The 110,623-nt window shown below is 60.5% G+C and carries 117 protein-coding genes, 1 tRNA gene and 1 pseudogene (2 of these 119 only partly in view); 54 read left to right on the top strand and 65 right to left on the bottom strand.

Going from position 1 to position 110,623, the window contains the following annotated elements; all coding sequences use genetic code 11:
• From hemC to QA646_RS14835, 6 genes are all read left to right on the top strand, one after another.
• Positions 1 to 311: the final stretch of a hydroxymethylbilane synthase gene (gene hemC / locus QA646_RS14810; RefSeq protein ID WP_283056175.1), read on the top strand. 619 nt of this gene lie to the left of the window's left edge; only the last 311 of its 930 coding nucleotides appear in the window; its start codon lies beyond the left edge, outside the window; it ends in the stop codon at positions 309 to 311.
• A 6-nt stretch (positions 312 to 317) separates the two neighbouring features.
• Positions 318 to 1,046: a uroporphyrinogen-III synthase gene (locus tag QA646_RS14815; protein ID WP_283056176.1), complete on the top strand. Its 729-nt coding sequence runs from the start codon at positions 318 to 320 to the stop codon at positions 1,044 to 1,046.
• Between the two features lie 79 nt (positions 1,047 to 1,125).
• Positions 1,126 to 2,388 (top strand): hypothetical protein, encoded by a 1,263-nt coding sequence (locus QA646_RS14820; RefSeq protein ID WP_283056177.1) that lies wholly within the window; start codon positions 1,126 to 1,128, stop codon positions 2,386 to 2,388.
• 14 nt (positions 2,389 to 2,402) lie between these two features.
• A complete protein-coding gene (locus QA646_RS14825; RefSeq protein WP_283056178.1) occupies positions 2,403 to 4,007 on the top strand; it encodes a heme biosynthesis protein HemY in 1,605 nt (534 codons plus the stop codon).
• Between the two features lie 114 nt (positions 4,008 to 4,121).
• Entirely contained in the window at positions 4,122 to 4,607 is a 486-nt protein-coding gene (locus tag QA646_RS14830) for a TerB family tellurite resistance protein (protein WP_283056179.1), read from the top strand.
• Entirely contained in the window at positions 4,600 to 5,331 is a 732-nt protein-coding gene (locus QA646_RS14835; protein WP_283058881.1) for a glutamine amidotransferase, read from the top strand. The genes QA646_RS14830 and QA646_RS14835 overlap by 8 nt, the downstream gene beginning before the upstream one ends.
• 36 nt (positions 5,332 to 5,367) lie before the next feature.
• Here QA646_RS14835 and QA646_RS14840 read toward each other — a convergent pair whose 3' ends face one another.
• The gene (locus QA646_RS14840; RefSeq protein WP_283056180.1) at positions 5,368 to 6,624 is read right to left on the bottom strand and encodes an MFS transporter; all 1,257 of its coding nucleotides are present in this window, start codon (positions 6,622 to 6,624) and stop codon (positions 5,368 to 5,370) included.
• A 135-nt stretch (positions 6,625 to 6,759) separates the two neighbouring features.
• Here QA646_RS14840 and QA646_RS14845 point away from each other — a divergent pair, with 135 nt between their 5' ends.
• The gene (locus QA646_RS14845) at positions 6,760 to 7,053 is read left to right on the top strand and encodes a YggT family protein (protein WP_028751312.1); all 294 of its coding nucleotides are present in this window, start codon (positions 6,760 to 6,762) and stop codon (positions 7,051 to 7,053) included.
• A complete protein-coding gene (locus QA646_RS14850) occupies positions 7,050 to 7,364 on the top strand; it encodes a DUF167 domain-containing protein (RefSeq protein WP_283056181.1) in 315 nt (104 codons plus the stop codon). Before QA646_RS14845 ends, QA646_RS14850 begins: the two co-directional genes overlap by 4 nt.
• On the opposite strand, the gene ppa is transcribed toward QA646_RS14850, so the two are convergent.
• From ppa to QA646_RS14875, 5 genes are all read right to left on the bottom strand, one after another.
• Positions 7,365 to 7,901 (bottom strand): inorganic diphosphatase, encoded by a 537-nt coding sequence (ppa, locus tag QA646_RS14855; RefSeq protein ID WP_283056182.1) that lies wholly within the window; start codon positions 7,899 to 7,901, stop codon positions 7,365 to 7,367. It abuts the gene before it with no gap.
• A gap of 204 nt (positions 7,902 to 8,105) precedes the next feature.
• On the bottom strand, positions 8,106 to 8,612 hold the full coding sequence (locus QA646_RS14860) for a GNAT family N-acetyltransferase (protein WP_283056183.1): 507 nt from the start codon (positions 8,610 to 8,612) through the stop codon (positions 8,106 to 8,108).
• 206 nt (positions 8,613 to 8,818) lie between these two features.
• A complete protein-coding gene (gene typA, locus QA646_RS14865; protein WP_283056184.1) occupies positions 8,819 to 10,636 on the bottom strand; it encodes a translational GTPase TypA in 1,818 nt (605 codons plus the stop codon).
• A gap of 172 nt (positions 10,637 to 10,808) precedes the next feature.
• Positions 10,809 to 12,872 carry a M3 family metallopeptidase gene (locus QA646_RS14870; protein WP_283056185.1) on the bottom strand — a complete coding sequence of 688 codons (2,064 nt, stop codon included), beginning with the start codon at positions 12,870 to 12,872 and terminating at the stop codon, positions 10,809 to 10,811.
• 96 nt (positions 12,873 to 12,968) lie between these two features.
• The gene (locus QA646_RS14875) at positions 12,969 to 13,610 is read right to left on the bottom strand and encodes a LysE family translocator (protein ID WP_283056186.1); all 642 of its coding nucleotides are present in this window, start codon (positions 13,608 to 13,610) and stop codon (positions 12,969 to 12,971) included.
• 160 nt (positions 13,611 to 13,770) lie between these two features.
• Between QA646_RS14875 and QA646_RS14880 the strand changes: the two genes are divergently transcribed.
• Positions 13,771 to 14,253, top strand: a complete 483-nt coding sequence (locus QA646_RS14880; protein ID WP_283056187.1) for a MarR family winged helix-turn-helix transcriptional regulator — start codon at positions 13,771 to 13,773, stop codon at positions 14,251 to 14,253.
• Between the two features lie 87 nt (positions 14,254 to 14,340).
• Here QA646_RS14880 and QA646_RS14885 read toward each other — a convergent pair whose 3' ends face one another.
• From QA646_RS14885 to QA646_RS14895, 3 genes are all read right to left on the bottom strand, one after another.
• A complete protein-coding gene (locus QA646_RS14885) occupies positions 14,341 to 15,564 on the bottom strand; it encodes an argininosuccinate synthase (RefSeq protein WP_283056188.1) in 1,224 nt (407 codons plus the stop codon).
• 123 nt (positions 15,565 to 15,687) lie between these two features.
• Positions 15,688 to 15,990, bottom strand: a complete 303-nt coding sequence (locus tag QA646_RS14890; RefSeq protein ID WP_283056189.1) for a type II toxin-antitoxin system RelE/ParE family toxin — start codon at positions 15,988 to 15,990, stop codon at positions 15,688 to 15,690.
• Positions 15,980 to 16,222, bottom strand: a complete 243-nt coding sequence (locus QA646_RS14895) for a type II toxin-antitoxin system ParD family antitoxin (RefSeq protein ID WP_283056190.1) — start codon at positions 16,220 to 16,222, stop codon at positions 15,980 to 15,982. Before QA646_RS14895 ends, QA646_RS14890 begins: the two co-directional genes overlap by 11 nt.
• Positions 16,223 to 16,309: 87 nt before the next feature.
• Between QA646_RS14895 and QA646_RS14900 the strand changes: the two genes are divergently transcribed.
• Together QA646_RS14900 and QA646_RS14905 are read left to right on the top strand one after the other, a co-directional pair.
• Entirely contained in the window at positions 16,310 to 17,164 is an 855-nt protein-coding gene (locus QA646_RS14900; RefSeq protein ID WP_283056191.1) for an SDR family NAD(P)-dependent oxidoreductase, read from the top strand.
• Positions 17,165 to 17,229: 65 nt separating this feature from the next.
• Positions 17,230 to 17,871: a LysE family translocator gene (locus tag QA646_RS14905; RefSeq protein ID WP_283056192.1), complete on the top strand. Its 642-nt coding sequence runs from the start codon at positions 17,230 to 17,232 to the stop codon at positions 17,869 to 17,871.
• On the opposite strand, the gene QA646_RS14910 is transcribed toward QA646_RS14905, so the two are convergent.
• From QA646_RS14910 to QA646_RS14930, 5 genes are all read right to left on the bottom strand, one after another.
• The gene (locus QA646_RS14910) at positions 17,855 to 18,283 is read right to left on the bottom strand and encodes a hypothetical protein (protein ID WP_283056193.1); all 429 of its coding nucleotides are present in this window, start codon (positions 18,281 to 18,283) and stop codon (positions 17,855 to 17,857) included. The genes QA646_RS14905 and QA646_RS14910 overlap by 17 nt on opposite strands.
• A gap of 5 nt (positions 18,284 to 18,288) precedes the next feature.
• Positions 18,289 to 19,524 carry a 23S rRNA (adenine(2503)-C(2))-methyltransferase RlmN gene (rlmN, locus tag QA646_RS14915; RefSeq protein ID WP_283056194.1) on the bottom strand — a complete coding sequence of 412 codons (1,236 nt, stop codon included), beginning with the start codon at positions 19,522 to 19,524 and terminating at the stop codon, positions 18,289 to 18,291.
• A 262-nt stretch (positions 19,525 to 19,786) separates the two neighbouring features.
• Positions 19,787 to 20,347, bottom strand: a complete 561-nt coding sequence (locus QA646_RS14920; protein WP_283056195.1) for an invasion associated locus B family protein — start codon at positions 20,345 to 20,347, stop codon at positions 19,787 to 19,789.
• A 329-nt stretch (positions 20,348 to 20,676) separates the two neighbouring features.
• The gene (locus tag QA646_RS14925) at positions 20,677 to 21,066 is read right to left on the bottom strand and encodes a YkvA family protein (protein ID WP_283056196.1); all 390 of its coding nucleotides are present in this window, start codon (positions 21,064 to 21,066) and stop codon (positions 20,677 to 20,679) included.
• 65 nt (positions 21,067 to 21,131) lie between these two features.
• On the bottom strand, positions 21,132 to 21,437 hold the full coding sequence (locus QA646_RS14930) for a 4a-hydroxytetrahydrobiopterin dehydratase (protein WP_283056197.1): 306 nt from the start codon (positions 21,435 to 21,437) through the stop codon (positions 21,132 to 21,134).
• A gap of 36 nt (positions 21,438 to 21,473) precedes the next feature.
• Between QA646_RS14930 and QA646_RS14935 the strand changes: the two genes are divergently transcribed.
• A complete protein-coding gene (locus tag QA646_RS14935; protein WP_283056198.1) occupies positions 21,474 to 21,956 on the top strand; it encodes a low molecular weight protein-tyrosine-phosphatase in 483 nt (160 codons plus the stop codon).
• On the opposite strand, the gene thpR is transcribed toward QA646_RS14935, so the two are convergent.
• Positions 21,887 to 22,483, bottom strand: coding sequence for an RNA 2',3'-cyclic phosphodiesterase (gene thpR / locus QA646_RS14940; protein ID WP_283056199.1), 597 nt, complete (start codon positions 22,481 to 22,483; stop codon positions 21,887 to 21,889). The two genes, QA646_RS14935 and thpR, sit on opposite strands and share 70 nt — an antisense overlap.
• Positions 22,484 to 22,551: 68 nt before the next feature.
• On the bottom strand, positions 22,552 to 23,202 hold the full coding sequence (locus QA646_RS14945) for an arylesterase (protein WP_283056200.1): 651 nt from the start codon (positions 23,200 to 23,202) through the stop codon (positions 22,552 to 22,554).
• A gap of 74 nt (positions 23,203 to 23,276) precedes the next feature.
• On the opposite strand from QA646_RS14945, the gene QA646_RS14950 reads away from it, so the two are divergent.
• The 4 genes from QA646_RS14950 (at position 23,277) to QA646_RS14965 (ending at position 28,200) form a co-directional block, all read left to right on the top strand.
• Positions 23,277 to 23,987 carry an ABC transporter ATP-binding protein gene (locus QA646_RS14950; protein WP_283056201.1) on the top strand — a complete coding sequence of 237 codons (711 nt, stop codon included), beginning with the start codon at positions 23,277 to 23,279 and terminating at the stop codon, positions 23,985 to 23,987.
• On the top strand, positions 23,984 to 26,530 hold the full coding sequence (locus QA646_RS14955) for an ABC transporter permease (RefSeq protein WP_283056202.1): 2,547 nt from the start codon (positions 23,984 to 23,986) through the stop codon (positions 26,528 to 26,530). The genes QA646_RS14950 and QA646_RS14955 overlap by 4 nt, the downstream gene beginning before the upstream one ends.
• 246 nt (positions 26,531 to 26,776) lie before the next feature.
• Positions 26,777 to 27,520, top strand: a complete 744-nt coding sequence (locus QA646_RS14960; protein ID WP_283056203.1) for a Bax inhibitor-1/YccA family protein — start codon at positions 26,777 to 26,779, stop codon at positions 27,518 to 27,520.
• A 122-nt stretch (positions 27,521 to 27,642) separates the two neighbouring features.
• Positions 27,643 to 28,200 carry a GNAT family N-acetyltransferase gene (locus QA646_RS14965; protein WP_283056204.1) on the top strand — a complete coding sequence of 186 codons (558 nt, stop codon included), beginning with the start codon at positions 27,643 to 27,645 and terminating at the stop codon, positions 28,198 to 28,200.
• A 68-nt stretch (positions 28,201 to 28,268) separates the two neighbouring features.
• Here QA646_RS14965 and QA646_RS14970 read toward each other — a convergent pair whose 3' ends face one another.
• The 3 genes from QA646_RS14970 to acnA form a co-directional block, all read right to left on the bottom strand.
• On the bottom strand, positions 28,269 to 28,670 hold the full coding sequence (locus tag QA646_RS14970) for a DUF2794 domain-containing protein (RefSeq protein WP_283056205.1): 402 nt from the start codon (positions 28,668 to 28,670) through the stop codon (positions 28,269 to 28,271).
• A gap of 307 nt (positions 28,671 to 28,977) precedes the next feature.
• Positions 28,978 to 29,721 carry a thioredoxin family protein gene (locus QA646_RS14975; RefSeq protein ID WP_283056206.1) on the bottom strand — a complete coding sequence of 248 codons (744 nt, stop codon included), beginning with the start codon at positions 29,719 to 29,721 and terminating at the stop codon, positions 28,978 to 28,980.
• 261 nt (positions 29,722 to 29,982) lie between these two features.
• Positions 29,983 to 32,673: an aconitate hydratase AcnA gene (acnA, locus tag QA646_RS14980; RefSeq protein ID WP_283056207.1), complete on the bottom strand. Its 2,691-nt coding sequence runs from the start codon at positions 32,671 to 32,673 to the stop codon at positions 29,983 to 29,985.
• Between the two features lie 262 nt (positions 32,674 to 32,935).
• On the opposite strand from acnA, the gene ccmA reads away from it, so the two are divergent.
• From ccmA to QA646_RS15005, 5 genes are all read left to right on the top strand, one after another.
• Complete coding sequence (gene ccmA / locus QA646_RS14985; protein WP_283056208.1) at positions 32,936 to 33,583, top strand: heme ABC exporter ATP-binding protein CcmA; 648 nt, start codon at positions 32,936 to 32,938, stop codon at positions 33,581 to 33,583.
• 256 nt (positions 33,584 to 33,839) lie between these two features.
• The gene (ccmB, locus tag QA646_RS14990) at positions 33,840 to 34,499 is read left to right on the top strand and encodes a heme exporter protein CcmB (RefSeq protein ID WP_283056209.1); all 660 of its coding nucleotides are present in this window, start codon (positions 33,840 to 33,842) and stop codon (positions 34,497 to 34,499) included.
• Between the two features lie 58 nt (positions 34,500 to 34,557).
• Complete coding sequence (locus QA646_RS14995) at positions 34,558 to 35,319, top strand: heme ABC transporter permease (protein ID WP_283056210.1); 762 nt, start codon at positions 34,558 to 34,560, stop codon at positions 35,317 to 35,319.
• A gap of 1 nt (position 35,320) precedes the next feature.
• Entirely contained in the window at positions 35,321 to 35,494 is a 174-nt protein-coding gene (ccmD, locus tag QA646_RS15000; protein ID WP_283056211.1) for a heme exporter protein CcmD, read from the top strand.
• Entirely contained in the window at positions 35,491 to 36,102 is a 612-nt protein-coding gene (locus QA646_RS15005) for a DsbE family thiol:disulfide interchange protein (protein WP_283056212.1), read from the top strand. The genes ccmD and QA646_RS15005 overlap by 4 nt, the downstream gene beginning before the upstream one ends.
• 179 nt (positions 36,103 to 36,281) lie before the next feature.
• On the opposite strand, the gene QA646_RS15010 is transcribed toward QA646_RS15005, so the two are convergent.
• The 5 genes from QA646_RS15010 to dapF are packed head-to-tail and all read right to left on the bottom strand — an operon-like array spanning position 36,282 to position 41,299.
• The gene (locus QA646_RS15010; protein ID WP_283056213.1) at positions 36,282 to 36,872 is read right to left on the bottom strand and encodes a DUF2585 domain-containing protein; all 591 of its coding nucleotides are present in this window, start codon (positions 36,870 to 36,872) and stop codon (positions 36,282 to 36,284) included.
• The gene (locus QA646_RS15015) at positions 36,869 to 37,588 is read right to left on the bottom strand and encodes a septation protein A (protein ID WP_283056214.1); all 720 of its coding nucleotides are present in this window, start codon (positions 37,586 to 37,588) and stop codon (positions 36,869 to 36,871) included. The genes QA646_RS15010 and QA646_RS15015 overlap by 4 nt, the downstream gene beginning before the upstream one ends.
• Positions 37,585 to 39,099, bottom strand: a complete 1,515-nt coding sequence (gene ftsY, locus QA646_RS15020) for a signal recognition particle-docking protein FtsY (RefSeq protein WP_283056215.1) — start codon at positions 39,097 to 39,099, stop codon at positions 37,585 to 37,587. The genes QA646_RS15015 and ftsY overlap by 4 nt, the downstream gene beginning before the upstream one ends.
• A 23-nt stretch (positions 39,100 to 39,122) precedes the next feature.
• Positions 39,123 to 40,397, bottom strand: a complete 1,275-nt coding sequence (gene mtaB, locus QA646_RS15025; RefSeq protein ID WP_283056216.1) for a tRNA (N(6)-L-threonylcarbamoyladenosine(37)-C(2))-methylthiotransferase MtaB — start codon at positions 40,395 to 40,397, stop codon at positions 39,123 to 39,125.
• Positions 40,394 to 41,299 carry a diaminopimelate epimerase gene (dapF, locus tag QA646_RS15030; RefSeq protein WP_283058882.1) on the bottom strand — a complete coding sequence of 302 codons (906 nt, stop codon included), beginning with the start codon at positions 41,297 to 41,299 and terminating at the stop codon, positions 40,394 to 40,396. Before dapF ends, mtaB begins: the two co-directional genes overlap by 4 nt.
• A 275-nt stretch (positions 41,300 to 41,574) precedes the next feature.
• On the opposite strand from dapF, the gene QA646_RS15035 reads away from it, so the two are divergent.
• A complete protein-coding gene (locus QA646_RS15035; protein ID WP_283056217.1) occupies positions 41,575 to 41,991 on the top strand; it encodes a hypothetical protein in 417 nt (138 codons plus the stop codon).
• A gap of 170 nt (positions 41,992 to 42,161) precedes the next feature.
• Here the strand turns inward: QA646_RS15035 and QA646_RS15040 are convergent, their stop codons facing one another.
• Positions 42,162 to 43,181: an MBL fold metallo-hydrolase gene (locus tag QA646_RS15040; RefSeq protein WP_283056218.1), complete on the bottom strand. Its 1,020-nt coding sequence runs from the start codon at positions 43,179 to 43,181 to the stop codon at positions 42,162 to 42,164.
• A gap of 321 nt (positions 43,182 to 43,502) precedes the next feature.
• On the opposite strand from QA646_RS15040, the gene ffh reads away from it, so the two are divergent.
• The 6 genes from ffh to QA646_RS15070 all read left to right on the top strand — a co-directional run bounded on the left by ffh (position 43,503) and on the right by QA646_RS15070 (position 48,126).
• A complete protein-coding gene (gene ffh / locus QA646_RS15045) occupies positions 43,503 to 45,083 on the top strand; it encodes a signal recognition particle protein (protein WP_283056219.1) in 1,581 nt (526 codons plus the stop codon).
• A gap of 18 nt (positions 45,084 to 45,101) precedes the next feature.
• Complete coding sequence (locus QA646_RS15050; RefSeq protein ID WP_034481598.1) at positions 45,102 to 45,404, top strand: chorismate mutase; 303 nt, start codon at positions 45,102 to 45,104, stop codon at positions 45,402 to 45,404.
• 115 nt (positions 45,405 to 45,519) lie between these two features.
• The gene (rpsP, locus tag QA646_RS15055) at positions 45,520 to 45,879 is read left to right on the top strand and encodes a 30S ribosomal protein S16 (RefSeq protein ID WP_283056220.1); all 360 of its coding nucleotides are present in this window, start codon (positions 45,520 to 45,522) and stop codon (positions 45,877 to 45,879) included.
• Positions 45,880 to 46,001: 122 nt separating this feature from the next.
• Complete coding sequence (rimM, locus tag QA646_RS15060; RefSeq protein ID WP_283056221.1) at positions 46,002 to 46,574, top strand: ribosome maturation factor RimM; 573 nt, start codon at positions 46,002 to 46,004, stop codon at positions 46,572 to 46,574.
• A gap of 25 nt (positions 46,575 to 46,599) precedes the next feature.
• Positions 46,600 to 47,292: a tRNA (guanosine(37)-N1)-methyltransferase TrmD gene (gene trmD / locus QA646_RS15065; protein ID WP_283056222.1), complete on the top strand. Its 693-nt coding sequence runs from the start codon at positions 46,600 to 46,602 to the stop codon at positions 47,290 to 47,292.
• Between the two features lie 144 nt (positions 47,293 to 47,436).
• Positions 47,437 to 48,126 carry a VOC family protein gene (locus tag QA646_RS15070; protein WP_283056223.1) on the top strand — a complete coding sequence of 230 codons (690 nt, stop codon included), beginning with the start codon at positions 47,437 to 47,439 and terminating at the stop codon, positions 48,124 to 48,126.
• A 125-nt stretch (positions 48,127 to 48,251) separates the two neighbouring features.
• On the opposite strand, the gene QA646_RS15075 is transcribed toward QA646_RS15070, so the two are convergent.
• A complete protein-coding gene (locus tag QA646_RS15075; protein WP_283056224.1) occupies positions 48,252 to 49,706 on the bottom strand; it encodes an NCS1 family nucleobase:cation symporter-1 in 1,455 nt (484 codons plus the stop codon).
• Between the two features lie 352 nt (positions 49,707 to 50,058).
• Here QA646_RS15075 and rplS point away from each other — a divergent pair, with 352 nt between their 5' ends.
• From rplS to leuC, 5 genes are all read left to right on the top strand, one after another.
• Complete coding sequence (gene rplS / locus QA646_RS15080) at positions 50,059 to 50,598, top strand: 50S ribosomal protein L19 (protein WP_283056225.1); 540 nt, start codon at positions 50,059 to 50,061, stop codon at positions 50,596 to 50,598.
• A 200-nt stretch (positions 50,599 to 50,798) separates the two neighbouring features.
• Positions 50,799 to 51,596 carry a basic amino acid ABC transporter substrate-binding protein gene (locus tag QA646_RS15085; RefSeq protein ID WP_283056226.1) on the top strand — a complete coding sequence of 266 codons (798 nt, stop codon included), beginning with the start codon at positions 50,799 to 50,801 and terminating at the stop codon, positions 51,594 to 51,596.
• Between the two features lie 34 nt (positions 51,597 to 51,630).
• Positions 51,631 to 52,509, top strand: a complete 879-nt coding sequence (locus QA646_RS15090; RefSeq protein WP_283056227.1) for an amino acid ABC transporter permease — start codon at positions 51,631 to 51,633, stop codon at positions 52,507 to 52,509.
• Between the two features lie 85 nt (positions 52,510 to 52,594).
• Positions 52,595 to 52,717 (top strand): hypothetical protein, encoded by a 123-nt coding sequence (locus QA646_RS15095; protein ID WP_280749438.1) that lies wholly within the window; start codon positions 52,595 to 52,597, stop codon positions 52,715 to 52,717.
• Positions 52,718 to 52,787: 70 nt separating this feature from the next.
• On the top strand, positions 52,788 to 54,197 hold the full coding sequence (leuC, locus tag QA646_RS15100) for a 3-isopropylmalate dehydratase large subunit (protein ID WP_283056228.1): 1,410 nt from the start codon (positions 52,788 to 52,790) through the stop codon (positions 54,195 to 54,197).
• Positions 54,198 to 54,292: 95 nt separating this feature from the next.
• Here the strand turns inward: leuC and QA646_RS15105 are convergent, their stop codons facing one another.
• Positions 54,293 to 55,186 carry an EamA family transporter gene (locus tag QA646_RS15105; RefSeq protein ID WP_283056229.1) on the bottom strand — a complete coding sequence of 298 codons (894 nt, stop codon included), beginning with the start codon at positions 55,184 to 55,186 and terminating at the stop codon, positions 54,293 to 54,295.
• An 81-nt stretch (positions 55,187 to 55,267) separates the two neighbouring features.
• Here QA646_RS15105 and QA646_RS15110 point away from each other — a divergent pair, with 81 nt between their 5' ends.
• Entirely contained in the window at positions 55,268 to 55,780 is a 513-nt protein-coding gene (locus tag QA646_RS15110; protein WP_283056230.1) for a MarR family transcriptional regulator, read from the top strand.
• 40 nt (positions 55,781 to 55,820) lie between these two features.
• Here the strand turns inward: QA646_RS15110 and QA646_RS15115 are convergent.
• From QA646_RS15115 to QA646_RS15125, 3 genes and pseudogenes are all read right to left on the bottom strand, one after another.
• Positions 55,821 to 56,551: pseudogene (locus tag QA646_RS15115) on the bottom strand (SDR family oxidoreductase).
• A gap of 27 nt (positions 56,552 to 56,578) precedes the next feature.
• Positions 56,579 to 57,568, bottom strand: coding sequence for an aldo/keto reductase (locus tag QA646_RS15120; protein ID WP_283056231.1), 990 nt, complete (start codon positions 57,566 to 57,568; stop codon positions 56,579 to 56,581).
• Positions 57,569 to 57,581: 13 nt separating this feature from the next.
• Positions 57,582 to 57,977 carry a cupin domain-containing protein gene (locus tag QA646_RS15125; protein WP_283056232.1) on the bottom strand — a complete coding sequence of 132 codons (396 nt, stop codon included), beginning with the start codon at positions 57,975 to 57,977 and terminating at the stop codon, positions 57,582 to 57,584.
• A gap of 125 nt (positions 57,978 to 58,102) precedes the next feature.
• Here QA646_RS15125 and QA646_RS15130 point away from each other — a divergent pair, with 125 nt between their 5' ends.
• Positions 58,103 to 58,996, top strand: a complete 894-nt coding sequence (locus tag QA646_RS15130) for a LysR family transcriptional regulator (protein WP_283056233.1) — start codon at positions 58,103 to 58,105, stop codon at positions 58,994 to 58,996.
• A gap of 96 nt (positions 58,997 to 59,092) precedes the next feature.
• On the opposite strand, the gene QA646_RS15135 is transcribed toward QA646_RS15130, so the two are convergent.
• Together QA646_RS15135 and QA646_RS15140 are read right to left on the bottom strand one after the other, a co-directional pair.
• Positions 59,093 to 59,923 (bottom strand): aldo/keto reductase, encoded by an 831-nt coding sequence (locus QA646_RS15135; RefSeq protein WP_283056234.1) that lies wholly within the window; start codon positions 59,921 to 59,923, stop codon positions 59,093 to 59,095.
• Between the two features lie 145 nt (positions 59,924 to 60,068).
• Positions 60,069 to 60,617, bottom strand: coding sequence for a L,D-transpeptidase (locus QA646_RS15140; RefSeq protein WP_283056235.1), 549 nt, complete (start codon positions 60,615 to 60,617; stop codon positions 60,069 to 60,071).
• A 148-nt stretch (positions 60,618 to 60,765) separates the two neighbouring features.
• Here QA646_RS15140 and QA646_RS15145 point away from each other — a divergent pair, with 148 nt between their 5' ends.
• Both QA646_RS15145 and QA646_RS15150 read left to right on the top strand, forming a co-directional pair.
• Entirely contained in the window at positions 60,766 to 61,449 is a 684-nt protein-coding gene (locus QA646_RS15145; protein ID WP_283056236.1) for a response regulator transcription factor, read from the top strand.
• Between the two features lie 9 nt (positions 61,450 to 61,458).
• The gene (locus tag QA646_RS15150; protein ID WP_283056237.1) at positions 61,459 to 61,914 is read left to right on the top strand and encodes a cyclic nucleotide-binding domain-containing protein; all 456 of its coding nucleotides are present in this window, start codon (positions 61,459 to 61,461) and stop codon (positions 61,912 to 61,914) included.
• A 26-nt stretch (positions 61,915 to 61,940) separates the two neighbouring features.
• Here the strand turns inward: QA646_RS15150 and QA646_RS15155 are convergent, their stop codons facing one another.
• The 6 genes from QA646_RS15155 to tesB form a co-directional block, all read right to left on the bottom strand.
• On the bottom strand, positions 61,941 to 62,744 hold the full coding sequence (locus QA646_RS15155) for an exodeoxyribonuclease III (RefSeq protein ID WP_283056238.1): 804 nt from the start codon (positions 62,742 to 62,744) through the stop codon (positions 61,941 to 61,943).
• Between the two features lie 104 nt (positions 62,745 to 62,848).
• Positions 62,849 to 63,508, bottom strand: coding sequence for an outer membrane lipoprotein carrier protein LolA (locus QA646_RS15160; RefSeq protein WP_283056239.1), 660 nt, complete (start codon positions 63,506 to 63,508; stop codon positions 62,849 to 62,851).
• A 135-nt stretch (positions 63,509 to 63,643) separates the two neighbouring features.
• Entirely contained in the window at positions 63,644 to 66,310 is a 2,667-nt protein-coding gene (locus QA646_RS15165; RefSeq protein WP_283056240.1) for a DNA translocase FtsK, read from the bottom strand.
• A gap of 274 nt (positions 66,311 to 66,584) precedes the next feature.
• The gene (locus QA646_RS15170) at positions 66,585 to 67,952 is read right to left on the bottom strand and encodes an ammonium transporter (RefSeq protein ID WP_283056241.1); all 1,368 of its coding nucleotides are present in this window, start codon (positions 67,950 to 67,952) and stop codon (positions 66,585 to 66,587) included.
• A gap of 28 nt (positions 67,953 to 67,980) precedes the next feature.
• Positions 67,981 to 68,331 (bottom strand): P-II family nitrogen regulator, encoded by a 351-nt coding sequence (locus QA646_RS15175; protein ID WP_283056242.1) that lies wholly within the window; start codon positions 68,329 to 68,331, stop codon positions 67,981 to 67,983.
• 213 nt (positions 68,332 to 68,544) lie between these two features.
• Positions 68,545 to 69,429 (bottom strand): acyl-CoA thioesterase II, encoded by an 885-nt coding sequence (gene tesB, locus QA646_RS15180; protein ID WP_283056243.1) that lies wholly within the window; start codon positions 69,427 to 69,429, stop codon positions 68,545 to 68,547.
• 83 nt (positions 69,430 to 69,512) lie between these two features.
• Between tesB and QA646_RS15185 the strand changes: the two genes are divergently transcribed.
• On the top strand, positions 69,513 to 70,727 hold the full coding sequence (locus QA646_RS15185) for a ubiquinone biosynthesis hydroxylase (RefSeq protein WP_283056244.1): 1,215 nt from the start codon (positions 69,513 to 69,515) through the stop codon (positions 70,725 to 70,727).
• Between the two features lie 170 nt (positions 70,728 to 70,897).
• On the opposite strand, the gene QA646_RS15190 is transcribed toward QA646_RS15185, so the two are convergent.
• The 4 genes from QA646_RS15190 to QA646_RS15205 form a co-directional block, all read right to left on the bottom strand.
• Complete coding sequence (locus tag QA646_RS15190; protein WP_283056245.1) at positions 70,898 to 71,086, bottom strand: Trm112 family protein; 189 nt, start codon at positions 71,084 to 71,086, stop codon at positions 70,898 to 70,900.
• Positions 71,087 to 71,095: 9 nt separating this feature from the next.
• Complete coding sequence (locus QA646_RS15195) at positions 71,096 to 71,755, bottom strand: LON peptidase substrate-binding domain-containing protein (RefSeq protein ID WP_283056246.1); 660 nt, start codon at positions 71,753 to 71,755, stop codon at positions 71,096 to 71,098.
• Positions 71,756 to 71,992: 237 nt separating this feature from the next.
• The gene (trxA, locus tag QA646_RS15200; RefSeq protein ID WP_283056247.1) at positions 71,993 to 72,970 is read right to left on the bottom strand and encodes a thioredoxin; all 978 of its coding nucleotides are present in this window, start codon (positions 72,968 to 72,970) and stop codon (positions 71,993 to 71,995) included.
• Positions 72,971 to 73,126: 156 nt separating this feature from the next.
• Positions 73,127 to 73,636: a prolyl-tRNA synthetase associated domain-containing protein gene (locus tag QA646_RS15205; protein WP_283056248.1), complete on the bottom strand. Its 510-nt coding sequence runs from the start codon at positions 73,634 to 73,636 to the stop codon at positions 73,127 to 73,129.
• A gap of 243 nt (positions 73,637 to 73,879) precedes the next feature.
• Between QA646_RS15205 and QA646_RS15210 the strand changes: the two genes are divergently transcribed.
• Positions 73,880 to 73,954: transfer RNA gene (locus tag QA646_RS15210), tRNA-Gly, on the top strand.
• 106 nt (positions 73,955 to 74,060) lie between these two features.
• Here the strand turns inward: QA646_RS15210 and QA646_RS15215 are convergent.
• From QA646_RS15215 to QA646_RS15230, 4 genes are all read right to left on the bottom strand, one after another.
• Complete coding sequence (locus tag QA646_RS15215; RefSeq protein WP_283056249.1) at positions 74,061 to 74,345, bottom strand: acylphosphatase; 285 nt, start codon at positions 74,343 to 74,345, stop codon at positions 74,061 to 74,063.
• Between the two features lie 128 nt (positions 74,346 to 74,473).
• Positions 74,474 to 75,745 carry an MgtC/SapB family protein gene (locus tag QA646_RS15220; protein ID WP_283056250.1) on the bottom strand — a complete coding sequence of 424 codons (1,272 nt, stop codon included), beginning with the start codon at positions 75,743 to 75,745 and terminating at the stop codon, positions 74,474 to 74,476.
• 185 nt (positions 75,746 to 75,930) lie between these two features.
• On the bottom strand, positions 75,931 to 76,131 hold the full coding sequence (locus tag QA646_RS15225; RefSeq protein WP_283056251.1) for a hypothetical protein: 201 nt from the start codon (positions 76,129 to 76,131) through the stop codon (positions 75,931 to 75,933).
• Positions 76,132 to 76,346: 215 nt separating this feature from the next.
• Positions 76,347 to 76,610: a hypothetical protein gene (locus QA646_RS15230; protein ID WP_283056252.1), complete on the bottom strand. Its 264-nt coding sequence runs from the start codon at positions 76,608 to 76,610 to the stop codon at positions 76,347 to 76,349.
• A 255-nt stretch (positions 76,611 to 76,865) separates the two neighbouring features.
• On the opposite strand from QA646_RS15230, the gene QA646_RS15235 reads away from it, so the two are divergent.
• From QA646_RS15235 to QA646_RS15245, 3 genes are all read left to right on the top strand, one after another.
• On the top strand, positions 76,866 to 77,297 hold the full coding sequence (locus QA646_RS15235; protein ID WP_283056253.1) for a hypothetical protein: 432 nt from the start codon (positions 76,866 to 76,868) through the stop codon (positions 77,295 to 77,297).
• A 165-nt stretch (positions 77,298 to 77,462) separates the two neighbouring features.
• Positions 77,463 to 78,104, top strand: a complete 642-nt coding sequence (locus QA646_RS15240; RefSeq protein ID WP_283056254.1) for a DUF1007 family protein — start codon at positions 77,463 to 77,465, stop codon at positions 78,102 to 78,104.
• A 173-nt stretch (positions 78,105 to 78,277) separates the two neighbouring features.
• Complete coding sequence (locus tag QA646_RS15245; RefSeq protein ID WP_283056255.1) at positions 78,278 to 79,120, top strand: MipA/OmpV family protein; 843 nt, start codon at positions 78,278 to 78,280, stop codon at positions 79,118 to 79,120.
• Here QA646_RS15245 and QA646_RS15250 read toward each other — a convergent pair.
• The 11 genes from QA646_RS15250 to QA646_RS15300 all read right to left on the bottom strand — a co-directional run bounded on the left by QA646_RS15250 (position 79,061) and on the right by QA646_RS15300 (position 89,363).
• On the bottom strand, positions 79,061 to 80,401 hold the full coding sequence (locus tag QA646_RS15250) for a cyclopropane-fatty-acyl-phospholipid synthase family protein (protein WP_283056256.1): 1,341 nt from the start codon (positions 80,399 to 80,401) through the stop codon (positions 79,061 to 79,063). The two genes, QA646_RS15245 and QA646_RS15250, sit on opposite strands and share 60 nt — an antisense overlap.
• Positions 80,401 to 80,829, bottom strand: a complete 429-nt coding sequence (locus QA646_RS15255) for an EamA family transporter (protein WP_283056257.1) — start codon at positions 80,827 to 80,829, stop codon at positions 80,401 to 80,403. The genes QA646_RS15250 and QA646_RS15255 overlap by 1 nt, the downstream gene beginning before the upstream one ends.
• Positions 80,829 to 81,974: a GNAT family N-acetyltransferase gene (locus QA646_RS15260; protein ID WP_283056258.1), complete on the bottom strand. Its 1,146-nt coding sequence runs from the start codon at positions 81,972 to 81,974 to the stop codon at positions 80,829 to 80,831. Before QA646_RS15260 ends, QA646_RS15255 begins: the two co-directional genes overlap by 1 nt.
• Positions 81,955 to 82,770: an alpha/beta fold hydrolase gene (locus QA646_RS15265; protein ID WP_283056259.1), complete on the bottom strand. Its 816-nt coding sequence runs from the start codon at positions 82,768 to 82,770 to the stop codon at positions 81,955 to 81,957. The genes QA646_RS15260 and QA646_RS15265 overlap by 20 nt, the downstream gene beginning before the upstream one ends.
• A complete protein-coding gene (locus QA646_RS15270; protein ID WP_283056260.1) occupies positions 82,760 to 83,635 on the bottom strand; it encodes a fatty acid desaturase in 876 nt (291 codons plus the stop codon). Before QA646_RS15270 ends, QA646_RS15265 begins: the two co-directional genes overlap by 11 nt.
• Complete coding sequence (locus tag QA646_RS15275) at positions 83,632 to 83,985, bottom strand: EamA family transporter (protein ID WP_283056261.1); 354 nt, start codon at positions 83,983 to 83,985, stop codon at positions 83,632 to 83,634. Before QA646_RS15275 ends, QA646_RS15270 begins: the two co-directional genes overlap by 4 nt.
• The gene (locus QA646_RS15280; protein WP_283056262.1) at positions 83,982 to 84,935 is read right to left on the bottom strand and encodes an arginase family protein; all 954 of its coding nucleotides are present in this window, start codon (positions 84,933 to 84,935) and stop codon (positions 83,982 to 83,984) included. Before QA646_RS15280 ends, QA646_RS15275 begins: the two co-directional genes overlap by 4 nt.
• A gap of 4 nt (positions 84,936 to 84,939) precedes the next feature.
• Entirely contained in the window at positions 84,940 to 86,361 is a 1,422-nt protein-coding gene (locus tag QA646_RS15285) for an aminotransferase class III-fold pyridoxal phosphate-dependent enzyme (RefSeq protein ID WP_283056263.1), read from the bottom strand.
• 20 nt (positions 86,362 to 86,381) lie between these two features.
• On the bottom strand, positions 86,382 to 87,065 hold the full coding sequence (locus QA646_RS15290) for an MtnX-like HAD-IB family phosphatase (RefSeq protein ID WP_283056264.1): 684 nt from the start codon (positions 87,063 to 87,065) through the stop codon (positions 86,382 to 86,384).
• 265 nt (positions 87,066 to 87,330) lie between these two features.
• Positions 87,331 to 88,710, bottom strand: coding sequence for a HAMP domain-containing sensor histidine kinase (locus tag QA646_RS15295; RefSeq protein WP_283056265.1), 1,380 nt, complete (start codon positions 88,708 to 88,710; stop codon positions 87,331 to 87,333).
• Positions 88,707 to 89,363 (bottom strand): response regulator transcription factor, encoded by a 657-nt coding sequence (locus tag QA646_RS15300; protein WP_283056266.1) that lies wholly within the window; start codon positions 89,361 to 89,363, stop codon positions 88,707 to 88,709. The genes QA646_RS15295 and QA646_RS15300 overlap by 4 nt, the downstream gene beginning before the upstream one ends.
• 236 nt (positions 89,364 to 89,599) lie before the next feature.
• On the opposite strand from QA646_RS15300, the gene QA646_RS15305 reads away from it, so the two are divergent.
• Positions 89,600 to 89,884: a hypothetical protein gene (locus tag QA646_RS15305; RefSeq protein WP_283056267.1), complete on the top strand. Its 285-nt coding sequence runs from the start codon at positions 89,600 to 89,602 to the stop codon at positions 89,882 to 89,884.
• Positions 89,885 to 90,050: 166 nt separating this feature from the next.
• On the opposite strand, the gene QA646_RS15310 is transcribed toward QA646_RS15305, so the two are convergent.
• On the bottom strand, positions 90,051 to 91,469 hold the full coding sequence (locus QA646_RS15310) for a PLP-dependent aminotransferase family protein (protein ID WP_283056268.1): 1,419 nt from the start codon (positions 91,467 to 91,469) through the stop codon (positions 90,051 to 90,053).
• A 106-nt stretch (positions 91,470 to 91,575) separates the two neighbouring features.
• On the opposite strand from QA646_RS15310, the gene QA646_RS15315 reads away from it, so the two are divergent.
• The 4 genes from QA646_RS15315 (at position 91,576) to QA646_RS15330 (ending at position 95,306) form a co-directional block, all read left to right on the top strand.
• Entirely contained in the window at positions 91,576 to 92,439 is an 864-nt protein-coding gene (locus QA646_RS15315; protein ID WP_283056269.1) for a DMT family transporter, read from the top strand.
• Positions 92,440 to 92,521: 82 nt separating this feature from the next.
• Positions 92,522 to 92,986 carry a nuclear transport factor 2 family protein gene (locus QA646_RS15320; RefSeq protein ID WP_283056270.1) on the top strand — a complete coding sequence of 155 codons (465 nt, stop codon included), beginning with the start codon at positions 92,522 to 92,524 and terminating at the stop codon, positions 92,984 to 92,986.
• Positions 92,987 to 92,996: 10 nt separating this feature from the next.
• Positions 92,997 to 93,560, top strand: coding sequence for a TetR/AcrR family transcriptional regulator (locus tag QA646_RS15325; RefSeq protein ID WP_283056271.1), 564 nt, complete (start codon positions 92,997 to 92,999; stop codon positions 93,558 to 93,560).
• A gap of 420 nt (positions 93,561 to 93,980) precedes the next feature.
• Entirely contained in the window at positions 93,981 to 95,306 is a 1,326-nt protein-coding gene (locus QA646_RS15330; protein ID WP_283056272.1) for a glucoamylase family protein, read from the top strand.
• A 6-nt stretch (positions 95,307 to 95,312) separates the two neighbouring features.
• Here QA646_RS15330 and QA646_RS15335 read toward each other — a convergent pair whose 3' ends face one another.
• From QA646_RS15335 to QA646_RS15345, 3 genes are all read right to left on the bottom strand, one after another.
• On the bottom strand, positions 95,313 to 96,302 hold the full coding sequence (locus QA646_RS15335) for an Ldh family oxidoreductase (protein ID WP_283056273.1): 990 nt from the start codon (positions 96,300 to 96,302) through the stop codon (positions 95,313 to 95,315).
• An 88-nt stretch (positions 96,303 to 96,390) separates the two neighbouring features.
• Complete coding sequence (locus QA646_RS15340; protein WP_283058883.1) at positions 96,391 to 97,929, bottom strand: aldehyde dehydrogenase family protein; 1,539 nt, start codon at positions 97,927 to 97,929, stop codon at positions 96,391 to 96,393.
• Positions 97,930 to 97,981: 52 nt separating this feature from the next.
• The gene (locus tag QA646_RS15345) at positions 97,982 to 99,265 is read right to left on the bottom strand and encodes an FAD-binding oxidoreductase (RefSeq protein ID WP_283056274.1); all 1,284 of its coding nucleotides are present in this window, start codon (positions 99,263 to 99,265) and stop codon (positions 97,982 to 97,984) included.
• A gap of 239 nt (positions 99,266 to 99,504) precedes the next feature.
• Between QA646_RS15345 and QA646_RS15350 the strand changes: the two genes are divergently transcribed.
• Complete coding sequence (locus QA646_RS15350) at positions 99,505 to 99,741, top strand: Lrp/AsnC ligand binding domain-containing protein (RefSeq protein WP_034522129.1); 237 nt, start codon at positions 99,505 to 99,507, stop codon at positions 99,739 to 99,741.
• A gap of 221 nt (positions 99,742 to 99,962) precedes the next feature.
• The gene (locus QA646_RS15355; protein ID WP_283056275.1) at positions 99,963 to 101,165 is read left to right on the top strand and encodes a glycosyltransferase family 4 protein; all 1,203 of its coding nucleotides are present in this window, start codon (positions 99,963 to 99,965) and stop codon (positions 101,163 to 101,165) included.
• Here the strand turns inward: QA646_RS15355 and QA646_RS15360 are convergent.
• A complete protein-coding gene (locus tag QA646_RS15360) occupies positions 101,132 to 101,986 on the bottom strand; it encodes a glycosyltransferase (protein WP_283056276.1) in 855 nt (284 codons plus the stop codon). The two genes, QA646_RS15355 and QA646_RS15360, sit on opposite strands and share 34 nt — an antisense overlap.
• Positions 101,987 to 102,174: 188 nt before the next feature.
• On the opposite strand from QA646_RS15360, the gene QA646_RS15365 reads away from it, so the two are divergent.
• The 4 genes from QA646_RS15365 to QA646_RS15380 all read left to right on the top strand — a co-directional run bounded on the left by QA646_RS15365 (position 102,175) and on the right by QA646_RS15380 (position 107,626).
• Positions 102,175 to 103,689, top strand: a complete 1,515-nt coding sequence (locus QA646_RS15365; protein WP_283056278.1) for a polysaccharide biosynthesis C-terminal domain-containing protein — start codon at positions 102,175 to 102,177, stop codon at positions 103,687 to 103,689.
• A 10-nt stretch (positions 103,690 to 103,699) separates the two neighbouring features.
• Positions 103,700 to 105,490 (top strand): alpha/beta hydrolase, encoded by a 1,791-nt coding sequence (locus QA646_RS15370; protein ID WP_283056279.1) that lies wholly within the window; start codon positions 103,700 to 103,702, stop codon positions 105,488 to 105,490.
• Positions 105,491 to 105,552: 62 nt separating this feature from the next.
• The gene (locus QA646_RS15375; RefSeq protein WP_283056280.1) at positions 105,553 to 106,221 is read left to right on the top strand and encodes a response regulator; all 669 of its coding nucleotides are present in this window, start codon (positions 105,553 to 105,555) and stop codon (positions 106,219 to 106,221) included.
• Positions 106,211 to 107,626, top strand: coding sequence for a sensor histidine kinase (locus tag QA646_RS15380; RefSeq protein WP_283056281.1), 1,416 nt, complete (start codon positions 106,211 to 106,213; stop codon positions 107,624 to 107,626). Before QA646_RS15375 ends, QA646_RS15380 begins: the two co-directional genes overlap by 11 nt.
• 40 nt (positions 107,627 to 107,666) lie before the next feature.
• Here QA646_RS15380 and QA646_RS15385 read toward each other — a convergent pair whose 3' ends face one another.
• Together QA646_RS15385 and QA646_RS15390 are read right to left on the bottom strand one after the other, a co-directional pair.
• Entirely contained in the window at positions 107,667 to 108,380 is a 714-nt protein-coding gene (locus QA646_RS15385) for a DNA helicase (protein ID WP_283056282.1), read from the bottom strand.
• Between the two features lie 318 nt (positions 108,381 to 108,698).
• Complete coding sequence (locus QA646_RS15390) at positions 108,699 to 109,379, bottom strand: redoxin domain-containing protein (protein WP_283056283.1); 681 nt, start codon at positions 109,377 to 109,379, stop codon at positions 108,699 to 108,701.
• 251 nt (positions 109,380 to 109,630) lie between these two features.
• On the opposite strand from QA646_RS15390, the gene QA646_RS15395 reads away from it, so the two are divergent.
• Complete coding sequence (locus QA646_RS15395) at positions 109,631 to 109,894, top strand: hypothetical protein (protein ID WP_283056284.1); 264 nt, start codon at positions 109,631 to 109,633, stop codon at positions 109,892 to 109,894.
• A gap of 228 nt (positions 109,895 to 110,122) precedes the next feature.
• Here the strand turns inward: QA646_RS15395 and QA646_RS15400 are convergent, their stop codons facing one another.
• Positions 110,123 to 110,623, bottom strand: partial view of an ABC transporter permease gene (locus QA646_RS15400; RefSeq protein ID WP_283056285.1) — the 3' portion only. Its footprint extends 381 nt past the window's final position; the window shows 501 of its 882 coding nt (coding positions 382–882); its start codon lies off the right edge, out of view — the gene reads right to left on this strand; its stop codon occupies positions 110,123 to 110,125.

Raw genomic sequence — 110,623 nt, forward strand, 5'->3', positions numbered from 1 at the left:
GCCGCATCAGTGACGACAGGACGAACGACCTGCTCTCCGCCATCAATGACGCACCGACCTTCGATACCGTTTCCTGCGAACGCGGCTTCCTGGCAGCACTCGACGGCTCCTGCCGCACGCCGATTGCCGGCTATGCAGTCTGCGAGGGCGACCACATCAGGTTCTTCGGCATGATCCTGACGCCCGATGGCCAGGAGGTACACACCACCACTATCGAAGGTCACCGCCGGGACGCCGAGGCACTCGGCACCAATGCCGGCCAGGCGATCCGTGCCGAAGCCGGCAGCACCTTCTTCGAAGACTGGACCTGATTCCGGATGCGCGTCGTCGTCACCCGTCCTGCGCATTCGGGTGAGCGCACCGCCCGGCGGCTTGCGGAAATGGGGCATGAGGCGGTGCTTTTGCCGTTGTCGAAGCCTATCCGCCATATCGACGCGACCCGGCAAGCCCTATCGGACACTCGGGGCGCAATTGCCGTAACGAGTGCCGAAGCGATCCGCACATTGCGCGCAATAGGCCAGCCCCTCCAGCCTCATCTCGGCCGCCCGCTTTTCGCCGTCGGCAAAGCGACTGCCGACGAGGCTAAAAACCTTGGTTTCATCCATGTTTTCACATCCGAGGGCAGCGGCACCGAGCTGGCAGAACTGATTTCCCGCGAATGGGCCGACATTCCTCAAGCCCCCCTGCTCTATCTCGCCGGCTCGCCGCGCGCCGCAGGTTTCGAAGCAAGATTGACGGGGCTGAATATCCCGTTCCAAACGGTCGAATGCTATCGAATGCAGAATATCATCATCGAAGACGCCACCCTTCGCCGGCTTTTCTTCGATGCTTCCGCCGATGCCGTACTGCTTTATTCGCATCAAACCGCGAAACGATTCTTCAGCCTGCCTTTCCTGCAGCGCCATCAGAACCTCCTCGCCTCGACAAGATTCCTTTGCCTCAGCGAAGCGATTGCAGAGGCCGTCCCGCCTTCCCTGCATTCTCATGTGGATATTGCTAATATGCCGGACGAAGACAGCCTTCTGGCGCTTCTTGCTGCGAAGTGAGGTCGCAATTTTGATCTAAGCTCTTTCCATAACCGACTTGTCTGTCTAATTTCGCTGCAGCGCATGAAAAGAGGACCTCATGGTATCGGGAAACCCGCCAAACCATTCGAAGCCCAACGACGAGCCGATCACGATCGATCTGGAAGCTGAGGAAACCGCTCAAGCCGCGGCTTCCGAAGAGATGACGGAGCGCCACCACAGCGAACCCGGCAGCTCGTCCACCAATGAGGTGGAAATACCGCCAAAAGCGGAACAGGAGCCGGTGAAGGAAGAGGCCGATGAACCCGTCGCGGAAGATGCGGCGGAAGACGGAAAAGCCGCGACTGCCCCGGAACCTGAACCCGCCCGCTCTCCTGCCGAACAACCCGCCGCCCCCCAGCGGCAGCCAGGTGCAACGTCCGGCCTGATCGCCGCCGGTATTGTCGGTGGCCTGATCTCCCTCGTCTGCGCCGGCGCCATCCAATATGCGGGCCTCCTGCCCGGCGGCGGTAGGTCGGCAAAGGACCATTCCGCCGATATCGCAGCGCTCACCGCCGAAATCGACGGCCTGAAGCAGACGGTGTCCAATCTCGCCGCCGCTCCATCGCCCGACGCCGCCCTTACCGCCCGCGTCGCAGCCCTTGAAGCAGCGGGTGCCAACAACACAGCCGCGAGCGGATCGTCGAGCAGTAGCGATGCCGACCAGAAGATCGCCGCGCTCAGCGCCGAAGTGGATCAGTTAAAGACGAGCCTTGCTCAGGCGACGCAAAGTCAGGCCTCCTCCGACGCGGATGTCAGCAAGCGCCTTGAGGATGCCGAAAAGAAGCTGAATGCACCGAGCCAGGAAAGCGCTGTCGCCCGGGCCATCGCGGCGGCCGCCCTGAAGGCGGCGATCGATCGCGGCGGCCCCTTTCAGCCGGAGCTCGACACCTACGCCAATGTCGCGCCTGATGACCCTGCCATTGCTGACCTGAAGGCCTTCGCCCAGACCGGCATCCCCTCGCGCGCCGATCTCATTCGCCGGGTATCCGACGTTGCGACGGCGATCGTCACTTCGACACAGCAGGACGATCCGAACCAAAGCTGGAGAGACCGGTTGCTCGCCAGCGCCAAATCCCTGGTGCAGGTGCGCCCGGTCGGCAATGTCACCGGCGACAGCGTCGCGGCTATTGCGGCTCGCTTCGAGGACAAGGTGAAGAACGGCGACCTGCCCGGCGCGATCACCGAATGGAACAGCCTGCCGGACGCCGCCAAATCGGCCTCCGCCGCCTTCAAGCAATCATTGGAAGCCCGTATCCGGGTCGAGGACCTGGTCAGCGACGCGCTGTCGAAGGCGATTGCCGGCACCGGAAAACAAAGCTGAGGGCGGAGAAGAGAATGATCAGACTGCTTATTTTCGCCGTTCTCGTTCTGCTGCTCGGCTATGGCTTTTCCTGGCTTGCGGATCGCCCCGGCGATCTTTCGCTGGTCTGGGGCGGCGAGCTCTATCAGACCAAGCTCATCGTCGCCGCCGGCATCCTGATCGCGCTGATCGCCGCCGTCATGGTGGTCTGGTGGTTCATCCGCCTGATCTGGACCTCGCCGCATTCCGTCACCCGCTATTTTCGCGCCCGCAAACGCGACCGCGGCTATCAGGCATTGTCCACCGGGCTGATCGCCGCCGGTGCCGGCAACGCGCTGCTTGCTCGCAAGATGGCAGCGCGCACGCGTGGTCTGATCCGCGCCGACCAGGAGCCGCTGATCAACCTGCTCGAAGCGCAGGCTGCGCTGATCGAAGGCAAGCATGACGAGGCCCGCCAGAAATTCGAGCTGATGGCGAATGACCCGGAAACCCGCGAACTGGGTTTGCGCGGCCTCTATCTCGAAGCCAAACGCCTTGGCGCGCACGAAGCGGCGCGGCACTATGCCGAAAAGGCCGCCGACCACGCCCCCTATCTGCCTTGGGCAGCGCAGGCGACGCTGGAATACCGCAGCCAGGCCGGCGATTGGAACGAGGCCATCAAGCTTCTCGACCAGCAGAAAATCGCCCGTGTCATCGATAAGGATACCGCCAACCGGCAGCGCGCCGTATTGCTGACCGCACGCGCCAACGAAAAGCTCGAAGGCGATCCATCCGGCGCCCGGGACGATGCGCTGGCAGCACTGAAACTCTCCCCCGATTTCGTGCCGGCCGCGCTGACGGCGGCCAAGGCATTGTTTCGCGAAGACAAGGTGCGCAAGGCCGCTTCCATTCTCGAACAGGTCTGGAAGGCCGAGCCGCATCCGGACATCGGCAGAGCCTATGTCCGCGCCCGCAGCGGCGATTCCGTCACCGATCGCCTGAAGCGTGCCGAACGCCTGGAGGCGATCCGCCCGAACAATGTCGAAGCACTGCTGGTCACGGCAAAGGCCGCCCTCGACGCCCGCGACTTTGCCAAAGCCCGCGCCAAGGCGGAGGCCGCAGCCCGCATCGATGCCCGCGAAGGCGCCTTCCTGCTGCTGGCTGACATTGAAGAAGCCGAGACCGGAGATGAGGGCCGTGTCCGCCATTGGATGGCCCAGGCATTGCGCGCACCGCGCGATCCGGCCTGGCTGGCCGATGGCTTCGTCTCCGACAAATGGCTGCCCCTGTCGCCGATCACCGGCCGCCTCGACGCCTTCGAATGGAAAGCGCCCTTCGGCCAACTCGAAGGGCCGGTGGAGGAGGGCACGACCGTCTCGGTCGATGCCGCGCTGAAATCGCTGCCGCCGGTACGCGAGCCTGCTCACGCGACCGACACGACAAAATCGACTTCACCAACAGTTGCATCGCCGTCTGCCGATACATCTGTTATGGAATTGGAGCCGGTCGCGACGAAGCCGGCACCCGCGGCACCCGCCGCCAAGGTCGTGCCGGCGAAGGAGCCGGAACCGAAGCCCTTCTTCGGCCGGGCGCCGGATGATCCGGGCGTGAAAGATCTCAAGCTTGAACCGGAACCCAAGACACGGCTGAAGCTCTTCTAGAGCAATTCCAGGAAAAGTTGCGTGAGCGGTTTTCCGTCCGGAATTGCAAAAACAAAAAGATAGAGCGGTTCTCAGTTTCCGTGAAAAGCTGAACCGCTCTAAGAATGGAATCGAATGTTCGAACGCTTTCAGGAATTCTTTCAAAACCTGACCAAGGAACACCCCAAGTCCGGTTTTGCTCCCGATGATCCGCGCATCGCGGTTGCGGCGCTCTGTTTTCAGGTGATGGAGGCTGACGGCAAGATCGAGGAAAGCGAGAAGAAGCGGCTTCGCAAACTGCTGAAGAGCCAATACGGTCTCGACGGTCGCCAGCTCGACGCGCTGATTGCAGCAGGCCAGGAAGCCGAGAGCGAGGCGGTCGATTATTATCGCTTCACCTCCGATCTGAAGCGCCATCTCAACAGCGAACAGCGCCTCGAACTTCTCGGCATCCTCTGGGACATCGTCTATGCCGATGGCGAACGCAGCGAAATGGAGGACCATGCGATCTGGCGTATCGCCGATCTCTTGGGCATCTCCGACCGCGACCGCGTCGTCAAGCGCCAGGAGGCAGCCGCTCGTGCCCCGGGTCCCAGGAAGGAAACGGGGGATGATGATTGAGGCGCCGCAGGGCGGCAGACAGCGTCCCGTATTGATCGTCCTGCACCAGGAGCGCTCCAGCCCCGGCCGCGTCGGCCACATGCTTTTGGACAAGGGCTATGATCTCGACATCCGTCGGCCGGTGCTCGGCGACGGACTGCCGACGACGCTGGAGGGGCACGCCGGGGCGGTGGTCTTTGGCGGCCCGATGAGCGCCAATGATCCCGACGATTTCGTCAGGACCGAGATCAATTGGCTCGACGTGCCGCTAAAGGAAAACCGCCCCTATCTCGGCATCTGTCTTGGCGCGCAGATGCTTGCCCGCCATCTCGGCGCCAAGGTCAAAGCCCGCGATGACGGCAAGACCGAAATCGGCTGGTATCCGCTACAGCCGACGGAAAAGGGCCGGCTTCTGATGCGCCATTGGCCGCAAATGGTCTATCATTTTCACCGTGAAGGTTTCGACCTGCCGCACGGCGCCGATCTGCTGGCAACCGGCGAGACCTATCCCAATCAGGCCTATCGCTATGGCGCCAACGCCTGGGGTTTGCAGTTCCACGCGGAACTCACCCGCGCCATGATGCAGCGCTGGGTCGTGCACGGCGAACACCGCTTCTGCATGCCGAATGCGCAGCAGGGTCGCGAGCATCTGGAAGGCCGCATGATCTTCGACCCGCCGCTCAAAGCCTGGCTATCCGAATTCCTCGACCTCGTTTTCGAGGGCAAGCAGGCAATGGCCGCCTGACCGGCAGCAACATCCCGTCGTCAGCCTCACGGCGCCTCACGCCACCTGCGGCTCGCCCTCGCGGTCCGGCGCGTTCAGACTGTCGATCTTTCGTAGCTGCGGGAAGCCGCTTGCCCAGATGATCGCGACGGCCAAGGTGCCAATGCCGCCGATGACGACGGCGGGGACAGCGCCGAAATAGCGCGCCATCGTGCCCGCGCGAAACTCGCCAAGCTCGTTCGACGCGCCGACGAAGACCATGTTCACGGCATTGACGCGGCCGCGCACGTGATCTGGCGTCCAGAGCGTGATCAAAGTTTCGCGGACATAGACCGAGATCAGGTCGGAGGCACCCATAATTGCGAGCGCCGCGATCGACAGCCATGGCGTATGCGAAATGCCGAAAACCAATGTTCCCAGACCAAACATCGCGACGCCGATGAACATGCAGATCCCGGCCCGGTGCCGGATGGGATAGGTTGCCAGAAATAGGGCCATGGCAATGGCGCCGAAACTCGGAGCCGCACGCAACAGGCCAAGACCCCAAGGACCAAGCGCCAGAATATCGCGCGCGTAGACCGGCATCAGCGCCACGGCGCCGCCAAGCAGCACGGCGAAGAGGTCGAGCGAGACGGCGCCGAGCACTACCTTCTCCGACCAGATGAATCGGAAGCCGGCAAGAATCTCGTTCAAACTCCTCGATTCATGCGCAACGCGTTGCTGCGGTTTCGGAATGAGGAAAGTCAGCAGCGAGCCGGCGGCGAAGAAGACGACAGCAACGGTGTAGGAAACGCTCGCGCTGACACCGTAAAGCAAGCCGCCGGCGACGGGGCCGAGAATGGCGGCCGCATCCCAGGACATGGAATTCCAGGTCACCGCGTTCGGCAAGTCCTCTGGCGGAATGAGATTGGGAGCAAGCGACTGCATCGCCGGCGTCATGAAGGCGCGCTCGATGCCGAAGACGGCAAGGATCGCGAAAACCGCAAGCGGCGCGAAGGTGCCGGAAACCGTCAGGAAGAGCAATGCCGCGGTGCAAATCGTGCCGACGAAAATGCAAATGGCGGCCACCATACGCCTGTTGTAGCGGTCGGCGACGGTGCCGGTCACCAGGATCAGGAGCAGCGAAGGCAGGAATTGCACCAGGCCGATCAGGCCGAGATAGATCGGATTGCCGGTATGGTCATACATCTGCCAGCCGACGGAGACGCTGACCACCTGTGTCGCGAAAGCCGTCAGAAACCGGGCAAAGAAGAAATAGGTGTAGGCGACATGCCTGAAAGCGGCAAACCGGTCACCGCTCGGAACCGACGACATGAGATGAGGCTTTCCGGCCGGAGCTGGTGAGAACGCTCGGCCTGTTAAACATGATTCAGCGTGCTTCAAAGCATGGGACTTGCCCGTTAAGTCGCCAATGTCTACATGTCTGTCAACCGCGAAATGGAGACGGATATGCTCGCCTTATTTCAAACCATTGATCTGGCTTTGAATCTTTATACTTGGGTGCTGATCGCCAGTGCCATTTTTTCATGGCTCTATGCATTCAATGTCATCAATTCGAGCAATCAGTTCGTCAACTCGGTCGGAAGTTTCCTCTATGCGGTTACCGAGCCGGCGCTTCGTCCGATCCGGCGCGTGCTGCCGGATCTCGGCGGCATCGACATTTCGCCGATCATCCTGCTGCTGATCATCTTCTTCTTCCGTTCCCTGATGTGGAACACGCTCTATCCGCTCGTCGGCCGGTGAGTGAAGCCTGGCAGCTCTTTGCTGACCATGTGCGGTTGTCCGTCCGGCTCACGCCCAATGGTGGGCGTGATGCGATCGACGGGTTCGAGACCGGCGCCGACGGCGAGGCTTATCTAAAGGCGCGTGTCTCTGCCGTGCCGGAAAAGGGCAAGGCCAACAAGGCGATGATCGCACTCATCGCCAAGAGCTTCGGCATCCCCAAATCCTCGATCAGCCTGATTTCCGGCGATACGGCGCGTAAAAAAATCCTCCGGATCGATGGCGACCCGGAGGATTTGACAGGAAAGCTGAAAGCTCTGCTGAAGGACTGATCAGACCTTCGCCTTCTTGGCGCGCTCGACGGCTTCGAGAATGAGCTCGCCGGCCTCCTTCGAGCCCTTCCAGCCAAAGATTTTGACCCATTTGCCGGGCTCAAGATCCTTGTAGTGCTCGAAGAAATGCTCGATCTGCTTCAGCGTGATTTCCGGCAGATCGGTATATTCCTTGACCTTCTCGTAGCGCAGCGTCAGCTTTGGCGAGGGAACGGCAATGATCTTTTCGTCCTTGCCGGAATTGTCTTCCATCATCAGCACGCCGATCGGGCGGACGTTGATGACGCAGCCCGGAACCAGCGGACGGGTGCTGGCGATCAGCACGTCGATCGGGTCGCCGTCTTCAGAGAGCGTGTGCGGAACGAAGCCGTAATTGCCCGGATAGGTCATCGGCGTATAGAGGAAACGGTCGACGACCAGCGTGCCGGCGTCCTTGTCCATTTCATACTTGATCGGATGACCGCCGACCGGAACTTCAACGATGACGTTGACGTCTTCGGGCGGGTTCTTACCAATGGAAATCGCGTCGATGCGCATGCGTGTCCCCTAATAAGGATGGTTGCTGCCAGCCAGATAATCGGAATCATGACGCAACGCAACAAGGCATTGGGACGACGCTGGATTTTAGTCGATTGTGGCAGCAGCCGCCATGTCGCGCAAAAGTACGCAGCGGTTTTGCGATAACGACATGCGCAACAAGCCTAAAACGCAAGAAGCGAGTCTGAAGGACCGCGACATGCTTTAGGGCCAGACGAAGCCGATCTTCTTGAGCTGCTTGCGGTCGAAGGTTTCGATACCCTCGCAGAAATCGGCGCCGCCTTGGCCGCGATAGAAGCGGTCGGCATTCTCGTTTTCCTCGAGGCACCAGACGACCAAGCCCTTGCAGCCGAGCGACTTCAGGAGCCGGCGCGCTTCGCCGAAGAGAAGCCGGCCAAGGCCGATGCCCTGATATTCCGGGCGAAGATAGAGTTCGTAGATCTCGCCTTCCTGAGGCAGTGCGCGGGCGCGGTTGAGGCCGAGCGTGGCGTAACCGGCGATCTCGCCAGCGACATCGAGAACCAGTAGTGTCGCCGGGCCGCTGGTCGCCTTGCGCCACCAGGCTTCGCCGCGGCGCTCGATCATGTGGCTCAGCGCGCGGTGCGGAATGATGCCGGCATAGGTGTACTGCCACGACTGGCGGTGCACCTCGGAAATGGCTCGGGCATCATGCGGTTCAGCCCGCCGAACATCGATCGACAACGTCTTCATAACGTCTACTCTGGTCCCGCCAGCGAAAATTAACCATCCACAAATCATGCGGACAGGCGATTTGCCCACAGTCTTTACCTGTGGACGGCTACTGAAAATTAACCCCTTTTTAACCTTTGCAACAAGGGCTCAAAAATCGAACACACAAAATAAACCCCGGCACAGGGGCCGGGGTCAATTCGTCCGAAGCGGTACTAGTCGCGCAATTATGCGTAGCGAGCTTTCTCGAAACGCTTACGCTCGTTCGGATCGAGGTACATTTTGCGCAGGCGGATCGACTTCGGCGTAACTTCGACGAGCTCGTCGTCCTGGATCCAGGAGAGCGCGCGGTCGAGCGTCATGCGGATCGGCGGCGTCAGCTTCACGGCTTCATCCTTGCCCGCGGCGCGGATATTGGTGAGCTTCTTGCCCTTCAGCACGTTGACTTCGAGGTCGTTGTCGCGGCTGTGGATGCCGATGATCATGCCGGCATAGACCTTCTCGCCGGCGTCGATGATCATCGGGCCGCGGTCTTCCAGGTTGAACAGGGCATAGGCCACGGCTTCACCGGCTTCGTTGGCGAGCAGCACGCCGTTGACGCGGCCGCCGATCTCACCCTTGTACGGCTGATAGTCATGGAACAGACGGTTCATGACGGCAGTGCCGCGCGTATCCGTCAGCAGTTCCGACTGGTAACCGATCAGGCCGCGGGTCGGCGCGAAGAACACGAGACGGACGCGATTGCCGCCGGATGGACGCAGCTCGGCCATTTCGGCCTTACGCTCCGACATCTTCTGCACGACGATACCGGAATGCTCTTCGTCGACGTCGATCACGACTTCTTCGATCGGCTCGAGCAACTGGCCGCTTTCGTCCTTGTGCATGACGACGCGCGGACGCGAGACGGCAAGCTCGAAGCCTTCACGGCGCATGGTTTCGATCAAAACGGCAAGCTGCAATTCGCCACGGCCGGATACGTAAAACGAGTCCTTGCCTTCGGCTTCTTCGATTTTCAGCGCAACGTTGCCTTCGGCTTCCTTGAACAGGCGGTCGCGGATAACGCGCGAGGTGACCTTGTCGCCTTCGGTGCCGGCATAAGGACTGTCGTTGACAATGAAGGACATGGTGACGGTCGGCGGGTCGATCGGCTGCGCGACGAGCGGCTCGCTGACCTGCGGATCGCAGAAGGTGTCGGCGACCGTGCCCTTGGGAAGGCCGGCGATGGCGACGATGTCACCTGCCTGCGCTTCTTCGATCGGCTGACGCTCGATGCCGCGGAAAGCGAGGATCTTGGAGATACGGCCGGTTTCGATGAGGTTGCCGTCAGCGCCCAGAACCTTGACGGCCTGGTTCGGCTTGATCGAGCCGGAATGGATGCGGCCGGTGATGATGCGACCGAGGAAGGGGTTGGCTTCCAGGATGGTGCCGATCATGCGGAACGGGCCTTCGCCGACCGTCGGCTCCGGAACGTGCTTGACGACGAGGTCGAGCAGCGGCGCCAAACCTTCATCCTTCGGACCTTCCGGCGAATAGTTCATCCAGCCGTTACGGCCGGAGCCGTAGAGGATCGGGAAGTCGAGCTGCTCGTCGGTGGCATCGAGATTGGCGAAGAGATCGAAGACTTCGTTGATGACTTCATCGGCGCGGGCATCCGGGCGGTCGATCTTGTTGATCGCGACGATCGGGCGAAGACCCACCTTCAGCGCCTTGCCGACGACGAACTTGGTCTGCGGCATCGGGCCTTCGGCAGCGTCGACGAGAACGATCGCGCCGTCCACCATCGACAGAATACGCTCGACTTCACCGCCGAAGTCGGCGTGGCCGGGGGTGTCGACGATGTTGATGCGGGTTTCCTTCCAGACGACCGAAGTCGCCTTGGCAAGAATGGTGATGCCGCGTTCCTTTTCGAGATCGTTGGAGTCCATGACGCGTTCGGCAACGCGCTGGTTCTCGCGGAAGGAGCCGGACTGCTTCAGGAGCTCGTCAACGAGGGTGGTTTTCCCATGGTCAACGTGCGCGATGATCGCGATGTTGCGAAGTGCCATAATCTTGTATCTCTGAGGCTGGGGCGCTGTATGAAGTAAACACGCCAATTACGTTTGGCGCGCTCATACCCTTTTTTTCGCGAATGCGAAAGGGGGGAGGCGCGAAAGCTCGTTCGCACGCCTCCTTAAGTCATCAAACCCAGCGCTGGCTATCGAAGTCCGATAGCTTGGATCAAGCCGCCAGCCCCTTCTTCCTCAGCATCGCGTCCGGGCTCGGCAGCTTACCGCGGAAGGCCTTATAGGCATCCTCCGGATCGACCGAGCCGCCCACGGAATAGATGTTGGCCTTCAGTTTTTCGGCCATATCCGGATTGAACGCGTCACCGGTTTCCTCGAAGGCGGCGAAGGCGTCGGCATCCAGCACTTCCGACCACATGTAGGAATAATAGCCGGCCGAGTAGCCATCGCCGGAAAACACGTGCTGGAAGTGCGGAGTGGCGTGCCGCATGACGATCGAATTCGGCATGCCGATCTCCGAGAGCACTTCGGCCTGCACCGCCATCGGGTCTTCGACGGCGCCGCGCGTATGGAAGGCCATATCGACGAGCGCCGAGGATGTGAATTCCACCGTATTGAAGCCGGCATTGAAGGTGCGGGCGGCAAGAACCTTGTCGAGCAGAGCTTGCGGCATCGGCGCGCCGGTCTCGTAATGGACGGCATATTCCCTGAGGATCGCCGGTACGGTCAGCCAGTGTTCGTAAAGCTGTGACGGCAGCTCGACGAAATCGCGGGAAACGCCGGTGCCCGACACCGAAGGATAGGTGACGTTGGAGAGCATGCCGTGCAGCGCATGGCCGAATTCGTGGAACAACGTGCGGGCATCATCGATCGACAGCAGCGCCGGCTTGCCCTCGGCCGGCTTGGCGAAATTGCAGACGTTATAAATGATCGGCAGCTCGCCGACATGACCATTCTTCAGCGGCAACTTATGCTGCGATTGAAACGAGCTCATCCAGGCGCCGGAACGCTTGGAGCTGCGGGCGAAATAATCGCCAAGGAACAGTGCTACCAGCCTGTCCGAGCGATCACGGATCTCGAAGACGCGCACGTCGGGATGATAGGCGGGAACGTCCTTCTGCTCGACGGCGCGAATGCCGAAGAGGCGGCCAGCGACATCGAAGCAGGCGGCGATGATCTTTTCGAGCTGCAAATAGGGCTTCAGTTCGGTCTCGGAGAAATCGAACTTCCGCGTCCTGATCCTCTCGGCGTAGTGCCGCCAATCCCAGGGCATGACCTCATGATTGCGGCCTTCCTCGGCGATCAGAGCGGCGATATCACCCTCTTCCTCGCGAGCACGGTCGGCCGCCTTCGCCCAGACCGCCCTCAGGAGTTCATTCACCGCCTCCGGTGTCTTAGCCATGGTGTTGTCGAGCTTGAGTTCGGCGTAGTTGTCGTAACCGAGCAGCTCGGCCTTCTCGGCTCTGAGCGCCAGCGTCTCCTTGATGATCTTGCGATTATCCGTCTCGCCGCCGTTGGCGCCGCGCGCCACCCATGCTTTGAACGCCTGCTCGCGCAGATCGCGACGCTCGGACGAGGCCAGGAAGGGCTCGATGATCGAGCGCGACAGCGTGACGGCATATTTGCCCTCTTCGCCGCGCTCGCGCGCGCCCGCCGCCATCGCATCCCTCAAAAAATCGGGAAGGCCGGCAAGATCGGATTCTTCGGAGAGGATCAATGCCCAGCCCTTTTCGTCGGCAAGAACATTCTGTCCGAACTGCGCGCCGAGACCCGCCAGCTTCTCGTTGATCTCGGCAAGCCGTTCCTGCTCAGCCTTCGCCAGCTTGGCGCCCGACTTCACGAAGCCCTTCCAATGCCGTTCCAGAACGCGGGTCTCTTCCACGGTCAGGCCAAGCTCCTCACGCGCTTCCCACAGCGCATCGATGCGGGCAAACAGCGCGGCATTCATGCCGATCTTCGAATAGTGGCGCGACATCTTCGGCGCGATCTCGCGCTCCAGAGCCTGGATCACCTCGTTGGTGTGTGCCCCGGCCCGATTCCAGAATAGAGCGGAGACCCGGGACAGCTCGTCGCCGGCGATTTCGAGCGCCGTAACGGTGTTGGCAAAAGTCGGCGCCTCGTCGTTATCAGCGATCGCATCGATCTCCGCATCGTGAGCTGCAAGCGCGGCGTCAAAGGCCGGCGCAAAATCGGCGTCTTTCACAGCATCGAAACGCGGCAGGCCCTGATGTCCCGTCCATTCGACGAGCGCTGGATTAACGGCGGTTTGGGAAGACATGCAAGGCATCCTTTCGGCAGGCATCTGATCGAAGCACGATATAAGACCCTCGCCGCCAAATTGGTATGGCAAGGATGGAACAAAAAAGAGGAACGCTCAGGCCTTCCGCCAGCCGAGCAAGCCGGGCGTCGCATGCCACAAAGCCTGCGCGGCAAAGCCCATGAACAGCACGCCGGAGCAACGCACGATCAGCCGCTCATGGGCACGGTAGAAACGCCGGACGGCGCCCGCACCGATAACGCCGATGACGATGATGTCGGCGGTGATGAAGCCGACGAAGGAAACTGCGAGCAGCAGCGGCAGCGCGCTGAACGTCAAGGCACCTGCCGAACCCGCCACCAGCGCCGTAAACGTTGCCAATGCCACGGGATATCCTTTCGGATTGGTGACGCCGAAGATCAGGCCGCGCCGGAAGGGGCGTTCGACGTTGAGCAAGGCTTTGCCGTCCTTCTTCGGTTTGGCGGTGAAGGCATTCCAGCCGATCCAGGCAAGATAGAAACCACAGAGCGAGCCGAGCACGTCGAAGACGATGGTACCGATAGTTTTCGCACCAATGATCGCGACCAAAGCGAGCGATGACCAAATAATATCGCCGACCAAATGACCGCTCACGAAGAAGGCGCCAGCCTTGCGCCCCTGACCCGCGCCGATGCCGAGCAGCGCCAGGAAAGCCGGCCCGGGAATAAGCACATAGAATAACGCCGCCAAAAATGCGCCGATGATAAGTGATTGCGTCATATTGGAAGTTCCCGCTGATAATCAGGGCAGATTAGCAACGCGTCGAATCGGGTCAAGCTGAACAAGTCCCTTGAAAAAGGAAGAATCCATTGAATTTGGGGGGCGAAATCACTAAAGATTGATTGGGGCCTAAAAACAAAGCGTAAGTAGGGAAGCGCTTATGAGCAGCAGGATAGATACGGATTCGCTTGCCTTTCTGGTGGCGGATTGCGCCCGATTGATGCGAGCGGCCTTCGAGCGGCGCATTATGGCCGCGGGGCTGGGTTTGACGGCGGGTGAAGCGCGCACGCTCATCCAGGTCGCCGCTGTCAATGGCAGTCGTCAACTTGATATTGCCACTCGCATGGGGTTGGAGCCGATGACGGTTAGCGCCTTCCTCGACAAATTGCAGGCACGTGGCCTGATCGAGCGTCAGCCCGATCCGCTCGACCGTCGCGCCAAGCGCATCGTGCTATCGGAGGCGGCTGGCGCCAAGCTGAAGCAGATCGGTTGCGAGATCTTCGCGGTGGAAAAGGATGCAATGCAGGGCTTCGATCACGGGCTGCAGGATGAATTCCATCATGCGCTACGCGCCTTCCGCAGCAATCTGCAGAATGCGGATCTGCCAGCGGAGGTGGAGCGGGAACTGAGGGTCGTGGAGTAAATCAGGCCCTTTCCATCCAACCATCCGGAAAGAAAAACCCGCCTCCGGCACAATCGGAAGCGGGTTAATATTTTATCGCGAAGCTGATTACTTCGACAGATTGCGCTTGGCGAGCGTACGCAGGCGTAGCGCGTTGAGCTTGATGAAGCCTGCAGCATCCTTCTGGTCGTAGGCGCCCTGATCGTCTTCGAAGGTCACCAGCTTGTCGGAATAAAGCGACTTCGGGCTTTCGCGCCCGATGACCATGACATTGCCCTTATAGAGCTTCAGGGTCACTTCGCCCTCGACATGTTCCTGGCTCTTGTCGATCAGCGCCTGCAGCATTTCGCGTTCCGGCGAGAACCAGAAGCCGTAGTAGATCAGCTCGGCATAGCGCGGCATCAGCTCATCCTTGAGGTGAGCGGCACCCCGATCGAGCGTGATGGATTCGATAGCGCGGTGAGCGGCGAGCAGGATCGTGCCGCCAGGGGTTTCGTAAACACCGCGCGATTTCATGCCGACATAACGGTTCTCAACGAGGTCGAGGCGGCCGATGCCGTTGTCACGGCCGTAATTGTTGAGCGTTGCGAGCAGCATGGCCGGGCTCATGCGCTGGCCATTGATCGAGACTGCATCGCCCTTTTCGAAGCCGACCTTGATGATAGTCGCCTTGTCCGGAGCAGCTTCCGGCGAAATCGTGCGCATGTGCACATATTCCGGTGCTTCCTGCGACGGATCTTCCAGGACCTTGCCCTCGGACGAGGAATGCAGCAGGTTGGCATCGACGGAGAACGGCGCTTCGCCCTTCTTGTCCTTGGCAACCGGAATCTGGTGCTTCTCGGCGAATTCGAGCAGGTCGGTACGGCTCTTGAACGACCAGTCGCGCCACGGCGCGATGATCTTGATATCGGGGTTCAGCGCATAGGCCGACAATTCGAAACGAACCTGGTCGTTGCCTTTGCCCGTCGCGCCATGGGCGATGGCATCGGCGCCGGTCTTGTGGGCAATGTCGATCAGGTGCTTGGAGATCAGCGGCCGGGCAATCGACGTGCCGAGCAGGTAAACGCCTTCGTAAACGGCATTGGCACGGAACATCGGGAAGACGAAATCGCGCACGAATTCTTCGCGCACGTCCTCGATATAGATCTCCTTGATGCCGAGCATCTCGGCCTTCTTGCGCGCCGGCTCCAGCTCCTCGCCCTGGCCGAGGTCGGCGGTGAAGGTGACGACTTCTGCGCCGAGCTCCGTCTGCAGCCACTTCAGGATAATCGAGGTGTCGAGACCGCCGGAATAGGCGAGAACGACTTTCTTCACGTCTTTATGTGATGCCATGGTGATGAGGTCCGTTTCAATGCGAGCCCGCGGAGACGCCCGCAAACCCTGTGTCGCGGCACTTTTAGCGAGATTATCGCAAGGCGCAAGGGGAAGTGCGGTGGAGTGGGTACGGGAGCAGCGTCACAGATGCGCGCCGATATTCATTCGCTGATGCAGGATACGGATGATCGCCACGGCTTCAACATCATCCTTGTAGACGATAAAATGCGAGCCGCAGGCGAGCGCGAGATAACCGGGTTTGACACCATTGATCCTGCGACCGCGCACTGCTCCAGCCGCCAATTCCGGAAAACGTGCGATCAATTCATTGTAGTAGGCATTTGCCTGCTGGAAGGACCATGTTTCAAATGTATATCGCCAAATCGCATCCAAATCCTGTCGCGCTTTCGGCAAGAGCTTATAGGATCGGCGTTTAGCGGGCATACTTGCGGTGCAGCTCCTTCAGAAAAGCTTCACCGTCAAATTCCTCCGGCTTCCCCGACGCCTCGCCCTCAGCGATGGCAGCCGCGATAGCTTCTATTTCCGCCCTACTACGCAACAGTTTCAATGCAGCGTCAATGACTTCGCTCGGTGAATCGTAATTGCCGTGGCTGATCTGTTCGTCGATGAACACATCCATCTGCTCATCAATCTCTACGGACATATGCTTCGTCACGGGCGCGACCTCCGGTCGGTTTGACTTGATTACGGAAAATACCATATTCGGCGGCAACCAAACAATGCCAGAGGGAGGACTCTGCTCATGACGGATATTCAAGAGATTTTCAAGAAAGCCAATGTAGCCGTCATCACCGGCGGCGCCTCCGGCATCGGGCTCGCGGCGGCGAAATATTTCGCAAAACTCGGCATGAGCGTCGCCATCGCCGATCTCGGCCGCGACCGGCTCGCCGCTGCACGCGCCGATCTCGTAGCGATCGCCGGCGAGGACCAGATCATGGCCGTCGAGACCGACGTTGCTCATAAGGACCAGTTGGAAGCCCTGGAACGCGCCGTCCTGCAGCATTTCGGCCGGGTGCATGTGCTGATGAACAATGCCGGCATCGGGCCCGAAACCTCGATCTTCAGCCCGCAGGCCGGGTGGGACAACATCCTTGGTGTCAATCTTTTGGGTGTCATCAATGGTACACGCGTCTTCGGACCCGGCATGCTGGCACATGGAAAACCCGGCCTGATCATCAATACCGGCTCGAAGCAGGGAATCACTACGCCGCCCGGCAACCCCGCTTACAACGTCTCCAAGGCCGGTGTGAAGGTCTTCACCGAGGCGTTGCAGCACGAGCTGCGTAACACCCCAGGCGCCAAGATTGCCGCGCATCTTCTGATCCCCGGCTTCGTCTTCACCGGCCTGACCAAGGGTGACCGCCAGGAAAAGCCGGCGGGAGCCTGGACCCCGGAACAGACAGTCGATTTCATGGTGGAGAGCCTCAAGCGCGGCGACTTCTACATCCTCTGCCCGGACAATGATGTTGCGCGGCCGACGGACGAGCGCCGCATGCTCTGGGCCGCAGGCGATATCATCGAAAACCGCCCGCCGCTGTCGCGCTGGCATCCCGACTATGCCGAAAAGTTCAAGACATTCCTGGAAAAGAAGGATTGATTTGCAAATAGCCGAAAGCTGGATAAGACAGCGCTGATACTCTTATCCGGCGTTCGGAGCATGTCATGGACTTCATACCCAGCCTGCCGACCCTTCTTGCTTTTTCGGCCGCGAGCCTGCTGCTGGCGGCAACCCCCGGCCCCGATATGACCCTGTCGATCAGCCGCGCCTTAGCGCAGGGTAAGAAGGCAGCGCTTTTCGTGGTCCTCGGCACCAGCCTCGGCATCGTCGTGCATACGTTGCTGGTGGCTTTTGGCGTTTCGGCGTTGATTACTGCCTCGCCGCTCGCCTTTACCGTCCTGAAAACCGGTGGAGCCGCCTATCTGCTGTGGCTGGCGATCCAGGCGATCCGCTTCGGCTCCAGCCTGTCGGTCAAGAAGGTCGATATGGCAAAGGGCACACCGCTCACCAACATCTCCACCGGCTTCTGGGTCAATCTGCTGAACCCGAAGGTCATCATCTTCTTCATGACCTTCCTGCCGCAGTTCGTCACGGCTGGCGACCCGGCCGTCACGCAAAAGCTCCTGTTCCTGGGCTTCTTCTTCATCGTGATCGGCATGCCGGTCAACGCGCTTGTCGTGCTTGCCGCCGACCGCCTGTCGGCTTGGCTGCAGAAGAACCGCGGCGTCATGCGCGGCCTGGACTACGCGTTTGCGAGCGTCTTTTCGGTCTTTGCCGTGAAGATCTTCCTCACCCATTCCCGCTGAGAATGGGGCAGCGCCCGGCGAACCGGCCGGCGATCCACCAATAGACGGTGGCGCCGGCGGCTCCAAGGAAAGCAAAACAAACGACGATGGTGATCAGATTGAGAGTCTGCGGCCGCTCGACGCTGCCTGAGATCAGAACCGATGCCGACGCTGACAGCAAGGCGCCGTAGAGGGCATAACCGTACCAGCGGCGCATACCGCGCCATTCGAAAATCGCAATGACAACAAGCGATGGCAGAATGCTGACGATCATCGCGAGCTTGGTCAGCGCGACGGTGAGCACGAAGAGTTCAGGGGCGGCCGTTCCCGGCATGGTCCAGGCGGCAACGCAAGCCAGCACGAAGCCCATCAGAACACAGGCCACGAGATAGCCCCACAGGAGCCGCATCGGCTTGCGTAAACCGAGAAGCATCGATTCTAGTCCTCGCCGTGGTTGGCGATCATCATGGCTTCGAAAGCGAGCCGTTCGGTCTTGCGCATACGCTCCGATTCCGACTTCAACTGACCGCAGGCGGCAAGAATATCCCGGCCACGCGGCGTACGGATCGGCGAGGCATAGCCGGCCGAATTGATGAAATCGGCAAACTTCTCGATCTGCTCCCAGTCGGAACACTGGTAGTTCGTGCCCGGCCACGGATTGAAGGGGATGAGATTGATCTTGGCCGGAACGCCCTTCAGGAGCTGGATCAGCCCCTTGGCATCCTCGAGGCTGTCGTTGACGCCCTTCAGCATCACATACTCGAAGGTGATGCGCCGGGCGTTCGAAAGGCCGGGGTAGGCGCGGCAAGCGTCCATCAATTCCTTCAGCGGATATTTCTTGTTGATCGGCACGAGCATGTCGCGCAGATCGTCGCGCACCGCATGCAGCGAGATTGCCAGCATGACCCCGATCTCCTCGCCGGTGCGATAGATTTCCGGCACGACGCCGGAAGTGGAGAGCGTGATGCGGCGCTTGGAGAGCGACAGGCCGTCGCCGTCGGAGGCGATCAGCAGTGCCGTCTTGACGCTGTCGAAATTGTAGAGCGGTTCGCCCATGCCCATCATGACGATATTGCTGACCTTGCGGCCTTCGGCGGGCATGATCGTCCCCTGCGGCGCTTCACGGTCCGGGAAATCGCCGAGCCGGTCGCGCGCCAACAGGAGCTGCGACAGGATCTCCTCCGCCGTCAAGTTGCGGACGAGGCGCTGCGTACCGGTGTGACAGAAGGAACAGGTGAGCGAACAGCCGACCTGGCTGGAAATGCAGAGCGTGCCGCGACCCTCTTCCGGAATATAGACGGTTTCCACTTCGACCGGCCGGCCGGCGCCGCGCGGGGGAAAGCGCAACAGCCATTTACGGGTGCCGTCATTGGAAACCTGCTCCTCGACGATCTCCGGCCGGACAATGGTGAAATGCGTCTTCAGCATTTCACGCATGTCCTTGGAGACATTCGCCATGGCATCGAAATCGGAGACGCCGCGCACATAGATCCAGTTCCAGAGCTGGCTGACGCGCATCTTGATCTGCTTGTCGGCAACACCCTTTTCCTTGAGTGCCGCCCCCATCTCCTCACGCGTCAGGCCGATCAGCGACGGTTTCGGCGAAAGCTCGACCGGCTGCGACACGGGCATCGGCTTCAGCTTGGATGAGGTCATGACATCGATCGCGGACATAGGATCATTCCAATGGTTCATATCGGCGATGCCCCAAAGCCGGAAAGCTGCGGGCGTGGGCAAGGCACTGAGATCAGAAGGTTCATTTGGCAGCGGGGCAAGAAGTTGCAACTACACCGCTCGTCGGCGCGGCCTTTAGCATTAATTTCAGCGCGCGTCATCCCTTCTGAAGAAAGGCAAAAGGCCAGCCATAAGGCCGGCCTCATCGCTTTGGTTTGGATAGAAACCCGATCACTTTGACGTGATCATGGCATCATCGATCTTATTTGCAGCTTTCGATTTGCTTCAGCGCCGCGGTGACGCCCTTCAGCGAGTAGGTATAGGAAGTGCCGGTGCCCTTCTTCGAGGTCGCGGTGACCTTCAGCGAATGACCGGACTTGAGCGCTGCGACCAGTGCCGGCTCCTGCGCGGCATTCTCGACCCAGGCGGCCTTGTCCTTGGTGAACATCACGAAAGTCTTGTTGTCGATGACGACGTCGACCTTGGAATTTTCCTTGAGCGGATAGCCCATCATCGCCTGCGGTTCGTAGGAGATGTTCTGACCCGGACGTTGGGAAACGATGAAGAAGTTGTCGCCATGATCGATTCCGGAGGCCGGCATCTTGGCTGTCGGCACGGAGAGAACGTAGCAGACCTTGCCGGCTCCGGACTGGTAGGAATAGGCGCCCCAGGCATCGAACTGCTGGATGCGCGTCGGAGCTGCCGGTGCTGCCGCCTGCGCCTGTGCGGGCGCTGCCTGCTTCTTGGTCTTGGTCTGCGCGGATGCGACGCCGGTGCCGGCCAGAACGAGCGAGAGGGCGATTGCGAAGCTTTTTACAAACATGGTTTCCTGCCGATTTCTTGCGGTCCAGAGCTCAAGGCGATTTAAATAACGCACGCCTATGCTCGTGAGCTGCCCTATTTTGACTTTATTTAGGTTACCAAACCGTCAACGGGGCGGCGAATGCCCCTGATCTGTGCCGTTTCAGCCCAAGCGGGCCGGACCTGAAATGCATCAGGAGGAATTGGAAACCCGGATGGCGGAACACCACCCTATGGGATCGATTTAAGACAGAAAGATTCGGGCAAGAGTTTGACCTCTCTAAAATCAGGAAGACCTCATAAAGGCCTGGAAACCCGGCAGGAATCCCACCAGCTTCGATAGGACGCGGATCAAGCCGTTTTTGCAGCCTCAGGCTCGTTGGCCAAGGCCTGGTCAGCGGCGTCATAATGCTCCTGGCGGATGTGACCTTTGATCATACCGAAGGCGAGCGTCAGCACCGCAACATCGTCCGAAAAACCGATGACGGCGAAGAAATCCGGGATGATGTCGACCGGCATGACGAAATAGCCGAGCGCGGCCAGCAGAATGCCGCGAACGCGCGTCGGCGTTTGCGGATCGAGCGCGCAATAGAAAGCCGCGACGACATCGCGGGAAAACGGGATATAGCGCGCCGCCTTGCGCAATGTCGGCCAGAACTTGCTGCGCACCGACTTTTCCTGCCGTTCTTGTGTCTCTTCGTCACCAGGCATCAGGATTTCCCCGTACTTGATGTCATCCATTCCGCTCATCCCCATAGGAAGCCCTTCCTGGGCCGCATAAACATATGGTGATCGGCACCTGCGATTCAATCAGCGCGCCGCGCCGCCGCCTTTTCCATCGCCTTGGCGAGTTTGATGTCCTGCTCCGTCAGGCCGTTGGCGTCATGCGTCGTCAGCTTCACATCCACGCGAGAATAGACGTTGAACCATTCGGGATGGTGATTGAACTTCTCCGCCGCCAAGGCTGCTTCGGCCATGAAGCCGAAGGCTTCGACGAAATTACGGAATTTGAAGCTCTTCGACATCGAAAGGCCATCGGCTGCCAACGTCCAACCACTGAGACTAGCCAGGTTTTCATCGATTGCCGCAGGTTCCAGCTGTTCGTATTTCATGGCAAGATCACTCCTCTTTATCGATTGAACGATACTATGGACCGTCACGGAATTCTGTTTGTTTGCGCCGGCAACATCTGCCGTTCCCCGCTTGCCGAAGGCATTTTCCGGCACCTTGCGACCGAAGCCGGGCGAGACTCCGAGTTCGAGATCGATTCGGCCGGCACCGGCGGCTGGCATCAGAGCGAAAGGCCGGACCGCCGCTCGATAGACGTGGCGTCAGGCCATGGCGTCGATATTTCCGCTCAACGCGCACGCCGCATCGCGACAGCCGATTTTCATCGGTTCGACCTGATCCTGGCAATGGATCAAGACAATTTGAAGAATTTGCGCAAGATCGCGCCTGCCGATGCGCTCGGCAAGCTGCACCTCTTCAACGCCTTCACGCTTGGCAGCCCCAAAGATATCCCAGACCCCTATTATGGAGGCCACGAGGATTTCGAAGCGGTCTATGCCATGCTCTTGGCAGGCTGCAGAGCGCTATTGCCCATGGCGGGAAAGGCGCTGCGAGCCTCGTGAAGCGGGAATATCTCTTCCGTGAGGTAGGGACCGCCGCCGACCGATTCGCGTGAAGACAGCAACACGAAGCGTCCTACTGTGAACGGCGCCGTGTGGAAGTTGCCGCGGCCGGAGAGATAGTGCACCACATCATCCACCCGCGACGACTTCAGCCGCGCGAGCGTGACATGAGGGGTGAACTTGCGCGGATCCGGCGGCAAGCCGATGCGCTGGCAAATGCGCTCGATTTCGGCCTGCAGCGCATACATATCGGGCGACTGCGTGACGCCGGCCCACACCGAATGCGGCTTCTTCGAGCCGAAGGAGCCGATGCCTTCTAGCCGGAGCTGGAATTCCGGCCGGTCGATGCGGTCCAGCCGCTCGACGATTTCGTCGGCGGTACGACCGTCGACATCGCCAATGAAACGCAAAGTGATGTGATAGTTTTCAACGTCGATCCACCGGGCTCCGGGAAGACCGCCGCGCAACAACGAAAGGCTCATGGCCGCGTTGCGCGGAATTTCGAGGGCGGTAAAAAGTCTCGGCATAACGAGCACTCCCCGAATCTCTTGCAGATAACAACAGGGAATCATGCAATTGCAGTCGGTGCAAGCTCCTATTTCGCATGTGCGACAATCGTCCCAATGAAACTCGTCGCTGCGGACTGAAAACGTTGCACCATCACATCGACTCCCTGCGGGTTCGGATGCATACCGTCGCTCAATTGTAAGTCCGCATGCGTCGCGACGCCATCGAGAAAAAATGGATAGAGCGGCAGTTGATATTTGTCGGCGAGCCGCTTGTAGATCGGGTTGAACTTGGCCGCATAGTCCGGCCCCATGTTCGGCGGCGCCAGCATGCCGGCGAGCAGGATGGGAATGTTGCGCTCCTTCAGCCGGCTGATGATGGCGTCGAGGTTCTTTTCCGTCTGTTCGGGCGGAATGCCGCGCAATGCGTCGTTGGCGCCGAGTTCCAGGATCACGCCATCGGTTCCGTCCGGTACCGACCAGTCGACCCGCGACAGGCCGCCGGAGCTGGTATCGCCGGACACCCCGGCATCGGCAATCGCCACATCCAGCCCCTTGGCTTTCAGCGCCGCCTCGAGCTTGGCGGGAAATCCGTCCCCCGGCGGTAGCTGGTAGCCGGCCATCAGGCTGTCGCCGAGGCCGACCAATTGGATGGTTCGTGCATCGGCGGCACCTGCAACGCCAAAGAAAAGACCGAAAGCAATGACAGCGAAGTGAAACGCAGCAACTTTAAAACTCATGATCCATTCCCTAAATTCGCGGTAAGGGCCAAATCGCGCCCGCCACGGTCTTTGACGTATATAGGGCGTTCGCATTGGCAAAAACCATCATCGAACTGAAGAAGGCGGATTTGACGCTCGGCACCGCCGCTGCCTCCGTCCACGTGTTGAAGGGCATCGACCTCACCGTTGCCGAAGGCGAATCCGTCGGCATCATCGGCCCTTCCGGCTCGGGCAAGTCGACTTTGCTGATGGTGCTCGCCGGCCTCGAAAAGCTCGACAGCGGCGAATTGTTGATCCGCGACACGCCCCTGCATAGCCTCAGTGAAGACCGCGTCGCCGATTTCCGCGGCCGCAATATCGGCATCGTGTTCCAGTCCTTCCATCTCATCGCCAATATGACCGCGCTGGAAAATGTCGCCGTGCCGCTGGAGTTGGCCAATGTCCGCAATGCCTTCGACATCGCCCGGCGCGAATTGCAGGCTGTCGGCCTTGGCGAAAGGCTGAGCCATTATCCCGGTCAGCTTTCGGGCGGCGAACAGCAGCGCGTGGCGATCGCCCGCGCGCTTGCTCCGTCGCCAGCCCTATTGATCGCCGATGAGCCGACCGGCAATCTCGACACCGATACCGGCCGGCAGATCGCCGACCTGCTTTTCGCTGAGCAGGCCGAGCGCGGCACGACCCTGCTGCTCGTCACCCACGACCCGGCGCTCGCCGCCCGCTGCTCCCGCCAGATCCACGTTCGCTCCGGCGAAATCGAGGGCGACAGCGCCCGCGCGCGGACAAATAAGGCAGCGATGGCATGACCGCGGCGGGAGCGCGCCTGACGCTTGCCTTTCGCCTGGCGCTGCGGGAATTGCGCGGCGGTCTTGGCGGCTTCTACATTTTCCTTGCCTGCATCGCGCTTGGTACCGGCGCAATTGCCGCCGTCAACTCCGTCTCGCGCTCGATCACCGACGCGATCTCGACGCAGGGCCAGTCGCTGCTCGCCGGCGACGTCCGCTTCGAACTCAACAATCGCGAAGCGACGCCGGATGAACTTGCCTATCTCAACAGTCTCGGCCAGCTCTCCCGATCCACCGGCCTGCGCTCCATGGCCCGCCTGCCCGACGGTTCCGACCAGGCGTTGGTCGAGGTCAAGGCAGTCGACGGCGCCTACCCGCTCTACGGCACCTTCGAGGCCGATCCGGATCAGCCGCTATCGACGCTGCTGGCTGCCAGAGACGGCACCTACGGCGCCATCGTTGCACCTCTGCTACTGGAGCGGCTGAACCTCAAGATCGGCAGCGAGCTGCTGCTCGGCAATACCAGGCTCCGAATCACCGGCACGGTGAAGACCGAGCCGGATTCGGTATCGGAAGGTTTCGGCTTCGCGCCGCGATTGCTCACCAGCCGCGACGCTTTGGTCGCCTCGGGCCTGATCACGACCGGAAGTCTCGTAGAGCAGGTCTACAAGATCCGCATGGACGATCCCGCCAATGGCCTGAACAACATCGCCGCCCGCGCCAATACGGCGTTTCCGCAGGCCGGCTGGTCGATCCGAACGAGCGACCGGGCGGCCCCCGCGCTCGCCGACAACATCACCCGCTTCTCGCAATTCCTGACCCTGGTCGGGCTGACCGCACTCATCGTCGGCGGTGTCGGCGTCGCCAATGCCGTGCGCGCCTTCCTCGATTCGAAGCGCACAACCATCGCCACCTTCAAATGCTTGGGCGCGCCGGCTTTGGTCGTGGTGATGATCTACCTGATGCAGATCGCCCTGATTGCACTGGCCGGCATCGCTGTCGGTCTCGTGCTCGGCGCCATCGCGCCATTGCTCGCCTCGCAGTTCATGGCCGAATTTCTGCCGATTTCGACCGCGCCGCGGCTTTATCCCGGTCCGCTGACGCTGGCGGCGCTCTTCGGCCTGCTGACGACGCTCGCTTTTGCCATCCTGCCGCTCGGCCATGCCCGCGAAGTGCCGGCGACCGCGTTGTTCCGGGAACAAGGTTTTGAGACCCGCCGCCTCCCAAGCTGGCCCTATCTGCTCGCTGCCGGCCTGCTCATGGCAGCACTTTCGGCGCTTGCGATCTTCACCGCCTACGACCGCTTCATCGCCGTCGTCTTCGTTGTCTCGATCGCCGTCGCCTTTGTCGTGCTGCGCGCCGTCGCCGCCTTGCTGTCGTGGTTTGCCCGCCGCAGCCCGCGCGTCCATTCACCGGCACTCCGTCTGGCGATCGGCAACATCCACCGGCCGGGAGCGCTCACCGCCTCCGTCGTACTCTCGCTCGGCCTCGGCCTCGCACTCCTGGTAACTTTGACGCTCATAGACGGCAATATGCGCCACGAGCTCACCGGGCGGATGAGCGAACAGGCGCCGAACTTCTTCTTCGTGGATATTCAGGGTTCGGAGCTCGACGGTTTCCGTAAGGTCGTCCAGGCTCAGGCGCCGGAGGGCAAGCTCGCCGAAGTGCCGATGCTGCGCGGCCGCATCGTCGCCTTCAATGGCGAGGATGTGAGCAAGATAAAGGCGCCGCCGGCCGGCCAATGGGTGTTGCGGGGCGACCGCGGCATCACCTATGCCGACACTATGCCGGAGAACGCTGCCCTTACCGAAGGGCGTTGGTGGGGCAAGGACTACAGCGGCGAACCGCTGGTCTCCTTCTCCGACGAGGAAGGCAAGGCACTCGGCCTGAAACTCGGCGACGCCGTGACCGTCAACGTGCTCGGTCGCAACGTGACGGCCAAGATCGCCAGCTTCCGCAAGATCCAATGGCAGTCGCTGTCCATCAACTTCGTGATGATCTTTTCGCCCAACACCTTCAAGGGCGCGCCGCACGCCTGGCTCGCGACCCTCACCGATCCCAGTGCAACGCCGGCGCAGGAAGCCGCGATCCTGAAGAACGTCACCAACACCTATCCGACGATCACCAGCGTCCGCGTCAAGGATGCGCTGGATATCGTCAACACGCTGGTCGGCCAGCTCGCCGCCGCCATCCGCGCCGCAGCCTCAGTGGCGCTCATCGCATCCGTGCTGGTCCTTGCGGGCGCGCTCGCGGCGGGAAACCGCGCACGCACGCATGACGCGGTCGTGCTGAAAACGCTCGGCGCGACGCGGGCCATGCTGATCCGCGCTTTCAGCTACGAATATCTGATGCTGGGTGCAGCAACCGCCGTCTTCGCGCTGCTCGCCGGTTCCGTCGCCGCCTGGTACATCGTCAGTCGCATCATGCACCTGCCGTCGACCTTCCTTCCGGACGTCGCTTTCTCGACCCTCATCATCGCACTGCTGCTGACGGTCGGGATCGGCTTGATCGGCACTTGGCGCATTCTCGGTCAGAAGGCAGCACCGGTCCTGCGTGAACTTTGAGCGCAGAACACGAAAATCGTCGTGGATTTTCGAAAAGACTTCTACGCCGCCAGCATATCTGGACATTAACCGAGCATCCGGAAATTGCTCGATATTACGCCGATTTAACCCTGCCGCCACCGCTTGGCCCTTGTGCACCCGGCCCGAAAGCCTCATATTCTGTGCAGGCATGCTGGAGCTCCGCAGCGGCGCCTGGGACCGAAATGCCCGACACGCTACTCACATCGGAGCTTAAAAGAGGAAAACATGGCTGACTTTCGCAACTACCAAAACCGGACGCCGCAAGCAGGCGCGCAGACCGGCGCGATGATCGATGAGGGCCTTCGGGCCTACATGTTCAAGGTCTATAACCTGATGGCGCTGGGTCTGGCGATCACAGGTTTGGCTGCTTACGGTGCCTTCTCGCTCGCATTCGCCGACGGACAGATCACGGCTTTCGGCCAGGCAATCTACCTGAGCCCGCTGAAGTGGGTCGTTATCTTCGCGCCGCTGGCGATGGTGTTTTTCCTGAGCTTCAGGATCAATCGCATGAGCGTGGCCGCCGCGACGACGACCTTCTGGATCTATGCCGCGCTGGTTGGCCTGTCGCTGTCGTCGATCTTCATCATCTACACCGGCCAGAGCGTCGTGCAGACTTTCTTCGTGACCGCCGCCTCCTTCGGCGCGCTGTCGCTGTTCGGCTACACGACGAAGCGTAACCTGTCCGCGATGGGCTCGTTCATGATGATGGGTCTCTTCGGCCTGATCATCGCCATGCTCGTCAACATTTTCTTGCATTCGTCCGCTCTGCAGTTCGCCATCTCGGTGATCGGCGTGCTGATCTTCGCAGGCCTGACCGCCTGGGATACGCAGCGAATCAAGGAAATGTACTATGAAGCCGACGACGTTGCCGTTGCCGGCCGCAAGGCGATCATGGGCGCGCTGACGCTTTACCTGGACTTCATCAACCTGTTCATGTTCCTGCTGCAGTTCATGGGTGATCGCAAATAACTGCTGCAGCATGAATGATCGTTCGAAAAGGCGGCTTCGGCCGCCTTTTCTGTTTGCTTTGCGGCTTAGCACGCGGCTTTATATCCGCGTCTTGGAATCGCAGATCAGGCAATAAAACGCAGATGTCCTTCCGCCTTCGCAACGCCACACCAGCCGACCTTCCCTTTATCACCGCAATCTATCGCGACTCCGTTTTGAACGGCACGGCAAGCTATGAGATCGTCCCGCCGGGCGAAGAGGAGATGGCGGGCCGCTTCCAGGCGATCCGCGACAAAGGCTATCCCTATATCGCCGCCGAAGGCGAAGATGGCACCTTTCTGGGCTATGCCTATGCCTCCGCATTCCGTACACGGCCCGCCTACCGCTGGATGGTGGAGGATTCGATCTATCTCGCGCCCGAAGCGCGCGGCCGCGGCATCGGCAAAGCGTTGCTGGCAACTCTGGTGGAAACCTGCCAGGATCTCGGCTTCCGCCAGATGATCGCCGTCATCGGCGGCGCGCACCCGGCCTCCGTCGCCCTCCACCGCGCCGCCGGTTTTATGGAGACGGGCTTGCTAAAGGGCACCGGCTACAAGCACGGCCGCTGGCTGGACACGATGCTGATGCAGAAGGCGCTAGGCGAAGGCGCGGAAACGGATCCAGACCCTTCAGTCTATCCGGGGACGTTGTTTGGGGGGTAGTATCGGCCTGCCTATATGCCAAGCCCCTGATACCCACTCTCCGCAAACATATAGCCAGCGGAGAGAAACTACTTCTCCACCAACTTCAACTGCTTATCGAAAACCTTCAACACCTGGTTCAGGTCGTGGCCGCGCTTCAGGATCATGCCGTTGGTATTGATCACGGAAAACGCGCCCTGCTTGGCGGCCAGCTTTGGATTTTTCTCGATGCGGAAGAGAGGCAGCTCGCCTGCGCGCTTGAAGACCGAGAAAACCGCCTTTTCCCTGAGATGGTCGATGGCGTAGTCACGCCATTCGCCTTCGCCGACCATACGGCCGTAGATCCACAGAATTGCGTCCAGCTCCCTGCGATGGAAGGTCACCGGCAGCGGGTCCTTGCTCTGTCTGTATTCTCTGAGATCAACGACGACGGAAGAAGTGGTGTCGACGGAACGGCTTTCGCCGTGTCGCAATTCCGGCTGATCAGTCATCAATCCCCCAGGGGTTGCGTCATGACAAGAAGATGACAGTTTGCCTCACCCACATTAAATTGCAAGACCAAGAGCCACTCACAATTTCTTGCGCTTCGATGAAAGCATCTTCGGGCCGCCGTATTTCAGTCAAAACGACGCCCCATTTACCGGAACTATAGGGCTCGGTTTGGTGCCGCCGCGCCAGACCGAGCCCGGCCGGGGGCGTGTCGACCGAACCCCAGCCCCGAATGCGCCCTCGCCGGGCACCCCTTCTTTTTGGCGCCAGCCAAAATAGGGGCCGTTTGACGGACGACAGAAAAACAGATCAGCCGTCGGTCCCGATTGTCAGGACGGTCGCGCCGATGATCGCCGCCGGGTCGCCCGAGGGTGTCGAGGATTGCAGCAGAACCGCGAGGCCACGCCGTCCAGCCTTGTCCAGCACATTGGCGGGCAACACGACATTCATCGCCTTGCCGTCCCACATGCCGACGGTTTCCACGTCGGAAACCGCGTGCAGATAGGTGATTTGTTGGCCATTGTTTTCACCGGCCTTCGGAGAAACCTGCTGTTCCTTGTCGAAATAGGCGACAACCACATTGGCCTTGCCCTGGCCGGAGCCGATCTTGATCTCCAACTCATCGCCCTTCATCGCAGCACTGACGGGAACCGTCAGGCCCTTGCCCTGACGCTGGAACTCGTCGAGCTTGAAATTGATGGCGTTCAGATCGGCACCGTTCAGATGATCGCGGCCATTGATGATCGCCTGCGGCGTATAGACACCGCTGCGGCCGAGGGTGCGGGCATAGGCATATTGCCGAGCCGTATTGTCCTTGGACGCCATCGTGTCGTTCCAGCCGAGATAATTCCAATAATCGACGTGATAAGCGAGTGCAACGATGTCGCCTTGGCGGATCAGCTTCTGAAACGCAGCATCGGCCGGCGGACAGGAGGCGCAGCCCTGGGACGTGAAGAGCTCGACGACGCCCTTGATTTTGGCAAGCTCCTGCGCATGCAGCGAACTTGCGAGCGCGATGCCTGCCAGAAGTGGAACCAAAAACCGTAAGCGCATGCCATTACCTCTTTCCCAGACCTTGAAGGCCATATGCCAACGCGACCCCCGAAACCGCGTCGCGCTTTTCAGGATATCCGTAAGGCCTCATCAAGCCTGATAAATCTGAAACAAGAGATAATCGCTAAGCACGATGACGCAAAGTCACGAAGGGGTGAGACGAAGGCCCGGAGACGTTAGCGTCGTACACATCGGCGTGAAAAACAAGACGCCGCCGGAGAGCTATGCTCCGGCGGCGTGTATAAGCTGTTTTAGCGCCAATCAAGCCGCGAGATCGCGCAGAACGGTCTGCAGGATGCCGCCATTGTTGACATAGGTCACTTCATCCAGCGTATCGATGCGGCAGATGATCGGAACGTCCTTCACTGAGCCGTCGCCATAGGTGATCTTGGCGATCTTGCGCTCACGCGGCTTGATGTGTTCCAGGCCCTCGATCGTCACGGTCTCGTCGCCCTTCAGGCCGAGGCTGGCCCAGGTGGTGCCCTCCTCGAAGACGAAGGGGATGACGCCCATGCCGACCAGGTTCGAGCGGTGGATACGCTCGAAGGACTGGGCGACCACGGCGCGCACGCCGAGCAGGTTCGTGCCCTTGGCAGCCCAGTCGCGCGACGAGCCGTTGCCGTATTCGACGCCTGCGAAGATGACGAGCGGAACGCCCTCGGCCTTGTACTGCATGGCCGCGTCGTAGATCGAGGTCTCTTCCTTGGACGGATAATGGATGGTGTAGCCACCTTCCTTGCCGTTCGGGCCGAGCATGTGGTTGCGGATGCGGATATTGGCGAAGGTGCCGCGCATCATGACTTCATGGTTGCCGCGGCGCGTGCCGTACTGGTTGAAGTCGGCAATGCCGACGCCATGGCCGATGAGGTAGGAACCGGCCGGCGAGGCAGCCTTGATCGAACCGGCCGGAGAAATGTGGTCGGTGGTGATCTTGTCGCCGAAGAGGCCGAGAACGCGGGCGCCCTTGATGTCGGAAACGCCGGCGCCTTTCTTGCCCATGCCCACGAAGTAAGGCGGGTTCTGCACATAGGTCGAGTTGTCGTCCCAGGCATAGGTCTGGCCCGGAGGAACCTGCACGGCCTGCCAGTTGGCGTCGCCCTTGAAGACGTCGGCGTACTTGGTTTCATAAAGTTCGCGAGTGACATACTTCAGGATGAATTCCTGCACTTCCTGCGAGGTCGGCCAGATATCCTTGAGGAAGACCGGCTTGCCGTTCTGATCTTCGCCGATCGGCTCCTTCGTCAGGTCGAGCTGCACAGAGCCGGCGAGCGCATAAGCGACGACGAGCGGCGGCGAAGCCAGGTAGTTTGCCTGGACGTCGGGCGAAATACGGCCTTCGAAGTTGCGGTTGCCCGAGAGCACGCCGGCAACGATCAGGCCCTTGTCGTTGATCGTCTTCGAGATCGGCGCCGGCAGCGGGCCGGAATTGCCGATGCAGGTGGTGCAGCCGAAGCCGACCAGGTTGAAGCCGAGCTTGTCGAGATCGGCCTGCAGGCCGGACTTGGCGAGGTATTCGCCAACGACCTGCGATCCCGGTGCCAGCGAAGTCTTGACCCACGGCTTGCTCTTCAGACCTTTGGCAACGGCGTTGCGGGCGAGCAGGCCGGCAGCGATCAGCACCGATGGGTTGGAGGTGTTGGTGCAGGAGGTGATGGCGGCAATGGCAACGTCGCCATGGCCGATATCGAAATCCGCGCCTTCGACCGCATAGCGGTTGGAGAGCTGGCCGGGCTTCTTGTATTCGGTGTCCAGCGAAGTGGCGAAACCGGAAGCGATGTTTTCCAGCGCGATACGGCCTTCCGGACGCTTCGGGCCGGCCATCGACGGCACAACGTCGCCAAGGTCGAGTTCCAGCGTATCGGTGAAGACGAGATCGGAACCGTCGCCTTCGCGCCACATGCCCTGAGCCTTGGAATAGGCTTCGACGAGAGCGATGCGATCCTTCGCACGGCCGGACATGTTGAGATAGTGCAGCGTTTCCTTGTCGACCGGGAAGAAGCCGCAGGTCGCGCCGTATTCCGGACCCATGTTGCCGATGGTGGCGCGGTCGGCGAGCGGCATGTTGTCGAGACCGGGACCGAAGAATTCGACGAACTTGGAAACGACGCCCTTCTTGCGCAGCATCTGCACGACGGTCAGCACGAGGTCGGTCGCGGTGACGCCTTCCTTGAGCTTGCCGGTCAGCTTGAAGCCGATGACTTCCGGCAGCAGCATGGAGACCGGCTGGCCGAGCATCGCGGCTTCAGCTTCGATACCGCCCACACCCCAGCCGAGAACGCCGAGGCCGTTGATCATGGTCGTGTGCGAATCGGTACCGACACAGGTATCCGGATAGGCGATCGTTTCGCCGTCCTCTTCCTTCGTCCAGACGGTCTGGCCGAGATATTCGAGGTTGACCTGGTGACAGATGCCGGTGCCGGGGGGAACGACGCGGAAGTTCTTGAATGCCTGCTGGCCCCACTTCAGGAAACGGTAGCGCTCGCCGTTGCGCTGGTATTCCAGCTCGACGTTCTTGGCGAAAGCCTGCGGCGTGCCGAATTCGTCGACGATGACAGAGTGGTCGATGACGAGATCGACGGGGACGAGCGGATTGATCTTTTCCGGATCGCCACCGAGCGACACCATTGCGTCGCGCATCGCAGCAAGGTCGACCACCGCCGGAACGCCGGTGAAGTCCTGCATCAGCACGCGCGCTGGGCGATAGGCGATTTCGTTCTCGACGGTGCCCTTGTTGGTCAGCCATTCGGCGACGGCAACGATATGGTCCTTGGTGACCGACTGACCGTCTTCGAAGCGCAGCAGGTTCTCCAGCAGCACCTTCATCGAATAGGGAAGCTTGGAAACACCGGGCAGACCATTGGCCTCAGCCTTGGGCAGGCTGAAATAGACATAGTCTTTCCCGTTCACGGTCAGCGTGGAACGACAATTGAAACTGTCAAGAGATTTAGACACGAGAGACCCCGTTTCTGATAGCCAACACAGTCGTGCGAACGCCTATGCACTTTATGCACATCAGGATGCGGGTACGGCCATTTCCGCTGTCCGCACGTAAGGCAGAAAACCTTATGTTCGGCGCAAGGATGAAATTCACGCCGACCGCTGGCGTGGTTGCGGGTCTTATAGATAATTTCGTAAAGACTTGCCAGAGTGGCAAAGCGCAATTTTGGACAATTTTTTTGCGCGCGCAGCAATGAAAACGGGAAAGCCTGAGCGGATGCATCTAAGCGCTGAAAACCTGGCGGCAAGGCGGGGCGAGGACCTGATTTTCACGAATGTTTCCTTTAGCTTGAGCAGTGGCGAAGCCCTCATTCTGACCGGCCGCAACGGCTCCGGAAAATCGACGCTTCTGCGTGTTGTGGCGGGCCTGCTGAAGCAGGAAAAAGGCCGCGTCGTTTTCACCGATTCTAAGGGCGAATCAGACCGCCCGCCGTGCGAGGCCAGCCACTATCTCGGCCATCGCAATGCGATGAAATCCGAACTTACCGTGGCCGAAAATCTGTCCTTCTGGAAAACCTTCTTGGGCGACATGCCAGGCGGCGTCGCTCTGGATGTCGACGAAGCGGCCGATGCCATCGGCCTTGCCGGCATCACCCACCTGCCCTTCGGCTACCTCTCCGCCGGCCAGCAACGCCGAATCGCCTTCGCGAAACTGCTGGTTGCTTATCGCCCGATCTGGATACTCGATGAACCCACGGCGGCATTGGACGCGGCGGCAGATCGGCTGCTTGCGCAGCTCATCACGGCCCATCAGAAGAATGGCGGCATCATCCTTGCCGCCACGCATCAACCTTTGGGCTTGGAGAATGTGCAGCAAATGCGGATGACGGGGTTTGCCGGAGTGAGTGAAGGGGTGTGGGGATGATGATGTATCCTCTGGCAGCCTTGCGACTACTGGCAAGACCCCTCCCCAACCCCTCCCCACAAGGGGGAGGGGACAGGCTGCGGCAAGCTCCCGACAAAAGTTGCAGCATTGTGTTTTACAGGTTCGGAGGCATTGAGAACGTGGTTTTCCGGCGCATACCGAACGCGCGGCATAGGAGCCCCTCCCCCCTGTGGGGAGGGATTGGGGAGGGGTCTTTCGCGAGCAAAGCTGGAGAATGGTTTAGGGAGCTCGCCGTATGACCGCCCTCTTCCTCCGCGACCTCCGACTTTCGGTTCGCGCCGGCGGTGGTGCGCTCATTGGCATTCTCTTCTTTCTGACTGTCGTCGCCGTCATTCCCTTCGGCGTCGGCCCCGATCTGAAGCTTTTATCGCGCATCGGTCCGGCCATCGTCTGGATCGGCGCGCTGCTGTCTGCCCTGCTCGGCCTCGACCGCCTGTTTCAGGCCGAACGCGATGACGGATCGCTCGACCTGCTGGTCATGCAGGAAACGCCGCTGGTGCTGACCGTGCTCACCAAATGCGCCGCCCACTGGACGGCGACCGGCCTGCCGCTGGTCATCGCTTCGCCGTTGCTCGGCCTCTTCATGAACATGAACGAGGTGGCGATCGGCGCGACGGCGCTGACTTTGCTTGTCGGCTCGCCGGCCATCACCTTCATCGGCGCGGTCGGCGCCGCCGTTGCCGTCGCCTTGCCGCGCGGCGGGCTGCTGGTGTCGATCCTCGTGCTGCCGCTGACCATTCCCGTGTTGATCTTCGGCGTCAGCGCCACCTATGCCGCCGTCGAAGGTCCGCAGCCCTTCCTGCCGCCCTTCCTGATCCTGATCGCGCTCACCCTGTTCTTCGCCGTGCTCGGCCCGGCGGCGGCGGCTCTCGCCTTGCGCAACACGACGGATTGATAGGCCTGAGACAATGCGGTCGATTGCCGTAAAAGCGATATCGGTTTAAACAAGAAAAATGAGCGATATCAGCCCCGCGATCAGCCGATTTTCCGACCTGGCCAACCCGACACGGTTCCTGGCGTTTTCGGCACGTCTTATTCCCTGGCTGGCGGCGATATCAGCCGCGCTTTTTGCGATTGGCCTTTATTTCGCCTTTTCGACCGAAGGCGATTACCAGCAGGGCGATACAGTCCGCATCATGTATATCCATGTGCCGTCGGCCTGGCTGTCGATGATGTGCTATACGATCATGAGCATGTCGGCGATCGGCACGCTGGTCTGGCGCCACCCGCTCGCCGATGTCTCCGCCAAGGCGGCCGCACCGCTCGGCGCCGCATTTACTCTTGTTGCCCTCGTCACTGGCTCGCTCTGGGGCAAGCCGATGTGGGGAACCTATTGGGTCTGGGATGCCCGGCTTACTTCCGTTTTCATCCTCTTCCTGATGTATCTCGGGCTGATCGCGTTGAACCGCGCCATGGACGATCCGTCAAAGGCCGCGCGCGTCAGCGCCGTGCTGATCCTGGTCGGTTTCGTCAATATTCCGATCATCAAGTTCTCGGTCGACTGGTGGAACACGCTGCATCAGTCCGAAAGCATCATGCGCGTGGGCGGCCCGACCATCGATGCGCAATTCCTTTGGCCGCTCTTCACCATGGCGCTTGCCTTCACGCTGCTGTTCTTCACGCTGCATCTGATGGCGATCCGCAACGAGATCTGGCGCCGCCGCATCGCCGCGCAGCGCCGTCTCGCCGCCCGCATGGCTGCCCGGGAGGAATAGCATGACGCATCCCTTCTATGTCTACGGCTCCTATGGCTTTACCGCCGCCGTGATAATCGCCGTCATCGCCTGGACGTGGATCGACGGGCGTCTGCGCCGCAAGGAAATCGCCGCGCTGGAAGCCTCCGGCATCCGCCGCCGGTCGCAGCGCACCCCGGAAAGCAAGACGAAATGAGCTTGGGAACCGAAGAAGGCAGCAAGCCGAAATCCGGCAGTACCGGCCGCTATCTGCTGGCGCTCATTCCGCTGATCGTCTTTGCCTGCATCGCCCTTGCCGTCGGCAAGGTGATGTACGACCAGGAAGTCCACGGCACCGATATTTCCGCTATCCCCTCGGCCCTGATCGGCACGAAAGCCCCGACGCTGGCGCTGGCGCCGCTCGACGGCTCCAATCTGCCGGCGCTGACCGATGATGCCATCAAGGGCAAGCTGACGCTCGTCAACGTCTTCGCCTCCTGGTGCCTCCCCTGCCGCGAGGAACATCCGCTCCTGAAGCAACTCGCCAAGGACGGACGACTGAACATCGTCGCCATCAACTATAAGGACACGGGCGAAAACGCCCGGCGTTTCCTCGGCGAACTCGGCAATCCCTATAGCGCCATCGGCATCGATCCGAACGGTTCGGCCGCCATCGACTGGGGCGTCTACGGCATTCCCGAATCCTACCTCGTCGCCCCAGACGGCACGATTCTCTATAAGCAGGTCGGGCCTTTTACCGCGAACAGCCTCAAAGAGGGGCTGTACCCCGCCATAGAGAAAGCCAAGGCGAAGCCGGCATCTTGAATACCTTCTCCCCTCGGGGAGAAGGTGCCCGCCCTTCGACAAGCTCAGGAGGCGGATGAGGGGGCCGAGTAGCGAAGCGACGAGGGCCTTGAGCGGCAAGCGAAAGGCAGTCTTACGGTGCAACGCCCCCTCAACCTGCGCTAACGCGCATCTTTCTCCCCGCCGGGGAGAAGGTAAAATCACAATCCAGCCTGCCAGGTCTTGATCGCCTCCACCGGCCAGACCAGCATGATGATGTTCAGCGTGAGATTGTCGCGGATCAGCCAGCCGGTTAGCAGCTCGAAGAAAATGGCGATTGCTACCGTCAGCAGAACCGGCGCGCGCCACGCGAACAGGAAGCCGACAACCATGAACACCGCGTCCATCGCCGAGTTCAGGATGCTGTCGCCGAAATAGTCGAGCGAGATCGTCGCCGTGCGGTAGCGGTTGATGATAACAGGCGAATTCTCGAGCAGCTCCCAGCCGGATTCGATCAGCATGGCAACGAACAAGCGCATCGACAGCGGCTTGCGGCGCATGATCAGATGTGTCAACCCGAAGAAGAGAAAGCCGTGAATGATATGCGACGGCGTGTACCAGTCGGCGATATGCTGCGAATTGCCGCTGGATTTCACGACGGGTTCGAAGAGCTTGACGTAACCGCAGGTGCAGATCGGCACCCGACCCATCATATATTCCGCGACGATCTGGACGAGTAGAACCGCGGCGCAGGCAATGAACCAGAAGCTCTGCTGCCGATAGCGATTTTCGGCGTCAGCCAGCGCCGTCATTCTTCTGTTTCCGCCGGCGGATTGACCGTGTGCTTCATGATCAGCGGCATCTGCGACAAGGTGAAGACGATGGTGATCGGCATCGTGCCCCAGACCTTGAAGTTGACCCAGAGATTATCCGCAGCTTTAACATCGGGCAGATAGTACCAATTCGATCCGCGCCAGACGATTTCGTTGAGCACGGCGAGAAACAGGAAGAAGATGCCCCAGCGCAGCGTGAGCTTGCGCCAGCCTTCGCTATCCAACTGGAACGCAGCATTGAAGACATAGCCGAGCAGCGATCTGCCGAAGGTAAGCCCGCCGAGCAGCACCACGCCGAACAGGGCATTGATGATGGTCGGCTTCATCTTGATGAAGGTTTCGTTCTGCAGATAGATGCCGAGCGCGCCGAAGGTGACGACGACGATGCCGGAGACGAAGGGCATCAGCGGCAGATGGCCGAGCATGATCTTCGAGACGATGAGCGAGGCCACCGTCGCCGCCATGAATAAGGCGGTGGCGACGAAGAGGGGACCGCCCAGTGCCGACAATGCCGGAAAATGCTGCACCAGCCAGTCGCCTCGCAGATTGCCGAAGAAGAAGACCAGCAAAGGCCCAAGTTCCAGCACCAGCTTCAGCAGCGGATGATGCCTGTCGGCAGCACTTGGGGTCAGGTCACTGTCGCTGGTCGTCATCGCGGCACTCTCACTATCATCGAATTTGGTCTTGTCGTTCATGGACCGATCCCGGCGATGGCCTGGGCAAAATCCTCGGCCTCGAACGGCTCGAGATCGTCTACACCCTCGCCGACGCCGATGAAATAGACCGGCAGCTTATGCTTGGCCGAGATGGCCACCAGAATGCCGCCGCGCGCCGTGCCATCGAGCTTGGTCATGATCAGGCCGTTGACCCCTGCGACATTGCGGAAGATTTCCACCTGATTGAGCGCATTCTGGCCCGTAGTCGCATCCAGCGTCTGCAGGACGGTATGCGGCGCGTCCGGATCGAGCTTGCCAAGCACGCGAACGATCTTTTCGAGTTCCGCCATCAGCTCCGCCTTGTTCTGCAGGCGGCCGGCGGTATCGATGATCAGCACGTCGCTCTTGTTGGCCTTGGCCTGCTGGAAGGCATCGAAGGCAAGGCCGGCGGCATCGGCGCCGAGCTTGGTGCCGATGAATTCCGACTTGGTGCGGTCGGCCCAGATCTTCAACTGCTCGATGGCAGCGGCGCGGAACGTATCGCCGGCAGCCACCATGACCTTCAGCCCCGCACCCGATAATTTCGCCGCCAGCTTGCCGATCGTCGTCGTCTTGCCGGTGCCGTTGACGCCGACGATCAGGATGACATGCGGCTTGTGACCGAGATCGAGCTGCAACGGCTTGGCGACCGGCTTCAGCACCTTGGCGATTTCCTGCGCCATGATCCGACTGACATCCTCGCCGGTCACGTCCTTGCCGTAGCGTTCCGAGGCCAGCGTATCGGTGACCCGCATGGCAGTCTCGAAGCCAAGATCGGCCTGGATCAACAGATCCTCCAAATCCTGCAGCGTCTGATCGTCCAGCTTGCGCTTGGTGAAAAGCGCCGTGATCTGGCCGGTGAGCTGCGACGAGGTGCGCGCCAGGCCGGCGCGCAGGCGTTGGAACCATGAAAGCTTCTGCTTGGGGGCTTCCGGAATGGGAGCTGGAGCGGGGGCCGCGGTGGCGAAGCCCTTGGGGAGGATGGGGACTGCGGCCGCGGTTTCGGTGGTTTCCGATGAAGGTTCTGAGTCCGTTGAAGATTCTGTGCTTTCCGACGAGAACTCCGAGTTTGTCGAGCCTGCGTCACCCCCCTCTGTCCTATCGGACATCTCCCCCTCAAGGGGGGAGATCGTTTCGGAGGCGGTCTCGTTAGGCTCATCACCAACTTCAGTCGCTACAGGATACTCTGCCGTAGCAGCTTTCTCAGCCTCGATCACCTGAGCATTCAATGAAGTGCGCAAGTCGTCTTCTGCTTGCGCATCCGCCCGCTCTTCTTGCTCAGCCGGCGCCTCACTCTCCAAACGATCTCCCCCCTTGAGGGGGAGATGTCCCGAAGGGACAGAGGGGGGTAACGCAGGCTCCGCAAACTCGGATGCAGCGGAAGATTCCGTAACAGGCGCCTCTTGCGCAGCAGCCGCTTCCTCAACCGGCAAAACCTCTTCCGGCGCCTGTTCTTCCGTCGGCTTTTCGCGGCCGAAGGTGAAGACTTTTTTGATGAAATTGAGCGCCATGAAAATTCCGTGAGCGAGTAGGATCAGGCCGCGTCGGCGGCCGAAAGTTGCATGTCGAGATGCTTGCCATTGTGGCCGGTGATCGCCACCTGCACAAGCTCGCGCGGCCTGAGGCCTGGGGCTGCGGCAAGCGTGAAGTTTTCCGTATGTGCCAGCCCGTTATTCTCCACGAGCAGCCATTGCCGCGTACCGACCATGGAGTCGAGATGGGACTGATGCAGTTTTTGTCCAGCCAAGCGCAGCCGTGCAGCGCGTTCCTTGATCAGTGCGCGGTCGAGCTGCGGCATTCGCGCGGCAGGCGTACCGGGACGCGGGCTATAGGGAAAGACATGCAGATGCGCAATACCAACCTCTTCCGCCAGGCTGACGGCGTTTTCGAACATTTCTTCCGTTTCGGTCGGAAAACCGGCGATCATATCGGCGCCAAAGCTCATTTCCGGCCGCAGACGGCGAGCATCCTCGATAAAATTGATAGCATCGGCGCGTGAATGCCGCCGCTTCATCCGCTTCAGGATCATGTCGTCGCCATGCTGCAGCGACAGATGCAGATGCGGCATGAAGCGCGGCTCGTCGGCGATCAGGTCCATCAGATGTTGATCGGCCTCGATGCTGTCGATCGAGGAAAGCCGCAGGCGGCGGATCTCGGGAATCTGTTTCAGCAGCGTCTTCGCCAGAAGGCCCAGCGTCGGCTGACCGGGCAGGTCGGCGCCGTAGCTGGTCGCATCGACGCCGGTCAAGACGATCTCGCGATAACCGCTTTCGACGAGATTGCGCGCCTGGCTCACCACCGCGCCCATCGGCACGGAACGGGAATTGCCGCGGCCATAGGGGATGATGCAGAAGGTGCAGCGATGGTCGCAGCCATTCTGTACCTGGATGAAAGCGCGCACATGCCCGTCGATATGCCGGATCATCTGCGGCGCGGTGGCCCGCACGCTCATGATGTCGTTGACGCGCAGCTTCTCTTCCGCCGAAACGCCGAAATCCGGTAGCGAGCGATAGGAAGCGCTCGTCAGCTTCTCCTCATTGCCGAGCACGGCATCCACTTCGGCCATTTCGGCGAAAGCCTGCTTTTCCGTCTGCGCGGCGCAGCCGGTGACGATAATGCGGGCATGGGGATTGTCGCGCCGTGCGCGGCGGATCGCCTGGCGCGCCTGGCGCACGGCCTCGCCGGTGACGGCACAGGTATTGACCAGGATGGCATTGTTGAGCCCGGCTTTCTCGGCCTCGGCTCTCATCACTTCGGATTCATAGGTGTTGAGACGGCAGCCGAAGGTGATGACCTCGACCCCGCTCACCGCGCCTGAGCCCCCTGCTCCCGATCGCGCGTCCAGCGACCAGTCACGGGATCGACGGAGCCTGACCATTCCCATTCCGCCGGACCGGTCATGACGACATGATCGTCGCTTTCCCGCCACTCTATCGTGAGCTGGCCCGAGGCGGGGGCAGAGGCGACATCGATCGTCACCTTGCGGCCGGTGCGGCCGGTGCGGGCCGCGCAGACGGCGGCCGAACAGGCGGCCGAGCCGCAGGCAAGCGTCAGCCCGGCGCCACGCTCCCAGGTGCGCGTGCGCAGCGTGGTCGGCGAAAGCACTTGCGCCAAGGTGATATTGGCGCGCTCGGGAAACATCGGATGGTTTTCGAGCAGCGGCCCGAAGCGGGCGAGATCGTAGGACATCGGGTCCTTGTCGACCCAGAAGATCGCATGCGGATTGCCCATCGACATGACCGAAGGCGAATGCAGGACAGGATTGTCGATCGGCCCGATCTGCAGCTCGATGCGGCGCGTGTCGGCGAATTCCTCGGCGAGCGGGATCTTGTCCCAGGCAAAAACCGGCTTGCCCATATCGACCGAGATCGTACCGTCCTCATGCTCGACCGCATTCAAGATGCCGGCGACGGTCTGGAAGGTGAATATCTTCTTGCCGGTCTCGGCCGCAAGCGCCTGCACGACGCAGCGCGTGCCGTTGCCGCAGGCCTGCGCCTTGGTGCCGTCGGAATTCAGAATATCGATCCAGGCGTCGGTACCCTCTGCCTTCGGATCGTGAATCGCCATGATCTGATCGAACCCAGTGGCCGGATCGGCATTCAACGCAATCGCCGCAGCCGCTGTCACCACGTCTTTGCGGCCGCGCATGTCGACAACCAGGATCTTGTTGCCAAGCCCGTTCATCCGCGCGAATTCGACCGTGTTGCTCATGATGGTATGTCCGTCAGTGTTTTCGAGCTGTATATGGCGGAAATGCGGGGGAATTACCAGTGGCATGATGACTCCCTCGCCCCGCCTGCGGGGAAATGATTGGAGCAGGGGCCGCATGTTGGCGCAGGTAGCAAGGACGGCCCTTATCTGCTGGCAATGTTTCCCGTTTCCACCCATAGGCCACAATGTAAACCATGCTAGGCCTCTTTTTCTCCTTTACTTACTTAAATTACTATTTTAACTTTCAAATGCGCGAGACGCCGAAGGAGGCCTGGATGACAGAGCTACGGACCATTGAAATTGACTTTGATGTGCATAAGCGGATCGAGCTAGCACGACAAAGTTTTGCTGAAACGCCTAACACTGTGCTTCGGCGCCTGCTCCAAATCGAAGATCAAGCGCTCGCCGCCCAAGTCACAGATACTGGAGGCCGTCCTTGGGCAAGCAAAGGCGTCACGCTGCCACACGGCACGGAACTGCGAATGGAATATAACGGCCGCGTTCATACGGGCATCATTCAAAACGGGGCATGGTTGGTGGAAGGGGATCGATACAGTAGCCCTTCTGCGGCGGCCGGTGGCGTCGCTCTAACAAAAGACGACAAACGAACTAACCTTGACGGATGGAAGTACTGGCACATAAGGCGGCCGGAAGAAACAAAGTGGATCGCTATTAGCTCGCTCCGACGCTAAGTAGCTGCGAAGGCAAGGAGCATCGTGATGTCTCTTTTTTGGCGAACTCGCGTCACTGATGAAGAGAATCCAGAGCTCTGTTTGTTGGCGTTGTGGTGGTAATCTAAGCCGTTGGGCAGGCGATCGTTCCAATCCACCTCCTCCCCGCATCATGGGCAACATGTTTGATCTTAAACCATAGGCACATCGAACACTTCCCCCGCTCTCAACGGCCTAAACCGATCCGGTTCCACACCCTCGGCCTTCAAGGCCACCTCCAGCGCCTTCACCGGCGCATCGATCGCCTCGTCCGTGAGCTGAAAGGTCGCGAAATGATGGCCTGCGACGTGGGCGGCGTTGCAGAGCTTCATGCCTTTTACCGCTTCTTCCGGATTCTGATGCTGACCCTTCATGAACCAGCGCGGCTCGTAGGCGCCGAAAGGCAGGATCGCGAGGCGGAAGCCGCCGTGCTTTTGCCGCGCCGCCTCGTAATTCAAGCCACCGTGAAAGCCGGTATCGCCGATATGGTAGATCTTGCCGGCGGGAGTCGTGATGACGAAAGCGGCCCAGAGCGCCATGCGGCGGTCGCCCGCGCCACGCGCTGACCAGTGATGGCAGGGCTCGGCGTCGACCGTCACCTCGCCGGCGATGCCGATGCGATCGCCCCAATCCATCGTCGTGATCCGGGCATCGGGCGCCCCGCGGCGGATAATGGCATCGTTGCCGAGCGGGGTCAGGATTTTCGGTGCATGTGTCTCGTGCAGCCGCTTCAGCGTCGCGAGGTCGAGATGGTCATAGTGATTGTGCGAGACCAGCACGAGATCGATCGGCGGCAGGTCTTCGAAGCGGATGCCGGGCGGCACCGCCCGTTTCGGTCCGATGAAGGTGAAGGGGCTGACGCGTTCCGACCACACCGGATCGGTCAATATATTGAGACCGGCCGCCTGGATCAGCATCGTGGCATGGCCAACCATCGTCACCCGCAGCGCATCGCCGAAAACACGACTATCGGGCGTGGCCGGCGGAAACAGGCTGACGACCGAACGCGGCCAACGCGCGCGGCCGCCGCCGAGTTGCCATTTCAACAAGTCGCGGAAACCACCCGGTTCCACACCGCCCGGATTGAAGAAGCGTAACCCGTCGAAATGATCGGAGATTGGACCTTGATAATAGGGGTTCGATGTCTTCCGGAAGCCGGATTTGTCTGTCATGAATGCGCCGATGGATTTTTCTCTGGGCCAGATGTGGGGTAAACATCGGGCTTTTGAAAGCCTTTGCGCCCTCTCGGCTTGACTTTCGCACCCGTTTCCTGTTTATCCCCGCCATCTGCGACGAGCACAAGCCTCCGAGCCACCGACCGGGACCCGTTAAGGTATAAAGAGATCCCGGAGGTCAACACCCGACAGCGCGATGCGCCCTCGGGTGCTTTTTGGCTTTGCGTCTTGTTTTCGTCATGGAAAAGCACGACGTTTTCGGGCGGGAACCGCGCACACGCGCAAGTCCAATCCCAAGCGATCGATAAGGAAGAACTGATGTTTGAAAACCTCCAGGACCGTCTTGGTTCCATTCTGAATGGACTGACAGGCCGCGGCGCGCTTTCGGAAGCCGATGTTTCCGCAGCACTTCGCGAGGTTCGCCGCGCGCTGTTGGAAGCCGACGTGGCGCTGGACGTCGTGCGCTCCTTTACCGATCGCGTCCGCGAAAAGGCCGTCGGCGCCGAAATCCTGAAGTCGATCAAGCCTGGCCAGATGGTCGTCAAGATCGTTCACGACGAGCTGATCGAAATGCTCGGTGGCGAAGGTGTCGGCATCGATCTCAACGCGCCGGCTCCGGTCGTCGTCATGATGGTCGGTCTGCAGGGTTCCGGTAAGACGACCACCACGGCGAAGATCGCCAGCCGCATGACGAGCCGCGACCGCAAGAAGGTCCTGATGGCCTCGCTTGACACGCGCCGTCCGGCCGCACAGGAGCAGTTGCGCCAGCTCGGCGTTCAGACGGGCGTCGACACCCTTCCGATCATCGCCGGCCAATCGCCGACCGATATCGCCGCGCGCGCCGTGCAGGCCGCCAAGCTCGGCGGACATGACATCGTCATTCTCGACACCGCCGGCCGTACGCATATCGACGAGCCGCTCATGGTCGAGATGGCGGAGATCAAGAAGAAGTCCAATCCGCACGAAATCCTGCTGGTCGCTGACTCTTTGACCGGTCAGGACGCCGTCAATCTCGCCCGCAATTTCGACGAGCGCGTCGGCATCACCGGCCTAGTGCTGACCCGCATGGACGGCGACGGCCGCGGCGGTGCCGCCCTTTCGATGCGCGCCGTCACCGGCAAGCCGATCAAGCTGATCGGTGTCGGCGAAAAGATGGGCGAGCTGGAGGAATTCCACCCTCGCCGCATCGCCGACCGCATCCTCGGCATGGGCGATATCGTTTCGCTGGTCGAAAAGGCGGCTGAGAATATCGACGCCGAAAAGGCGGCCGCCATGGCCGCCAAGATGGCCAAGGGCAAGTTCGATCTGAACGACCTCGCCGACCAGCTCAAGCAGATGCAGAAGATGGGCGGCATGGGCGGCATCATGGGCATGATGCCCGGCATGGCCGGCATGAAGGACAAGATGGCCGCTGCCGGTCTCAACGACAAGCTTTTCGGCCGCCAGCTCGCCATCATCTCCTCGATGACCAAGGCCGAGCGCGCCAATCCTGACCTCTTGAAGCATTCCCGCAAGAAGCGCATCGCGGCCGGCTCCGGCACCGATGCCGCCGACATCAACAAGCTTCTGAAGATGCACCGCCAGATGGCGGACATGATGAAGATGATGGGCGGCAAGGGCAAAGGCGGCATGATGAAGCAGCTCATGGGCGGCCTTGCCGGCAAGATGGGCCTCGGCGGCGGCATGGGGGGCATGCCCGACCTGTCGAACATCGATCCCAAGCAGTTGGAAGCCCTGCAGAAACAGGCGGAAGCCGCCGGCCTCGGCCGTCCCGGCGCTATGCCGGGCGGATTGCCGGGTCTGGGCGGCGGTGGCGGTTTGCCGGGTCTCGGCGGCGCCAAGCTCCCTGGCCTCGGCGGTGGTTTCCCGGGCCTGCCCGGTTTGCCGAAGAAGAAGTGAGAAGGATCACAGACTCCCATGATTGATCCAGATGTCAAGGCCCAATTGGGTAACTACCGCCAGTCGATCGACAATATCGATGCCGCTCTGGTGCACATGCTGGCCGAACGCTTCCGCTGCACGAAGGAAGTCGGTGTGCTGAAGGCCAAATACAATCTGCCGCCGGCCGACCCGGCGCGCGAGGAATACCAGATCGAACGCCTGCGCCACCTGGCAAAGGACGCAAATCTGGATCCGGATTTCGCCGAGAAGTTCTTGAACTTCGTCATCAAGGAAGTCATCCGGCACCATGAACAGATCGCTGCGGATCTCAAAGCATGATCCCGAAAAGTGTAAAGCGGTTTTCGGAAGAGATCATGCGACACATAAAAACAGCAGCGCGAAGTAACCATACCGCCAAAACGAAGCGGTCAAGAAAAGCCTAAGGAGTAAAGACATGGCACTGAAAATTCGTCTCGCCCGCGGTGGCTCCAAGAAGCGCCCGTACTATCACGTTGTCGTAGCTGACGCCCGTTCGCCCCGCGACGGCCGTTTCCTGGAGACCCTCGGTTCCTGGAACCCGATGCTTGCCAAGGACGACGCCAAGCGCGTTGAACTCAAGGCCGAGCGCATCAAGCATTGGCTCGACCACGGCGCCCAGCCGACCGATCGCGTTCTGCGCTTCCTCGCCGAGGCGGGCATTGCCAAGCGCGAAGCCAAGAACAACCCGGAAAAGGCAAAGCCGGGCAAGCGCGCCCAGGAACGCGCCGCTGAAAAGGCACAGAAGGCTGCTGACGCCGCCGCCGCTGCTGAATAATCGGCCGCAACGGCCATTTGAAACGGGCGGCATGGCGACATGCCGCCCGTTTTTTGTTCACATCGGCGAGCGTTCATCTTATGAGAGAACGCAATCGATCCTCTGGCAGTCGGCACAGGACCATGACGAAACTTGAAAACCCGGTATTGATGGCCACTATCGGCGCCGCGCAGGGCCTGAGAGGCGAAGTGCGCGCCCGCGCATTCACCTCCGACCCCACAGCGCTCGGCGATTACGGCCATCTGCATAGCCTCGACGGCCGCAGCTTCGAGGTACTGGAGATCCGCGAAGCCAAGAACGTGGTGATCGTCCGCTTTCGCGGCGTCAACGACCGCAATGCCGCCGAGGCGCTGAATGGGCTGGAACTCTATATCGAGCGCGACAACCTGCCGGACGACGAGCTGGAGGACGACGAGTTCTTTTATGCCGATCTCGAAGGCCTGGAAGCGGTCGATGACAAAGGCACCGGCTACGGCACGGTCAGCGGCATCTATGATTTCGGCGCCGGCGACCTGCTGGAGCTGAAGGGCCCGGGCAAACGCCCGGTGCTCATCCCGTTCTCAGAAGCTGCCGTGCTGGAAATCGACCTGGAAGGCGGCAAGATCCTGATCGACCCTATGGCGGCGGGCTTGGTCGACAACCCCGACGATTTCACCGGCAAGCCACCGAAGCGGCCCGATAAAACCAAGAAATGACCCAAAACAAAGAAATGGCTCGGCCATGAGTTTCCGGGCAACCATCCTGACACTGTATCCCGAGATGTTTCCCGGCCATCTCGGCACCTCGCTCGCGGGAAAGGCGATGCAGCGTGGGCAATGGTCGCTGGACACCGTGCAAATACGCGATTTCGCGACCGACAAGCACCGCACCGTCGATGACACGCCGGCCGGCGGCGGCGCCGGCATGGTGCTGAAACCAGACGTGCTTGCCCGCGCCATCGACCACGCCAGCGAAAACGACGACCGCCCGCGCCTGCTGATGAGCCCGCGCGGGAAGCCGCTGACACAGAAGCGGGTGCGTGAACTCGCCGCCGGCAACGGCGTCATCATCGTCTGCGGCCGATTCGAGGGCGTCGACCAGCGGGTGATCGACGGCCGCAATCTAGAGGAAGTCTCGATCGGCGACTATATTCTTTCCGGCGGCGAGCCGGCGGCCCTGATCCTGCTCGACGCCATCGTCCGCATCCTGCCCGGCGTCATGGGCAACGATCTTTCGGGGCTGCATGAGAGCTTCGAAGGCGGCCTACTCGAACATCCGCAGTACACGCGGCCGCAGGTCTGGGAAGGACGCGAAATTCCGGTGGTACTGACTTCAGGCAATCACGGCGCCATCGCCAAATGGCAGAGGCAAGAGGCGGAGCAATTGACGAAAGAGCGCCGGCCGGATTTGCTCGATCAAACGCATAAGAAATAACGGATCGAAGGCGACGAGAGTGCCTGGGCAACCCTCATTGATCGAAATTTGTCACAATCAAAAGTAGCGTATTCCTCGCTAATACCTCGGGGTAATTGATTCGACTGCGTGCCCTCACTATCATCCGCCTGCCTGAATTTGAGCATGTGTCATTCCTCTCAAGGCATCAAACCTAAGGAGCTGAGCATGAGCAATACCGTTGACATGAAGTTCGAGATTGTCGTCATCCCTGTTTCAGACGTCGATCGCGCCAAGCGCTTTTACGATGGGCTGGGTTGGAGGCTCGACGCCGATTTCGCCTCCGACGATGGCGGCTACCGCGTCGTCCAGTTTACGCCACCGGGCTCCGGCTGCTCCGTCATCTTCGGCAAGACCGTCACCGCAGCAGCACCCGGCTCCGCAAAGGGCCTGTACCTGATCGTCTCCGACATCGAGGCCGCCCGCAAGGAGCTGCTCGGCCGCGGCGTCGAGGTCAGCGAGGTGTTCCACGACGCCAGCGGCGCTTACGCCGGCACGGACGAACCCTACCTGTTTGGGCGAATTCGGGTCAGCGGTCGAGACCCCGATCATCGCAGCTACCGCTCCTTCGCCTCATTCAACGATCCGGATGGCAACGGCTGGCTATTGCAGGAGATCACAGGAAGATTGCCCGGACGCGTGGACGCGAATACGACGACATTCACTTCGCCGGCCGATCTCGCAAGCGCGCTCCGCCGTGCAGAGATGGCCCATGGCGAACATGAGAAGCGAACCGGCCAGCGCGATGAGGAATGGCCGACTTGGTATGCCGAGTACATGGTTAGTGAACAGGCGGGCAGACCGCTGCCATTGTGAGTTGCCGCCACGACTCGGCGAGAAGCTGACGAAAGAATGTGGTCTGAATTGCTCGATCCGCCACTTCGGAAGTGGCGGATCGAAGCTTCGTGGCAGAATGCCCGACCGAAGCCGGGCATCGGAAATTACTTCTGTAACGCGGCGGCGGCCGGTGCGCCGCGCATCCTGAGCACGTAGTAAACCCCGCCGCCGATGGCGACGCCGAAGAACCAACCGTAGGTTCCCCACCAATCCGGCAGAATGCTGGTGAAGGTCGGCAGGATCGACGAGAACAGGCCGCCGATGACGAAGGCAATCAGAGCATTGACATGCCAACCGCTCTGGAATTCGAACTCGCCATTCTCATGGTAGAGCGCCTCGACGTTTAGTTGACCTTTGCGGATCAGATAATAGTCGACCATCATGATGCCGAAGATCGGACCCATGGTGGAACCGATGAAGTTGACGAAGTGCGCGGCACCCGTCTCCCATGGTGCGAAGGGATAAAGCACCAGCGCAATCAATGCCGCGATAAAGCCGCCGCGCTTGAAGCTGATGTGCTTCGGGAAGACATTGGCGAAGTCGAAAGCCGGCGAGACGAAATTCGCCACGACGTTGATGCCGAGCGTTGCCACCGCGAAGGTGAGCGCCGCCAGCAGCGCCAGGAACCAACTGTCGAATTTTGCCGAGATTGCTTCCGGATGCAGCAGCACTTCGCCATAGACGGCAAACGCGGCCGTCGTCGTTACGCCGGCAACGAGGCAGAAAGCCAGAAGGTTGATCGGCAGACCCCACAGATTGCCCTTGCGCAGGGTTTTCGTGTCCGTGGCATAGCGCGAGAAATCGCAGAAGTTCAGATAGAGCGCCGCAAAATAGGTGATCCAAGTCGCGGCGACCGCGGCGAGCGCGGCAAAGCTGCCCGGCTCGCCCGGCACGCCGGCATCCTTGGTCTTCTCGAGCAGCACGTCCCGCGGAATTTCGGAACCGAAGGAGAAGGTGCCGGACTTCACGATCAGATACACGGCGAGGAAAAGCATCATCACCCAGACCGCTGGACCAGCCAGATCCTGGAACTTCCGCACCGTCTCCATGCCGTGCTGAATGATCAGCAACTGCAGGCCCCATACGACGACATAGCAAATGACTTCCAGGGTGGAATGGCCGAGCAAGTGACTGTTCTGGTGGAAGGCGAGAAGACTGTCATTGCGGATCAGCAGCGCGACGATTGCGCCCGAGGCGGCGGCCGTCTGCGCGCCATACCAGAAGCAGGCGACAACGGCGCGCACCAGCGCCGGCAGATTGGCGCCGAATGTGCCGAACGAAGCACGCGCCAGCACCGGGAAGGGCACGCCGGTCCTGACGCCGGCATTGCCCACGAGGCTCATGAAGAAGAAAATCACCAGCGAGCCGATGCCGATGGCAATGACGAAATTGATGAAGCTGCCGCAGAGCAGAAAAAGGCTCGCGGCGAGATAATAGCCCCACAGGCTATGGACGTCTGAGGTCCAGACGTTGAAAATGCTGAAAGCCCCCCACTTTCGTTCTTCGGCGGGCGCCAGATCCTCGTTGTAAAGCGAGGGCGATGGATTATTCACTGTCATGACTGCCTCTTTTTTTCAGTTCCCCTGACGAAAGAAGTGTGCCGCAGGTCGCGAATTTTGACAATTATTTAAACCCTTCGCATGCCGGCTTATTTTTTAGCCAGCGGAAGGAATGTATCTCTTAAAAAGCGGCCCCTCGCTCACGAAATTGCCCCGCAAGGGGTGACAAAGCCGCGACAATAGAGTATGTGCGCGGCCGGCATGGGAAATTTCCCATCAACCACCAAAGAAAAGCAGACGTATTCGCTCCTGCCTTTGCGGGCATATATCCAAGGCGAGACCTTCCGAGGGCCGACCAAAGATAGATCGTTCAGAGCGCTCTGGCTGTTGAACCAACAAAGAGGTTGATAACATGAACATCATTCAGCAGTTGGAAGCCGAACAGGCCGCCAAGATCGAAGCCAAGCGCACTCTCCCCGAGTTCTCGGCCGGCGATACCGTCCGCGTCAACGTGAAGGTCACGGAAGGCAACCGTACCCGCGTCCAGGCCTATGAAGGCGTCTGCATTGCCCGCTCCGGCGGCGGTCTGCAGGAAAACTTCACCGTCCGCAAGATCTCCTACGGCGAAGGCGTCGAGCGCGTATTCCCGGTTTACTCCCCGATGATCGAAAGCGTCGAAGTCGTTCGCCGCGGCAAGGTCCGTCGCGCCAAGCTCTACTACCTGCGCGACCTGCGCGGCAAGGCTGCCCGTATCGTCGAAAACACCGGCACGCGCGCCCGCAAGCTCAACGATTCCGAGCGCCAGGCCATTGCCGAGGAAAAGGCTCGCGTCGAGGCTGAAAAGGTTGCCGCAGCTCAGGCTCTCGCAGCCGAAAAGGCAGCAGCAGAAGCCGCCGAAGCAAAGGCAGCAGCCGAAGCCGCTGCAGCCGCCGCGGAACCGGCAGCAGAATAAGCTTTCCTCAGGGATCGCAGAGATCAAGGCGGCCTTCGGGTCGCCTTTTTTGTTGCGGGGAAAAAGACGAAGGAAAATTCTCCGCGGACCACAAGCTTTGGACCGGCTTTTCTGTTTTTATCGTCGCCATCATGGCAATAGCCTTGCCATTCGCTTTCTAAATATGACAATTTTCCGTTGCGCTATTCGGGGAGATTTCCATGGCATTCCGTCGTTCGTTCCTTTTGGGCCTTACCGCCTTCGTGCTTGCACCCTTTGCTTCTTTCGCCGCCGACCTGCCGAATCTCAACGGCAAGACCGTGGTCGTCGTCACCGAGAATGCTTATCCGCCTCTGCAATTCGTCGACCCCAAGTCCGGCAAGCCGATCGGCTGGGAATATGACGCGATGAACGAGATCGCCAAGCGGCTGAACTTCAAGGTCGAATACCAGAACACGAGCTGGGACGCGATGATCCAGGCCGTCTCCGAAGGCCAGTACAACATCGGCATGACCGGCATCACCATCAAGGAAGACCGCAAGCAGAAGGTCGATTTCTCCGATCCCTATATGCGCTCGCAGCAGTTCATGCTGGTGCGCGGCGACGAGAAGCGCTTCACGGATGCCAAGAGCTTCGCCGCTTTCAAGGAAGGCCTGATCGGAGCGCAGCCGGGCACGACCCCTTTCTACACCGCCGTCTATGAAGTCCTCGATGGCAACGAGCAGAACCCGCGCATCAAGACCTTCGAAACCTTCGGAGCGACCGTGCAGGCGCTGAAGACGGGCGATGTCGATCTGGTGCTGACCGACGGCACGGCCGGCAAAGGCTATGTCGATGCCTCGAACGGCGGCCTGAAGCTGATCGGCGATCCGCTCGGCACCGAGGATTTCGGCTTCATCTTCCAGAAGGGCTCCGATCTCGTCGCCCCGATCAACGCCGCCATCGCCAGCTTGAAGGCGGACGGCACCCTCGACGCGCTGAACAAGAAGTGGTTCCTCGATTACAAGATGGGCCAATGAGCCCTGCAGATCGACATACTGGAAGCCCGCTCTGATGGCACTATTGGCAGCCCCGGGCGGGCCCCGCGGCAAGGAGGACTTTCCCTGGTGGTTGGTCGCCCTCGCCATACTCGGCGTCGTCGTTTCCATCGCAATCGCGGCAAACGGCCTCTACGCCCAGATATTCTCTCTTCTGCTCAACGGCATCGGCGTCACAATTTTCGTGACGCTGGTGGCATTTACGCTTGCCATGCTGCTCGGCCTTGGACTTGCGCTGCTCGGCCTGTCGGATTTCCTCGTGCTGCGGCAAGTCGCGCGCTTCTATATCGAGATCGTGCGCGGCATTCCGATGCTCGTGCTGCTCTCATACGTCGCTTTCGTCGGCACGCCGGCCTTCGTCGCCGTCTATAACTTCATCATCTCGCCGTTGATTTCCGCCGGCTGGACAAGCCCGCTTGTGGTACGGGACGTGCCGTTTGTCTGGCGCACGATCATCGCGCTGACGATCGGCTATTCATCCTTCATCGCCGAGATCTTCCGCGCCGGCATTCAGGCGGTCGACCAGGGCCAGATCGAAGCGGCAAAAGCGCTGGGCCTCACCCGCTTCCAGCGCTTCCGCCTCGTCGTCTTTCCGCAGGCGATCCGCGTCATCCTGCCGCCGCTCTCCAACGACTTCATCGCGATGGTGAAAGACAGCTCGCTAGTGTCCGTCCTCGGGGTTGCCGATATCACCCAGCTTGCCAAGCTCTACTATTCGGCCAATTTCCGCTATTTCGAAACGCTTTCGATCCTCGCCTTCATCTACCTGTTGCTGACGATCGGCCTGTCGCTGCTGCTGAGGCAACTCGAAGCCTGGATGCGCCGGCGTTCGGGCAGTGATCGCTCCGCCTTCCCTCGTATGGCGGCCGCACAGCCGCCGGGCGCGCAAACGTGATGGCTGCGGCCATGCATCGACCCCTTTCCCGCACATCCTATTGCCACCATTGCCGAAGGTTTTGAAAATTGGTATGAGCATCGGCATGAATAAGATCATGAGCAAAGACGGACAAGTCGTCACGGCTTTCGTGCTGCAGGACCATAAGCGCCTGCCGGCCCGATTCTTTGCGATGATTTCTGGCGCGCTCAACAGCCGACTTCGCTGATCACTCCCGAGGCCGGCGGTCCTGATCCGTCACTCCCCATTTTCGACAATGCCAATATGGATTTGTAGCCATGAGCGCTCCACGCACCCTCTACGACAAAATCTGGGATGACCATCTCGTCGACGCCCAAGACGATGGCACCTGTCTTCTCTATATCGACCGTCATCTCGTTCATGAGGTGACGTCGCCGCAGGCTTTCGAAGGCCTGCGCATGACCGGCCGCAAGGTCCGCGCCCCGGAAAAGACACTCGCCGTCGTCGACCATAACGTTCCCACCTCGCCCGATCGCCATCTCGGCATCAAGAACGAGGAAAGCCGCATCCAGGTCGAGGCGCTGGCCCACAACGCCGCCGAATTCGGTGTCGAATACTACTCGGAAAACGACAAGCGCCAGGGCATCGTCCACATCATCGGTCCCGAGCAGGGCTTCACCCTGCCCGGCATGACCATCGTCTGCGGTGACAGCCACACCTCGACCCACGGTGCCTTCGGCTCGCTGGCGCACGGCATCGGCACGTCCGAAGTGGAACACGTCCTGGCGACCCAGACGCTGATCCAGAAGAAGGCGAAGAACATGCTGGTGCGGGTCGACGGCCAGCTTCCGCCCGGCGTCACCGCCAAGGACATCATTCTCGCCATCATCGGTGAGATCGGCACTGCCGGCGGCACCGGCTACGTCATCGAATATGCCGGCGAAGCCATCCGTTCGCTGTCGATGGAAGGCCGCATGACCATCTGCAACATGTCGATCGAGGGCGGCGCCCGCGCCGGCCTGATCGCGCCTGATGAGACCACCTTCGAATACATCAAGGGCAAGCCGCGCGCGCCGAAGGGCCAAGCACTGGAACAGGCGATCGCCTACTGGAAGACGCTGAAGTCGGACGAAGGCGCGCATTACGATCGCATCGTCACGCTCGACGCCGCCAACCTGCCGCCGATCGTCTCTTGGGGCTCCTCGCCGGAAGACGTCGTCTCCGTTCAGGGCATCGTGCCGAACCCGGACGAGATCCAGGACGAGACCAAGCGCGCTTCCAAGTGGCGTGCGCTCGACTATATGGGCCTGAAGCCGGGCACGCCGATGACCGAGATCAACATCGATCGCGTCTTCATCGGCTCCTGCACCAACGGCCGTATCGAGGATCTGCGTGCAGTCGCCAAGGTCGTCGAAGGCAAGACGGTGGCTTCGACGGTCAACGCCATGATCGTTCCGGGCTCCGGTCTCGTGAAGGAGCAGGCGGAAGCCGAAGGTCTCGACAAGATCTTCAAGGCTGCCGGTTTCGACTGGCGCGAGCCGGGCTGTTCCATGTGCCTCGCCATGAACGACGACCGCCTGAAGCCGGGTGAGCGCTGCGCCTCCACCTCGAACCGCAATTTCGAAGGCCGCCAGGGCTTCAAGGGCCGTACCCACCTGGTATCGCCTGCCATGGCCGCAGCCGCCGCGATCGCCGGTCACTTCGTCGATATCCGCGAATGGAACTGATCGGTTTTAGGTAACCGATGGAAAAGGCGGCTTTCCGGCCGCCTTTTTTGTTGTCTCGATGGTCGGCGCGCTTGTCGGCTCCCCGTCGCGCTATTTTATCGTTCCGATGCGATTGCCGGATCGGTGGGCGCTGATTTCCTGGCGGAAGGAAGCTGCTGTGCGCGTTGGCTGAGCCAGACACTGCCAAGCACGATGGCGATGCCCAGGATCTGAATCGGGCTCAGTTGCTGGTCCAGCACTCCCCAGCCGAGGATCACGGCGGTCATCGGGCTGAGAAAGCCGAGCGGCGAGACGACGGATGGCTCCAGGCGCGACAGGCCGCGAAACCAGAGAATATAGGTGAGCGCCGCTCCGATCAGGCCGAGATAGGCAAAGCCCAAGATATTGGCGGCGGTCGGAAAGGGAAGCGGCGGCTCCATCATCATGGCGAAAGGCAGCAACAGCAAGCCGCCTGCTGTCAACTGCCAGGCGGTGAAGGTGAGCGGCGAGACATCCGGCCGCCAGCGCCGGCTGAGCACGGTGCCGGTCGCCATGGAGACGGCACCGCCAACCCCGGCCGCGATGCCCAGGGGGTCGAGTGCTGCCCGCGGTGTAAGGATCAGAAAGGCGACGCCGATAATGCCGGCAACAGCCGCCACGATGGAAAGGCTGCGGATCGGCGAGCCGAGCAAGAGCCGCGCGAGCACGATGACGATCAGCGGCTGGATGGCGCCGACGGTCGCCGCCACTCCGCCCGGCAGACGGTAGGCCGAGATGAACAGCATCCACCAGAAGATGGAAAAATTCAGCGCACCGAGGACGAGCGACCTCGCCCACCATATGCCGTGCGGTAACCGCCGGACAATGGCGAGCAGAAGCAGCCCTGCGGGCAACGCGCGCAACAAGGCGACCGTCAGCGGATAGCCGGCCGGCAGAAGTTCTGTCGTCACCAGATAGGTGCTGCCCCAGATCGCCGGCGAGATCGCGGTCAGCAACAGGTCGCGCGTCATGTCATATGTCCGAATTTATCTTGAGATCAAGATAATTCAAAATATCTTGACGTCAAGATAATTTCATGGCGATGTCTCGGCATGGATCGCATCGACAAAATTCTTGCCCAATGGAACCGGGAACGGCCCGATCTCGACACCACCCCGATGGGATTGATCGGCCGCCTCGGAAACGTCGCCCACTATCTCGGCCGCGAGATGGAGAGGACTTTCACGCAATTCGGCTTGAATCGCGCAACCTTCGACGTGCTGGCGACCCTCCGCCGTTCGGGAGCGCCCTATGCTCTCTCACCCAGCGATCTAATGGCCGCCATGATGGTAACCTCCGGCACCATGACCAACCGCATCGATCAACTGGAAAAAGCTGATCTCGTCGCCCGCACAGCCAATCCTGAAGATGGCCGCAGCTTTCTGGTATCGCTGACCGAAAAGGGGTTCGCGCTGATCGACAGCGCAGTGACCGCCCATGTCGAGACGCAGGCGCGTCTCGTCGCAGGTCTGTCGGAAGATGAGAGAGCGGCGTTGAATACGCTGCTCGGCAAATATTTAGCCGACTTCGAAACCGCTGCGCTGGAGAACTCCATCGCAGTCTGAACCCAGAAAGTGGCCCGTAGATCACGGGCCACCGTCACGCTCAATATTCTTGTCGAGTCGGCCTGAACAGGATCTCGTTAATGTCGACGTCTTCCGGCTGACTCATCGCAAATGCGACCATGCTCGCAAAGGAATCGGCAGGAATAGCAAGCTCATAGACTTTCCGGACCCGCTCGGCCACATCGGCTTCGGTGATGCTATCGGGAAGTTCGGTTGCGACCGCACCGGGCGAGATGATGGTTGTCCGGATATTGTAAGGTTTGACCTCCTGCCGCAGCCCTTCGGAGATCACCCGCACGCCATGCTTCGTAGCGGCATAGACCGCTCCGCCCGGATTGACCTTGTGGCCGGCCACCGAGGACACGTTGATGATGTGGCCGCTCTTCTGCGCCTTCATGTGCGGCAGCGCCGCTCCGATGCCGTAAAGCACGCCCTTCAGATTCACATCGATCATGCGATCCCAACCTTGCAGCGCTCCAGAGGGGAATGCGGCATCAGCCCGGCATTGTTGATGATGACGTCGATGCGGCCATAGAGCTTAACCGCATGGTCGACGAGACGCTTGACCTGCTCGAACTGCGTCACATCGGTCTGCAGGACGGCTTGAGGATCCAGCGAAAGCTCTTCAGCGAGAGCCTGCAGGCGATCGAGGCGACGCGCTCCCAGCACCAATTTGGCTCCGTCCTTCGCGAGGCGGCGGGCAGCCGCCTCGCCGAGACCGCTGCTTGCTCCGGTGATGACGACCACCTTGTCCGTAATGCCTTGTGTCATGGCTTTTCCTTTCCGGGCAACGCGCCCTTAACGATTGACCCTTGCTTGCAGATGCGGAGGATAACGGTCCCCCTTCACGGCGATCTGCGAGAGGGCACTCTCGATATTGCGGAGATCGTCGGCGGCAAGCGTGACATCAGCCGCTCCGATGTTCTCTTCTAGCCGATGCATTTTGGTGGTGCCGGGGATCGGAACGATCCAGGGCTTTTGCGCGAGCAACCAGGCAAGGGCAATCTGAGCCGAGGTCGCCCGCTTCTGCGCCGCGATCGCGCCAAGCAGATCGACGAGGGCCTGATTCGCTTTTCGGGCTTCCGGCGTGAAGCGAGGGACGATGTTGCGGAAGTCCTTGCTGTCGAATGTTGTATTTTCGCTAATCGCGCCGGTGAGGAAGCCTTTCCCCAGCGGGCTGAACGGAACGAAGCCGATGCCAAGCTCTTCGAGTGTCGGCAGAACCTCCTTCTCCGGCTCCCTCCACCAGAGCGAATATTCGCTTTGAAGGGCAGCGACCGGCTGGACCGCGTGGGCACGCCGGATCGTCTGTGCGCCGGCCTCCGACAACCCAAAATGCTTGACCTTTCCCTCCTGGATCAGCTCCCTCACCGCGCCGGCGACGTCCTCGATCGGGACGTTCGGATCGACGCGGTGCTGATAGAAAAGGTCGATGACGTCGGTCTTCAGACGTGTCAGGGCGGCTTCGGCAACCCTGCGAATATATTCCGGCCGGCTATTCATGCCGCTTTGGCCGCCATTCGCATCGAATTCGAAACCGAACTTCGTTGCGATCACGACCTTTTCCCGAATGGGTGCCAGGGCTTCGCCCAGAAGCTCTTCATTCTTATAGGGGCCATAGGCTTCGGCGGTGTCGAAGAAGGTCACACCACGTTCAAAGGCCGAGCGGATCAGCTTGATTGCCTCCTGCGTGTCCGTTGCCGGACCGTAGCCATAGCTCAGGCCCATGCAGCCGAGACCAAGGGCCGAGATTTCGAGACTGCTGCTTCCAAGTTTGCGCTTCTGCATGGCTTCTTCTCCCTCAGGCTTGATATTGCTCGTCGCTGACATGCTCCATCCACTCGACGACCTTGCCGTCGCGATGTTCCTGGATGGCGATGTGGGTCATGGCCGTGGTGGGAGAAGCGCCGTGCCAATGCTTCTCGCCGGGAGCGAACCAGATAACGTCCCCCGGCCGTATCTCTTCGATCGGACCACCCTCGCGCTGCACCCGGCCCAACCCGGCCGTCACGATCAGGGTTTGACCGACGGGGTGAGTATGCCATGCCGTGCGAGCGCCCGGCTCGAATGTGACGCTGGCAGCGGCCGCGCGCGTGGCATCACGAGCTTGAAACAGCGGATCTATGCGGACCGTTCCCGTGAACCAGTCGGCCGGTCCCTTGCCCGATGGCTGCGAACCGTTTCGTTTGATTTCCATGATCTTCGTCCTCTGAGCGAAAGGCAGCACGATCAATTCCGGCTGCTGATGCCAGAGATTTAGAGCGTGCGATTGGCCCCGATTAGATGGTAGAAGTGGCAAAAGCTTATGAGAAAGATTCATGAATGCCGCGTCAGCCCGTCAATGATCTGATTGCGTTCCTCGCCGTGGCGCGGGAACAGAGCTTCACCAAAGCAGCCGCAAAACTCGGAGTTTCACAATCGGCACTCAGCCATACGATCCGAGGACTTGAGGCTCGTCTGGGGCTGAGGCTGTTGACGCGCACCACCCGCAGCGTCTCGCCGACCGAAGCAGGCGAGCGACTGCTCGTCACCATAGGTCCCCGCTTTGACGAGATCGAAAATGAACTGGCGGCTCTCAGCGAATTTCGCGAAAAGCCGGCAGGCACCATTCGCATCACCGCCGGCGAGCACGCGGCCGAAACCATCCTTTGGCCGGCCCTCGAGCCATTCTTGCCGCAATATCCTGATGTCCATGTGGAGATCATCGTCGATTATGGCCTGACCGATATCGTCGCCGAACGATACGATGCCGGCGTGCGGCTAGGCGAACAGGTGGCGAGGGACATGATCGCGGTTCGCATCGGTCCGGACATGCGCATGGCTGCCGTCGGCGCTCCCGCCTATTTTGAGAACAGGCCGAAACCGCTGACGCCGCAGGATCTGACCTGTCACAATTGCATCAATCTGCGCCTGCCGACCTATGGCGGCATCTATGCTTGGGAATTCGAGAAGGAAGGGCATGAGCTGAAGGTGCGGGTCGAAGGCCAGCTCGTGTTCAACAATATTGCACTCCGCCTGAATGCCGCATTGGCGGGTTTGGGGCTGGCATATCTTCCGGAGGACATCGTGCAGCCCTATTTGCGCGACGGTCGGCTCGTCAGGGTTCTCGAGGATTGGTGCCCGCCATTTACCGGATATCACCTCTACTATCCGAGCAGGCGGCAGGCCTCACCGGCCTTCGCGCTGGTGGTGAATGCGCTCCGCCGCCGCATTTGAAGAGATCGCGATTGCAAAGCGTAAAACGGCTCGGAGTATTGACCCCGAGCCTTCGTAAATCCGGTGGAGAGATGGTCTCTCTGCAAACTCCGCCCGTCAGAACGCCGCCTTCATCGGATCAGGCCCGATGCGCCCGCCAGTCGAATCCAGCTTGGCGATATCGGCTAGATCATCCGCGTCGAGCTTGAAGTCGAACACGTTGAGGTTTTCTTCGATGCGGCTCGGTGTCACCGATTTCGGGATAACGACCAGACCATTGTCTATGTGCCAGCGGATGATGATCTGGGCTGGCGTGCGGCCATGCTTGGCGGCGACCTTGCCGATGACGGCGTTGCCGAGAAGCTTGCCCTGGCCGAGCGGGCTCCAGGACTCCGTCTTGATGCCGAGCTTGTCGTGCACTTCGCGCAGGGCCTTCTGCTGGAATGTCGGATGCAACTCGATCTGGTTCAGCACCGGGGTGACGCCGGTCTCGCCGATGATGCGGTCCAGATGCTCCTGGCCGAAATTGGAGACGCCGATTGAGCGGGCGCGGCCTTCCTCCTTGATGCGCAGGAAAGCCTTCCAGCTATCGAGGTAACGACCGCGATGCGGCGACGGCCAATGGATAAGATAGAGATCGACATAATCGGTGCCGAGCCGCTTCAGGCTTTCATCGAACGCCCTTAAGGTCGAATCGAAACCCTGGGCATCGTTCCAGAGCTTGGTGGTCAGGAAAATGTCCTTGCGGGCAATGCCGGACCGGCGCATACCTTCGCCGACACCGTCCTCATTGGCATAGATGGCAGCCGTGTCGACATGGCGATAGCCCGCCTTCAGGGCCGTGCTGACGGCCATCGGCGCGACGTTCTCCGGCGTCTGCCAAACGCCGAGCCCGACTTGCGGAATGGAATTGCCGTCGTTGAACGTGATTGTCGGTTGCGTGGTCACGATAAGTCTCCAAAGAATGAGAAGCGGGTGGAGTGAAGGCGTGATTTAAATTCGCAAAGAAAAGGTTCCGGGCCTAGCCCGCGCGGGCGTGCCGGTCGCAAACCTATATAGTGGGCAATATTGGTATTTTAACCCCGCCCACCGGTCAGATCACCCGGATGATCGTTCCCTTGCGCAGCAGCGGAAGAATTCGCTGCATGTCGCGAAGATGGACTGCGATGCAGCCCGCCGTTGGCTCGTAGCCAGGCTTGATCAGATGAAAGAAGATCGCCGAGCCGCGATGGCGCCGGCGCGAGCGGATGTTCCAGTCGAGTACCAGGCAGATGTCGTAGAGCCCGTCTCGCCGCAGCATCTCTTCATGGCTTGGCTTGAAGGGTGCTTTGACGAGCCTGTTGTAATTGGCATCCTCCGGCTGGTCGCACCAGAGCATATCCTTGCGAATACGCCGCATCTGCAAAGGGGTCTGAAGAAAGGGGACATTATCGCCGCGAACAAAGCCGTAAAGCAGCTTCATCGCCGCAATCGGCGTCGCGCCATCCCCTTCCCGCTTCAGCGCGCTGCGCCCCGATCGACCGATCGCCGCCGGCACCGTCAGCGGCCCGATCCGCACCAGGGCGCGCGTGGGTTTTCCCGGCGCCGGACGGACGACGATTGTAGAAAAGGCCCGCCTGCCGCCCGCCCTTGCTTTTTGCATTTTCCTCACATGTTTTTGCTTTGCGTGTGATTTCGTTTGAAATCATAGCAGTTTCAATTGGACGACCAAGCCTGAGCCGCCTCACGACTTGCTAAAAATGCAATTTGGCGTAGGACTTAAGAGGCAAAAGAACGAGGACCGCAACCGCATGACCGCACGCACCATTCTGCTGGTGGATGATGACAACGACCTGCGCGAAATGCTCGTCGAGCAACTGTCCCTTTACGAGGAATTCACGGTTCAGCAGGAGGCGACCGCCGGCAAAGGCGTCCAGGCCGCTCGCACCGCTCCTGTCGATCTGCTGATCATGGACGTCGGCCTGCCCGATATGGACGGCCGCGAAGCGGTGAAGCTGCTGCGCAAGAACGGCTTCAAGGCACCGATCATCATGCTGACGGGCCATGACACCGATTCCGATACCATCCTCGGCCTCGAAGCCGGCGCCAACGATTATGTCACCAAGCCCTTCCGTTTTGCCGTGCTGCTCGCCCGCATTCGCGCGCAACTGCGTCAGCACGAGCAGAGCGAGGACGCGACCTTCACCGTCGGCCGCTATCTTTTCAAGCCGAGCCAGAAGCTGCTGACCACGGAAGACGGCCAGAAGATCCGCCTGACGGAAAAGGAAGCGGCAATCATCCGCTATCTCTACCGCGCCGACCAGAAAGTCGTCACCCGCGACATCCTTCTTGAAGAAGTCTGGGGCTACAATTCCGGCGTCACCACCCACACGCTGGAAACCCACGTCTATCGCCTGCGCCAGAAGATCGAGCGCGATCCCTCCAACGCCGAAATCCTGGTGACGGAAAACGGCGGCTACAAGATCATTCCATAGGCGATAGAGATGGCGCTCAACGACGATATCCGTCTGCTGTCGCAATTGCCGCTATTCCACGGCATGGGCGATGAGCCATTGCGGTTGATCGCCTTCGGCGCCGACCGGCGGCATGTCACGGCCGGCCTCACTCTGTTCCGCGAAAAATCGCCGGCTGAATGCGCCTATGTCATCGCCCGCGGCAGTTTCGAGCTAACCACCCTGGATCCCTCTGGCCAACCGCAAGTCGAGGCCACTGTGCATGCCGGTGCCATGCTGTCCGAGCTGGCGCTGGTGACGCTGGTGGAGCGGAAATATACCGCCGTGGCGCTGGAGGACTCCGATGTCATCCGCATCACGCGGGCGCTGTTTCACCGGCTGATCGAGGAATATCCCGACGCCGGTCTGCTCATCCAAAACCGTGTGCGCGAAAATTTCGCCGTCCTTGCCAAGCAGGCGGCGGCACTCCTGCATCGCTTTTCGTGAGACCCTGGCCTCGGCGGTTGCGCTTCTCAGAGATTGAAATACGCGGTCACCGGCACATGGTCGGATGGGCGGTCCCAGCCGCGTGCCGCTTTCAGGATCTCTATGCGTTGCAAGAGTGGGCCGAGATCGGATGACGACCAGATGTGGTCGAGACGGCGACCGCGATCGGCTGCTTCCCAATCCTTGGCGCGGTAGCTCCACCAGGTATAGAGCTTCTCGTTCTCCGGCACCTGCTGGCGCATCAGATCGAGCCAGGCCCCGCGCTTCATCACCTCAATCAACCCGTCGGTTTCGACCGGCGTGTGGCTGACGATCTTCAGCAACTGCTTGTGCGACCAGACGTCGTGTTCGAGCGGCGCGATGTTGAGATCGCCGACGAGGATCGCGGACGTGTTCGGCTCGGCATTGGCATGCAGCCGCTTCATCTCCTCTATGAAATCGAGCTTATGACCGAATTTCGGATTGATCGTCCGATCCGGCTCGTCGCCGCCGGCGGGAACGTAGAAATTATGCAGTCGGATGCGCCGGCCGCCACGCTCGAAGATCGCCGAGATATGCCTGCTGTCGCCGACTCCGCAATAATCCTGCCGGTGATCCTCGGTCAGAGGGATACGCGACGCGATGGCGACGCCGTGATAGCCCTTTTGCCCATGGACGATGATGTGCTCGTAGCCGAGCGCCCTCAAAGGCGACAGCGGGAAGAGCTCGTTCGGAACCTTGGTTTCCTGCAGGCAGAGAATATCGGGCCGGGCCTGCATCACGAACTGCTCGACGATCGGCATGCGCAGCCGTACCGAGTTGATGTTCCAAGTCGCAATCGAAAATCCCATGCCCAAACCCTTATCCGAAGTCAGGCTAGGGATTTAGACCGGCAGCAAGGGAAAAGGAAGATCATTCAATCTCTTCTCCCCGCCCCATCATGGATGGCAGGAAATCACCGGTTCGTGCCGGTGTAATCGATCCGGAAAACACTGTCGTCAAAGGACAGATTGGTCTTCACATTGTTGATGATGACATCGGTCGTTTTGCCCTGGGGATCGATGACCGTCCATTGACGCAGGTCGTACGTCTTGGAATCGAAGATCATGGCGATGGTCGAATCACCGAAGACGGTGCGATTGCCGAGCGTGATCTTGGTCAGGTCCGGCTGCGCATCGACATTGCGCACCATGTCGGCGGAAAGATCGATCTTGTTGGCGAGCAGCAGGCTCAGCGGCGTCTTCGAGAGCTGATACATGTTATTCGTGTGCGTCTGGTCGTTGATGACCTGGACGTTGTTGCCGTCGCAGATAACGCGCATGCGGGACGGCGGGTCATAGTTGAAGCGCATCTTGCCGGGACGCTGGATGAAAAACGAGCCGCTCATCTGGTCGCCACGCGGCCCGATCTGCAGGAAGCCGCCCTTCATCGTCTTGATGGACGAGAAATGATCTGCGATCGCCTGAGCAATGCCGGGATTGAGTGCCGCAGCCTGTGCCTGCGCGAAGGCCGCAACGGGTATCGCGCCTGCCGCGCCCGCCGCCAGCACAGCGCCGAGGAAATGACGGCGGGTCAGGTTCAGGCGGGTCGAGGGCTGCGCATCGGTCTTTTTCATCGAATTCTCCTTCAATGCTTTGTCCATGGCGCGCAAAATCGGCGTCTTCATGGCGCTGCGGCCCATGCGCGATCAAGGGCCGCGATCAAATCTCCGAAAGCATATTCGGGATGTGTGACATGGGGCTAGCGACCCTTAGCGATCGAGAACATCCGCTTCGGTCGGCACGAGAATCTCGCGCTTGCCGGCGTGGTTGGCCGGGCCGATCAGGCCTTCCTGTTCCATCCGCTCGATCAGCGAAGCGGCACGGTTATAGCCGATGCCGAGGCGGCGCTGGATGTAGGAGGTCGATGCCTTGCCGTCGCGCAGCACGATCGCCACGGCCTGGTCATAGGGATCCTCCGAGTCGGAAAGGTTGGCCGTACCTGCCGGACCCTGACCATCGTCGTCGTCATCGTCGTCGGCAGTGATCGCATCGAGATATTGGGGAGAGCCCTGCGTTTTCAAGTAGGAGACGATGTCTTCCACTTCGCCGTCGGCGACAAACGGGCCGTGGACGCGCTGGATGCGTCCGCCGCCGGCCATGTAGAGCATGTCGCCCATGCCGAGAAGCTGTTCGGCACCCTGTTCGCCGAGGATCGTGCGGCTGTCGATCTTCGAGGTAACCTGGAAGGAGATGCGCGTCGGGAAGTTCGCCTTGATCGTGCCGGTGATGACGTCGACGGACGGACGCTGCGTCGCCATGATGACATGGATGCCGGCCGCGCGCGCCATCTGCGCCAGACGCTGCACGGCGCCTTCGATATCCTTGCCGGCGACCATCATCAGGTCGGCCATCTCGTCGATGATGACGACGATGTACGGCATCGGCTTTAGATCGAATTCCTCGGTCTCGTAGATTGCCTCGCCGGTCTGGCGGTCGAAGCCGGTCTGCACGGTACGGCTGATCGCCTCGCCCTTGGCGACGGCCTGCTCGACGCGCGTATTGAAGCCGTCGATGTTGCGCACGCCGATCTTCGACATCTTCTTGTAGCGCTCTTCCATCTCACGGACGGTCCATTTGAGCGCGACCACAGCCTTCTTCGGATCAGTGACGACGGGCGAGAGCAGATGCGGAATGCCGTCATAGACGGAGAGTTCGAGCATCTTCGGATCGATCATGATCAGGCGGCACTGTTCCGGCGTCATGCGATAGAGCAGCGACAGGATCATGGTGTTGATCGCGACGGATTTACCCGAGCCGGTGGTGCCTGCAACAAGCAGATGCGGCATCTTGGCGAGATCGGCAATGACGGGCTCGCCGCCGATCGTCTTGCCGAGCGCCATGGCAAGCTTGGCCTTCGAGCTTTCGAAATCGCGGCTGGCGATCAGCTCGCGCAGGTAGACCGTCTCGCGCGTGGAATTCGGCAATTCGATGCCGATGGCGTTGCGGCCGGGAACGACGGCGACGCGTGCGGCGATCGCGCTCATCGAGCGAGCGATATCATCGGCAAGACCTATGACGCGCGAAGACTTGATGCCCGGCGCAGGCTCGAGCTCATAAAGCGTCACGACCGGGCCGGGACGGACATGGATGATCTCGCCCTTGACGCCGAAGTCCTCGAGCACGCCCTCGAGCATGCGGGCATTCTGCTCCAGCGCATCGGAAGACAGCGTTGCGTCCCGCACGATGGTCTTCGGCTCGGCAAGCAGATGCACGGCCGGAAGCTGGAAACCATAGGGACGGATGAAGGAGGTCTGCGCCTCGCGCTCGGCGCGGATGCCGGGCTTCGGTCGGGCAGCGGCAGGAACGACGCGGTGGCCGGCATGGCCACCGGGCACTTTCGGCGAAGCAGCACGCAGCGCCCATTCGTCCTCTTCATCATCCGGCAAAATGCCGGCCGGGCGCGGTAGCTCGCGTTCATAGGAGGGATCGTCGTCCTCATCCTCGTCATCGTCGATGCTCATCGACGGCGGAGAAACGACGCGGCGCGGCGCCGGGCCGTCCATCGACGGCTCGACGCGTTCGCCGCGAACCACAGGCGCCTTGGCGCGCGCCGGCTCGTTCAGCGTGCCGAACTCGTCGTCGTTGAAGTCGTAGGGCGCATCGAAGGCGTGGTCGCGGCGCTTGCGCGGCCCCATGCCGAACAGGCGGCGAAGCCGCGCCTGCGTATTGTACCAGGAGTGCATGAGCGCGCCGAAGGCCAGGAAGCCGCCGCGATCGTCATCCTCGTCATCATCACCAACGCTACGCGCACGGCTCTGCGTGTTTTCATATTCCTCTTCATCCTCCTCGTCTTCCGGCAGGCTGCGGCCAAGAACGCCGGCGGCAAACAGCATGAGCCAGGCCGCGGGAATCGCGAGAATGGAGCCGAACACCGTGGCGAAGACGCCGCTCGGATAGGTGCCGATGAAAAGAGCGGGAAAGCGCAAAAGGATGTCGCCGATGACGCCGCCGATGCCGTTCGGGATCGGCCAGGTCGGCGGCGCGGGAAAGCAGGCGATGGAACCGGCGGCAACGATGGCTCCGCCGACCCAGGCGCCGAGGCGAGCCGGCACGCGATGGATTCTGCGGTTGGAAATCAGCGCGAAAGCCCAGGCAACGACCGGCAGCAGCGCGACGACGGAGGCAAGACCGAGTGCCTGCATCAGAATGTCGGCGAAGGCAGCGCCTGGAAAGCCTAGTATGTTCGTCGGTGCGTTGCTCGTGGCATAGGAATAGCTGGGGTCCATGACGTTCCATGTCGCCAGTGCCGCAACCGCAAGCGCCAGCAGGAACAGCAGCGCGAAGCCGCCGAGGCCCCTCACCTGTCGCCAAACCACTCCCGAAAGCGAAAGACGGCCGGAAGGACCGCCCAACGCTGCCGAATTGCTTCTGCCCATATTATCCAGCCCGTTCGTTGTCGAAAGCCGCGCGAATCGGCCTCATGGCCACTCACAGAGTACGTCAGCTCTACCTAATCAGAGGAGGGTTAATGCCATGTTAACCATGCGGGTGCGGCGGGCGAATCGGTGAAATATGGGCTTGTGGCGAGCGGTCGCGCCAAAAAAAAGCCCGAACCGAGGTCCGGGCCAAGAGCGGCTCACCTTTGATAGATGGGCCGCGACGGGATGTTGAGCGGCGCCGGGAATTTGTCCCGGCGCCTCAAGCTGCAGATCAGGAATTATGGTAGGCGGCTTCGCCGTGGGAGGCGAGGTCGAGACCTTCGCGCTCGGCTTCCGGCGACACGCGCAGGCCGACGATCATGTCGACGATCTTGTAGAGGATCGCCGAACCGATGCCGCACCACAGGATGGTCGTGATGACGGCCGTGAGCTGCACGCCGACCTGGCTGCCCATGGTGACGCCGTCTGCATAACCGACGCCTCCGAGCGAGGCGCTGGCGAAGATGCCGGTTGTGATGGCGCCGAAGATGCCGCCGATGCAGTGTACGCCGAAGACGTCAGCCGTATCGTCGTAGCCGAACTTGTTCTTCACGACGGAGACGAAGAAGTAGCACAAGGGGGAGACGATCAGGCCCATGACGATCGCGCCCATCGGACCGGCGATACCGGCGGCAGGCGTGATGGCGACGAGACCGGCGACCATGCCCGAAGCGCCGCCGAGCATGGAAGCCTTGCCGCGGGTGAAGGTTTCAACCAGCGACCAGGAGATGATGGCGGCTGCGGTGGCGATGAAGGTGTTCACGGTCGCGAGCATTGCGCCGCCGGAAGCTTCGAGGTTCGAACCGGCGTTGAAGCCGAACCAGCCGACCCAGAGCATGGATGCGCCGACCATGGTCAGCGTCATCGAATGCGGGGCCATCATGTCCCTGCCGAAGCCGACGCGCTTGCCGACGAGCAGGGCACCGACGAAACCGGCGATACCGGCGTTGATGTGAACGACGGTGCCGCCCGCGAAGTCGAGAGCGCCCATCTTGAAGAGCATGCCGTTCGAATCCCAGACCATGTGAGCGATCGGGAAGTAGACGAAGGTCGCCCACAGCGCGCAAAAGAGTATGGCCGCGCTGAACTTGATGCGCTCGGCGAAGGCGCCGATGATCAGGGCCGGCGTGATGGCGGCAAAGGTCATCTGGAACAGCATGAAGATGAACTCAGGAATGACGACGCCCTTGGAGAAGGTCGCAGCCGTGGTCGCGGTCGAAACGCCCGACAGGAACATCTTGGCCGTGCCGCCCCAATAGGGGCTTGTGCCGCCACCGAAGGCGAAGGAATAGCCGTAGAGAACCCAGAGGAGCATCACGACAGCGCCGATCATGGTGCACTGCATCAGAACCGAAAGCATGTTCTTCGAGCGGACGAGGCCGCCGTAAAACAGCGCAAGACCCGGCACGAGCATGAAGAGCACGAGGATGGTGGAGATGAACATGAAGGCGGTATCGCCCTTGTCCGGAACCGGAGCAGCGGCGGTCGCGGCAGCAGCAGCCGGAGCGGCCTCCTGCGCGAAAGCTATCGCCGGCGTAAGCAGAGCCGCGGAAAGCGCGCCCACCCGTGCGAAGGTGGAGGAAAGCTTAGTAGATGTCATTGCAAATAACTCCCTGATCGGCCGTCTCTTACAGCGCGTCTGAATCGGTTTCGCCCGTACGGATGCGCACGGCATGGTCAATCGAGTAGACAAAAATCTTGCCGTCGCCGATCTGCCCGGTCTTGGCGGACGAGGCGATCGCTTCGACTGCCTTGTCGACGATTTCGGTTGCGACCGCGACTTCGATCTTCAGCTTCGGCAGGAAGCTGACGGCATATTCCGTGCCACGATAGATTTCGGTATGTCCCTTCTGACGCCCGTAACCCTTCACTTCGGTCACAGTCAGGCCTTGGATGCCGACAGCCGTGAGGGCCTCACGGACCTCATCGAGCTTGAACGGCTTGATAATGGCCATCACAATTTTCATCTGGTTTCCCATCCTTTGTTACCCTCGGCACGGAGCCGATTCTCCTTGCCGCTGACGACTGTTTCAGCAGCGACCGAAGATACACATTCAAGGGACGTGCCAGATTCGTGACACTATTATAACCAATTGAAATTTAAAGCCTTTATGGAGGACACCTAATAAAGCGGCAGATCGCGGCGCCGATCGCGCATAAATAATATGCAAATTTGAAAATTTGCATATTATTTAATCATTTGCCTTTTTACGAATCAATCCTTCCTGCGCAACCGACGCAATCAGGACACCGGACCGAGTAAAAAGGCTACCGCGGGCCAATCCGCGCGCGCCCGAGGCGCTTGGACTGTCCTGTGTGTAGAGCAACCAGTCATCGAGTTGGAACGGCCGGTGGAACCACATGGCATGATCGAGACTCGCGACCTGCAGGCCCTGATCGAAAACCGAGGTGCCATGCGCATGCAGCGCCGCGTCGATGAGCGTCATGTCCGAGAGATAGGCAAGCACCGCATTCCGATAAAGCCGATCGTCCGGTACCGGTCCGGTCAAGCGAACCCAGATATCCTGCCGCTGGCTGGGCTGCGAACGAGAAAAATAGCGATCGAGAGACACCGGCCGGATCTCGATCGCCCGCTTCCGCTCCCAATAGCGGCGCACATTCTCCGGCGCGTTGGCGATATAGCGCTCCTTGATCTGCTCTTCGTCCATCAGCTCTTCCGGAGCCGGCACTCGCGGCATCTCGCCTTGATGCTCGAAACCGGGCTCGTCGATCTGGAAGGAAACCGTCATTGCGAAGATCGCCTTGCCGTGCTGGATCGCCAGCACACGGCGCGTATTGAAACTCGAGCCGTCCCGCAGCCGGTCCACCTGATAGAGGATCGGGACAGCGGGATCGCCGGGGAGCATGAAATAGGCATGCAGCGAATGCGCGAAACGATCATCCGTCACTGTCCGCTGCGCCGCCATCAGCGCCTGGCCGATCACCTGCCCGCCGAAGACGCGCTGCCAGCCGACCTGCGGACTGTTGCCGCGAAACAGGTTCATCTCGATCGTTTCCAGATCGAGTGTCGCGAGCACGACTTCCATGGCAGTCATTTTCTCATTCTCGCGCGACATTTTGATTGAACTCCGACGGTAGGAACCACGAATGGGATGCTCTATATAGAACAGGAAATGACAGTAGGACACGGGGAAGCGCTATGTTGGACATGCTGATAGTGGGTGGCGGTTATGTGGGCCTCGCCGCTGCGGTCGCCGTCAAGCAGGCGGCCCCCCATCTTGACGTCATGGTCATCGAGGCCGCCCCGGAAACCGCCTGGAAGAAGGATATGCGCGCTTCGGCGATCATCGCCGCCGCCTCGAAGATGCTGAAGGTTTTCGGCATCTGGGACGAGATCAAGCCGGAAGCGGAACCGATCACCCGCATGATCGTCACCGATTCGCGCACCGGCGATCCTGTACGCCCGGTATTTCTGACGTTCGACGGAGAAGTGGCCGAAGGTCAACCCTTCGCGCATATGGTTCCGAACCTCACCATGGTCGGCGCGTTGCGCGGCGCCTGCGAACGCCTCGGCATTACGATTCGCCACGGCGTCAGCGCGACAGACTTCAAGACCGGCGATGCCAATGTCACGCTGACGCTCTCGGACGGCAGCGCGCTGGAAGCAAGGCTGCTCGTCGCCTGCGATGGCGTGCGCTCCAAGCTCCGCGACATGGCCGGCATCAAGACTGTAAGCTGGGACTACGGCCAGTCCGGCATCGTCGTGACCGTCGAGCACGAACGGCCGCACAATGGCTGCGCCGAGGAGCATTTCCTGCCTTCCGGCCCCTTCGCCATCCTGCCGCTGAAGAACAATCGCGCCTCGCTCGTATGGACCGAGCGCACACCGGACGCCGACCGGCTGGTCGCCGCCGACGATCTGGTATTCGAAGAAGAGTTGGAGCGGCGTTTCGGCCACAAACTCGGTGCACTGCATACGGTCGGCGAGCGCCGTGCCTTCCCGCTCGGCCTGACGCTCGCCCGCGATTTCGTCGCACCGCGCTTTGCGCTCGCCGGCGACGCGGCCCACGGCATCCACCCGATCTCCGGCCAGGGCCTCAATCTCGGCTTCAAGGATGTAGCCGCATTGGCGGAAACCGTGGTCGAAGCGGACCGCCTTGGCCTCGATATCGGCTCGATCAACATTCTCGAACGCTACCAGACCTGGCGGCGCTTCGACACCTTCCGCATGGGGGTAACGACCGACGTGCTGAACCGGCTGTTCTCCAACGACATCACGCCGCTGCGCATCGCTCGCGATTTCGGCCTCGGCCTCGTCGACCGGCTGCCGCAACTCAAATCCTTCTTCATCGGCCAGGCCGCCGGCACTGCTGCCAGGGACAATCCGCGGCTGCTGGCGGGCGAGGCGATTTGAGTTCCGTTTGCCTTTGCCGGTAACGCCCCCCTCAACCTGCCCTTCGGGCATCCTTCTCCCCGCTGGGGCGAAGGTACTACTTCTTGCGGCACAGAATCCTACCTTCGCCCCAGCGGGGAGAAGGTCGAGCGCAGCTCGGGTTGAGGGGGCGTTACCGGGAAAAATCCGCCTCAATCCTCGATACGTCGCGCCTCCGAGATCAGCATGATCGGAATGCCATCGCGGATGGGATAGGCGAGCCGCGCATTTTCCGACACCAGCTCGTTCTTCTCGCGATCGTAACTCAGCCGTCCCTTGGTAAGCGGGCAAACGAGAAGATCGAGAAGTTTCGGGTCCACCTTGCTGACGGTGATGTCCATCGCAAACCCCTACTGCATGACCGAATCGGTATCGCCGAAGCGGGCGAGGACGATTTCGATGATGGCAATGAAGGTTTCCGCCCGTGTCTTCAGGTCGGGCGCTTCCAGCAGCGCCTGCTTCTCGGCGGGGTCGAAGGGAGCCATCATCGCCAGCGAATTGACCAGCGTCATATTGCTGGCGCGCTCCACGCTCTCCCAGTCCGCCTCCAGCTTGTTGGCATCGAGATAAGCCCGGAAGGCCGAAAGCAGTGCCGAACGATCAACCGTATCTTCCTCGTCGCGCGACTTGAGGTCGGAAATGAAAGGCGTAATGCGGAAGGTGCGGTAGGGATGATGGCCGGTGATCTCATCCATCAGCCGGAAACGGCAGATGCCGGTCAGCGAGACGATATAGCGGCCATCGCCTGTCTCGGCGAAGGATGTGATGCGACCAAGGCAACCGACATGCGAAAGATGCGGCGTTTCCGGCGGCTCGCCGAGCGCCGGCTGCACGACGCCGACCAGCCTGTTGCCGGCGATCGCGGCATCGAACATCGAAAGATAACGCGGCTCGAAGATATTGAGCGGCAACTGTCCGGTCGGCAGAAGCAGGGCACCGGAAAGAGGAAAGACAACAACCGATTCCGGCAGATCGCTTGGCTTCAAATATCTGGCATTGCCGACTTGCATGATTTTCGTCCCGCTACTCACTGCGCCGCTCATTTATGAGATGCGCAAGAACGATATCCAACGGACATTGTTCCGTCACACGCCACGCCACAGGACAATGTGGCCCCCTCTACCGAAAACACAAGAGGATTTCCGGACAAAATGCCGAAGCATTTCGCTTTCCTGTCCCACCGAGGCAGCCTCTGCACCCTGGATGGCGTAGGTGCCTTCCGGATGCTCCTTTAAACGGACGACGTCTTAGGAAAACAGGATCGACGAAAGCTTGCGGCGCGCGGCAATGGTCGCCGGGTCCTTCGGGCCCCAAACCTCGAAGAACTGCAGCAACTGGCGGCGCGCACCGTCATCGTCGAAGGCGCGGTCGCGGCGCATGATCGTCAGCAGATGCTCGGCCGCCTCATCGCGCTTGCCCTCGACATTGCGGATCTTGGCGAGCTTGATGCGCTGCTCGTGATTGTCGGGATTGAGCGCCAATTCACGCTCAAGCGCCACTGGATCGCCGAGCTTGCGGGCTTCTTCGATCTGATCGAGCTTCTTCACCACGGCCTGGATGCCGGCATCATTGGCAAGCGTTTCCGGTAGATCGGTCAGCGCCTCGCGCGCCCTCTGGCTCTGGCCGGCCGCGATCATGCACTCGGCCATGCCGGCAAGCGCCTTGGCATTTTCCGGATCGGCCTGCAGCACTGCGCCGAACAACTCAGCGGCGCCATTGATATCGCCGGCGGCGAGAAGACCGGCCGCCTCTTCCAGAATCGCTTTGATCTCCGCCGCCTGATCGCCTGCAGCGTCAGCCGGACCGCCGAGGCGATCGATGAACTGGCGAATCTGGCTTTCGGGGACGGCACCCATGAAACCGTCGGCCGGACGGCCGTTGACGAAAGCGATGACCGCCGGAATCGACTGGATACCGAGTTGCCCCGGAATGGCCGGATGATCGTCGATGTTCATTTTGACCAGTTTGACGCGGCCCTTGCCCTCGTTGACGACCTTTTCCAGAACCGGCGTAAGCTGTTTGCACGGGCCGCACCAAGGCGCCCAGAAATCCACCAGAACCGGCTGGTTGCGCGATTCTTCGATAACGTCCCGCGCGAAATTCGCCGTCGTGGTGTCCTTGATCGGCGAAGCGCCGCCGGATGCGACAGGTGCGACACCATAGGATGCCGAGCCCGACATCTGGCCGCCGAAGGAAGCGTTATAAGGATTGTTTGAACCGCTCATGAGTATCTCCCGCCTGCCGGTATCCTGGACCCTTTAAAGCATGTTTCCAAAAGGAACGCAGCTTTCGGATAAAATCATGCCCAATGAAATAGCCCGAGCGAGAGGCCAATTCGAAGATAGGTCATCTCGCTCTCATCGTAGCGCTAAAATCGTATGTCAGCCCGTCACTTTCAAGACTAGCGGCGTATGACCCGTCGCCTCCATGAAGCGCAAGAGATCGCCGCTGCCAATTGAGGTCGTCGCATCGTTCGACAACGGATGGCAATTGACGATGTCGTGCTCCATCAATTCGGCATCGAGGACAAAGGTGACATTCTTGCCCGTATCGTTGATCGCCCCGAAGGCCGTCACCGCGCCGGGAATGACGCCCAGATATTCTAACAGCTTTTCCGGTTTGCCGAAGGAGACTTTGCTGGCCGCGCCGATCAGCGTGTGCACCGTCTTCAAATCGACATTCGCATTCTCCTCGACCGTCAGCAGGAAGAAATTGTCCTTCTTGTCCTTCACGAACAGGTTCTTCGTATGCCCGCCGGGGATTTCGTCGCGCAGCGACACCGATTCGGCAACGGTGAACACCGGCGGGTGATCCTTGGTGCTATGGGCGATGCCGAGGCCATCCAGGAAACGGAAAAGATCGTCGCGGGTTTTCGGGCTATTGTCGGTCATGGGCGTCTCGCAATAAAAATGACGCGCCCCTGATACGTCGCCCGCAAAACCATTGCAATCTTCCAGACGACAAAGCCAGGCGTTCCGGGGCTTTCCGGCGGGCAGCGTAAAAAATACAGATTTTTCTTCGCGACCTCGTCATTTCCCTGTTGCATTTGAAAAATGGTTAGGCCATATAGCGCCCGTCGCCGCAAGACGACGCCCAGCGGTCCAACACACTACCCCGGACTGTTGCGGATATGAGCGGGTGTAGCTCAGGGGTAGAGCACAACCTTGCCAAGGTTGGGGTCGAGGGTTCGAATCCCTTCGCCCGCTCCATTTTCCAAAAAAATCAATCGGTTGGAATGGCCTTTCGAGGCCATTTGGCGTTTGCCACGAAGGCCGGACATTTCGTCGGTAAGCGCCTTACGACTTGCAGATCCAGTCAACCGGTAATGCGAAATCCTGTCGGCATCTCCGCTAGCGTGGTCGGTTGCTTCTCCACGCTGGAAACCGATGCGCCAGGAGGCCCATGCCAGAAACGCTCGATCATGGTCGAAATCGCGGTATCAGGTCCGGCAATCAAAGTGGCGACGGATCCATCCGATTCGTTGCGGACCCAGCCTGCCAAACCGAGCCTCAACGCCTCGTTTCGGGTCCAAACACGGAAACTGACACCCTGTACCTTACCGGTTATCCGCACCAGGGCAGCTTGATAATCATCGGACATAGCCACACCCATCTGAGAACACCATTAAGAATGCCAATCAGCAAGGCGGTGCGCAAGGGACGTCCAGTGCCCATGCCAGCCGCTTCTGGCCGATATTATTGAAAAACGCGGCACATCTGCCCCGCGCCTCACTCAGGCATAAAGCCGCGCAGCGCGAAATAGCCGACAGCTCCCGCGATGATCGCGATGCCCGACGCTTGCGCCAACGCCATGCCGTATCCCCGCGTGCCGGCCGAGAAGGCCAGGGCCGCCTTCGTCACCACATTGACGACGACGGCAATGAGGATGACGGCAGCGGCTGTGTTGACGTCGATCGCCGAACCTGAAAGCCGTGCGGTTGAAAGCGTGATGGCGTCCACGTCCACCAGCCCGGAGATTACGGCCACGACGAAAAGGGCCGACATGCCGATATAGCTGATCGCCATCTTCGAGATCAGGCTGATCAGCCCGAGCAAGGCGGCGAATGAAAACACCATGCGCAATTCGAACGGGTTCTTCAGCTCAATTTCCGGCACACCCCCTTCAGGGCTGGAGCGCCAGACCCAGAGGAAGCCCGCAATCAGGAAGCCGACAATCGCCGGTACCAGGCCGGATGCCAGCGGCAAAAGCAGGTTGAAGGAAAGGGCGCTGCCGATGACCAAAACGCGGACGAAGGACAAGGCACCGGCAATCGCCGCCCCAGCGGCCAGATGTGTGGAACCTTGCGGCGCCTCCTTCGAATGGCGAGCGAAGGAAAGCGTCAGTGCCGTCGACGAGACCAGCCCTCCCGCGGCACCGGCGAGCAGTACGCCACGGCGCGTCCCCATCAGCTTGATGGCAACATAACCGGCAAAGGAAAGCGCGGCGATGGTAATGGTCAGCAGCCATAGAGAGAAAGGGTTGAGCGCTTCCCAGGGATCGAGCGCCCTGTCCGGCAGCAGCGGCAGCGCAATCACGGTCATTGCCAGCAACACCAGCGCCGAGCGCAGTTCCGGCCAGGTCAGTCCTCTAAGAAAACCGTGCAGACTGTAGCGTGCCGCAAGAATTGCCGTCGTTGCGACGCCGCCCGCTGCCGCCGTCACAATGTCGCCGACGGCAGCCAGAACCCCCAGTCCGAAGACGACGAGAGCGGCGACGACCGAGGTGATGCTGTAATCCTCGTCCTCCGTCGTTTCCTGCCACTTGCCGGCAATATAGATGAGGCCGAGCAAGGCGGCGATGGTCGCCGGCAGCAATGGCCCAATTGTGGACTGCAATATGCCGGCTATCCCACCGAGAAAACCGGTGAGGCCGAACGTGCGGATGCCCGCCGTTCTGCCGCCTGCCCGAACGTCGCGCTCCCGCCAGCCTCGTTCGACACCGACAAGCAGGCCAATGGCAAGCGCCACACCGAGGCGTTGAAAGATTTCGCTGTGTTCCATGGTATGACGATAGGCTTGTTACGCCCGGGCGCAATCCACCTTCGATGAACCGACCGCCTCGACATGGCCATTGCCGCCCGGCGGCTAAAGCTCGTCGCGATCTTTCGGATTCGCTCTCACGCTTTAGCCCTTTGTTTTTGCATATGGTTTTCGAAATGCCGCCGCACACTTTTGCGCGACATGCATTAGAAAAACAGCCGTTTCAAACTCGCTTCGTTTTTCACGCCATGTTGATAGAAGTCGATGATGGATGCGGCAAGCTCCTGGCACCGATCGTCGTCCTTGATCCCCTTTTCAACGCAGATCTGGTCGAACACGCGCTGGCAGATTTCGATGTCTTCGTTCTGCAACGGGATCTCACTTGCCACCACCAAGCTGCGGATCATGAACTGCCCCTTATCAGTCGTCATAACCAAAAAGCGCCCCGCCCGAGAAGCCTCCGGCAGGGCAATGAAAGGAAATGCATGAGACTTGTTAAGTTTAGCGCAGACATGATGCGAATCAAGAAAACTGCGCGTTTAGTTTCGCAGTCGCGACAATGTGAAGAGCCGGGATTTCGACGAATCCCGGCTGTCGATCCTGCTCATATCATGGATATACGTCAGATTTCATGCATCGCGCGGCTCAAATGGCTGCGGCAATCCGACAATTTATGTGCCTTGAGAGAATCCGTTGCCAGGGTCAACTGTCTCAATGCGATTTTCTTATGGGCCGCATTTGGGATTGCGTCGGCCTTTGTCTGCGTGTCTGCGATCGTGGCCGCATTGCATTCGGTCCCTGGCTTGCTCATGGGCGAGCTCGCGGCATAGAGCGGCGCAACACTTGCGGCAAAGAAGAGGGCTGTGGCTAAAACTGGTTTCAGCATTTTGCTATCCTCCGGGACGGAATGTCCCGGCGACAAACGTGGCTGGCCGATCGGTGTTCCAATGCAACAGTGCGTAAAAACATCGCACCAAGACCCAATTCGTTCGCCCTTAGAACGATTGATATCCGATCTGCTGCCGACTTCCGACTGACATTTCCACGCGGCTCATGAAACCCGCATCGTTCCTCTGTGGGATGTTCCGGAGCAGGCGCCGGTGCGACAAAGTCCGGCTGCATTCTTGAGCCATGGAAACAAATGAAGAAATCCAGGGAAACCAGGCGCGTTGTTTCAGCTTCTTGTTCTACGCGCAACCGACAGCGACGGACCCTGATCATGAATTCTTGGGCGAAACCTCTTCTCCTCTTTGAAGTCACGCTCTTCGCCGCAGCCTCGCTCGTCCACTCCGGCGTACTCCCTGGCGGTTATGAGCATGCACGCGCCGCGACAGCCGAAGGGTTGATCGCGGTGGTTCTGGCTTGCGGGATATTCGCGTGCCTCTTCCGACCGGCATGGACGCGTTCAGTGGCTCTTGCAGTCCAGAGTTTCGCGCTTTTTGCTACTCTCATCGGCGCATTCACCATCGCTATCGGCATCGGCCCGCAGACGATGGCAGATCGTGTCTTCCATTTGCTTTTGCTGCTGGTGCTGATCTCAGGCTTTGTCGCCACCTTCAAATGGAACAGTTGATAGGGTGGATAGAATTTCGACGAACGCCTGATAGCAGCGGATGTCAGTGCGACTTCTGCACGCATCAGCCACCGCGATCGAAAACCCTTCAGGGGTCTCAAATCAGTCTCAATTGAAGTTCAGGCCTCTGCATTCGACCTCAGATGGATCATGGACAGAGCCTGAATGAAACGCCGAACGATTTTGCCGATCGCGATGCTGTCGCTCCTGCCCGTCCCGGCCCTTGCCCACCCGCATATATTCATCGATGCCAAGTTCGAGGTGGTCGCAGCACCGGACGGCTCGATCGCCGAGCTTCGCAACGTCTGGCGTTTCGATGAAGTCTTCTCCTCGTCGGTGCTGTTGGATTTCGACAAGAACGGCAACATGACGTTGGATCCAAGCGAACTCAAGGCCGTGGGCAAGACGGTCAGGAATTCGCTTGCGCAGTACAACTACTACACAAACGTCACCAGCAACGGCAAAGCGGTCACGATGGCGAAGCCCGAAGCGATACAGGCGGACTATAAGGACAACGCCCTGATACTGACCTTCGCGTTGAAGCCGCAGCAGAAGACGTTCCTCAAGGGAACCACGATCTTCGGGATTTACGATACGACGCTCTATACCGCAGTCGATTTCGCCGCCGACAGCGATATGGCCACCTCCGGCGAGGCATTTGCCCGCTGCAAGCGCAAGGTGGTGAGGCCCAATCCGAACGAGATCATCGCGCAGAACCAGGCCACACTCACCAGCATGTTTTTCAACGACCCAATGGGAACGAATTATTCGCAGCTCGTGGCGACGAGGCTGGAAGTTCAGTGTTGAGATCGCTGTCGAGCTGAGGAACCATTCCTACACCGAAATACGGGTGCGGAAACGCAACCGTTACCCGCCATGGCCCCTCAAGTTTTTTCTATTTGTAAAACGTCAGGCTGTGTTAGTAATGCCGCGGGGCAATCTGCGTGCAAATTGGGCGATCAAGGACAGGTGTCGGCAAAGTGTTCAGCGTCAAAACATCTTTGTTCAACAGGTTCGCGGCACTTGCCGGCATGACTTTGCTGTCAGCATCCGCAACGGGCGCAGTTCCGGCGCAAGCGCAGGAGGCGGCGAAGTCTGATTCAACGACCTGGGTCGTGACGCTTGGCGGCACCGTGGAATATGGGCCTTCCTATGAGGGATCGAAGCATCTTTCCTTCAGCGGCATGCCGTCTTTCGACGTCCATCGCCTTGGCGAAACTCAGGACTACAGCGCCCCGGACGATAACATCGACTATAGCCTTTTCGAGGTCGGCGGCATCGAAGTCGGCCCGGTCGTCGGCCTGAGGGGCGGGCGCTCGGCATTTGACGATTCCCATCTGGAGGGACTGCGCAGGGTTCACTGGAATTTCGATGCAGGCGCGTTCGCGCAGTACTGGCCGATGGAAAATCAGTTGCGCGTGCGCGCCGAGACGCGCCAAGCGCTCTGGGGCGGCGACGGTCTCGTCGCCGATCTGTCGCTCGACTGGTTCCAGCCTGTCGGAGACAGTTGGCTCCTCTCCGCAGGCCCGCGCATGTCGTTGGCAAACTCCACCTACATGCGCAACAATTTCGGGATCTCCGAGAGTGAAGCGGCGAAAAACGGTCACGTCGACGCCTTTGACGCCGGCGGCGGCCTGAAATCCGTCGGCTTCACGGTGGCGGCAACCTACACGTTCTCGCCCGCCTGGAGCATGCAGGTCTATGACAAATACAGCCGCCTGGTGGGCGATGCCGCCGACAGCCCGATCACCTCGCAGATCGGTTCACCCAACCAGAACGTTATCGGCTTTACGCTCAACAGAACGTTCGACGTCCGATTTTGAAGCTTGGTTCGCTTCGTTACGGGCAATGTAGTCCCGCGTCACCGGCACGGTGTCGTTGCGCTTACTGATCTGGATCTGGAAGACAACGAGATCTTCGTAGCGGAACGCAGCCTCGGCGGTCGAAAGATAATATTCCCACATGCGGCAGAAGCGCTCGTCATAGAGTTCCGCCACCTCGGCCCAGCGCGCCATGAAGCGCTCGCGCCAGTTGGCGAGCGTCCAGGCATAATGCAGGCGCAGCACCTCGACATCGGTGATCGTCAATCCCGCCGCCTCGATCTCCGGTACGATCTCGGAAAGTGCCGGAATATAACCGCCGGGGAAGATGTATTTATCGAGCCAGGGCGTGGTGAAGCCAGGCGTCGCCGAACAGCCGATGGTGTGCAGCACCATGATGCCGTCATCCTCGAGCAACTCGGCGCATTTGCGGAAGAAGGTGCGATAGGATGCCAGCCCGACATGCTCGAACATGCCAACGGAGACGATCCGATCGAAATGACCAGTCAAGCTGCGGTAATCCCTGAGCGCGAACTGAACCTCCGCCAGCGATCCGTCCATGGTGCTGGGAACCCGTTTCGAAGCATAGTCGTGTTGCTCTTCGGATAGCGTGACGCCGAGCACATAGCCGCCCGGCGCCTGCTCGGCCAGGTGCAGGGCAAGGCCGCCCCAGCCGCAACCGATATCGAGAATGCTGTTGTCCGGCTCTATAGACAGCTTGGCCGCCAGATGCCTTTTCTTCGCCAGTTGCGCCTCTTCCAGCGACCGGTCAGGATGCTCGAAATAGGCGCAGGAATATTGCCGGTCCGGATCGAGGAAAAGCTCGTAGAGCCGGCCATCGAGATCGTAGTGATGTGCGACGTTTGTCTTGGAGCGCCCCGGCAGATTGCGGTGACGGAAAATCCGCAGCCTCGTGCGGATATGATCGATCACGCGGGCGATGAGCGGATGCGTGCTGTTCTGCGCCTCTCGTAGCATCATCGCCACGAAATCATAGAGCGAGCCCTGTTCGACGAGGAAACGGCCATCCATGTAGAGTTCGCCAAGCCGCAGGTCGGCGTCGACGAGGAAAGCCCATTCAGCGCGGGTGTCCGTGAAACGGACATGCACCGGCTGACCGGTACCATCGCCGAAGGTCAGAACGCGGCCGGCGGCTGTCGTCACCGTCAGAGATCCTCTTGTCACGATATGCGACAGCGCGCGTTTCACGCTCCAGTCCGCAAGGCCGGACACGATGCCAAGGCCCTTATTTTGGCGATGGTCTTCAGCTTGCAATCTGGGCATCACTTATCCTTACCCGTGTCGGCACTGAGCGAACCGTGCTTTGAACCCCAGTCATTTTGGTCTGATTTTTCGCCGGCAGCACTTGCGATCAACCAGACGCCTGTCAGGATCAACCCGCTGCCAATGACCTGCAGGCCGACGACCGGTTCGCCGAAGACGAACCAGCCGGTGGCGATGATCAAAACGTAGCTGATGCCGGAAAGGGGAAAGGCCCGGCTGAGATCAAGCTCGGAAAGCACGTTCATCCAGATGAAGAAGCAGAGGATTTCGGCGGCGATTGCCGCCAAGATCCAGTGCGACGCAAGCGCCTGCCACAGCCAATCCGCTCCGGCAGCACCGTCCAATTGCGCGGCTCCGTGCTTGATGAAGAATTGGTATAGCGTGTTCAACACCGGCACAGCCAACCAGGATAGACGCATCGACATCATTAGCTCGCCTCGTCTGTCGAAAACAGCGGGGATACCAGCCGCAATATTTTCTGAAGAACGGGATTGCGATGGCGAAAGAACATCGCGTTGGCGGTGAGAGTGCTGCCGAGCCGCACCTTGTTCTCATAATAGGCCTGGCCGCTCTGGTAACGGCCGATGCCGTGTTCCAGGCAATAGCGCAGATTGGTGAACCAGCTCAGGAAATAAAGATTGTAGGGCCGACCCTCTTCGCCATCCATGCAAAAGAATTTATCGATGGCGACGCGTCCGTCATGGACGATCAGATTCGCGGCGAGAAGCCTGTCCTCGACGAAATAGAAGGCGCAGAAAGAACGACCCTCCATGCGAGAGAGAATTCCCTCGAAGTAGCCGGCCGTCAGTTCTTCGAACTGCCATTCGCTGCGATTGCGAGTATCGTGATAGAGCCTCATGACCTCAGGCAGAAAATCGCCGAAATCCGTGCGGATCTCGACCCTGACCTCGGCAAAGGATTTCAACTTGCGGCGCATGTCCTTGCGCGTGCCAGAGGAGAGCCGGGCGAGATATTCGTCGATCGTCTTGAAATCGATATCGAGCCAGGCGGTGGGCAAGCCGCCGATCGTGGCGTAACGGCGGGCCGAGAGCGGGCCATCGAGTGCGGGGGCAATCGGCTGCGGAATATCCTTGAGGCCCATCAACGCACAATCTTCCGTCGCCGCAAGCTGTTCGAAGAACGACAGCAGCTCGGCAAACAGCACTTCCCGGCGTTCTAGCGGAACATCAGGATGAAAGCCGACCGAACCCGTTTCCGTGCAGGGCGAACCGAGACAAGCAAGGCGCAGCGTCAGGAAGCCCGGGAAGCGCTGCCGCACGCGGCGCACCATCCTGCGCAGCGCGCCCTCTTCCAGCGTCGTATCCAGCGCATACGGGCAGAGGAAAGCCGGCATGGCGGCGCTGACCCGCCCGTCCTCGACGACCGTGATGTAGCGCCATTCGAAGCCCGCGATGCCGGCCTCTTCGATGGAGAGCAGGCAATCAAAGTCCTCGACCTGATCGTGGAAGCAGGCATTCCAGGCCTCGCGGCCGATGGCGCGAATGCTGAAATGCACCTCGGCAACGGGATCGCGAACCGACGCCGGCGAAGCGTCAAGCGAAAGCTGGAACATGGCTCGCCTCAAAGAAATCCGCAGTGAAATCGGCTACCTGCCGATGCTGACGGTCGACATGGATCATATGGTAGCTGTCCTTGATCCATCTGAGTTCGTGTGGACCGCCGATATGGTCGGAGATGTAGCGCGCATGCCTGGGATTGCTGAGGTCGTCATCCTCGGCGTGCAGGATCAGCGTCGGCGTCTTGATCTGCGGCAGTCGGCCCCGGAGGGCCTTGCCCAGTCGGTGCATCTCGACGAGCCCTCTGCCGGGGAATTTCTCGAGAACACCCTCTCCCCCCATAGCCTCGATCAGCTTGCGCATCCGCTCGTCCTTGATCCCAAGAGACGCGGTTTCGCGAAAATTGAGGCGGTCAAGAAAGGGAATGCGGGAAAGCCAGCCGATCTGCGACGACAGCAGCGGATAATAGAAGGGAACGTCCCACCCGTCATAGTGAAAGCACGGGGAATAGATGGCCACGGCACGGATCGTCTCCGGGTGCCTTTCGGCCGCCAGCATCGAAAGCTTTCCGCCGACACAGATGCCGGCGGCAAAGACCTGCTGCGTTCTCTGCGCGAGCAATTCCGACGCCTGCACGACGCTCTCCAGCCAATCCTCCCATCGTGTGCGCCGCAGGGTGCCGGCGTCCACGCCATGGCCGGCCAGCAGCGGCGCATAGACGCTATAGCCCTTGCGATGGAGATGGCGGGCGACCAGCTTCATTTCGGCCGGCGCGCCGGTCAGCCCATGAATCAACAAGACGCCTTTGCCATTCGAGCCTTCCAGAAAAAAGCTCAGTCCATCAGCCTTCATGATGAGAAAGCTCCGCCTGCCGGTTTTCCTTGGCCATGAAGCCAAGCGCGTGACAGGTGCTGATGACGTGCGTGCCGGCCTTTTCCTGCTCTTCCTTGATCTGCTCATGCAGCGCGCGCATCTTCGTCCAATGGGTCCGCGGCCGGTAATGGTGCTCGGCGTGATAACCGTTGCCGAACCACAGCCAGTTGTAGAACGACTTGTGGCTGCTGACGCCCCAGGCGATCGGCTCGTCCGGATCGCCATGCAGATGCTCGTAATAGCCATTGAGCGACGACAGGCAGTTGCCGAAATAGTAGAACGGCACGAAGAACAGCACGGCCTTCCAGTCATAGATCAGCGCGATCGCCGCAAGGCCGAGGAAGAAGAACAGCTCGAACCGGCCCCATTTCGCATCGAACGGCCGGTTGCGGGCGATAGCCTTGTGAATATCGCCGAGGCTGTCACGGAAGAAGCTTAGCAGCGTGTAGGACCATACATTCTCCGGCTCGCCGTTGCGGCCGTGGCGGTAGATCGACAGCAGATCGATCGTATCGCCCTTTTCATCCGGCCGGTCGCTGTTGCCGGAATGATGGCGCATATGCACCCAATGATAATAGGTCTGCGAGAAGCCGATCGCGACGGATTCCAACAGGCTGAACGCATAGTTCATCCAGCGCGGCTTGAAATAGGGCGTGTGGATGAAATTATGGGATATGCTGTTGATGTTCCACGAGATCGACACGGCATACAGGCAGCCGAGGACAGCCGAGAGCCACAATGGCCGGCTTTCGAAACCGACGATCAGATAGATGTCGAAGGTGAGATGCGCGACGGCGGCCAGAACCGGCACGACGTCCCATCTGGTGTGCGCGAAGATTTTCATAATCCGGTTACTCCCACACAAGCCACACCGGCGGTCACGAGGAACACACCCGTCGCGTGGCGGAGGTTGATGTTTTCTTTGAAGATCAGGGCTCCGGCGAAGACGATGACGACATAGCTCAGCGCCATCAGCGGAAAGGCGATGGACAGGGGGACGTGCTCAAGCACGGCGGTCCAGGCCAACAGTTCCACCGCCCAAAAGAAGATGCCCAGCCATGTGACGGGCTTGGCGAGCGCCGAAAACAATGCGGTTTGGCTTGCCGACTGCTTGAAACAAACCTCGCGCGCCGTTTCCGCCAGCACGCAGAAAAGGATCAGGCCGAGCATGGGAAGGGTCAGGCTGCCGCTCATGCCATGTACTCCGCCAGGACCTCCAGCAGCGCGTGGTTGGCGGCACTGTTGATGTTTCTGATCGCTTCGGCCTTTGGCCGGATATGCGGCTGATCGATAAAGATCTCGGCCCTTTTCAAAAGCCTGGTCTGGAAACTGCCCGCATAGCTCGGGGCGGAGTAGTCGCCGATGACGTCGGCGCCGATGATGCGATGGCGATTGCCGATTTCACTGATCAGCGCCAGGAGATAGGGCAACCGCATGCGGCCCTGATCCCAGTTCGTCACGGCGTCGTCCGCCGCCAGCACGTCCTTGTCGATCGTCAGATAGACGGCTTCGGTGCGAATCCGGCTCAGCATCCGGTCGATGAAATTTTCCTCACCGATCTCCAAAATGGATTTCCAGTGCAAGGCCCCCTTTTCCTGACGATAGCTGGCGCCGCTGCCGTAATCGGCCAACACGCGGCTCGGCGGATGTTCATATGGATAGAGTTCCAGCTTGCCTTCGCCGAGCCAGTGCAGATTGGCGCCCTTGCGCTCCGGGCTGCGAAGGTCGCGGCTGCAAACGCCGATGGTGATGACCTTCTGGATATTGCGGTTGGCGAGCGCGCTGTTGACCCAGGATCCGCAATGCATGCCGCCATTGAAGGTGACCCAGTCCGGGTGATTGTCGAAATGGATAAGCGTCACCGGCACGGACTGCCGCTCCAGCGCCCCGTCAAGAAGCAGCGCCGTTATATGATGAAAGTCGCCCGAGCCCATGAAGCAGAGCTGCGGATTCTTGCCGGCTGCGGGAGTGTTCCGCACGATATTGCGGCTGAGTTCGGCGAGCGCCTTCTGCTTGCTCCAGAGACGGACCGCCTTGCCGGTTGCCTTATCGACGTATTGGCACGCGCCCGCAAATTTGCAGGCGCGCACGAAATCTGGCTGCAACTCCAACGCATCATCGAGATGAAGAAGAAGGAGTTGCACCGACTTATCTCCGGGCTGCGCGCGTGAGAAGCTGATCGAGCAGGGCAATCGCCAGATCGATCTCCTCACGGGTGATGAGCAGGTTCGGCGCGAAGGTGATGACGTTCTTGTGGTAGCCGCCGACATCGAGCACGAGGCCGTACATCTTGGAACCGACCTGAATGTCGCCCTTCATGCCCTCGTCGCAGAGCCAGTCCATCGTCGCCTTGTCCGGCGTATAGCTGTCGTCCTTGCAGATCTCCATCCGCAAGGCCAGTCCGAGACCGTCGACTTCGCCGACGATGGCATGGCGCTTCTGCAATTGTTTCAGCCCATCGAGGAAATAGGCGCCCTTGGCCATGATGGCCGCGCCGAAATCCTCCTCTTCCAACATCTTCATGGTTTCGAGAGCCACGGCGGTCCCCATCGGGTTGCTGGCGAAGGTGGAATGCGTCGAACCGGGCGGGAAGATCTCCGGGTTGATCATCTCTTCCCTAGCCCAGACGCCTGAAAGCGGATTGAGCCCGTTGGTGATCGCCTTGCCGAAGACGAGAGCATCGGGCGAAACGCCGAAATGCTCGATCGACCAGAGTTTGCCGGTGCGGTAGACGCCCATCTGGATTTCGTCGACGACGAGCAGGACGCCGTGATCGTCCAGTACCTTCTTCAATTCGATGAAGAAGTTCATGGGTGGAATTACGTAGCCGCCGGTGCCCTGGATCGGCTCGATATAGAAGGCGGCATATTCGGACTTGCCGGCCTTCGGATCCCAGACGCCGTTATATTCGCTCTCGAACAGGCGGGCGAATTTCTGAACGCAGTGATGCCCGTATTCTTCCTTCGACATGCCCTTCGGGCCGCGGAAGTGATAGGGGAATTCGACAAACTGCGCGCGATCGCCGAAATGGCCATAGCGGCGGCGGTAGCGATAGCTCGAGGTGATCGCTGAAGCGCCGAGGGTGCGGCCGTGATAACCGCCCTCGAAGGCGAACATCAGGCTCTTGCCGCCGGTGTAGTTGCGGACCAGCTTCAGCGAATCCTCGACGGCCTGCGAGCCGCCGACATTGAAATGGACGCGGCCCTTGTGGCCGAACTTGCTCTCGGCATCCTGGGCGATCATCGCCGCAAGCTCCACCTTTTCACGGTGCAGATATTGCGAGGCGACCTGCGGCAGCCGGTCGAGTTGACGGTGTGCGGCGGCGTTCAGGCGTTCGTTGCGATAGCCGAAATTGACGGCGGAATACCACATCTGCAGATCGAGGAACGGCGTCCCGGCCTGGTCGTAGACGTAAGAGCCTTCGCACTCCTCGAAGAATTTCGGCTTTGCCGTGTAGTGGACCGTATCGCCATGGGAGCAATAGGTTTCCTCGAGGATGCGCAACTCCGCCTCAGATTTGGCGTGCGACTCCATCTCGCCACTGAAGGCTTCGACTACATTGGTTTTCATTAAATGCCTCTTGATCTGTTTTATGCGATCTTGGATTGCAGCAGCGCACGGTGTCCGCGTGCGGCGGTGGGAAGAATGGCTTTCATTTTTGGAAGCAGGTCGACGAAGCTTTCGAAGCCGACATAGGGAATGCCCTGGTCCTCGCAGTAATCGGCGAGCTTGGCTTTTGCGAAGACCAGATCGACCTTGTCGGAAACACAGAAATCGCTTCGCCCATCGCCGATGTAGATCTGCAGTTCGGTACCCTTGACAACCCGGCATTTGCAGACGCCTGAACCGGACATGCATCCGGTTGCCGTGAGCGACGGAGAAAGAGAATACAATTCTCGGCCATGAGCGAAGCGATGGGTGAGGATGTTGGCGACTATCCGCAGGTTTTCGATGCCATGACGCGCCAGGATGTGGCGAATGAAATAATCGACACCGTCGCTGACGATCGTTACGGGCAAGTCGCTGCGGTTGCAGTATGACAGGAAGTCCTCGAAGCCGGGGTCGATGGACACCTCGTCCAGGAGAGCGTCGAGATCTTTCCGGCTCGCTTGCACGAGTGCGATCTGCCGGCGCATGCACTCGCCCGACCCGATCAATCCCCGCTTCCACTGCTGTTCTATGTCTTCCCATTCGGAACCGGCGAAACGGGACAACACCATATCCGTCGCGTCTTCGATGGATATGGTTCCATCAAAATCGCAAAACACCTGCATGAAAATATCCCTTCGCCTTATCCTGGGGTTGCGTTTAACAACGACGGATGAGCCAGGCATGAGGGCAGGATGATGCGAAAATGAAAAATGAAGCGGTATAAGAGTCCGTGAAAGCTGAACCGGCTATGAGAACCATGCGCTCGGATGAATGTGCTAATGCATGTCGCGCAAAAGTGTGCCGCGGTTTTGCGAGAACGACATGCAAAAACAAAGCGCTAAAGCGAGGGAGCGAATCTGAAAGATCGCGACGAGCTTTAGGGCAGCACTATTGGTTCTTGGGCAGCAGCAGGTCGACCCTCAAGCCCGTGCCCCAACGCGGCGTCGATAGCTGGATCGACGCTGCAAGCCGGTCGGCCGTATCGGCGACGATTGCCAGACCGAGACCCGCCCCTTCTGTGTGCAGCGTATTGAGCCGATAGAACCGCTGGAAGACCGCCGCCCGCTCATCGGGTGGAATGCCAGGCCCGCTGTCGCTGATCGATATCCGCCAAAGCGCGCTTTCGGAGGAGATCACAACTTCGATCTTGCCGCCGACCGGCGTGTACTTGATGGCATTGTCCAACAGGTTGCCGATCATCATGCGCAGCAGCGATTCGTCCGTTTTGACTTGCACCGCCTCGTCGCCATCCAGCAGGATATCGAGCTGCCGGCTGGTGATGATATTGCCGAATTCCGCCAGAACCGACGCCACCATATGATAGAGCGTCACCGGCGTCGGATTGAGGGGATGATGGCTTACCCTGGCAAGCCGCAACAATTGCTCGATCAGATGTATGGCGCGATTGTTGCTGGCCACGAGATCGGCGATGATCGTCTGCCTTTCCTGCTCGCTGTCGCTGTTGCCCAGCATCTGCAGCAACAGCTTCACGCTAGCCTGCGGGGTGCGCAATTGATGTGCCGCAAGATCGGAGAAACGCCGCTCGAGTGTCAGTGAGTGACCGAGTTTCTCGAGAAGCTGGTTGATCGAGCGGCCGAGCGGCAACAGGTCTCGCGGCAGACCCTGGACAGGAATGGCGGAGAGATCGTCGGGCGACCGTGTGCGGATTTGGCGTACCAGACCGTGGATCGTGCGCAAGCTGCTGTTGATGCCGAGCCAGATGAGAAAGCCGATGACAGGCACGAGCACGAGCAACGGAAAGAAGAGATTGAGCAGGATGTTGGAGACAAGCGTTTCCCGAAGAGCGATCTTCTCTCCGATCTCCATGACGATGGTCGTGTCCGGTATCGGAAGCGAATAGACCCGCCATTCCTCTCCCTTATAAGTGATCGTGGTGAAGCCGACCTTCTGCTGCGGCACGTCGGAGAGGAACGCGTTGCTGCTGTAGAAGCGAATACGACCGTCCACCCAGGCGCGAAACATGTGAGCATCGGCATAGTCATCGGCGTCCTCGTTGAAGGATAGCTGATTGTCCATGTTGAAGTCGATGTCATCGATCTTCTTCGGAGAACGGTCCGGCGATCGTTCCAGAGGGCGGCGCAGCAAGCTCCAGATAACGTTCGCGTCATCGATAAGCTGGGCATCGTAGATATTGTTGATCTCGCGCGTGGCGCTGTTGAACGCGAAGGCGCCAATCACCACGATCGTCACCACCACGACCGGCGCGATCCTGAAAAAGAGTTTGCGGGTTAGCGTGGAGTTGCTCATCGCTCGATCATGTAGCCGACGCCGCGGATCGATTTGATGAAATCCGTGCCGAGCTTCTTGCGCAGATTATAGATCGTCACCTCGATGGCGTTGCTTTCGACGGTGTTCTCGGCATCGTAGAGCGCATATTCGATATCGTTCTTGGTCACGTATCGGCCGCTGCGCTCCATCAGCAGCTTCAGCAGATGGAATTCCTTGGCGGTAGTATGAACCTGCGCGTTGCCCTTGCGGGCGACCATCGCCGACGGGTCGACCTCGACATCGCCGCATCGAATGAGGCTTTCGGTCCGCCCGTCGCGGCGGCGGATCAGGGCGCGCAGACGGGCCAGCAGCTCGTCGAGATCGAAGGGCTTGACCAGGTAATCATCGGCACCCTCGTCCAGGCCTTCAACTTTCTGCCGTACGGAATCGAGCGCTGTCAGCAGCAGAACTGGCACCGCATTGCCCCGGTGCCGAATGCCTCTCAGAACTTCCATGCCATTGAGCTGCGGCAGGTTGATATCGAGAATGACAGCCGCGAAATGCGAATGCTGCGCGGCTTCAAGACCGGACTCGCCGTCGCGCATCCAATCGACGCCATACGCATGCTTCTCCAAAGCCTTCTTGAGGGATGATCCAAGAATATTATCGTCTTCAACAAGCAGAACACGCACGGTCGATCTCATCTCGCCAAGAGGGATTGTGAAGCCGATTTGAACCGCAATTGAAGCGGCCTTGTGGCAGAGGTATAATGCGGTGTTGAGTTCAGCAAGACCTGCAAGAGCGTATCCGAGCTGCTTCACAGTGCCCGATTGTCTTTCCCATCCCTCCCCTGGCATTCGATCATCAGAGACGTTTGTTTTACATATTTTATCCATAGACTGAGAATGGAGCTGAGGAATGCAGGGACATGAAAACGCTCGCTCTTGCTGTTCCGTCGCTTATCTCGATCACCTTCGCCCTTTCCGTCACCGCCTTGGCTGCGAACACTGCAACCACAAGAAACAGCGATTCTGCCCCATGCGCTGCCATGGTGAATAGTATCAATGAGGGGTTGAAGACATCGGCGATCAGCGCCGCCGACAGAAAGAAGGCACGCGACCTGGTGGCCGAAGGCCTGAAGCGCTGCAAGGTCGGCGACTATTCCGGCGCCGACAGCCATTTCATCGATGCCTTGAAAATGCTGCACAAATGACGCACCCGGCGCTTCCGTCGGCCAGACCATCGTCGCCTGGGTTCTAATGCGTGTCGCGCAAAAGTGTGCAGCGGTTTTGCGAAAACGACATGCAAAAACAAGGAGCTCTAAAGCGTGGGAGCGAATCTGAAAGATCGCGACGAGCTTTAAGCAGGTAGGCTTCCGATCATCCGGACCCCAATCGCCGCATCGCCGCCGCCAGCACATCGAAAATGCGGGTATCCGTCGATTGCGCGACATTGAAACGGAGGAAATTGCTTGCCGTATCCCTCTGACTGAAGGCATTGCCGGGCGCGAGGATGATGCCTTCGGCAAGGCAGGCGCGGGCGACCTCGGCTGCATCAAGACCCTCCGGCAATCGGCACCAAAGGAACATGCCGGCCTGCGGCTTCAGCCAGGGCGTCATGCCGATTGCCTCCAAGCGGACGATGGTTTCGTTCATGGCCTTGGCAAGCCGGACCCGCAACGCCTCGATGTGCTTGCGATAACTTCCGTCCTTCAGGGCCGAGAACAGCAGCTCGGCCCCCAGTTGGCCGCCGCTGAAGTTGGTGGCGATCTTCAGATCGACAAGGCTGTCGATCCAGTCGCGCCGCGCCGCGATGAAGCCGCAGCGGATCGAGGCAGACAGCGTCTTTGAAAAGCTGCCGATATGGATCACCCGATCGAGCCCGTCATAAGCGGCAAGCCTTGGCGCCGGCACATGCTCGAAATCGGCAAAAATATCATCTTCGATGATGATCAGGTTGGAAGCATCCGCGAGCTTCAAGAGGCGATGCGCCGTCACCGGCGACAATATGGCACCGGTCGGATTGTGAACGGCGGAATTGGTGATGTAGAGGCGGGGAGCGTGTCTTTCGAGCGCCTCTGCGAACTGCTCGATATCCGGCCCCGTCGGCGTGAAGGGCACGCCGACGATATTGGCCCTATGCGCCCGCAAGAGAGCATGAAAATTGAAATAGCAGGGATCGTTGACCAGCACGGTATCGCCGGGTTCGAGCAGGAATCGGCAGAGAAGATCGATGGCCTGGGTGCCGGATTCCATAAGCATGACCTGATCGGGCGACGCGGCGATGCCGTGCTCGCCCATACGCCGGGCCAGAAGCTGCCGCAATGGCGGCAGGCCGAGCGGCGTTCCATAGTTGGTCAGAATGTCGCTGCCGCCGGTCCGCGCCAGGCTTCGCATCGCTCGACGCAGCGCCTCCTCCGGCATCCAGGAGGGTGGAAGCCAGCCGCAGCCGGGCTTCAGAACACTGTCATCCACCTCCAGCGATTGCCGCGAGATCCAGAGCGGATCGACATCGCGTTCGCGCCGGGGAGCGATCTCCGACAGGGAAAGCGGAGCGAGCGGCCCGCAGACGTAGAAACCCGAACCGGGCCGCGAGCGGATGACGCCCTCGGCCGCAAGCCGGTCATAGGCTTCGACGACGGTGGAAACGGATACCTGCATCGTCCTGGCGAAGCTGCGCACCGAGGGAAGCCGCGCCCCCGGCGCCAGGCTGCGCGCGGCGATACGATCCGCAATCGCCGCCATCACGCCCTCGATGCGTGTGCCGTTGGCCGCCTTCATGACGATGACATCGTTCATCCGTACTGCCCCTCATACCATAACAGTTTGCAAAAATTGTACTGCACCGTCTCTGGAATGACCAGCCGACTTCGCTGATACCGGGCAGCAAACTAGGAGCATCGGCATGGACAAGACGACAAGCGGCTGGATCTACGGAATGACGGGCGTGCTGATTTTCAGCGGCTCATTGCCGGCAACACGGGCGGCGGTCATGGATTTCGATCCCGTCTTCCTGACTGTCGCTCGCGCCGCGATCGCCGGCATCCTGGCGCTGTGCCTGCTGCTCGCCTTTCGGGAAAAACGGCCCGTTCGCAGCGATATCATCCCCCTTGCCGTGGTGGCATTGGGCTGCGTCGTCGGTTTTCCGCTGCTGACGGCGCTGGCGCTCAAGCACGTCACTTCGGCGCATTCGATCGTCTTCATCGGATTGCTGCCGCTGGCCACCGCCATATTCGGTGTCTTGCGCGGCGGCGAACGGCCACGGCCAGCCTTCTGGCTGTTTTCCGGTATCGGCAGCGCCATCGTCTGCGGTTATGCGCTCGCCCAAGGCATCTCCGCCTCGCCGGTCGGCGATCTGCTGATGCTGGCGGCAATCCTCGTTTGCGGGCTCGGCTATGCCGAGGGTGCAGTGCTGTCGCGCCGGCTGGGCGGTTGGCAGGTCATTTCCTGGGCACTGGTCCTGTCGCTGCCGGTCATGATCGCGCTTTGCCTGTTCACCATGCCGCAGGGGATCGGCGGCATCGGCGAACCGGCCTGGATCGGCCTGATCTATGTCTCGCTCTTCAGCATGCTGATCGGCTTCATCTTCTGGTACCGCGGATTGGCACAGGGCGGCATTGCCGCCGTCGGGCAATTGCAGTTGCTGCAACCCTTCTTCGGCCTGGCGCTCGCCGCCACCCTGCTGAAGGAAAGCGTCAGTTGGTCCATGCTTGCTGTGACCCTTGGCGTTGTCGGCTGTGTCGTGGGCGCAAAGAAATTCGCACGATAGGGACTCTTGAAGGCACTGACTGTCCTTGCCCTTCTAAACCGATCGGTCTAGTGTGGCTGCATCGGTTTAGAAGGAGCAAGTCATGGCAACCGCACTCGTGCCGCCGTTCACCCGCGAAACCGCTATTGCCAAGGTCCGCCTGGCTGAAGACGGCTGGAACAGCCGCGATCCGGAGCGCGTCTCGAAGGTCTATACCGAAGACAGCCAGTGGCGGAATCGCGCCGAATTTCCGCGCGGCCGCAAGGAAATCATCGAATTCCTCACCCGCAAATGGGCCAGGGAGTTGGACTATCGGCTGATCAAGGAGCTATGGGCTTTCGACGGCAATCGCATCGCCGTGCGTTTCGCCTATGAATGGCGCGACGACAGCGGCCATTGGTTTCGCTCCTACGGCAACGAAAACTGGGAATTCGACGCTGACGGCCTGATGCAGCGCCGCTTCGCCTCAATCAACGATATGCCGATCAAGGAAGAGGATCGGAAATTCCATTGGCCGCTCGGCCGCCGTCCTGACGACCATCCGGGGCTCTCCGATCTCGGGCTCTAAGAGAAAGACGATGACCCGCACCGTCTTCGAAAAATCGGACGCCATAACCCTCGTCGCCGAAGTCTTTCGCGAACTCGGCTATGAGGGTGCGTCGATGAGCAACATCACGGCGCGCACCAAACTGTCGAAGGGCAGCCTCTATCATTTCTTCCCTGGCGGAAAAGAAGAGATGGCGGCGGAGATCATGGCCAATATCGACGCCTGGTTCGTTAACGAGATGTTCAAACCGCTCGAAGAGGATGAACCACACACCGCCATCGCCCGCATGTGGGAAACGACAGACATTTATTTCCGCTCCGGCCGCCGCATCTGCCTTATCGGCGCCTTCGCCCTCGACGAAACGCGCGACCGTTTCGCGGGCACGATCCAGGCCTATTTCAACCGATGGATTGAAGCGCTTGCCGGCGCTTTAATGAGAGCGGGCGTTAAGACGGGAGAAGCAGATGCGCTCGCCGAAGAAGCGGTTGTCGGCATCCAGGGCGCGCTGACGCTTGCGAGAGCGCTCGGCGACGATGGGATTTTCGGACGGACGCTTCAAAGACTGAGGGAGCGGATGGAAGCCAGGTTGACGTGAGTCGTGTGCCGGATCTAAGGCTTGGCCGGCGCTGCGCGATGCCATCCTCGCCGCATGTCAGGCGCTCCTTGCCGCCATCCAGGGCCGTTCACGCGACATAGTGGCACCGCCTCTGCAGGCGACAGCCCTCTGGTCACTCGTGCACGGCTTCGCTATGCTCTGGGTCGAAAGACGCCTGGACCGCATAATCGATTCCCGGCGATGAAATGACGGATAGTTTGCTGGACGCGGTGCTCGCGGCCATCCGTCTTGTCGATGATTGAGCTTTCTGAAGGCAGCCGCCTATTGGTACATCCGGCGGCGCTTCCATCTTAAACAATCGTCCACAAAAGCGTGGCAGCATCAATCATCTTTGATTTGCAACTGTCCGAGCTCCTATGCTCAGCAGAAACGGGGGGCGTCGAGGAGATGGATCAGACTATGCTGCAACAGACCAACGAAACCGACGATGCGCTGATCGATCGCCTCCAACGTTCGGCCTTCGACTATTTCATGCTCTATACCAATCCGGAAAATGGGCTGGTGGCGGATACCTCGATCAAGACGAGCCACTGCAGTATCGCCGCCGTCGGCTTCGCGCTGTCGAGCTATCCCGTCGCTGTCGAACGCGGTTGGATCAGCCGCGCGGATGCGGCGGAGCGCGTGTTGACAACGCTCAATTTCTTTGCCGAAAGCCAGCAGGGCGAAGAGCGAGGCGCCACCGGTCATCGCGGCTTCTATTATCACTTCCTCTACATGGCGACCGGTAAACGCGCCTGGAACAGCGAACTTTCGACCATCGATACCGGCCTTTTCCTGATCGGTGTATTGACGGCGGCCGCCTATTTCGACGGACCTGATCAAAACGAAGAGGACATTCGTACGCAGGCGCAGTTTCTTTATGAGCGCTGCGATTGGAATTGGGCACTGAACAAGGGCAAGACGATCAGCATGGGCTGGAAGCCGAGCAGCGGCTTCCTGCGCTGGCGTTATCAGGGCTATGACGAGGCGATCTTTCTTTATGTGCTGGCACTCGCTTCGCCCACCCATGCCGTGCCGTCATCGAGCTACGACGCCTTCGCCTCGACCTATACCTGGATGATGTTCAAGGAGACGCCCTACCTCTATGCCGGGCCGCTGTTCATCCATCTTTTCTCGCATGCCTGGATCGATTTTCGCGGCATCGCCGACAGGCATGTGGCCGACAAGGACACGGACTATTTCCGCAATACCCAGACGGCCATCGCCGTTCAGCGCGATTACACCGACCGCAACCCCGGCCACTTCATCGGCTATGCCAAGGACATCTGGGGGCTCTCAGCCTGCGACGGCCCGAATCCTACCGGCACCAAACACAGCCGGCGTTACAGCCCGAAAGTTCTCGGCTATGCCGCCCGCGGCGCGCCGCTCGGTCCCGACGACGGCACGATCGCACCCTGGGGGCCACTATCCTGCCTGCCGTTCGACCGCAAAGCCGCGCTCGATGGCACCAAGGCCCTGCTTGCCACCTATCCGAACCTGTTGCTGGACGGCCGCTTTCCCGGCGGCTTCAACCCGAGCGTCAGAGGCCCCGGCCCGGAAGGCTGGGTCGACGATCGTTCGGTTGCCATCGACCAGGGCCTGCTCGTCATGATGATCGAAAACGAGCGCACCGGACTGATCTGGAACCTGATGCGGCAATCGCCGATCCTGCGCCGCGGCCTGGAACGCGCCGGCTTCACCGGCGGCTGGCTGGACGAAAAGCAGGCAGCACCGGCGATCGCCTGATCCATCTCAAAGTTTCTGGATTGCGGCGATCACGTCGTCCTCAACCAGAATCCCATTGGCGATTGCCGCGCGCCGCGCCGTCTGCCCACGCCGACCCGGCAGGCGGACATTGGGATCTTGGGTGATCTCGCTTGCCAGCAATGCCAGCCGCTGCGCCGTATCGACAGTGCTCGTCGCTACCGGATTGATCGCGATGATCATGTGGCCGAGCGCCGGAGGCGCACCCTGATCATCGAAAAGCGAAGAGGATTCGAAGGAATAATTTGCGCCTGTCAGGCCGGCCGCCAGTATTTCGACCATGAGGGCAAGCGCCGCTCCCTTCGAGTCGCCAGCGGGAATCATCGTTCCCGCCAAGGCCTCTTCGGCATCGGTCGTCGGCCTGCCATCGCGGTCGAAGGCCCAATCGGGCGGGATCGGCACCCCTTTCTGCCGGGCGGCCATGACCTTGCCGCGCGCTACTTTCGAAAGCGCCAGATCGATCACGATCGGCTCATCATCGGGAAGCGGCGCGGCGAAGGCGATCGGGTTGGTGCCGAAGACAGGTCTTTTGCCGCCCCAGGGCGCCATGGCGGCCGGCGCATTGGCGACCATCAGTGCCACCAGCCCCTGATCGGCAAAGCGCTCCACGGTCAGGCCCATGACGCCGGCATGATGCGAGCGGCTGATGGCCGCGAGCGCAATCCCCTGCTCTCGAGCGATAACGGAAAGCTCGGCAACGGCAAGGTCGAGCGCCGGATAGGCGTAGCCGTTGCCGGCGTCGATGCGCAGCACGGCAGGATAGGGCCGAACGAGCTGCGGCTTGGCAAAGCCGTCCGTCTTGCCGATCTTCGCATGCGAGGCATAGGCAGGCACCCGGCGCAGACCATGTCCGCTTTGCCCGGCCGCCTCCGCCGCCACGAGGGCGACGGCCACCGAACGGGCGTTTTCCGGACTGACCTGATTTCGCCGCAGCGCCTCCGCAACCAGCGTTTCGGCTTCGGCGAGCGACAGATGCATGATGAGAACCTTGGTACGATGAAGGAGGGCAAAGGCGATCCTACGCCCACGCCCTCCTCATCGCAACGCGACGATTACCAGGCTCGCCTTACTCGACGTCGAACTTGACGCCCTGTGCCAACGGCAATGTCCTGCCGTAATTGATGGTGTTGGTCGCCCGGCGCATATATGCCTTCCAGGCATCGGAGCCGGACTCGCGGCCGCCGCCGGTCTCCTTCTCGCCGCCGAAGGCACCGCCGATTTCAGCGCCGGAAGGGCCGAGATTGACATTGGCGATACCGCAATCCGAGCCGCGCGCCGAAACGAAGGCCTCCGCCTCGCGCATGTCATTGGTGAAGATCGACGACGAAAGGCCCTGCGGTACCGCGTTGTGCAGCGCCAATACCTCGTCGAAATCGCTGTATTTCATCACGTATAGGATCGGCGCGAAGGTTTCATGCTCGACCGGTCCGGTCTGCGCGGGCATCTCGACCAGGGCGGGACGGACGTAGAAAGCATCGGCCGTGCCGTTTTCGACGCGCTCGCCGCCGGTCACCTTGCCACCGGCCGATTGCGCCTCACCAAGAGCCGCCTGCATCTTGTCGAAAGCCTGCTTGTCGATCAGCGGGCCGACCAGCGTGCCCCTTTCCAGCGGATTGCCGATGGTGACCGAGCTGTAGGCCTTCTGCAGACGCGGCACGAGCTGATCGTAGACGCTTTCATGCACGAAGAGGCGGCGCAGCGTCGTGCAACGCTGGCCGGCGGTGCCCATGGCGGAAAAGGCGACGCCACGCAGCGTCAGGTCGAGATCGGCCGTGGGGCAGACGATCGCGGCATTGTTGCCGCCGAGTTCGAGGATGGCACGGGCGAAGCGGTTGGCAAGACGCGGGCCGACGGCGCGGCCCATGGCCGTCGAGCCGGTCGCCGAAACCAGCGGGATCTTCGGGTGATCCACCAGCACTTCGCCGACCTCGCGGCCACCGATGATCAGGGTCGAGAGATTGGCCGGCGCCTCGCCGCCCTTGGCGACATAGCGCTTCAGTGCTTTTTCGAACAGAGCTTGCACCGCAAGCGCCGTCAGCGGCGTCTTTTCCGACGGCTTCCAGACGGTGGAATTGCCGCAGACGATGGCGAGCGCCGCATTCCAGGACCAAACGGCGACGGGGAAGTTGAAGGCGGAGATGATGCCGATCGGCCCCAGCGGATGCCAGCTTTCCATCATCCGGTGTTCCGAGCGCTCGGTGGCAATGGTCAGGCCATAGAGCTGGCGCGATAGGCCGACCGCGAAATCGCAGATATCGATCATCTCCTGTACTTCGCCGAGGCCCTCGGAGGTGATCTTGCCGACTTCGATCGAGACGAGGCGGCCGAGCGCCGCTTTGCCGGCGCGCAACTCTTCGCCGAGCAGGCGGATCAGCTCTCCGCGCTTCGGTGCCGGCACCGCGCGCCAGGAGAGAAATGCTTCATGCGCCTTGTCGATCGCAGCCTTCGCTTCAGCAGCCGAATGCTCCTTGAGCCGACCGATTTCAGCACCTGTTACGGGTGAGGTGACGGCAAGTGTTCCGCCCATATAGCGATCGGCGGCAACGCCAAGTTCGGTCAGGATTGCCTTGGTCTCGGTGGCGAGATCGAGTGTGGCGGTCATGATTGTCTCCTCTTCTTTTTATGTTTCGGAAGGCAAGGCCGGCGAAGACCCCACCTCAAAACCGTACCCCAACAAAATGCGCGGCCTGGGCACCGGCTTCGTACCACATTTCCTTCAGCGCTCGAAAGCCGGGCTCACGGGGATCGGTCAGCGGCAACGGCAAGTCTGCTTCGGAGACCCGGCCGAGAACATGGTCGGCCAATATTTTCCCGAACACCGTGCCCGGCGCGATGCCGCGGCCATTATAGCCGGAAAAGCCGACGACATTCGGCGCGAACCTGTGAAAGCGCGGCAGGGCATTGTCGGTCATGCCGATCTTGCCGTACCACTCGCTTTCAAAGGCAATGTCTCCGAGCTGCGGAAACAGCTTCTTCAGCGAACGTCGCGCCCAGTCCTTGTGGATGGCCAGCCCGGTGTTGCGCAATGCGCCGACGCTGCCGAAGACAAGGCGGCCGGCCTGATCCATGCGGAAGGACGACAGGATCTCCTTCGTATCCCACGCCCCCTCGCGCCCGGGCAGAACCGATTTGCGCAGGTTATCGCCAAGCGGCACGGTGGCGAAATTGAAATAAGGCAGGTGCACCTGCTCATTGCGCACCTGTTCCCAGGGGCCGGTGCTATAGGCATCCGTCGCGACGATAATCCAATCCGCCGTGACAGTGCCGCCGCCAGTCCTGACGATCCACCGTCCGCTGTTCTTCTCCGTCGCCGTCACGCGGCTGCCGGTGTGAATGACAACGCCGGCCTTGGCCGCCGCATGTGCCAGACCGCGGACATAGGCCAGCGGCTGCAACGTGCCGGCGCGCATATCGAGCAGCGCCCCCGTATAAGCAGAACTTCCCACCCGCCGCGCCGTCTCGTGAGCATCCAGCACGGTGACCGGAGCACCCCGCTTGCCCCATTGACGGGCACGCTCCTCGATCTCCTTCAGCCCCTCGGGGCCGACGGCGCAATGCAGCGTGCCGTTCCGCTCTAGCTCGCAGCCGATACCATGTTTCTCGATCAGCGCCATCACCAGCTTCGGGGCATCACCCAGAAGCTCCAGCAGCCGTTCGCCATGGACAGGGCCGAGCACGCCGGGCAGGTCGTCGGGCATGACCCACATGCCGGCATTGATCAGGCCGACATTGCGCCCCGCGCCGCCAAAGCCGATTTCATTGGCCTCCAGCAGCGCGACCTTGGTTCCGGCTTCCGCCAGATGCAGTGCCGAGGAGAGTCCCGTATAACCGCCGCCGACCACTACCACATCGGCCGAAACATCGCCGACAAGCGGCTCGGTCGCAGGCGGCGGCGGAGCGGTCTTTTCCCAAAGTCCGTGAGAGCGAGGGTCATTCAGCATCGAGTCGATCCAATTATCTAAAAGAATCCGGCCAATCTAGCGCCACCTCCCGACTTGCGGAAGCAGGAACAACGACATCCGGTGGATAGAGAAAAACTTGCATGGCCACGCCGCTTTCGACCATTATAGAGCAAAGTGCCGGCCGCCATCGCGGCCGCGACAGAATCAAGACAGCCGCCATCGCCGCGACAGAGTCAAGACAGCCGCCATCGCGGCCGCGGCAGAACCAGGACAATCTCATGAAGCCCATTTTCGTTCAGCTCCAATGCGCCCCCGGCAAGACCTACGAGGTCGCCGATGCGATCTACCAGACGGAGCTGGTCTCGGAGCTCTATTCCACCAGCGGCGACTATGACCTGCTGCTGAAGGTCTACATCAAGGACGAGCAGGACATCGGCAAGTTCATCAACGACAACATCGCCAATATCCCCGGCATCGTCCGCTCGCTGACCACATTGACGTTCCGGGCGTTCTGAGAGGTCCGGTTGGGTAGAGCGACGGGCCATGCACAACCCCAACCTTCCCTAACGGAACGCTCCGATATTAACCCTCTTGCTTGAAACGCCGCGGCCCCTCCTCCGCAATTAAACTCTTTTTAACCGGCAAGATGATGTGCTTTGCGCGCTGATCAAGAGACGGCGCTTTCGTGCGCCTGATCGCCGCGGTTTTGCGCGGCTTAGGGATCGAGGGCGGGTCAATGACATCGGCTATTTCGGATATTCAGGCGCAGAAGGCCGCAGGACCGCTGATCGTGCATGTCGTACGCCAGTTCCTGCCCAACAAAGGCGGGCTGGAGGATGTGGTCGCCAATCTCTGCCGGCAGTTGATCGGCCGCGGCTATCGTGTACGGGTCGTCACCTGCAACAGCCTGTTCTCCGATCCCGGCCGAGAGCTGGCACCGGCCGAAACGATCGACGATATCGAGATCGTCCGCATCCCCTGGTCCGGCTCTAGCCGCTATCCCTTGGCGCCGCAGGTATTCAAGCACATCGCCGATGCCGATCTCATTCACGTCCATGCCGTCGACTTCTTCTTCGACGCGCTCGCCTGGGGCAAGCTGTTCCATGGCCGTCCGATGGTTGCCACCACCCATGGCGGCTTCTTCCATACGCCGAAATATGCCGCCATCAAGAAACTCTGGTTCAACACTGCAACCCGGCTTTCCGCCCTTGCCTATGCCGAGCTCATCTGCTGCAGCCTGTCGGACGAGCGGCTGTTTTCCAGCATCGCCGGCAGCCGCACTCGCTTGATCGAAAACGGCGCCGATGTCGGCAAATTCGCCAATTGCGCCGCGCTCGAAGCGCGCCGCCGCATCGTCACCATCGGCCGTTTCTCGGTCAACAAGCGGCTGGACCGCATGCTTGATGTCATGAAGGTGCTTGCGGCCCGCGATCCGGATTGGCATCTTGACATTATCGGCGCTGTCTCGGATTTCGACCAGCCGACGCTGGAGAACGAAATCGCCGCCCGCGATCTCGGTCGCCATGTATCGCTGCATGTGTCGATCGACAATGGCGCCATCCGCAACATCATCGCCCGCGCTTCGCTTTTCGCCTCGGCCTCCGAATATGAGGGCTTCGGCCTGGTGGCGATCGAGGCGATGAGCGCCGGCCTGCTACCCGTGCTGCACACGAACGACGCCTATAAGGGGCTGGCCGAAACCCATCCGACGCTAATGCTGTCCGATTTTTCCAATCCGGAAACCGCTGCCGACGCCCTGGCCGCCGCTTTCGAACGCTTAGGTGCCGAAGGCCTCGGCCTCAGGGAAGAACTCATTCATGATGCCCGCGCCTACGCGTGGGATGAGGTCGCGCAGCGCTATATCGACGTCTATACCGAAGCCATGACGCCGCGCGGCGAACGCCATCAGCCCCTGCCCCATCGCGGCCAGGTCGCATAACCTTCCAGAATGCCCATCAGCCAGGCGCGCTTGTAACGCGCCGTATCGGCTCTGCATCGCACCAGCGCCGCCAGCCAACTGGCGACCGGCCGGCACAGGCGATAACAGACATAGGCCAGCGGAAAGCGCTGCTTGCGCATCAACGCACCGAAGCCGCGGCCATATTTGCGCGCCCGCTCGACCTGCCGCGGACCGTATTCGCTGGTGACCTGATCGTGATGGACGATCAGTTCGGGAAAGAACATCAGCCGCTTGCCGGCAGCAAGCGCGCGCAGGAGAAAATCCGCCTCCTCACCGCTCTGGAACGGCGAGTCCGACCCAACCCCGAGATTCTCATCGAAACCGCCGATATCTGACAGCGCTGCACGGCGCACGAAGATGCTGTTGGAATTGCCGCACTTCAGATAGTTCCAGCGCGTTACCGCAAGCGGCGTTTCGCCCGTCGGGCTGACGGAGGCCAAACCGCCGATATCGAGCGTGCGGCCGGTGACGATGGCAAGCTCGGGATGCTCGGCAAACAGCCGCTCCGCCGTCGCCAGCGTATCGGGCTCATACCAGCAATCATCATCGGGAAAGCAGACATAATCGCCCTTTGCCGCCGCCATTCCATTGTTGCGTGCCCGCGAAAGTCCCTTGGCCGAGCGGATATGTCGGATGAGGAAGAAGGGTGAAAAGCGTCCGATCAGCTCCAACAGCCGATCGTCCGGATTTTGGTCGACAAGGATCACCTCGAAATCCCTGTGACGCTGATTCATCAGCGACAGGAACAGCCTTTCCAATTGGTCGAAGCGGTCAATCGTACAGACGACGAGACTGAACAAGGAAGACCCTCCGGACAAATGGCAGGCCAGCCAATATCGGGATATCGCATATTAGCTGAAGTAAAAATGAACGTTACATTAGGAATAGACGGTAAATATTAAGGCATATGAAATACAGCAGACGCTATTCCATGAAAAGCCGTGCGTTTGCGGCCACTTTCTGCGACCTGGGGGAAACGGTAATCTTCATGACGAAGAGCATCATGGCGAATTCAGCGTTGAACGCGGCCGCAGGGCTGACCCTGCTCGCGACCGGTTTTGCCTGTTCGATCATCGCAGCCCGCCTGCTTGGCCCGGAGGCCAACGGCATCATTGCCTTTTCGCTCTGGTTGACGACGACGGGTGCGCTCGTTGCCGAACTTGGCACCGGGATTACGCTGCTCCGCATCCTGCCGCAACTGAAGGTCCAGGGCTATTCCACGGAGGAGCGGCGCGGCTTTGCAGCCTATCTGCTCCATCCGACGATCCTGTCGACTCTGATCCTGCTTGCCGGCTATTCTGCCTATTATTGGGAAGCGGAACGGATGCATTGGGCAAACGACGCATCGTCCGTCATCGTCATCACCGGTGCGTTTTTCGTCCTCCAGTCGCTCGGCGCCTACAGCAAGAACTACCTGGTCGGCGAACAACAGCTCGGCGCTTTCTTCCGCATGACCCTGACAAGCTCGGTGCTGCAGCTCGCAACCGTGCTCCTTGGCGCCATCTTCTTCGGCGTCAGCGGCGCCCTTGCCGGCTATGCCATCGGTCAGCTCCCGATGTTCGTATCGAGCCTGAAGATTGCAGTCGCGCGCCGAAACGATTGCGGTGTCGGCCTTAACTATCTCGTCCGTTCCTCACTCATTCTCTCGGCCGAATTCATCAACAGCTCGATCTTCCTGAACCGCATCGAGCTGGTTTTTCTGCAGCATTATTGGGGCATCCAGGCAGTCGGCTTCTATGCCGTCGGCCTGTCGCTCGCCAATCTGGCCCTGCAGCTTCCGGTACAATTGAGCGGCAGCCTGCTGCCCTATTACTCCGAGCAGATGCATTCGCAGGCATCTGGCAAGCTGCCGGTCCATGTCTTCGAAGGTGTGGCGCGCGCCATTTCCTATATTACCCTGCCGATGAGCTTCGGCCTTGCAGCGATCGCCCCCGAGCTGGTGGTGACGATCTTCGGCAAGCCGTTCGGGCCCAGCGGCGGCATGGTGGCACTGCTGTCGCTGACGGCGGCTCCCTACGTTTTCATGCAGATCTGCACGCAATATCTCTATTCCATCGACCGCATTCGCGAGCGCACTATCATTGGCGGTGTCGCCAGCGCCATCATGGTCGTCGGTTGCTTTATCGCTGTGCCCTTGTACGGCGGCGAGGGTGGTGCCCTGGTGCGGCTGCTTGCCTTCACTGCCATGTGCGTGCTGATGGTGCGCCGCATGGAATTCGAAGGCTCGATGCACAGCATGTTCGTCAGCCTTGCCAAGGTGACGGGCGCATCCGCGCTCTGTGCCGCCGCCGCCTATGGATTCGTTCATGTGCTGCCCGGTATTCCAGGCCTCGCCAGCGCCATCATCGCCGGCATTCTGGTTTACGGCCTGGCGCTCCGGCTGCTGAACGCCGTACCGCCGGAGGATATTGCGGTACTGCAACAAATTGCTGCGCGTCTGCCCCGGCGCGCCCATCCGATTGCCGTTCACGCGCTGGCATGGCTGGCGCCGCGCCGAATTTGAGGAGAATGCCATGGCTGCGTTGGGAGCCGCCGAATACCAGGGCCCGCTTAAGGAGATCACCGCAGCCGCCATGCCTGTGACCTTCTCCGGAACTGTCGGCCTGTTTACGCCCGCTGTCGCGCCGACGAGCCAGACGGCCGTATTGTTCCTCAGCCCCTGGGGCTTCGAGGAGATGTGCACCCGCAAATTCTGGCGCATCCTCGCCGAAGACCTTGCCAAGACAGGCATCGCCAGCCTCCGCTTCGACTATGCCGGCACGGGCGACGCGCTCGACGTTGACGATCCAGGCGAAGGGTTGGCGCTCTGGGAAGATACGGCGCGCGATGCTGCCGCCATGCTCCGATCGCTTTCCGGCTGTGAGCGGCTGATTCTGGTGAGCCAAGGGCTCGGAAGCGTGGTCGCCCTGGATATTGCCGGGCAGCTCACCGCCGTCGACGGCATCGCCCTGCTGGCCCCGACCATTTCCGGCCGCGCCTATCTGCGCGAATTGACCGTGTGGTCGAAGATGATCGACGAGGGCATGGGGCTCACCGAAGCGCAGCGCCGGACCGAGGGCGTCACCATCGCCAGCTTGCAGATGCCTGATACAGTCGCCGCCGCGGTCAAGAAACTCAACCTGATGACGCTTGCCCATGTCGGCGTGCCGGATTGCCTCGTCCTGACGCGACCCGGCCGCCCCGGCGATGCCGATTTTGCTGCCCATCTCGAAACCCTCGGCCCGCGTGTCGAACGCGCTGCCTATGAGGGTTATGACGAGCTGGTGTCGAACCCGACCATCGCCACCATGCCGCTCGAAGCCGGCCGGAAAATTCTGGATTGGGCGCGGTCGATCGCGACGGAATCCGCGACGGCATCGCGCAGAATTCTCCGCACGCCCCGCGCCGAAGCGCTTGAGGGCGACGGTTTTCGCGAGACGCCGCTGCGTTTCGGCGAGGGTGATCGCCTCTTCGGCACTCTCTGCGAACCCGCAGGCGTCCGCACGGGTGCGACGGCATTGCTCTTGACGACAGCCTATGACCGCCATGCGGGCTGGGGCCGAATGTCGGTGACCATGGCCCGGGCACTCGCCCGGGACGGCATCCCCTCGTTGCGTTTCGATACCGCCAACGTCGCCGACAGCCCGCCGCTTCCAGACGCGCAGGAGCAGGTGCTCTATTCCCGCGACCAGCAGCAGGACGTCCGCGCCGCACTGGACTTTCTGGAGACCCGGAAGCTGCTGCCCGCCTTTGCCGTCGGCCGCTGCAGCGGTGGCTATCTCGCTTTTCAAAGCACTATCCACGATAGCAGGTGCAGCGGCCTGATCGCGGTCAATCCCTACGCTTTCTTCTGGGACGAAACCCAGCCAGTGGACGAAGCCCTGCGTTTCGTTCCGCGTTCGCTCGAGACCTACGGCCAGAAATTACTGCAATTCGAGACGTTGAAGCGGCTCTATAGCGGCCAGATCGACGCAAAAAGTGCGGCGCGCAACATCGTCGTGGCATTGGCGCGCCGTGCCGTCCGTCTCGGTCGTCCCCTGCTCGGTGTTCTTCCCTTCTTCGCCGGAGAGCACGAAACCGTCATCAACGGCTTCCGCACGCTGACCAAACGCCAGGTCGATATTTCTCTGATCTATAGCGCCTATGACATCGGTCTGGATCATTTTCGCGAACACTTCGGGGAGGACGCAGCCGGCCTGAAGAATTTCCCCGACATCCGCCTCACCATCATCCCCGACGCCGACCATAATTTGACGCCGCCCTATGCGCGAAAGGTGTATTTGCGCGAGGTGAGAGAGATGGGATTGAGACTGGGAAGGCGCTGAAACAGGCCGAAAGCTTTCCCGGAAACGCTCGCAATATCCGGCACTTGCTGTATAGTTGCTCCATGAGGCTCCTGATCGTCGAAGACAACCGCGAACTGGCGTCCTGGCTCGGCAAGGCGCTGCGTCAGGCACAATATGCCGTCGACATCGCCTACGATGGCGAGGATGCCGAACATATGTTGAAAGTGGCGGGCTATTCGGTCGTCATCCTTGATCTGTCACTTCCGAAAATCGACGGATTGACGCTGCTGAAGCGGTTACGCCAGGGCGGCAACAAGGTGCCGGTCATCATCCTGACGGCCAATGCCAGCCTCGACGGCCGCGTTGCCGGGCTCGACAGCGGCGCCGACGACTATCTCGCCAAACCCTTCGAAATCGCCGAGCTGGAAGCCCGCATCCGCGCGGTCGTCCGCCGCGGCCATGACCGCGCCGCACCCGAAATCGCCGTGGGCGACCTGCTCTTTGACGGCGGCACGCGGCAGTTCTTTCTCGGCGGCGAAACCCTGGCGCTCACGCCGCGCGAACATGCCGTGCTCGAACATCTCGTCATGAAGGTCGGCACGACGGTCACCAAGGCCGCGCTATCCGAAAGCGTCTTCGGCTTCGACGATCTCGCCGACACCAGCGCCATCGAAATCTACGTGCACCGTGTCCGCAAGAAACTCGAAGGCAGCGCCGTGCAGATCGCGACGCTGCGCGGCCTGGGTTACCTCCTTCGCCATGCGCAATGACGAAAGCCGCCCACGCAAAGGACGTCTGCGCCGCGCCGTCGCAGGGCTGACCTCCAGCCTGCGGGCGCAACTCTTTGCCTGGGTGGTACTGACGCTGATCGGGGCGATCTGCATCAATCTCTATCTCAGTTTCCGCTCGGCGAATGCCACCGCGGACCTCGTCACCGACCACACGCTGCTTGCTTCGGCCCGCGTTATCGCCGAGGCCGTGCATGTCGATGCAAACGGCACTGTGCAGGTCGATATCCCACCCGCCGCGCTGGAGATGTTCGATACGGGTTATGGCGATCGTGTCTTCTACCAGGTGGTGACCGCCTGGGGGAACCTCGTCTCCGGCTATCCCGATCTGCCGCAGCCGAAGAAACAGCAGGTCGGCGAAGACACGGCATTTCGCACCGATCAGGTTCGGCTGATGATGCTGAATCATCCGATCGTAGGCCTCGGCGAAGACAGTACGATCTCCGTCACCGTCGCCGTCACCCACAAGAGCCAGTACGCCATGCGCCGCAGGCTGTGGCTCTCGGATTTCACCAAACAGCTCGTGCTAGTGCTGCTCGCCGGCATGGTGACCATTATCGGGCTGCAGCGCGGTCTCGCGCCGGTGCTGCGGCTACGCGATGCGGTGCGCGAACGCGGCCGTCAGCGGCTGGATCCGCTGGAAGCGGACATGGTGCAGAGCGAGCTTCGTCCCCTGGTTCATGCCCTCAACGATCACATGGAGCGAGTGCAGAACCAGATGGCGGCGCAGCGCCGCTTCGTCTCCAACGCCGCCCACCAGTTGCGCACGCCGCTCGCGCTGATCTCGACGCAGGCGAGCGTGGCGGCGCGCGAGGACGATAATGCCAGGCGCGACGAGGCGCTGACGGCCCTGCGCTCGAGTACGAGGCAGGTGACGCGACTGGCAAGCCAGCTTCTCACCCTGTCGCGGGCCGAACCCGGCAGCCGCCGGCCACGCAATGACACGATCGATCTCGTCGCCACCGCCCGGCAAGTCCTGGAGACCCTGGCGGAGGAAGCCCTGAGGCGGAATATAGACCTTGGACTGGAGGCCGATTGCGCGTCGGTCCAGGTCGAAGGCGACGGCACCATGCTGCGCGAGATGCTGGTCAATCTCGTCGACAACGCCCTGCGTTATACCCTCGCGAATGGCAGGGTGACGGTCGGCGTCCGACGCGACGGCAGTGAAGCCGTGCTCTGGGTGGAGGACAATGGTCCGGGTATCCCCGAGGCCGAGCGCGGCCAGGTGTTCGAGCGCTTCTATCGCATCATCGGCACCGAGCCGGAGGGTAGCGGCCTCGGGCTCGCCATCGTCCGCGAAGTCGTCGACGGCGCCGGCGGTACTGTCACGCTCGGCGATGCGACCGGCGGCGGCCTCCTGGTGACGGTAAGGCTGCCGGCGGTTTGATCGCTTTCCGACCGCCGGCAACCGGGATCAGTTGGGGCTGCTACCCTGCTGCCGGAAGCTGGACTTCACCCTTGTTCAGGAAAAATGTCTTGTCGAACAATGCCAGATCCAACGGATTAGGCAGCCGGACATCTGCCAGATCCGGATAGGCTTTCATCGACGCATCATAGGACCGGTCGATCTGCGAGATGAAGACGATGATCAGGCCTCTCTCGCGCGCGAAAGACCTCAACGCGCGAACCTGCACCATCAATTCCGGTTTTTGCCGGTTCTGGTCGAGTATCTGCAGATAATCGATGACCACCAGCGTTCCCTTGGCCGCAGACCCCAGCCTCTCGATGATATAGTCGGCGCTGATCGCGTCGGAACTGTCGAATTCGAACAAGCCTTTGAAAGGTTCGAACTCCGCACCGATCATCCGGAAGCGATCGAGAACGACCCTTTCGGTATCCTCCAGCGTGAAGAAGGCGCCCCGATTGCCGGATTTCATCGCCTCGACCGCCAGCCTGAGACTCATCAATGTTTTGCCGTAACCCCGACGGGCGCCCAAAAGCACCAGATCGCCAGGGTCCAATTCTGCGAACATCGCTCCCGCGGGGTTGGTCGCCTCCGCACGAGCAGCGAGCAAGCTCCAGCCGCGGAAACCTTCCTCGGCAGCGATTCGGTCAAGTGCTTCGTGCAAGGGAATATTCTCCTCGCGCGACATGAGCCGGGCTTTACGCTTCAAGCGATAAATTGGGCCAGAAAGCCTCATCTGCAAAACCTCCTATCGCGAGCAACGATTGCAACCCCTCCTTATGCCTGGCGCTCGAACAGTCGGTTCGATGATCGATCAGCCCCGCATGAACGATACTTTCCCGAATGGAGGGGGGAGGCATGGGCTTTGCCGGAATGAGACCATAAGCCGATTCTCGTCCGGAGGAAATTGTGCGATTGGATAGCAGCCACCGCCCGGCGGTTCCGCCGCATATGGACGACAGCTTTGCGCCGAGAGCGGTCATCGCCCGATCAATGCGTCTCGTTGCCCTCATTCGACATCGTGCAATAACGCGGGCAGGCGGGTCGCTGCAGGTCAGCGTCCAAGGTCGCTCGCGGCGGCGATGATCTCCGCTGCGGTCGGGAAAATGGAGAGGCTGTTCGGTCCGTCCAGCGACTCAATTTGTACCCAGCGGATTGTGCCGTTCGCATCGACTAGGAAGTGCCCGACGAGCTGGGTAGCGTGCGTGGCGAAGATCGCATTATCGGCTTCATCAAGCTCGAAGCAGTCCTTGGCGTTGAGTACCGTGTTGGCTTCCATCGGGTGTAGCGGTTCCGGCAACTCGCCCGTGGGGTTGATGCGTGCCGCCTGGAACTGCGCCATCGTCGCGCTATAAGGCCATTCGGGCTGCTCGCTGCTCCCATCGGGCAGGAACTCAGCATATGGCACACCGTAGGCCCGATGCGTGCGGCAGTCCGGATCGCATAGTAGCATTACTGGTGTCGGACGGTGGCGGAAATACAGGCGAGCGCGTTCCACCGGCGTGTTGATAACGGCCACGGTCTCCACCCCGGCGGCGCGCAGCGTGGGCTGTATGCCGGCGAGCTGCTCTACCTGACGCCGGCAGAACGGGCAGTGCAGCCCGCGAAAGAAGCCGATCAAGAACGAGCGACCGATCAAGTCGGCGAAAGAGACCGTTCCGTCGAAGTTGGCCGTGGCTAGTGTGAACGCGGGCGCGGTTTCTCCAGGTTGCAGCGGGCGCTTTTGGTCTCCCATGGAATAATTCCTTTCTCGTATCGTCTAAGGTGAAACGACCGAAATTGAACTATATCACTTGTCTCAAGAAGGCCTATCGCTCGATGTTGATCCGCCGAGAGTGGCGGCGCAGGTGCCACTTTGAGCCGGAAGCAGACGAGAACATCAACATTTCTGCCATTTGCGCGCGACAATGCACTCCGCCCATCGGGGTAATATCAATGTGATCAATCGAGGCGTAGTGTTCCATTTCGCCTTGAGAGGAGGATGCTATGCCTACCATATTGGCCTATCACGACGTCAAAGACGTCAAACACTGGCTTGCTTCACCACGCCGTAAAGAGGTTTTCGAACCCCTCGGGTGCGCAAACATTCGCACCTTTGTCGATCCGCAAGCGTCGAACCGGGTCGGCCTAGTCATGGACGTTCCCGACATGGATCGCTTGGCGGAATTTATGAAGTCCAAGTCAGCGGCGGATGCGATGGAGTACGACGGAGTATTGCCGGAGACCTTGGTGATCCTCGTTCAATCGTAGCGGAAGATGTCGCATTCAAGGGTCCGCGTGATGAAGGCCGGTTCAGGGTTTTGGAATGATGGCTTAGAGCATGATGCCGAAAAGTGTGAGCGGTTTTCGGACGACATCATGCTCTACTTCTTTGATTCTAGAGCCGGATGATGCTGATTGCCGACGCCGGGATGACGGCAAAAAAAGAGGCCGGGTGGGGGTGCCCGGCCTTGGGAGGAAACTGAATGCCTGGACGGCTTATTGCACGTCCATATGCTGCTGCGGACGCCATCTGGTGATGCGGTTTTCGACGAGCGTCATCACATATTCGGCGCCGAGCGTCACCACCATCACCAGGATGATCGCTGCATAGAGACCGGCAGCGTCATAGGTGCCCTTGGCGATCGAGATCAGGTAGCCGATACCGGCAAGCGAGCCGACGAATTCGCCGACGATCGCGCCGATGATAGCGAACGAGAAGGAGATGTGCAGGCTTGCAAAAATCCAGCTCATCGCCGACGGCAGGATGACGTTGCGGGTAACCTGCCAATTCGAGGCGCCGAGAATGCGGGCATTGGCGATCATGTTGCGGTCGGCTTCACGTACGCCCTGGAAAGCGTTGGCGAAGACAACGAAGAACACCATGATGAAAGCGAGCGCCACCTTGGACGGCAGGCCAAGGCCCATGATCATCACGAAGATCGGCGCGAGAACGACGCGCGGGATCGAGTTGATCGCCTTAATGTAAATCGACAGAAT

This window comes from Rhizobium sp. CB3090, from assembly GCF_029714285.1.
In the GTDB taxonomy this organism is placed as follows: domain Bacteria; phylum Pseudomonadota; class Alphaproteobacteria; order Rhizobiales; family Rhizobiaceae; genus Rhizobium.

Coding starts and splice junctions, on each gene's coding strand:
- QA646_RS15140 (WP_283056235.1), bottom strand. CDS start 60,617: ATGCAAAAAGCAAGGGCGGGCGGCAGGCGGGCCTTTTCTACAATCGTC.
- QA646_RS14970 (WP_283056205.1), bottom strand. CDS start 28,670: ATGACTGATCAGCCGGAATTGCGACACGGCGAAAGCCGTTCCGTCGAC.
- QA646_RS15090 (WP_283056227.1), top strand. CDS start 51,631: ATGGCACTATTGGCAGCCCCGGGCGGGCCCCGCGGCAAGGAGGACTTT.
- ppa (WP_283056182.1), bottom strand. CDS start 7,901: ATGCGCATCGACGCGATTTCCATTGGTAAGAACCCGCCCGAAGACGTC.
- QA646_RS14890 (WP_283056189.1), bottom strand. CDS start 15,990: ATGCCCGCTAAACGCCGATCCTATAAGCTCTTGCCGAAAGCGCGACAG.
- ffh (WP_283056219.1), top strand. CDS start 43,503: ATGTTTGAAAACCTCCAGGACCGTCTTGGTTCCATTCTGAATGGACTG.
- QA646_RS15380 (WP_283056281.1), top strand. CDS start 106,211: ATGCGCAATGACGAAAGCCGCCCACGCAAAGGACGTCTGCGCCGCGCC.
- QA646_RS14870 (WP_283056185.1), bottom strand. CDS start 12,872: ATGTCTTCCCAAACCGCCGTTAATCCAGCGCTCGTCGAATGGACGGGA.
- QA646_RS15395 (WP_283056284.1), top strand. CDS start 109,631: ATGCCTACCATATTGGCCTATCACGACGTCAAAGACGTCAAACACTGG.
- QA646_RS15175 (WP_283056242.1), bottom strand. CDS start 68,331: ATGGGAAACCAGATGAAAATTGTGATGGCCATTATCAAGCCGTTCAAG.
- QA646_RS15255 (WP_283056257.1), bottom strand. CDS start 80,829: ATGATGTCGATGCGTCTATCCTGGTTGGCTGTGCCGGTGTTGAACACG.
- QA646_RS14965 (WP_283056204.1), top strand. CDS start 27,643: ATGTCCTTCCGCCTTCGCAACGCCACACCAGCCGACCTTCCCTTTATC.
- QA646_RS14880 (WP_283056187.1), top strand. CDS start 13,771: ATGAGCAGCAGGATAGATACGGATTCGCTTGCCTTTCTGGTGGCGGAT.
- QA646_RS14840 (WP_283056180.1), bottom strand. CDS start 6,624: ATGTCGTCGGTTCCGAGCGGTGACCGGTTTGCCGCTTTCAGGCATGTC.
- QA646_RS15285 (WP_283056263.1), bottom strand. CDS start 86,361: ATGAAAACCAATGTAGTCGAAGCCTTCAGTGGCGAGATGGAGTCGCAC.
- QA646_RS15325 (WP_283056271.1), top strand. CDS start 92,997: ATGACCCGCACCGTCTTCGAAAAATCGGACGCCATAACCCTCGTCGCC.
- QA646_RS15085 (WP_283056226.1), top strand. CDS start 50,799: ATGGCATTCCGTCGTTCGTTCCTTTTGGGCCTTACCGCCTTCGTGCTT.
- QA646_RS14815 (WP_283056176.1), top strand. CDS start 318: ATGCGCGTCGTCGTCACCCGTCCTGCGCATTCGGGTGAGCGCACCGCC.
- QA646_RS14925 (WP_283056196.1), bottom strand. CDS start 21,066: ATGGATGACATCAAGTACGGGGAAATCCTGATGCCTGGTGACGAAGAG.
- leuC (WP_283056228.1), top strand. CDS start 52,788: ATGAGCGCTCCACGCACCCTCTACGACAAAATCTGGGATGACCATCTC.
- QA646_RS15260 (WP_283056258.1), bottom strand. CDS start 81,974: ATGTTCCAGCTTTCGCTTGACGCTTCGCCGGCGTCGGTTCGCGATCCC.
- QA646_RS15315 (WP_283056269.1), top strand. CDS start 91,576: ATGGACAAGACGACAAGCGGCTGGATCTACGGAATGACGGGCGTGCTG.
- QA646_RS14885 (WP_283056188.1), bottom strand. CDS start 15,564: ATGGCATCACATAAAGACGTGAAGAAAGTCGTTCTCGCCTATTCCGGC.
- QA646_RS15040 (WP_283056218.1), bottom strand. CDS start 43,181: ATGACAGACAAATCCGGCTTCCGGAAGACATCGAACCCCTATTATCAA.
- QA646_RS15145 (WP_283056236.1), top strand. CDS start 60,766: ATGACCGCACGCACCATTCTGCTGGTGGATGATGACAACGACCTGCGC.
- ccmA (WP_283056208.1), top strand. CDS start 32,936: ATGCATCTAAGCGCTGAAAACCTGGCGGCAAGGCGGGGCGAGGACCTG.
- QA646_RS14930 (WP_283056197.1), bottom strand. CDS start 21,437: ATGAAATACGAACAGCTGGAACCTGCGGCAATCGATGAAAACCTGGCT.
- rlmN (WP_283056194.1), bottom strand. CDS start 19,524: ATGTCCGCGATCGATGTCATGACCTCATCCAAGCTGAAGCCGATGCCC.
- QA646_RS15330 (WP_283056272.1), top strand. CDS start 93,981: ATGCTGCAACAGACCAACGAAACCGACGATGCGCTGATCGATCGCCTC.
- QA646_RS14910 (WP_283056193.1), bottom strand. CDS start 18,283: ATGCTTCTCGGTTTACGCAAGCCGATGCGGCTCCTGTGGGGCTATCTC.
- QA646_RS14825 (WP_283056178.1), top strand. CDS start 2,403: ATGATCAGACTGCTTATTTTCGCCGTTCTCGTTCTGCTGCTCGGCTAT.
- QA646_RS15010 (WP_283056213.1), bottom strand. CDS start 36,872: ATGACGGCGCTGGCTGACGCCGAAAATCGCTATCGGCAGCAGAGCTTC.
- tesB (WP_283056243.1), bottom strand. CDS start 69,429: ATGTCGCGCGAGAATGAGAAAATGACTGCCATGGAAGTCGTGCTCGCG.
- QA646_RS15215 (WP_283056249.1), bottom strand. CDS start 74,345: ATGTCCGATGATTATCAAGCTGCCCTGGTGCGGATAACCGGTAAGGTA.
- QA646_RS15240 (WP_283056254.1), top strand. CDS start 77,463: ATGAAACGCCGAACGATTTTGCCGATCGCGATGCTGTCGCTCCTGCCC.
- QA646_RS14820 (WP_283056177.1), top strand. CDS start 1,126: ATGGTATCGGGAAACCCGCCAAACCATTCGAAGCCCAACGACGAGCCG.
- QA646_RS14875 (WP_283056186.1), bottom strand. CDS start 13,610: ATGACGCAATCACTTATCATCGGCGCATTTTTGGCGGCGTTATTCTAT.
- QA646_RS15155 (WP_283056238.1), bottom strand. CDS start 62,744: ATGGGATTTTCGATTGCGACTTGGAACATCAACTCGGTACGGCTGCGC.
- QA646_RS15290 (WP_283056264.1), bottom strand. CDS start 87,065: ATGCAGGTGTTTTGCGATTTTGATGGAACCATATCCATCGAAGACGCG.
- QA646_RS15270 (WP_283056260.1), bottom strand. CDS start 83,635: ATGAAAATCTTCGCGCACACCAGATGGGACGTCGTGCCGGTTCTGGCC.
- ccmD (WP_283056211.1), top strand. CDS start 35,321: ATGACGCATCCCTTCTATGTCTACGGCTCCTATGGCTTTACCGCCGCC.
- QA646_RS15110 (WP_283056230.1), top strand. CDS start 55,268: ATGGATCGCATCGACAAAATTCTTGCCCAATGGAACCGGGAACGGCCC.
- QA646_RS15295 (WP_283056265.1), bottom strand. CDS start 88,710: ATGAGCAACTCCACGCTAACCCGCAAACTCTTTTTCAGGATCGCGCCG.
- rpsP (WP_283056220.1), top strand. CDS start 45,520: ATGGCACTGAAAATTCGTCTCGCCCGCGGTGGCTCCAAGAAGCGCCCG.
- QA646_RS15275 (WP_283056261.1), bottom strand. CDS start 83,985: ATGAGCGGCAGCCTGACCCTTCCCATGCTCGGCCTGATCCTTTTCTGC.
- QA646_RS15150 (WP_283056237.1), top strand. CDS start 61,459: ATGGCGCTCAACGACGATATCCGTCTGCTGTCGCAATTGCCGCTATTC.
- QA646_RS15195 (WP_283056246.1), bottom strand. CDS start 71,755: ATGCAAGTCGGCAATGCCAGATATTTGAAGCCAAGCGATCTGCCGGAA.
- QA646_RS15075 (WP_283056224.1), bottom strand. CDS start 49,706: ATGACAGTGAATAATCCATCGCCCTCGCTTTACAACGAGGATCTGGCG.
- QA646_RS15225 (WP_283056251.1), bottom strand. CDS start 76,131: ATGATCCGCAGCTTGGTGGTGGCAAGTGAGATCCCGTTGCAGAACGAA.
- QA646_RS15235 (WP_283056253.1), top strand. CDS start 76,866: ATGAAGAAATCCAGGGAAACCAGGCGCGTTGTTTCAGCTTCTTGTTCT.
- QA646_RS15320 (WP_283056270.1), top strand. CDS start 92,522: ATGGCAACCGCACTCGTGCCGCCGTTCACCCGCGAAACCGCTATTGCC.
- QA646_RS15035 (WP_283056217.1), top strand. CDS start 41,575: ATGACAGAGCTACGGACCATTGAAATTGACTTTGATGTGCATAAGCGG.
- QA646_RS15015 (WP_283056214.1), bottom strand. CDS start 37,588: ATGAACGACAAGACCAAATTCGATGATAGTGAGAGTGCCGCGATGACG.
- QA646_RS15130 (WP_283056233.1), top strand. CDS start 58,103: ATGCCGCGTCAGCCCGTCAATGATCTGATTGCGTTCCTCGCCGTGGCG.
- QA646_RS15220 (WP_283056250.1), bottom strand. CDS start 75,745: ATGGAACACAGCGAAATCTTTCAACGCCTCGGTGTGGCGCTTGCCATT.
- typA (WP_283056184.1), bottom strand. CDS start 10,636: ATGGCACTTCGCAACATCGCGATCATCGCGCACGTTGACCATGGGAAA.
- QA646_RS15335 (WP_283056273.1), bottom strand. CDS start 96,302: ATGCATCTGTCGCTCGCCGAAGCCGAAACGCTGGTTGCGGAGGCGCTG.
- QA646_RS15170 (WP_283056241.1), bottom strand. CDS start 67,952: ATGACATCTACTAAGCTTTCCTCCACCTTCGCACGGGTGGGCGCGCTT.
- QA646_RS15160 (WP_283056239.1), bottom strand. CDS start 63,508: ATGAAAAAGACCGATGCGCAGCCCTCGACCCGCCTGAACCTGACCCGC.
- rplS (WP_283056225.1), top strand. CDS start 50,059: ATGAACATCATTCAGCAGTTGGAAGCCGAACAGGCCGCCAAGATCGAA.
- QA646_RS15250 (WP_283056256.1), bottom strand. CDS start 80,401: ATGCCCAGATTGCAAGCTGAAGACCATCGCCAAAATAAGGGCCTTGGC.
- QA646_RS15310 (WP_283056268.1), bottom strand. CDS start 91,469: ATGAACGATGTCATCGTCATGAAGGCGGCCAACGGCACACGCATCGAG.
- QA646_RS15095 (WP_280749438.1), top strand. CDS start 52,595: ATGAATAAGATCATGAGCAAAGACGGACAAGTCGTCACGGCTTTCGTG.
- QA646_RS15050 (WP_034481598.1), top strand. CDS start 45,102: ATGATTGATCCAGATGTCAAGGCCCAATTGGGTAACTACCGCCAGTCG.
- QA646_RS14830 (WP_283056179.1), top strand. CDS start 4,122: ATGTTCGAACGCTTTCAGGAATTCTTTCAAAACCTGACCAAGGAACAC.
- QA646_RS14935 (WP_283056198.1), top strand. CDS start 21,474: ATGGACCGTCACGGAATTCTGTTTGTTTGCGCCGGCAACATCTGCCGT.
- QA646_RS15165 (WP_283056240.1), bottom strand. CDS start 66,310: ATGGGCAGAAGCAATTCGGCAGCGTTGGGCGGTCCTTCCGGCCGTCTT.
- ftsY (WP_283056215.1), bottom strand. CDS start 39,099: ATGGCGCTCAATTTCATCAAAAAAGTCTTCACCTTCGGCCGCGAAAAG.
- QA646_RS15375 (WP_283056280.1), top strand. CDS start 105,553: ATGAGGCTCCTGATCGTCGAAGACAACCGCGAACTGGCGTCCTGGCTC.
- rimM (WP_283056221.1), top strand. CDS start 46,002: ATGACGAAACTTGAAAACCCGGTATTGATGGCCACTATCGGCGCCGCG.
- QA646_RS14900 (WP_283056191.1), top strand. CDS start 16,310: ATGACGGATATTCAAGAGATTTTCAAGAAAGCCAATGTAGCCGTCATC.
- QA646_RS15190 (WP_283056245.1), bottom strand. CDS start 71,086: ATGGACATCACCGTCAGCAAGGTGGACCCGAAACTTCTCGATCTTCTC.
- QA646_RS15120 (WP_283056231.1), bottom strand. CDS start 57,568: ATGCAGAAGCGCAAACTTGGAAGCAGCAGTCTCGAAATCTCGGCCCTT.
- dapF (WP_283058882.1), bottom strand. CDS start 41,299: ATGAGCAACACGGTCGAATTCGCGCGGATGAACGGGCTTGGCAACAAG.
- thpR (WP_283056199.1), bottom strand. CDS start 22,483: ATGCCGAGACTTTTTACCGCCCTCGAAATTCCGCGCAACGCGGCCATG.
- QA646_RS14835 (WP_283058881.1), top strand. CDS start 4,600: ATGATTGAGGCGCCGCAGGGCGGCAGACAGCGTCCCGTATTGATCGTC.
- QA646_RS15355 (WP_283056275.1), top strand. CDS start 99,963: ATGACATCGGCTATTTCGGATATTCAGGCGCAGAAGGCCGCAGGACCG.
- QA646_RS15350 (WP_034522129.1), top strand. CDS start 99,505: ATGAAGCCCATTTTCGTTCAGCTCCAATGCGCCCCCGGCAAGACCTAC.
- QA646_RS15230 (WP_283056252.1), bottom strand. CDS start 76,610: ATGCTGAAACCAGTTTTAGCCACAGCCCTCTTCTTTGCCGCAAGTGTT.
- QA646_RS15265 (WP_283056259.1), bottom strand. CDS start 82,770: ATGAAGGCTGATGGACTGAGCTTTTTTCTGGAAGGCTCGAATGGCAAA.
- trxA (WP_283056247.1), bottom strand. CDS start 72,970: ATGAGCGGTTCAAACAATCCTTATAACGCTTCCTTCGGCGGCCAGATG.
- QA646_RS14860 (WP_283056183.1), bottom strand. CDS start 8,612: ATGAAGACGTTGTCGATCGATGTTCGGCGGGCTGAACCGCATGATGCC.
- QA646_RS14845 (WP_028751312.1), top strand. CDS start 6,760: ATGCTCGCCTTATTTCAAACCATTGATCTGGCTTTGAATCTTTATACT.
- trmD (WP_283056222.1), top strand. CDS start 46,600: ATGAGTTTCCGGGCAACCATCCTGACACTGTATCCCGAGATGTTTCCC.
- QA646_RS14995 (WP_283056210.1), top strand. CDS start 34,558: ATGAGCGATATCAGCCCCGCGATCAGCCGATTTTCCGACCTGGCCAAC.
- QA646_RS14920 (WP_283056195.1), bottom strand. CDS start 20,347: ATGTTTGTAAAAAGCTTCGCAATCGCCCTCTCGCTCGTTCTGGCCGGC.
- QA646_RS15125 (WP_283056232.1), bottom strand. CDS start 57,977: ATGGAAATCAAACGAAACGGTTCGCAGCCATCGGGCAAGGGACCGGCC.
- QA646_RS15385 (WP_283056282.1), bottom strand. CDS start 108,380: ATGAGGCTTTCTGGCCCAATTTATCGCTTGAAGCGTAAAGCCCGGCTC.
- QA646_RS15105 (WP_283056229.1), bottom strand. CDS start 55,186: ATGACGCGCGACCTGTTGCTGACCGCGATCTCGCCGGCGATCTGGGGC.
- QA646_RS15070 (WP_283056223.1), top strand. CDS start 47,437: ATGTGTCATTCCTCTCAAGGCATCAAACCTAAGGAGCTGAGCATGAGC.
- QA646_RS15390 (WP_283056283.1), bottom strand. CDS start 109,379: ATGGGAGACCAAAAGCGCCCGCTGCAACCTGGAGAAACCGCGCCCGCG.
- QA646_RS15185 (WP_283056244.1), top strand. CDS start 69,513: ATGTTGGACATGCTGATAGTGGGTGGCGGTTATGTGGGCCTCGCCGCT.
- QA646_RS15005 (WP_283056212.1), top strand. CDS start 35,491: ATGAGCTTGGGAACCGAAGAAGGCAGCAAGCCGAAATCCGGCAGTACC.
- QA646_RS15345 (WP_283056274.1), bottom strand. CDS start 99,265: ATGCTGAATGACCCTCGCTCTCACGGACTTTGGGAAAAGACCGCTCCG.
- QA646_RS14955 (WP_283056202.1), top strand. CDS start 23,984: ATGACCGCGGCGGGAGCGCGCCTGACGCTTGCCTTTCGCCTGGCGCTG.
- QA646_RS14945 (WP_283056200.1), bottom strand. CDS start 23,202: ATGAGTTTTAAAGTTGCTGCGTTTCACTTCGCTGTCATTGCTTTCGGT.
- QA646_RS15365 (WP_283056278.1), top strand. CDS start 102,175: ATGACGAAGAGCATCATGGCGAATTCAGCGTTGAACGCGGCCGCAGGG.
- QA646_RS15305 (WP_283056267.1), top strand. CDS start 89,600: ATGAAAACGCTCGCTCTTGCTGTTCCGTCGCTTATCTCGATCACCTTC.
- QA646_RS15370 (WP_283056279.1), top strand. CDS start 103,700: ATGGCTGCGTTGGGAGCCGCCGAATACCAGGGCCCGCTTAAGGAGATC.
- QA646_RS14960 (WP_283056203.1), top strand. CDS start 26,777: ATGGCTGACTTTCGCAACTACCAAAACCGGACGCCGCAAGCAGGCGCG.
- QA646_RS14905 (WP_283056192.1), top strand. CDS start 17,230: ATGGACTTCATACCCAGCCTGCCGACCCTTCTTGCTTTTTCGGCCGCG.
- ccmB (WP_283056209.1), top strand. CDS start 33,840: ATGACCGCCCTCTTCCTCCGCGACCTCCGACTTTCGGTTCGCGCCGGC.
- QA646_RS15205 (WP_283056248.1), bottom strand. CDS start 73,636: ATGACCGACAATAGCCCGAAAACCCGCGACGATCTTTTCCGTTTCCTG.
- QA646_RS14975 (WP_283056206.1), bottom strand. CDS start 29,721: ATGCGCTTACGGTTTTTGGTTCCACTTCTGGCAGGCATCGCGCTCGCA.